This window comes from Georgenia sp. Z1491, assembly GCF_057652395.1.
The window spans coordinates 3306023-3417296 of record NZ_CM172729.1 but is presented as its reverse complement, the minus strand read 5'-3'; the positions used below and the strand labels follow the sequence as shown (position 1 = coordinate 3417296).

Sequence of the window (111274 nt, the reverse complement as noted above, 5' to 3'; positions counted from 1 at the left end):
CCTGTCGACGCGTATGCAGCAGGGCACGTCCAACGACGTCGTCGCCGCGGTGACCTGCATGGCCTCCGGGCTCCTGCTCATCGGATTCGGGATGCTGCACGGCGCGCTCAACGCGCTCGTCATCTTCGCGGCGATGTTCGCCGGCGCCGACATCTCGGTGGGGGACTTCCTCCAGTGGTTCGGCCTGGTCATCCCGTTCAACATGCTCGGCGGCCTGCTGATCATCACGCTGCCCCGTGTGGTGCGGACGTGGCGGCTGCTGCGGGGGCTGAACCGCGGTGACTTCACGCTCGAGGAGCTCGAGCGGCAGGCGGGGTGACGGGGGTTGCTGAGTTCGGTTCGGACTGGTCGCACGGCCGACCGGGCTACTCCGTGCCCGGCGTGAGGAGGGTGAGACCTGGGAAGTAGGTGCGGTACCGGCGCGCGTCGCGGGTGAGTAGCTGGTATCCCGCGACAGCGGCATGTGCACCGATGTAGAAGTCGGGCATCGGCGACGTCTTGGTTCCGCCCCGGCGGCGGTAGTCGACAAGAGCCTTTCCGGCAACGAAGCCCGCCGCGTACGGCAGTGGTTCGCGCCGGAACGCGGTGATCGGCAGCGCCACGTCGAGCTCCTCGATGCGGTCGAAACCGACGGACACCTCGGCGTAGACGAGCGGATTGATAACCGACTCGCCGTCGTTCAGGACGCGTTCGAGTGCCTCGCCGGACCAGCTCGACCACACGGGGTCGTCGGTGAGGATGTCGAGCAGCACGTTGGAGTCGACCAACGTGATCATGGGCGCGCGCTCACTCGCCACGAAGCAGCGTCATCAGCTCGTCCGTGGACCGGGTTGTGGTCGCGGTACCGCGCATCCGGCCGACCACACGCTCGCCCCTGCTCCCGCCCGGCGAGCTGTGCACGATGCGCAGCGTGCCGTCGTCGTCGATGACGTCGACCTCGTCCCCCTCGGAGAAGCCATGCCGGTGCCGCAGATCGGCCGGGATGGTCACTTGTCCTTTGCTGTTGAGTCTCATCGCACCTCCTGACACGTTGCTGGTGTATTACACGATACTGCGGGAGGTGCGCTTGTGGGAGTCACTGTGGAGGTGGGCGCCGTGCGCCGCTGACTTCTAGATGACTCGGATCGCGGCGGCCCTGGGTCGATGGAGGTGGCAGTGCCAATCGCTATCCAATGCATTGACAGGCATATGCGTGTAGAGGAATATTCCGGGTATGGCCGAGCGCGAGGTGTTCACGGTGATCGGGGACCCGACCCGGCGTCGCATCCTCGAGCTGCTGCGCGACGGGGAGCGGTCGGCCGGCGAGCTGGTCGTCGCACTGGACGCTCCGCAGCCGAACGTGTCCAAGCATCTACGTGTGCTGGGGGAGGCGGAGCTGGTGCGGGTGCGGGTCGAGGGGCCGCGGCGCCAGTACCGGCTCGCCCCGGAGGGTCTGCGTGACCTCGACTCGTGGCTGCAGCCGTTCCGGGAGATCTGGGCCGACCGGCTCGACGCGTTGGAGCGCCACCTGGACGAGACGAACGAGGAGTAGGACATGACCGACGAGCACGGACGACTGGGCACGGTCGAGCGCGACGGCGACACGGTGCGGCTGCGGTATGTGCGGCACCTTGCGCACTCGCCGACCACCGTCTGGCGCGCCCTCACCGAGTCGGCCGGACTGCGGCACTGGTTCCCGGCCGACATCGTCGGCGAGCGGGCCGCCGGCGCCGAGGTGCAGCTGCCGTTCTGGCCCGAGGGGGCGCAGCAGAGCATGGAGATGCTCGACGAGGCCGGTGTGGACACCACCGGCATGGATCCCGACGAGGTGCTCCCCGGCCTGATCCGAGCCTTCGACCCGCCGACGCTCTTCGAGCTGGTCTGGGGCAACTCGGAGGGTGAGGCGGACGTCCTGCGGTTCGAGCTCGAGCCGGTCGACGGCGGGACTCGGCTCGTGTTCACGACGTGGCCCGGCGAGCCCGGGCCGCTCGGCCACGCCGGGACGGCTGCGGGGTGGCATGCGTGTCTGGACGAGCTGGAGTCCATGCTGCGTGGCGCGGCCGGTTCTGCCGGCGCGGCGGGTGTGGCGGGTCCTGCTGGTGCGAGTGGTGCCGCCGGTTCGCCCGACCGGGATGCCGCGCAGCAGTTGCGGGAGGAGTACGCCGCCCGGCTGGCCGAGGCCTGACGGGTGTTCCGGAGCCGGTCGGTGGCGACCGGAGGGGAGCGGGTGAGGCACCCGCGCTACCCCTCGGTATAACGGAGGTCGGGCCGCGTGCGGGCGCCGACGTCGGCACGTGAGGACGGCAGGCCCCGGGCCAAGGGGGGCGCGGCTGGTGTCGCGCGGACGGTAGCGGGTGTGGCGCCCGCGGGAGCTCTCGGTATAACGGAGGTCGGGCCTGACGCTGGCGCTTGGTGACGCACCCGTGCGAACCCTCCATTTATCGGAGGTTGGGCCGGGCGGCAATGGGGGGTCGGGGCGGCAACGGGGAGTCACGGCCCGCAACGTCGTCGATCCCATCTGGCGAGACGCGCGTGACGCCGACCGGTGGCGGGGACGTACGTTCCACACGTGCATACCGCTCGCCAGTATTGGTTTGGCGTGTCGGCCCCGGCCGGCGCGTTCATTCGCTGACGCGCGCAACCGGAGCCGACAGGGCGTGGACCATTGGGTCCGCGCCCTTTGCCATTCATGGCGGGCGCTCCGGACGGGGACGACCCGCCCCCGTCCGAGGAGAGCCCCATGACCGTTACCCCCACCGAACGCACCGTCGACCTGCGCGTGCGCCGCATGGCCCCGCTACCGACCCCCAGCGAGATCCTTGCCGAGCTGCCGCTCCCCGGTGACGCCGCCGCCCTCGTCTCGGGCTCCCGCAGCGAGGTCCAGGACATCCTCTACGGTCGGGACGACCGCCTGCTCGTCGTCGTCGGGCCGTGCTCCGTCCACGACCCGGCCGCCGCGATCGACTACGCGCACCGCCTCGCCGGTGCGGCCCAGCGGTTCGGCAGCGAGCTGGACCTCGTCATGCGCGTGTACTTCGAGAAGCCGCGCACCACGGTGGGCTGGAAGGGCCTCATCAACGACCCCGGCCTCGACGGCGGATACGACGTCCCCCGCGGCCTGCGCACCGCCCGGCGCGTCCTGCTCGACGTCCTGGACGCCGGCATCCCCGCCGGCTGCGAGTTCCTCGAGACCACCTCCCCGCAGTACATCGCCGACACCGTCACCTACGGCGCGATCGGCGCGCGCACGGTGGAGTCCCAGGTGCACCGGCAGCTGGCGTCCGGGCTGTCCATGCCGGTCGGCTTCAAGAACGGCACCGACGGCGACGTCCAGGTCGCGATCGACGCCTCCTTCGCGGCCGCGGCCGAGCAGACGTTCTTCGGCGTCGACGACGAGGGACGCGCCGTGCTCGTGGACACCGCCGGCAACCCCGACGGCCACGTCATCCTGCGCGGCGGGAGGGGCGGACCCAACTACGGGCCGGAGGGGGTTGAAGCTGCGCTGGGTCTGCTGCGCCGCGCGGGTCGGAGCGCGGGGCTGGTCGTGGACGCCAGCCACGCCAACAGCGGCAAGGACCACGTGCGTCAGGCGCAGGTGGCCGGCGAGATCGCTGAGGCCGTCGGGGCGGGGGAGCGCGGCGTCGTCGGGGTGATGCTGGAGAGCTTCCTCGTGGCCGGCCGTCAGGAGCCGGCGCCGAGCGGCCTGACCTACGGGCAGTCCGTGACCGACGCGTGCATGTCGTGGCAGACCACCCAGGACGTGCTCGAGGGGCTCGCGCGGGCGGTGGTGGCGCGGCGCGCGCGGCGGGAGTAATCATGCGAATCGGCGGCGGTGATGATGCGGGCCGGCGGATTGCCGTCGACCCCACACGCTTCCGTCGAACCCACAGGTTGTTCGCCGAGCCGGACCCCGGCGTCGGTGGGTTCGGCGCTCGGCGTGTGGGTTCGGTGCGGACCGGCGGTCAGTCGGTGATCGGTGCGGCGTCGTCGTGCGGGGGTGCAGTTCGGTGCCGGGCGCCCATGTCAACGGTCCCGACCTATCGCGGAGAACTGGTCAGCGTGCGTTCCACGGGTCGATCAGCTCGACATCGGCGCCATCGAAGTCCTGAATGTCTCGGGTGGCGACGGCGAAGCCGTGAGCCGCTGCGGTTGCTGCGATATAGCCATCGGCGGTGGGAAGAGGACGACCGGTGGCGCGGGCGGCGACGGCCATCTCCGCATAGCGTCGGGCTGCGTCCTGGTCGAACGGCAGTACCCGGCCGGGGAACAGGGCGAGCAGTCGATCGAGCGCCTGCGCGAGCCGGTCCTTCCTCACGCCGGCGGGTAGCGCGCCGATGCCGAAAAGGAGTTCCGCGAGAGTCACGCTGGACAAGTACAAGCTCTCGGCGGTCTGGGCGTTGAGCCAGCCCACCACGACCGGATTCGGCTCGGGGCGCATCGCCTCGGAGACGACGTTCGTGTCCAGGACGATCACGGCAGCGTCAGTGGTTCCGCCGGGCTCCGGTCGCGCACCGCGCCGAGCTCGTCGACGTCGTCATCGGTGAGTGCGAGGTCACGGCCCAGCGACGCCAGGGCATCTCCGAGCAGCACCCGCTGGGACGGGATGAGTGCGGCGTTGAGGATTTCCCGCACCTCCGCCTCCGCGCTGCGGCCGTGCTGGGCCGCGCGTACTCGTAGTGCGCGGTGCACTTCGTCGGGAACGTTTCGTACGGTCAGGACTGCCATCGATCCACCTCCACGATTGACAGCAGTCTAACGCAATGCTGTCATTGGTCGACCTGTCGGCAGACATCCACAGATCGCCGGCGAGATTGCGCGGGCGGTGGTGGCGCGGCCGTGCGCGTAGGGGGTGATCATGCGGGCCGGCGCGCTTCCGTCGAACCCACAGGATGTACGCCGAGCCGGACCCCGGCGTCAGTGGGTTCGGCGCTCGGCGATCGCGGCGGCCCGCGCCTCGTGCTGCTCCGAGAACGTCACCATCGCGGTCCTCCCTGCGGCCGGGACGCTCGACGTCGGGGGTTCCGGGCCGTCGGGTCACGCGCAGGGTCGATCGTAGAGGGCTCGTCGTCGAGCGCGCGGACGGCGCAGTGACCCCGGTCTCGTTACTGTCTACGCGTGCCCACACGCCACCTGCGCATCAACACCGCCGCCCCCGACGAGCTCAAGGCCGCCCTCGACGCCCTGGCCGCCGAGCTCGAGCTCCCCACCGCTTTCTCCCCCGAGGTGCTCGCCGAGGCGGAGGCCGCCGCCGAAGGCGCCGCCCTGCCTGCCAAGGACCTCACCGACCTCGACCTGGTGACGATCGACCCGCCCGGCGCGCGCGACCTCGACCAGGCCGTCCTCATCGAGCGCGACGGCGACGGTCACCGCATCCGCTACGCCATCGCGTCCGTCGGGTCGTTCGTGACACCGGGCGGGGCGCTGGACGAGGAGGTTCGACGTCGGGCGATGACCGTCTACGGACCCACCGGGTCCGTGCCCCTGCACCCCGAGGTGCTCTCCGCCGGTGCGGCGAGCCTGCTGGCCGGCCAGGTGGCGCCGGCCTGCGTGTGGGACGTGCGGATCGACTCCACCGGCGAGGTGCGGTCCTCCGCGGTGGAGCGGGCGCTCGTGCGCTCGCGCGCCCAGCTCACCTACGACCAGGTCCAGGACGCCCTCGACGGGCGCGCCCAGCTGGCTGAGGGCGTGCCCGCGGACCTGCCGCGACTGCTGGCCGAGGTGGGGCGGGCACGGCAGGCGCAGGAGGTCGCCCGCGGCGCGGTCTCGCTCGACTTGCCCGAGCAGGTCGTCGAGCTCGGCGACGGCGGGCGGTACGTCCTCGACAGCCGCACCGTCCTGGAGGTCGAGGGCTACAACGCGCAGATCTCCCTGCTCACCGGGATCGTGGCCGCCGAGATGATGCTCGGGGCGGGCGTGGGGATCCTGCGCACGCTGCCGCCGGCGCGCGAGAAGGACGTGGCGAAGCTGCGACGGACCGCCCACGCGCTGGGCGTGCCGTGGCCGGACGGGATGAGCTACCCGGACCTCGTGCGGTCGGTAAAGGCGAGCACGCCCGAGGGGGCGGCGTTCCTCAACGAGGCGACGGCGTTGTTCCGCGGGGCGGGGTACCTCGCGCTGCCAGTCTCGCCCGGTGAGGGCGGGGACGACGGCGAGGGCGGGGATGTGGTGTCGACCCAGCACGCCGCGATCGCGTCCGACTACGCACACGTCACCGCGCCGCTGCGCCGGTTGGTCGACCGGTACGGGCTCGAAGCGTGCCTGGCGATCGCGGCGGATACGGAGGTGCCGGGCTGGGTGCGGGAGGCGCTGCCCGAACTACCCAGTGCGATGGGTGCCCGCGGTCGGAGGGCGAGTGCGTACGAGCGCGGCGCCGTCGACGCCATGGAGGCCCTCGTGCTGCGCGGCCGCGAGGGGGAGGAACTGCGCGGGGTGGTCGTCGACGTCGACGAGAAGAAGCCGCAGCGCGGTGAGGTGCAGGTGGCCGAGCCGGCGGTGCACGCCGTCGTCGAGGGGGAGGGCCTCGAGCTGGGCGCCGAGGTGACTGTGCGCGTGGCCGAGGTGGATGTGCAGGCCAGAAAGGTGCGCGTCGAGGTGGTGTAGGGGCGGGGTCCGGTGAGCGCTGCGGCCTCTGCGACGAGCGGATGGGTTGTGCCACGAGCGGATGGACTGAGGGCATCCTCTCGTGACACGACCCATCCTTTCGATTGGGGGGGGCTGGCGGAGCAGGCCGACCGGGCGGACCCGGTGGCGCTGCCCTCGCACGGCGGGACCACCGCGGGTTCAGCGGGCGGCTGCGCGATCGTCCCGTGTGCGCCGCACGGCTTGATCCTGCTCGGTCCGCCGTTCCGGGGTGCGGCCGGCGCTCGAACCCGCACCGGCGCGGAGCCGGAGCAGCCGCATGGCGTTGGCGATGACCACCAGCACCGAGGCCTCGTGGACGAGCATGCCCACCGACATCGTCACGCCACCGGCGAAGACACCGGCCAGCAGCACGACCACCGTGGCCAGCGCGACCGCGATGTTCTGCCGCATGATCCGCGCGGTGCGCCGCGCCAGGTCGATGGCCTGGGGGAGCCTGAGCAGGTCGTCGGCCATGAGGGCGATGTCCGCGGTCTCCACCGCCACCGCGGACCCGGCGGCGCCCATCGCCACGCCGATGTCGGCGGTGGCCAGCGCGGGGGCGTCGTTGACGCCGTCGCCGACCATCGCCACGGTGTGCCCCTGACGCTGCAGCTCCGCGACGGCGTCGAGCTTGTCCTCCGGGAGCAGGGAGGCGCGGACCTCGTCGACGCCGGTCGCCGCGCCGACGGCCTCGGCGACCCGGTGGGTATCACCGGTGAGCATGACGACCGTCGACACCCCTGCCCGGTGCAGGCGCTCGACCATCTCGGCGGCGTCGGTGCGGACCTGGTCGGCCACCGCCAGGACGCCGATGACGGCGCCGTCCAGCGCGACGATCATCGGGGTCCTCCCCTGAGCGGCGAGCGAGTCGGCGACCTGCTCGGCGTCGGGCTGCTCGGGGAGCTCGTGGTGCGCGAGCAGGGCGGCGTTGCCGATGAGGACCTGGCGGCCGTCCACGACCGACGCGATGCCCTTGCCGGGGACCGGGGTGACAGCGCCGTCGATGGCATCCGGGGCGACGCCCTGGGCCGCGGCCGCCTCGAGGATCGGGCGGGCGAGCGGGTGCTCGGAGCCGGCCTCGGCGGCGGCGGCCCAGGCCAGTACCTCGGTGCGGTCCATCGCGGGGTCGAGGACGACGACGTCGGTCAGCTCGGGCCGACCCTCGGTGAGGGTGCCGGTCTTGTCGACGGCGACCGCGGAGATCCGCGCCGACGTCTCGAGGTACTCGCCGCCCTTGATGAGGATGCCGGAGCGGGCGGCGCGGCCGATGCCGGCGACGATGGCGACCGGGATGGAGATGACCAGGGCGCCGGGGCAGCCGATGACCAGCAGCGTCAGCGCGAGGACGATGTCACCGGTCAGTAGGCCGGCGACGAGGGCCAGCACCATGACGCCGGGGGTGTACCAGCGGGAGAAGCGGTCGATGAAGGTCTGGGTGGCCGCCTTGGCGTCCTGGGCCTCCTCGACCCGGTGGATGATGCGGGCGAGCGTGGTGTCGGCGCCGATCCCGGTGGCGCGCACCTGGAGGAAGCCGCCGCGGGAGACGGTGCCGGCGAAGACCTGGTCGCCGGTGGCCTTCTCGACGGGGATCGACTCGCCGGTGATGGAGGCCTCGTCCAGGGCGCCGGTGCCGGAGACGACCTCGCCGTCGACGGGAACCTTCGCACCGTTCTTCACCAGGACGACCTCGCCCATCGCGACCTGACCGGCGGGGATCTCCTGCTGCGCGCCGTCGCGGACGACGATCGCGGTGTCCGGGGCGACGGCCACCAGCTCGGCCAGCGCCGAGCGGGTCTTGCTCAGCGTGGCCGACTCCAGCGCATGCCCGACCGCGAACAGGAAGGTGACGGCGGCGGACTCCCAGAAGTTGCCGATGACGACGGCGCCGATCGCCGCGACGGAGACCAGCAGGTCGATGCCGATGACGCGCGCGGTCAGGGCGCGCAGGGCCTTGACCACGATGGGGTATCCGGCGACGACCGCCGCGGTCAGCATGAACACGTCGGCCAGGGTGAAGACGCCCGTGGCGTGGGTGGCGTGCCGTCCGGCGTCGAGCCACCACTGGGGCGTCAGCGCGAGGTTCGCCGCGCCGCCGGCGACGTGCTGCAGGGCGAAGGAGAAGAGGATGAGCGCACCGGAGATCGCGGGAACTGCCCAGTTCCCGCGCAGCCGGCGCTGAAGCGTGTGCACGTGAGTCACGACCTTTCCCGTCGCGAGGTGGAGAAGCTGGTGATGGGTGGGTGGAGGAGGACCGGGGCGATGAGGAGAGGGAGGGCGGGGCGCCCTCCCTCTCCTGACGTGGAGTGAGTGGCCGGGGGTCAGAACGCCGAGGGGGCGGCGCTGTAGCCCGCCTTGGCCACGGCAGCGACGAGGTCGTCGACCGAGGCCCGGGCCAGGTCGTGGTCAATCTCGATACGGGCGGAGGCGAAATGCACGGTGACGTTCTCGACGCCGTCGAGCCGGCCGACCTGCTTCTCGATCTTGGCCACGCACGAGGGGCAGGAGAAGCCCTCGGCCCGGAGGATCGTGCGGGTGGTGGCGGCGGTGGTGGTCATGTCGATCTCACCTGTCCTTTCGTCGTGGATTGCGGTGTCTTCGCAATCTAGGAAGGTGGCGCGGAGATCTCCTTGACGCAGGTCAAGTCCGGGCGAGGTGAGGGGCGCCGGGTAGATTCCGGGTATGTCCGAGCCTGATCTGTGCGTGGTCCGGGTCCCGATCTTCCAGGGGCTGACGCGCGCCGAGCAGGAGACGGTGGCGGAGGTCGTCCGACCCCTGCGGGTGGCCAGGGGCGAGACCGTGCACCTGCCCGGGCAGCCCGTGACCCGGGTGCTCGTGGTGCACAGCGGGCGGCTCAAGGTCAGTCAGACCTCGGCCAACGGGCACGAGCAGGTGCTGCGGACCGCCGGCGCGGGTGAGGTGGTGGGGGAGCGGGCCTTCCTCACCGGGCAGCGGTCCGAGGACCTCGTCGTCGCGATCGAGGACAGCCAGATGTGCGCGCTGGACCACGACGACCTCTCGGCGCTGCTCGGGCGCTACCCCGACATCACCCAACGGATCCTGCGCACGCTGTCCGATCGGCTGCACTCGACCGAACGGCTGCTGGCCGCGGTCACCTCCAGCGACGTCGGCGCTCGCGTGGCGGCCTACCTGCTCGACCTGCCCGTGAGCGTGCGCGACTCGGTGGTGGCGGTGCGGCTCCCGATGGCCAAGCAGGACATCGCGGGCTACCTGGGCACGACGCCGGAGACCCTGAGCCGGCGCCTGGCGGCGCTGTCCGACCGCGGGATCATTCGCCTGCAGGGGCGGCGGGACGTGGAGCTGCTGGACATCGACGCGCTCGAGGAGGTCGCGGAGCCGGGGTGAGGGTGAGCCGGTGGTGGATCACTCGGGTGTGGTGGTGCGCCGTCGTGCGGGGTCGGGGCCAGGTAAGGCTTGCCTGACCGGTGGGTTGACGACAGACTGTCAGCACACTTGATCGTGACGTGCCGTCAGCAACCCAGGAGCCCCCATGGCCACCACCACCCAGCCGCTGTCCGAGGTCCTGCGGGACGCCACCCGGCCGCAGCACGAGCACGCCGAGACGCGCTCCTTCGTCAGCGACCTCATGGGCGGGCGCCTGGGCCGTGCGGCGTATGTCGACCTGGCCCGTCAGCACCACGCGATCTACACCGCGCTCGAGGGTGCGGGTGACCGGCTGGTCGGTGGTGGGACAGGTGGTGACCCGGTGGCGGCGGCCTTCGTGCTGCCTGAGCTGCGGCGGGTGCCGAGCCTGGAGGCGGACCTCGCCACCCTCGCCGGCCCGACCTGGCGCAAGGAGCTCCCCGTGCTGGCGGCGACCGAGACCTACGTGGCGCGGCTGGAGGGCATCGCGGACGCGGCCACCTACCTGGCGCACGCCTACACCCGCTATCTCGGCGACCTCTCCGGCGGCCAGGCCATCGCGCGGATGCTCCAGCGCCACTACGGCATGACCGCTGACGATCTGACCTTCTACACCTTCACCGGGATCGAGAAGGTCAAGCCGTTCAAGGACCGCTACCGGGCACTGATCGACGACGCCGCGTTCGCGTCCGAGCAGCGCGATCGGGTGGTCGAGGAGGCCAAGGTGGCCTTCGACCTCAACGCCGCGGTGTTCGTCGCACTGGGCGAGAGGCACGTGGCCGCGGCGGAGGGCGGGCGCGAGACGGCGTCGTCGGGGGCGGCCTGAGTCGCATCCCTTACCTCGCGCGTCGGGACTCAGACCGTCTCTCCCGCTTCGAGAGGATGGGTTGTGTCACGAGGGGATGCCCTCTGCCCATCCTTTCGTGACAGAACCCATCCTTTCGATGAAGTGGTGGGGCTGCGGAGGAGGTGGATGGGGCTGAGCGGGGTACGTGGCCGGTCGGACAGTGGGCGCGTGGTCAAGCAGGTCGGTGGTGCGGGGCCGAGGCCCAGCCGAGGACGAGGCCCGCGGCCAGCGTGACGGGCGGGAACTCGTAGAGGTGGTCGATCATCGAGTGCACCGCCAGCGCGGTCCAGGCCGTGGTGGCCACGAGCGCCGCGCGACCTCCGCGTTGCGCCCCGACGGCCAGGCCTGCCGCGAGCAGCCCTGCCAGCAGCAGGACGCCGACCAGGCCGAGCTCGGCGGCGACCTGCAGGACCGAGGAGTGCACCTCGGACAGGTCGGCGCGCGTGGCGGCGATCGGTGAGGACGCGGCGAAGGAGCCCGGGCCCGAGCCGGTCAGCGGACGCTGCGACCACAGCTCGAGGGCGTCGACCCACAGGGCGTGCCGGGCACCGCTGAGGCTGCCGGAGGTCGACAGCCACGTGGGCCAGGTCGACAGGCCGCCGAGCCAGGTGACGACGGCGGCCGCCACCGCGATGACGGCACCACCGGCGATGACCAGGGTGCGCGGGGCGGTCAGACGGCGTCGGGACGGCAGGTCGCGGCGGACGAGCGCGAGGGTGAGGACGAGCGCGAGAACGACGACGAGCACGCCGGCAGCCTGGGCGCGACCCGCGAGGAGCACGCCGAGCACGACGGCGACGAGCGTCGGGACGGGCAGCGTGAGGTGGGTGACGCGGGTCGGTGCGAGGGTGTCTGGTTCGTGCCGCTCGTTGCTCAGCGCGAGCAGACCGGCCAGGGCGACGAGCTGGAGGCCGAACGCCGCCTGGGCGTTGGCGTAGAACGGGACGAGCAGGGCCAGGCCGGCGACGAGCGCGACGGCGGCGCTCAGGTGCGTGGTGGTGACCCCTCGTCGGGGAGCTGGTGCGTCGGTGGTGTCGTCGTCGGGGGAGCGACTGGGGTCGACGTGCGTGGAACGTGAGGCGAGCACCCGCCCCGCCGCGACGCCGGCGAGGATGACGACCGGCGCGATGAGGAAGGGCAGGGCGTCGGCGGACGGGCCGCCGTGGGCGAGCGAAGCGATCGCCGTGTATCCGAGCCACAGCGCGACCGCGAGCACCAGCAGGAGGTCGGCGCGCGAGTCCAGGCCGAGGTGGGACAGGCCACGACGGGCGGAGCGCTCGGCGGCGGCGAGGCGGGAGCGGGCGGTGGACTGGGAGGTCGCGCCGGTGCGCCGCTCGGCAGAGGACAGGTCTGCGCGGGAGCTGTCACCGGTGCGCGGCTCGCTCGGTGCGGAGTCCTCGGACCGGGGGAGTCCATGAGGCGCGTGTGGGGGCACGTAGGACGACGCTAGCGAAGTCGGGCAACGCGGGGGTGACGGGAGATCGTCCGTGAACGCGCGGTCGAGATCGCTCGACGTCTGTGGCCGCCACCCGCGGAGCCGGTGTATCTGGCGCCAGGGGCCGCATCCGCACACCTTGGTTCTGCCACACTCACCAGGATGCGCGCGAGGGCATGGATGGTGGGCGCAGCGGTCGTCGGCGTCGTCGGTGCCGGGCTGTTCCGGCCCGTGCGCTTCCCGCGGCCGGGCGGCCCGTTCGGGGTCGGCACGACGAGCCGGCACTGGGTGGATCGCACCAGGACCGAGATCCTCTCGTCCGAACCGGGCGAGGTCCGCGAGCTCGTCGCCCAGGTCTGGTACCCGACGACGGCGAGCCGCGGGGAGCGAAGCATCTACCTGGCCGATGCGCCCGACGTGTTCGCCTCACTCCTCCAGGCGCTGGGGGAGGTGACCGGTGGCCGCACATCGCCACCGTTCTTCCTCTTTCGCAAGCTCGCGCGATCGCGGACGAACGCGATCATCATTGCGCGCGTCGTGCGCGGGATCGAGCTCCCTGTGATCGTTACCGCCCACACGATCCTTGCCGAGGCGCTCGCGTCGCACGGCTACGTCGTCGTCGGGGTCGATCAGCCCTTTGTCTCCGCACGCACCCGGCTGGCCGACGGCCGTGTGGTGAGGATGAGGCGGCGCGGGCATCTCTACGACGGGCTCGGCGAGGACGAGGTCATCGCGCACCTGGCGGTCGACGTCAGCGTCGTGCTCGACGAGATCGCCCGGGACCCGGTGCTTGCCCGGACGAGCAGCACGGGATCGGCCGGCGTCGTCGGGGTCTCCCTGGGCGGCACCGTCGCGGCGGCGGCAGCGCGGACGGACCCGCGGATCGCGGCCTGCCTGATGATGGACGCGGCGATGCCGGCGTCGGTCGCTGCCGACGGGATCCCGTGCGCTGCGCTGTGGCTGACCCGGCCCGCTGAGGATATGCGCCGTGAGCGTCGACGGGCGGGTGGTTGGCCGGAAGAGGTCATCGAGAAGACCCTGGGGTCGATGAGAGCGGCGCTCGCACGTCAATCGCCGGGCACCGGGCGGCTCGTCAGCATCCCCGGCATGTTCCACATCGACTTCACCGACGCGCCCCACTGGTTCCCCTGGGCCCGCTGGGTCGGGCTGTCAGGTCCCATCGGCGCTCGGTGTGCGCACCGGATCATCAACCGGAGCGCCGAGTGCTTCTTCACGCGTGCACAGATCGGTGGTGGCTAGGCGCGTCCCCGGGTGATCATCGCAGTTCCTTCGTCGAGAGCATGGGTCGTGTCTCGAGAGCATGGGCGCTAGCCATGGCCTCGACGCACCACCCATGGTCTCGGCGCGATGAGTACGAGAGGCCAGGTGGGCGGGGGAGCGGGGCGCCCCGCTCCTGTCACCCGGGCCCCTCCGCCACCCACACTGACGCGCTCACGCCCGCCCGCGCGGCCCCGTCCACTGCTCGGCCAGCGGCACCTCGAGCCGCCGCGTCGGTGACACGGGGGCCTCACCGCCGAGCAGGGGCAGGAGCTGGTCCATCGCCGCCGCACCCAGGGCCTCGCCGTCGACGTCCACCGCCGTCGCGCCGGGGACCCCGACCACCTCGACGGCACCGTCCGGCGCCGTGCCCTGCCCGAACCGCGCCTGACCACGGGCGATGAGCTCGAACAGCACGCCCAGCCCCAGGTCAGAGGCATAGGGGATCGACACGCTCGCACCCGATTCCGCGACCGCCCCGGCCAGCGCGGATCCGGCGGCGAACGTCGCGGGGGAGGGGCCGAGCACCTCGACCTCCACGCCAACGGCCCGGGCAGCGGCGGCCACCGCCTTCGTGCGCTGGACGTTCTGCCACGACAGCTCGGGCCCGTTGAGGAAGGCGATCCGCCGGTGCCCGCCCGCCGCGAGCCGCCGCACCAGGGCCGCGAAGGCCGCCGCCGTGTCCGCCGCCACCGACGGGATCCCGTCGATCTCCCGGTCCACCAGCACGCTCGGCTTGAGCGCGCACGCCCGCCGCACGAGGTCGTCCGCGCCGCGCGGCGCCACGACGATCATGCCGTCGACCTGCGCGGCCAGCTGCTCGAAGCGGGCGCGTTCGTCCTCGTCCTCCATCGGGTGCACCGCCACCGTCAGGTGCAGGTCGGCGGCCTCGGCCCGCGCGTGCGCACCGGCGATGATCGGCGTGAAGAAGGCGTTGTGCAGGGTCGGGACCAGCAGGGGCACGATCCCGGTCCGCCCGCGCGCGAGCAGCTGCGCCCCGCGGTTGGGCACGAAGCGGAGCTCGGCGGCCGCCGCCTGCACCCGCTCGACGGTCGCCGGTGCCACGAGGTCGGGCCGGTTGAGCGCCCGTGACGCCGTCGCCTTCGACACCCGTGCACGGGCCGCGACATCGTTGAGCGTGGCCACCGGCGCCCCTTTCTGTCCTCCGGTCATTCTTGCCTCCCGACGGCGAGCGGAAGCCTCTCGGCGTCGACAGGGACCGGATCGGTCTGTACTCTCCCACCGTAACCGGTTGTGGAACCGGTTGTGGTCAATCCGGTCGGACGGTCAGCACGCACGCCCGAACATCGACCGCACCACGGCACCACACCGGGACCGGCACCGCCGACGCACCGCACGAGGGAGGGACCACCGATGCGCCACACGCGTGCCTCGACCGCCCTCCTGCTCCTGCCGGGCCTGGCCGTCCTGCTCGTCGGCTTCCTCGTCCCGGCCGTCGCGATGCTGCTCGCGCCGCCGGACGTCACCACCGGCGAGGTCCTGGCCCGGCTCGGGCAGATGCTCACCGACCCCTACGACCTCGCGATCATCGGTCGCACCCTCGGGCTCGGCCTCATCACGACGATCCTGTGCATCCTGCTCGGCTTCCCGATCGCCTACCTGCTCGCCCGGTCGACCTCCCGCTGGGCCGGCGTGCTGCTCGCGCTGGCGATCTTCCCGCTCCTGCTCAGCTCCGTGGTCCGCACCTTCGGCTGGCTCGTGGTCCTCGGCTCGCAGGGCGCGATCCCGCAGCTCCTGCTCCGCCTCGGCCTCGTCGACGAGGCGCCCCAGCTTCTCTACACGCCGCTGGCGATCGTCCTCGGCCTCACCCAGCTGTTCCTGCCGCTCGCCGTCGTCGCCTCCTACTCCGCGGTCGCGCAGGTCGACCCAGGGCTCGACGACGCTGCCCGCGGCCTGGGCGCCGGCAGGATCCGCACGTTCTGGACCGTGGTGCTGCCGCTGTCCCTGCCGGGCGTCGTCGTCGCCTCGGTCCTCGTGTTCGCCGGCTCGATCACCGCCTACACCACCCCCTACCTCCTGGGCGGCTCGCGCGAGCGCGTCCTCGCCACGCAGCTCTACACCTACGCCAGCACGACGATCGACTGGGCCGCCGCCAGCGCCACCGCCCTCATCATGACGATCCTCGTGTTCGCGATCTCGGGCATCTCGGCCGTCATCGGCCGCAGGGGAGCGACCTCATGAACACCCGACGCCCCGTCGCCGCGGCCCTCGCGGTCCTCGGCTACATCGTGATGATCGTGCCGATCCTGTTCGTCGTCGTCACGGCGTTCAGCTCCGGCAGCACGCTCCGGTTCCCGCCCGAGGGCTGGTCGCTGCGCTGGTTCGAGGAGGCGGTGACGTACGCGCCGTTCATGACCTCGCTCGTGTCCAGCCTCCAGCTCGCGCTGCTCGCCACCCTCATCGCGCTCGCCCTGGGCGTGCCGGTCACGCTCGCCATCCACCGCGGCCGCCTGCCCGGCAAGGGCCTGGTGGAGGGCCTGTTCCTCTCCCCGCTCATCGTCCCGGAGCTGGTGGTCGGCCTCGCGCTCTACCAGCAGCTGATGATCGGCCTCGGGCTCGGCAACTTCGAGACCCTCCTGTTCGGCCACACGGTGCTGATGTTCCCCTACGCCGTGCGCGTGACGGGCGCGTCGCTGGCCCTCATCGACCCGGCCGCCGAGGAGGCCGCCCGCGGGCTCGGCGCGGGGCCCGTGCGCACCTTCTTCACCGTCACGCTGCCGCTCCTGCGGCCGGGCATCATCTCGGCCGCCCTGCTCAGCTTCATCGCCTCGTTCAACAACGTGCCGCTGTCCCTGCTGCTGCAGAGCCGCGACTTCCGCACCCTGCCCGTCGTCATGCTCGATTACGTCCAGCAGAACTACACGCCCATCATCGCCGCGATCTCCGTGCTCATCCTTGCCGGCACCGTGCTGATCGCCATCATCACCGAGCGCACCCTCGGGTTCGCCAAGGTGTTCGGAGGGATCAACGGATGACCGCCGCACAGCTCATCGGCGTGAGCCAGGTCTTCGGCGACTTCACCGCCGTCGACGCCATCGACCTCACCATCCCCGAGGGGAGACTGACGACCCTGCTCGGCCCGAGCGGCTGCGGCAAGACCACCAGCCTGCGCATGCTCGCCGGCTACCTCGCGCCCACCTCGGGGACGATCCTCATCGGCGGGAAGGACGCGACGCGTACGCCGCCCGAGAAGCGCAACCTCGGCATGGTGTTCCAGTCCTACGCGCTCTTCCCGCACATGACGGTGGCCGACAACGTGGCCTACGGCCTCAAGGTCCGCCGCGTGGGGAAGGCCGAGCGGGCCCGCCGCGTGGCGGAGTCCCTCGAGCTCGTCGGTCTCGCGCACCTGGCCGGGCAGAAGCCCAAGAAGCTCTCCGGCGGCCAGCAGCAGCGCGTGGCGCTCGCTCGCGCCATCACCATCGGCCCCGAGCTGCTCCTGCTCGACGAGCCGCTGTCCAACCTCGACGCCCGCCTGCGCATCCAGATGCGCGCCGAGATCCGGCGGATCCAGGCCGAGACCGGCCTCACCGTGGTGCTCGTGACGCACGACCAGGACGAGGCCCTGGAGATGAGCGACGAGATGGTCCTCATGAAGGACGGCCGGATCCAGCAGCAGGGCGCGCCCCAGGAGGTCTTCCCGGCGCCCGCCAACCGGTTCGTCGCCGAGTTCCTCGGCTACGAAAACTTCCTCCACGCCCCCGACGGCGAACTTCTCACCGTCCGACCCGAGCACCTCCAGCTGGTCACCGAGTCGGCCGGGTCGGCCGGCGCGCCGACCGGGCTCGAGCTGTCCGGCACCGTCCTCGACGTGGCCTACCGCGGCGTCGACGTCCTCGTCACGGTGGCGGCGACCGACCCGGCCGGGGAACGCGTCGAGGTCACCGCCGACCTGCGCGCCTCGACGGCACCGCAGTTCGCCACGGGCGATCCCGTGCGCGTGCTCGTGCCCGAGCACCACGTGGTCCCGATCGCGGCCGAGGCCGCCTGACACCTCTCGCCCGCCCGACGCCGCACGACACCCACCCCCTGCCCGACGCCGAAAGACCCGAGCCACCCGCCCGTTCCCGTGGCACCCGAAAGGACCCCTGACATGCGGACCCTCCCAGCGCGCCGACTCCTCGGAGCCGCGACCGTCACCACCCTTGCCGCGGCCGGGCTCACCGCCTGCGGAGGCGGCGACGAGGCGGCCGACGAGAACAGCATCGTCGTCAGCACGTTCCCGTTCAATGTCGAGCCGTTCACCGAGGCGGTGATCGACCCGTTCACCGAGGCCACCGGCATCGAGGTGGAGATCGACACCGGGTCCAACGCCGACCGCCTCTCCCAGCTCCAGCTCGACCAGGGCGACTCCGGCATCGACGTCATGCTCATCTCCGACACCTACGCCGCCATCGCGCAGGAGGACGAGCTCTTCCAGGAGGTCTCGGCGGACGACGTCCCGAACCTCGAGGCGATCGCGCCGTTCGCCGTCGAGGAGGGGTTCACCGGCCCGGCCTACAGCTACCAGCTCAACGGGATCATGTACGACACCGACGCCCTGAGCGCCGACGAGGCCGCACAGTGGGAGATCTTCGCCGACGAGGCCAACAGTGGCCGGCTCGTCCTGCCGGACATCGCGGTCACGGCCGGGCAGCTCACGGTCTCCGGCGTCGGGGAGGTGTACGGCACGGGCCCCTACGACGTCGACACCGCCTTCACGACGATGGCCGAATGGACGCCGAACATCCTCCAGTACTACGGCTCGAGCACCGAGATGACGAACCTGCTCACGCAGGGGGAGATCGTCGCCGGGGCCGCCCTCAACGGGTTCGCCACCGACCTCGTCGCCGCCGGTGAGCCCGTGGCCTGGACGCCGCCCGCCGAGGGCCGCTACATGGCCACCAACCGGGCGATGATCCCCACCGGCGCGCCCAACCTCGACGGCGCTCACCAGTTCATCGACTACCTGCTCTCCGCCGAGGCCCAGCAGGCGTCCGCGGAGCTCGTGGGGGACCTGCCGGTCAACCTCGACGTCGAGCTGCCGGAGGAGCTGACCGCCGTGGTCGGCGACATCGGCGACGACCCCGAGGCCGCCGGCTACGCGACGCTCGACCCGGCCGAGATCACGCCCAACCGGGGCGAGTGGGTCGAGCGGTTCGCGCGCGAGGTGGTCGGTGGCTGACGTGACCGACGCTCACGACTTCCTGCGCAGGCTGCCGAAGGTCGATCTGCACTGCCACCTGCTCGGGACGATCCGGCCGTCGACCTTCGCGGATCTTGCCCGGCGCGAAGGGTTGGACCTCCCGGACTCGCCGGAGCGGATCTTCGCCGACATCAACTCCCGTCCGCCGGACCCCTCGCTGTACCTGAACACGCGGATCCGCATGCCGCAGGGGCCGAGCGAGGACGAGCCGGAGACCTCGTACTCGCTGTTCCAGGCCTCCGACTGGGTGCGGCAGGCGCTGCGCGAGCCGGACGACCTCACCCGGATCGTCTACGAGGCGCTCGAGGACGCGCACACCCTCAGCGGGACCCGGCACGTCGAGTTCTCCATCGACATGCCGCCCCCGCAGATCGAGGCCCTCGGCCACGGGCCGATGGTCGAGGCCTACGCCGAGGGGATCCGCCTGGCCGAGCGTGACCTGGGGATCACCGCCCGGATGCTCGCCGCGATCGACCGCTCCGGCACCGGCGAGGAGGCGCTGGAGTGGATCCGTACCGTCGTCGACCACCCGCACGAGTACCTCGTGGGCATCGGGCTGGACAACCTCGAGAACTCCGGGCCGCCGGAGCGGTTCGAGGCGGCCTACCGGCTCGCCGGTGAGGCCGGGCTGCGGCGCACCGCCCACACCTCCGAGCACGTGCCGTCGGCGCGCAACGCCGTGACCTGCCTGGACGTGCTGGGCTGCGAGCGGCTCGACCACGGCTACTTTGTGCTCGAGGACGACGACGTGGTGGCGCGCATGCGCGACGAGCAGATCGGGTTCACGGTGGTCTCCACGACCTCGCGTCGGTCGTGGCGTCCGTGGCGGCGGGCGTCGATCCGGGCGATGATCGACGCCGGTCTCAACGTCTACCCGGCGTCGGACGACCCCGGGATGTTCCCGACGACGCTGCTGGACGAGTACCGGATCCTGCACGAGCAGGTCGGGGTGGGGCTCGAGCAGCTGGCCGACATGGCGCTCGCCGGCATCGAGGCCAGCTGGCTGCCCGAGGAGCAGAAGGACCTGCTGCGCACGGAGTGGCGGGCGACGGTGTCACCGTCGTCATCTCACGACGAGTGAGCAGTTTTCTGCCTGGCGAGTGAGCAGGATTCTGTCACTGCCAGCGTCGCGGTGGTGCTGCTGACCTGCGCCTACCGCCCCGCGCGTGACTCCCCGTGGACGACCTCCCGTGGCGTGGCGGGCGTGCGCAACCTCTACGTCGTCACCCACCCCGAGGCCACGCATCACGTCGACCGCCTGGTCGGCGGCTGGTACGACTCCGAGCTGACGGAACGCGGCCTGGCGGCCTCGCGGGCGCTCGCGACCAGGGTTCGCGGGCTCGTCCCCGAGGGCGCGACGGCGGAGGTCATCAGCTCCGACCTGCGCCGCACCGCGCAGACGGCGCAGGTCATCGGTGCGGCTCTCGGCGTCGAGCCGGTCCTCACGGCCGACCTGCGCGAGCGCTCCTACGGGGAGGGCGAGGGGCGCCCGCAGGCATGGCTCGACGAGCGGTACGTGCCCGCGCCGGCGATGGGCGACCGGATGACCCACGACCACGGGGTGGCCGGCGCCGAGCGCACGATCGACGTCGCCGGCCGCGTCTACCGGGCGATGGACCAGGTCACCGCCCGCGACTGCGAGCACCAGGTAATCGTCACCCACGGCGCGGCGCTCACCTACGTGATCGCCGCGTGGATCAAGATGCCGCTCGACGCCGCCGGGCACGTCGCGTTCCGGGCGACCAGCGGGGGACTCACCCACCTGCGCGAGCACCCCCGTTTCCGCAGCCGTGAGGTGGTCACGCTCAGCAGCGTCTGAGGTGGCCTGCGCCGGACTCGCGCGCTCCGGTTCTCAGCTCCCGACCGGCGCGGCCGGGATGCCGCCGTGGCCACCGACCACCTTCATCGTGAACACTGGTCCGAACCAGCGTTGCCGCGAGCTGTCGGTCGCGAGGTCCACCAGGCTCAGGGCGGCGGCGACGCCGTTGGCGATCAGGCGGCGGCCGGGTGAGCGGGGAGCGAGGCGCTCCAGCGCGACGGTGCTCGCGACGGCGGTCGAGCAGCGCAGTCCCGCACGCCTCCAGGATCCTTCGCCCAGCAGCGGCAGCGCGAACGGCTGGACGTGGACCAGGGCGAAGGTGAGGCGCGAGCGCATGGCCTTCATCGAGTAGCGCTCGCGGGTGGCCGGGAGCTGGAACGCGACGAGCCCACCGACGAGGTCGAAGGCGACGGCGCCGACGAGCGAGCCGCGCAGCCAGCCCGATCGTCGTGCGGTCCGAACGCCGACGGCGAGGGCCGAGGCGGTCGCCACGCCCAGTACTGCGGCCGACTCGCCGCGGCCCAGCGGGCCCACCAACGACGTCCACGCCGAGGCGGGGCGCGTCGTGTCGGCGGGGCGGGTCGAAGCGCGTCGTGCGGGCGAGAACATGGCTGCCTCTCAGGTCGGGATGTCGTGGTCGGCTGTGCGGTGGGAGCGGCTGAGCCGTGCGGCCGTCGCGGACCGGATGCTCAGCGGTGCGGAGCGCGAGGTGCTCCGCCTCGGTCGATTCGGCACGTCGTCGACCCCTGCTCACGAGGCCGTCGACGAGGAGCCCCAGGACGATGCCGAGCGTGACTGCGACGGCGGCGTCGAGCAAGCGATATTCGTCGGACCGGTGGCCGGCGAAGGTCCCGATGCCGAGGCGCACGCCCGTCCTCCGGCGACCAGCCGGTTACACGTTCTTCGAGACGATGGGTGGTGTCTCGAGACGATGGACCCGGGGCATGTTCTCGAGACACCACCCATGCTCCCGACGCGAGCAGCGGGCAGGGGAGTGGGCCAGGCGGTCAGTCGCGGGTCAGCAACTGGTCGATCTCCTCGGCCGTCGGCGACGTCGCCGGGCCGCGGCGGGTGACCGCGATGCCGGCCGCGACGTTGGCCCGCCGCACCGCCTCCGCGAGCGGCACGCCGGCGGCGAGGTCCGCGCACAGCACGCCGGTGTGGGCGTCACCGGCACCGTTGGTGTCCACCGCCTCGACGTCGATGCCCGGCACGTGTACCGCAGCCTCGCCCGGCCGGGCGACCCAGCAGCCGCCCGCCCCGACGCGCACGAGTACCACCGCCTCGAGCTCCCGGCTCAGGGCGGCGGCGAGCTCGTCCGCACCGACGCTCGCCACGTCAGTGCCCGCCGCACCGGCGCCCGCAGCGTCCTCGGGCACATCCGCAGGATTCCGCTCTCCCGCGCCGTCCCGCTCACGGAGCACCCGCCCCGCGAGGATGCCGGCCTCGCGCTCGTTGACCGACCACAGCGTCGCCGCGCCGCGCGCCGCCGCCAGCGCCTCGCCCGCCACCTCACCGATGACCGGCGAGGCGTCGACGACGACCTGCGCCGCCTCCGCCATTCTCGGCAGCGCCCGGGCAAGCATCGCGGCGTTGTCGGGGTGCAGGAGCGAGTAGCCGCTGACGTAGACGACGTCGCCCGGCCCCACCGGTACGCCGTCGAGTGCGTCCACCGCGACGTGTCCCTCCGCGCCGAGGGTGGAGACGAAGGTGCGCTCGGCGTCGTCGTCGACCATCGCCACGCAGAACCCTGAGTCCACCGACGGGTGCGCGTCCAGGAGCAGCTCGACCCCCTCGCCTGCGAGTGCGCGTCGCACCTGATCGCCGAACGGGCCGGTGCCGTGACCGCCGGCGTAGAGCACGTCGGCGCCCTCGCGGCGGGCGGCGGCCATGACGTTGAAGCCGCCGCCGACGAGCATCGCGTGCTCCCGCGCGAACACGTCCTCGCCCGGGCGCGGCACGGCGCCGACCTGCATGACGACGTCGACGATCGCCTGCCCCGTGTGGATCACCCGGGCCGGACGGCCGGGCACCTCGGCTGCACCCCCGACGCGGGCCGTCATCGCGCGGCCACGGACGGGTCGCGGCGGCCGGCGCGGGCACCGCCGAGCGCGGCGTAGAGCCCGGCCGAGATGACGAACGTGGCGACCCACGCGAGACCGTTGGAGCCAATCCAGGTCTCGGCGAGCGCACCGGTGAACCACACCTCGTCGGAGCTGACCCGCGCGGTTGTGAAGAGGAAACCGACGACGATCGCCACCGCCCACGCGAGCGTCGAGCGCCACTCGAACCCTGCGCGATACCAGTAGCCCGAGGCGCGGGTGAGGTCCATGAGGGAGTCGGAGTGATAGGTGCGGCGCCCGATCATGTCGACGACGAACACGCCCACCCACGCCGTGATCGGCACCGCGAGCAGCGAGATGAACGTGATGAACGGGCCGTAGAAGCTCTCCGAGACGAGCATGAAGTAGATGGCGCCGATCGTGGTGACGACGACGTCGAGGATGACGGCGTTGACCCGCTTGATCCGGATGCCCAGGGTGAGCGTGGTGAGGCCCGCCGAGTAGACGGACAGGTGGTTCGACAGCAGCAGGCCGCCGAACGCGGTGACGAGGTAGGGGATCGCCACCCAGGCCGGCAGGACCGAGCGGACCGCCGCCACCGGGTCGCCGGCGCTCGCGAGCCCGGAGTCGCCGGCGCCGAGGATCGCGCCGAGACCGATGATGATGACCAGCGGTATGCCGGCCCCGGCGGACGCCGAGGCGATGAGCGACCCGGCCCGCACGCGGGGCGACTGGTAGCGGGCCATGTCCGCGCCGGCATTCGCCCAGCCGATGCCGGTGCCGGCCGCGATCGTGCCGACGCCGATGATCACGGCGGAGGCCGGCCCCGCCGGGGCCGACAGGACGAGGTCCCAGTCCACGGTGGTCACCAGGTAGGCGGCGACGAAGATGTTGAGCGCCCCGAAGATCCACGTGGCCCACTTCTGCACGGCGACGAGGAAGGCGTGGCCCATGCCGGACACCGCGACGGTGCAGACGACGAAGATCGCGATGCAGACCAGGGCGAGGACCGGGCTCTCCTTGGCGTCCGGGTTCGTGCCGAGCACCAGGGTGGACAGCGAGAGCAGCGCGAACGCACCGGTCGTGGTGTTGACGGTCTCCCAGCCGAGCCGCGAGGCCAGCGAGACGATCGTCGGGCCGATGTTGCCGCGCACGCCGAAGATCGCCCGGGACAGGGTGAGGCTCGGTGCGCCGCCGCGGCGGCCCGCGATCGAGATGACGCCGACGATCGCGAAAGAGCCGAACGCGCCGAGCACGGCGGCGATCAGGGCCTGCCAGATGTTCATGCCCAGCGCCACGAGCGTGACGCCGAGCGGGATGCCGAGGATCGACAGGTTGGCGGCGAACCACACCCAGAACAGGTCGAGCGGGTTGCCCTGCTGCTCCTCGACCGGCACCGGCTCGATGCCGCGCTGCTCGTACTTCGACAGGATCACGTCCTGGGCCTGCTCGGCCGCGGTCGGTGAGGCGTCGTGGTTCGGGGACATCGTGCACCCTTCGTTGGATGGTCCGGGGAAGGACGGGTGGGCGCCGGTACGCGCCGGCGGATCGTCGGTTCCGGGTTGTTCGGGTAGTTCGGAGTCGTTCGGGTTGGTCGGGCGGTGCCCGGTGCGTCAGGCGGGGTCCGGTGCCGCGGGGGCGTGCGACCGGCGCAGTGCGAGCAGCTCGTCCGTGACGCCGGCGAGGTCGAGGTCGGAGACGGACGAGACGGTGGCGACGTCGTCGGCGGGGAAGCCGGCGGGCCCGTGGGTGGCGCCGAGGATCGCGCCGGCCATCGCCGCCACGGTGTCCGTGTCGCCGCCGATGGTGGCGGCGAGGCAGAGGCCGCCGTAGGGGTCGTCGCGGAACCGGTTCGCGATGACCAGAGCGCTGACGACCGACTCCTGGGACTGCACCGACGTGCCGACCACGCCCACGAGGAAGTCCGCCAGGTCGGCGGTGCTCATGGCGTGGGTGGCACGCAGCGCCCACCCGGCGCGGTCGGGGATCGAGGCGCCCGCGACCCAGTGGCCCATCGCCTCCGCGCGGCGGGCCAGGTCGAGGCCGTAGATCAGCGCGTCGTCCGGTGCGGCGCCGTCGACCGCGGCGGAGACCGCCCCCGCGACGGCGGCCGCTCCGGACAGGCCGAGCCCCGTGTTGTGCGTGACGAAGCTGAGGTCGTGGACGGCGCGGAGCAGGGCGTCGGGGTCCGCGGACGGCACCGCCACGGCCACCGGTGTCACCCGCATCGCCGCGCCGTTCGTCGTCCCGCCGGAGCCGGTCTCGGACGGGTCTCCGCCGTCGGCGATCGTCGTGATGGCCGCGGAGGTGGAGGGGCCGAGGAGGTCGAGCGAGCCCTTCGCGCGCATCCGTCCCTCCCAGGCCATGAGCGCGTCGGCGAAGGCTCGGGCCGCCACCTGGCCGTCACCGTCGACGAGCAGCCGGGCGACGAGGAGGGCCTGCTCGGTGTCGTCCGTGACCGAGCCCGCCGGCATGCCCGGGGCGATCGGCTGGTCGGCCGGGCCGTCGACGAGGCCGGTGATCGGCCCCAGCTCGCGGGCGATCCGCTCGCGGGACATCGACTGCGTGGGCATGCCGAGCGCGTCGCCGAGCGCGAGGCCGGTGAGGGCGCCGAGAGCGCGGTCGTGCAGGGTGGTCATGCGGGGGTGTCTCCGAACGTGAGGTGGAGGCTGAAGTGCGCCGGGTCGAGGAAGGACTCGACGTGCTCGACGACGCTGCCGTCGGCCGAGTAGGACAGCCGCGTCGTGCGCAGCACGACGGTGCCGGGGGCGTGCTCGAGGTGCGCGGCGACGTCGCCGGACGTGGGCACGACCCGCGCGTCCTGCGTGCCGTGGTGCGCGACGAGGCCCGCGCTGCGGAGCGTGGCCGTGAGGGAGTCGTCGACGAGGCCGGTGGTCGGGAGGTCGCGCAGCGGGCCGGTGGCGGGCACGACGGCGCGCTCGTAGGAGATCGGGCGGCCGTCCAGGAGGCGTCGTCGGGCAAGGACGACGACGTCGCGGCCGGCGAGCTCGGGCGGCACGGCGTGTGCCGGGGCGGCTGTCGGGTGCGCGGGGCCGGGTGGGGGCGTGGCGCTGGCCGCGGGGACGAGCGTGATGCCGAGGATCTCGGTGGTGACGGCGGCGCCCGCGTCTGTCAGGGCGCGCGCCCAGCCGACGTCCGGATCCAGCGGGCTGCCGTCGAAGGTGACGAACGAGCCGAGCCCCGCGCGGGTGGCGATGAGGTCGCGGCGCTGCAGCTCGGCCAGGGCGCCGCGGACGGTGCCGCGCGAGACGCCGAACTCCGCGGCGATTCCTGACTCGCTGTCGAGGCGCTCGCCGGCACGCAGCGCGCCGGCGCTGATGCGCGCGGACAGGGCGGCGACGATGCGCTCGCGCTGCGTCATCGCAGCCGGGGGACCGGACATGCTGCACATGTTCATACCTGTTCACTTCGCCTGTCAAGGCCGTGCCGCGACCGAACGCTCACCGCCCCTTCCGCGGCTCCGCCGCCAGCAGCCACGCCAGGTACGCCCCGCCGAGCACCACCGTCACGGTGCCCACGGGTACCGGCTGCGCGAGCGTGTGCTGCGCCAGCAGGTCGGCGCCGAGCAGCACGAACGCCCCGGTCAGCGCGGAGTGCACGAGCGGGATGCCCGGGCTGCGGGCCAGCCGACGCGCGATCTGCGGCGCGGACAGGGCCACGAACGCGATCGGCCCGGTCGTCGCGGTGACGAGCGCGGTGAGCAGCACGCCCACCCCGAGCACGAGCAGCCGCGTCCGCTCGACGTGCACGCCGTGGGAGGCGGCCACGTCGTCGCCGAGCTCGAGCTGCCGCATCGGCCGCACGGACAGCAGGAGCAGCGGCAGCGCGGCGAGCACGACCGAGACGGCCGGCACGACGTCTGACCAGCTCGCCAGGCTCAGCGACCCCGACCCCCAGATCGCCGCCGTCATCGCCTGCTCGGTCTCGGCGCGCAGGAGGATCCACGAGTTGACGGCGTGCAGCGCGGCCGTCACGGCGATCCCCACGATGATGAGCCGGAACCCCTGCACGCCGCCGCGCCACGCGAGCAGGTACACGAGCACCCCCGTGCCGAGCCCGCCGAGGAGCGCCCCGCCCGTGGCCCCGACGAGTCCGCCGCCCACCGCGACCGTCGCCACGAGTACGCCCGTGTACGCGCCGGTGGAGAAACCGATGATGTCCGGCGAGCCGAGCGGGTTGCGCGTGAGCGTCTGGAACAGCGCGCCGGCCACGGCCAGTGCGGCCCCGAACACCAGCGCCGCCGACACCCGCGGCAGCCGCCACTCGAGCACCACGGTCGACGCGAACCCTTCCTGCCCCGTCGCCGCGCGCAGCACCTCCACCGGCGTCAGGGGGAGGTCACCCACGCCGAGCGCCACCACGGTGAGCGCGAGGAGGGCCGCTGCGAGCGCGAACCCCACCACGACCGGACGACGACGACGCCTCCGCGTCACCCGCCCTCCGCCCGGTGCGAGCTGGGTGGTCGCGACGCCACCGGGGCGGGCCGCTGCGCCGCCGTCGTTCGTCGTCGGGTCTGCGCTCACAGGGACAGCGCCTTTCGCCGTCGGGCGAGGGCGACGAGGACCGGCGCGCCGACGAGCGCGCTGACCAGTCCCACCGGCATCTCGCCCGGCCACACGACGAGGCGGGCGAGGATGTCCGCGCCGATCATGAGGACCGGGCCGAGCACGAGGGACAGCGCGAGCACCCAGCGCTGGTCGGCCCCCGCGAACCGCCGCGCGGCGTGCGGGACCATGAGGCCGATGAAGGCGATGGGTCCGGCGATCGCCGTCGCGCCGCCCGCGAGGACCGTGATCGCGAGGACGCTGAGCGCCCTCGTCCGAGCGAGGGACACGCCGAGGGAGGCGGCGACGTCGTCGCCCATCGCCACCCCGTTGAGCGCCTTGCCGAGCAGGAGCGCGAGGACGAGACCCGGGAGCAGGAGGGGAGCCACCGAGCCGACGACGTCGAGCCCCCGCCCCGACAGGATGCCCGCCTCCCAGACCTGGAGGGCGTTGAACGTGCGCGGGTCGGACAGGCGCAGCGCGCCGAGGATCCCGGAGAGCACCGCGCTGAGCGCCACGCCCGCGAGGACGAGCCGCACCGGGTCGACGCGCCCGCCGCCCGTGCGGCTGATGAGCGTGACCGCGACCGTCGCGAGCAGCGCGCCCAGCAGCGCGAACCACACGTAGGAGCTGGGGTCGGACAGGCCGAGCAGCGAGATCCCCATCGCGACCGCGAAGCTCGACCCCGCCGACACCCCCAGCAGGCCGGGCTCCGCCAGCGGGTTGCGGGTGAGCGCCTGCATGAGCGCTCCGGCCACGGCGAGAGCGGCCCCGACGGCGGCGGCCGCGAGCGTGCGCGGGAGCCGCAGGCCGGTGACGGCGTGCTGGTCTGCCGCCGAGACGTCGCCGCCCGTGAGGGCCGCGAGCACCGTGGGCAGCGGGACGTGGCTGCTGCCGACGACGATGCTCAGCACGCCGAGCACGAGCAGCAGCGCGAGCGCGACGAGGAGCGCCACCACCCGGACCCGCGTGGCCGACCCGCCGGGGCGGGGGGCGACGTCGCCGGGGACGAGGGGCGCGACGGCGTCGGCCGGACGGGTGTAGGAGGCCTCGGGAACCGGGGGCGTCCCGTCGGGGGCGGGACGGGTGGAGCCATCGGCGGTCGGACGGGTGGCGCCACCGGTGGGCGTGACGGCGTCGCGCCGTGACGAGTGTCCCATCGTGACCGTGCCCCATCCTTTGTGCCTTAGGTGAGCCTCACCTTAGTGTGGTGCCGGGTCGTTGTGGCCCGCAGTCCAGGTCGACAAGGAGACACCGATGTTCCGTACCCGCCCCGTGCGTCGCGCCCGCACGTTCGGCCTCGCGCTGGCCGCGGCCCTCGCTCTCACCCTGACGGCGTGCGGCGACGACGACGGTACAGCCGACGACTCCGGTGGTGGCTCCGCGGGCGGCGGCGCGTCCGAGGCTGGGTCCGACGGCTCGGCCGACTCGCGCGAGGCGTTCCCCGCGACGGTCGAGACCGAGTTCGGCGAGGTGACGATCGAGGAGCGCCCCGAGCGCGTCGTGGCGCTGGGCTGGGGCGACGCCGAGGTCGCGCTCCAGCTCGGCGTGCAGCCCGTGGGCGCCTCCGACTGGATCGGCTTCGACGACCCGACCGGCGTGGGCCCGTGGATGGAGGGCGCCTACGACGAGCCGCCCGAGATGTTCGGCACGATGGAGCTGTCGTACGAGGCGATCGGCGCGCTCGAGCCGGACCTCATCCTCGACGTCCACTCCAGCGGCGACCAGGAGCGCTACGACCGGCTCAGCGACATCGCCACGACCGTCGGCGTCGCCCCCGGCGGGGGCGACTACCTCACCGCCGGCGCCGAGCAGCTCGAGATGATCGCCACCGCACTGGGGGAGGGCGACCAGGTCGAGGACATCCTCGCCGAGCAGGACGCAGCGTTCGCCGAGGTCGCGGAGGCGCACCCCGGCTGGGAGGGGCAGACGGTGACCGTGGGGTCGCGGACCTCCGAGGGCTGGGGTGCCTACACCGCCGCCGGCAGCCGCGTCGAGTTCATGACCGAGCTCGGGTTCGTGCCCAACCCCGAGGTCGAGGAGCTCGCCGATGAGGGCAGCTGGAGCGTCTCGCTGTCCGACGAGCAGCTCCCCGTCCTCGACGCCGACCTCGTCATGGCCACCCCCATCTGGATCGACCCGACCGAGATCACCGACGACGCCGGCTGGCTCGCCATCCCCGCGGTCGAGGACGGCCGCTCGATCGTCATCGACGACGAGGTCTCCGACGCCTTCGCCCTCGCCACGCCCGTCGCCCGCCTCCACGCGCTCGAGCAGCTCGAGCCGCTCATCGAGGAGGCGCTCGGTGAGTGAGGCGTCTGTGCGTGAGGCGAGGGTGCGTGGGGCGTCGGGACGGTCGGCGAACGTGACCGGGACGGGGGGTGCCGACGTCGTCCCCACGCGTGCCTTCCGGACCACGGTGGCGCGCCGGCGGCGGCTCTCGCCGAGCTTCGTGCGCGTGACGCTGACCGCCGACGAGCTGGAGCACGTCGGCCCGCAGGGGACGGCGGCCACGCCCGAGGCGGCGGCTGTCTCCCCGCCGGCCTGGGACCAGCGGATCAAGGCGTTCCTGCCGAGGGCCGACGGGACGTTCCCCGAGCTCGGGCTGTTCGCCGACCCGCCGGCATCGATGATGGAGTGGTACACCGCGTGGCGGCAGCTCGACGACGACGAGCGCAACCCCATCCGCACCTACACGATCCGCGCGATCCGCACGGACCGGCGGGAGATCGACGTCGACTTCGTCCTCCACGTCGACGACGACGGCACCTCGGGCCCCGCTGCCGCGTGGGCCGCCGGGGCGCGGGAGGGGGACGACCTCGTCGTCATCGGTCCCGACCGTCGCGCGTTGGCGAGCAGCGGCGGCATCGAGTGGAGCCCCGGCGCCGCGCGCGACGTGCTGCTCGCCGGCGACGAGACCGCGGTCCCCGCGATCTGCGCGATCCTCGAGGCGCTGCCCGCGGGGTTCCGCGGCGAGGCGTACCTCGAGGTGCCCTCCGGCGAGGACGTGCTGGACGTGACGACGGCGTCGGACGTGGCGGTGCACTGGCTGCCCCGCGACGGCGCGCCGCTCGGTCAGCGCCTCGACGCCGCCGTGCGCGACTGGGGCCGCCGGCGCGTGGCCGGTGGTGGTGCCGGGTCCGGTGCTGGCGCTGGTGGTGACGGTTATGTCGAGCTCGACCCTGACGGGCAGCTCTGGGAGGTCGCCGAGCCGGGCGACGCCGGGCTGTACGCCTGGCTCGCCGGCGAGGCGGGCGTCATCACGACGATGCGCCGCCACCTCGTCAAGGAGCTGGGCATGGACCGCGGGCGGGTGTCGTTCATGGGCTACTGGAAGCGCGGCCGCTCCGAGACCTGACCTGCCGGCCGGTCAGCGCCAGGGGCCGAACCATCCCTGGCGAGTGAGGGGACTTCTGCCTGGCGGGTGAGCGGGCTTCTGCCTGGCGAGTGAGCGGGGGCGCGCCGTCGTGGGACGTTGTCGCCGAGCCGGTCGGTGATCCGCTGAGGCAGTTCCCCGCGTCGACTAACTCGGCACTTATCCGGTTGACTCACCGATCGACCCCTCCGATCGACCCCTCCGATCGACCTCTCCGATCGACCTCTCCGACCGACCGCCCCCACCGACCGACCCTGACGAAGGACGACCCCATGCCGCGCGACGCCCACAGAAGCAGGATGATCACGGACCCGCGGGTGCTGGCTGTCCTCGACGAGCTCTACGAGCGCGAGCGGCACATCGACTGGGCCGACTACGCCTGGCACCCCGACCCGCACCGCCACACGGAGACCGGCTTCTCGCTCAGCCCCGAGCAGGGCGACCAGCTCTACCTGCTGGCGCGGCACGGGCGGGCGAGCAACGTCGTCGAGTTCGCGACGTCGCTGGGCTTCGCCACGATCTACCTCGCGGCCGCGGTGCGCGACGCCGGCGGCGGCACCGTCCGCACCGCCGAGCTCGTGCCGGAGAAGGCGGAGCGGGCGCGCGCGAACGTCGAGCGCGCGGGACTGGGGGAGTACGTCGAGTTCCTCGTCGGCGATGCGCGTCAGACTCTGACCGGCGTCCCCGACGGCGTCGACCTCGCGCTCATCGACGGCTGGGCCCCCGACGTCTCGCTCGAGGTGCTGCGCGTGCTCGAGCCGAGGCTGCGCAGCGGCGCGCTCGTCTACAACGAGAACCTCGACGAGTCGTTCATCGACCACGTGCGGGGCGAGGGCAACGGGTACCGGAGCCTCACGCTGCTCAGCGGCTCGGAGTACAAGCCGAAGGGCGAGCTGGCGCTGCGACTCTGACGCGCCACCGCCCCTTCCTGCGGCGACGCTTCCTCGATACGGTCGGTGGCGTCGGGGTCGTCGTGACGGGGAGCACAGGAGCCACCGTCGACAGCGGGGGACCCCGACGTCCACCCGGCGACCGACGCACGAGCAGGCACACCTCCCTGATCAACGACGAGCCAGCGGTGCGCGGCGTCAGCTTCTCGACAAGGAGGCACGACATGACCGACTCGACAGACTTCACGCGCTCCGGCGTCTCCCGCTTCAAGGACCGCGACCTGGGCGTCCAGCGGTTCCGGTGCGAGGTCGGGGTCCCGCTGGCCGAGCAGAAGCATCTCGGTCACAACCGGTGGCACCCGGACATCCCGCCGCTGGTCGAGGTGGGACTCGGCGACGAGGTCATCCTCGAGAGCGGTGGCTACGACGACTATCAGCTCAAGGACGTCGACGACGACGCCGACATCCACACCTTCGACCTCACCCGCACCCACCCGCTGACCGGCCCGGTGAAGGTCGACGGAGTCAAGAAGGGCGATCTCCTCGTCGTCGACATCCTCGACGTGCTGCCGCTGTCCGGCATCGGCTACTCGAACATCCTGCCCGGCATGGGTGGCCCGCTCGCCGCCCAGTTCCCGCAGGGGTTCAAGACGATCTGGGACCTGCACGGTACGTACGCCACGAGCCGGCAGATCCCCGGCGTGGAGATCCCCGCGATCAGCCACCCGGGCATCATGGGTGTGGCGCCGTCGCACGAGCTGCTGCGGATCTGGAACGAGCGCGAGGACCCCCTGATCGCCGACGGTCTCGCCGGGCCGCGGTCGGAGGCGATCGACACGTCCGTGCTGCGTGACCTCGAGGGCGACGAGTGGCGGCGGGTCGCCGAGGCCGCCGCCCGCACCATCCCGCCACGGGAGAACGGCGGAAACATGGACATCAAGAACCTCTCGCGGGGCTCGCGCGTCTACTACCCGGTGTTCGTCGACGGCGGCCTGTTCTCCTCGGGCGACTTCCACTTCGCCGAGGGCGACGGAGAGGTCACCTGGAACGCCATCGAGATGGACGGGGTCGGCTGGTACCGGTTCGGCGTGATCAAGGACGGGATGGCCCGCTACGGGGTGAGCACGCCGATGTTCCGGCCGTCCCCGTTCGACCCGAACATGGGCACGCGGTACATCTCCTTCACCGGGCTGTCGGCCAGCGGGTCGGAGCAGAAGTACCTCGACACGACGATGGCCGCCGTCCAGGCCCTCGAGCAGGCGATCGAGTACCTGGGGAAGTTCGGCTACACGCCGGAGCAGGCCTACACGATCATCTCGGTCGCGCCCTGCGAGATGCACGTGGGCGGCATCGTCGACATCCCCAACGCGGCCGTGGTCCTCAAGGTGCCGGTGGACATCTTCGACAAGGACATCCTGCCGCAGCCGGAGTAGGAACTCCGTCCACCCCACACGACGTCGAACCCACACGACGTCGGCGAGTCGATGTCCTACGCCGAACCCACACGGAGTGCGTCGAACCAGGTGACGCCGTGAGTGCGGTCGACGGAGGACCTGTGGGCTCGGCAGGAACACGTGGGCTGGGCGTCGAACGACGGTGGGGCGGTGACCGATCGTCAGCTGGTCACCGCCCCACCGCCCCACCGCCCGGTGGCATGACAGGTCGAGCTCGCCAAGTGGCCCACCCGCCGAGGTCGACAGGTCGAGATCGCCGCGGGAGGGCCACCGAGCGCCTGGTCGGCGCGGAAGAGCCGAGTGTTCCGGCGCGTGCGGCTACCGACGCGAGTCCTCGCACGTGAGTGCACGGTCAGCTCGCTCGCCCCGTTCGCGTCGTCCGTCGTGGCATGAGCGCGGTGACCGGAGAGAGGTTGAGCCGAGTGCCGTTGGGCAGCTTCTCCTCGATTCGCTGCGCGACCGGCTGCGCGAGCCGCACGGCTGACGTGCCGCGCTGCTGACGTCCAGTGCGGCCCGGCACCGCCCACCACCGCCCGGCCCGTTGACGACGGCCCTACTACAGTGGATCGCGTCCGGCCCGAGCCGAGGGGCGCGGCATCGACGGTCAAGGAGGCCCGCAGTGGTCGAACGGCAGATCCCCCGCCCCAGCGAGATCTTCGAGCTGGTCCAGCTCCGGCGCCCCAGCCTCGACCTCAAGAGGCGCAGGCTCGAGTCGGCCCTCACGATCGAGGACCTCCGCCGGATCGCCAAGCGCCGCACGCCGGCCGCGGCCTTCGACTACACCGACGGCGCCGCCGAGGACGAGCTGTCGCTGGCGCGGGCCAGGCAGGCGTTCCGCGACGTCGAGCTGCACCCGGCGATCCTCAACGACGTCACCCACGTCGACACGAGCACCACGATCTTCGGCGGGCCTTCCGCCATGCCTTTCGGGATCGCGCCCACCGGTTTCACGCGCCTCATGCAGACCGAGGGCGAGAGCGCCGGAGCCGCGGCCGCCGGCGCCGCGGGCATCCCGTTCACGCTGTCCACGCTGGGCACCACGTCGATCGAGGACGTGGCCGCCGCGAACCCGGGCGGGCGGAACTTCTTCCAGCTCTACGTCATGCGCCAGCGAGAGACGTCCTACAACCTCGTCGAGCGGGCGGCGGCGGCCGGCTTCGACACCCTGTTCTTCACCGTGGACACCCCCGTGGCAGGGGCCCGCCTGCGCGACGCCCGCAACGGGTTCTCGATCCCGCCGCGCCTCTCGCTGCGCACCATCGCCAACGCCGTGCCCCGACCCTGGTGGTGGTACGACTTCCTCACCACCCCGAAGCTCGAGTTCGCGTCCCTGTCCTCGACCGGAGGCACCGTCGGCGAGCTGCTCGACTCGGCGATGGACCCCTCGATCGGGTGGCACGACCTCGAGACGATCCGCGGCATGTGGCCGGGCCGGCTCGTGGTCAAGGGTGTGCAGACCGTGGAGGACGCGCGCCACCTCGTGGACCTGGGCGTGGACGGGATCGTGCTGTCGAACCACGGCGGCCGCCAGCTCGACCGGGCGCCCGTGCCGTTCCACCTGCTGCCGGAGGTGGTGCGCGAGGTCGGGCACCACACCGAGGTCGCGCTGGACACGGGGATCATGCACGGCGCCGACGTCGTGTCGTCGATCGCGCTCGGCGCGAAGTTCACGTTCATCGGCCGCGCGTACCTCTACGGCCTCATGGCCGGCGGGCGCGACGGCGTGGACCGGGCGATCGCCATCCTGTCCGAGCAGATCGAGCGGACGATGCGGCTGCTGCAGGTGGGCTCGCTCGCCGAGCTCGAGCCCAGGCACGTGACGCAGCTGCAGCGGTTGGTGCCGCGGGAGATTCCGCGGGCGGTGCCTGGTGCGGTGCCGACCGAGGTGTCGGGCGCGTGATCGAGCCCGTCGCGGCTCGAGAGGTCCATCGAGTCAATCGGGCATCTATCGAGTCAGCGCCCGCGGGGAATCGACTCGAGCGTTACCCGATTGCCTCGGCGCAGACGCCCGAGTCCTGCCAGCGCGCACCACTGCTCAGAAGTGCGTAGAACAGTGCTCGGACCAGCGCGCACGGGCCCACGCCTAGCATCGAGGAGCAACGACGCGAGCGCCTGGGGAGGCCCCGATGGAGAAGTACTTTGCCGGCATCGACGCCGGAACGACCGGCACCACGGTGATGATCTTCGACCGCGACGGCAACGTCATGAGCAGCGGGTACTCCGAGTACCGGACGAAGCATCCCCATCCCGGGTGGGTCGACCAGGACATGCACGAGCTGTGGGACGGCCTCTGCGCCGCCGCGAAGCAGGCCACCAGCCGGTTCCGCGGCGACCTCTCGCGCATCGTGTCGATCGGCGTGTCCTCGCAGCGCGGGTCGTTCGTCCCCGTCGACGAGAACTGGGAGCCGCTCATCGACGCCATCGTGTGGTCGGACGGTCGCGCCACCAGGGAGACGCAGTGGATCAACGACGAGATCGGCTCTGACGAGTACTGCCGCATCACCGGCCTGAACCCCTCGAGCCTGTGGGTCTACCCGAAGCTGAAGTGGCTCAAGGACCAGCGCCCGGAGGTCTACGACCGGACGTGGAAGATCGTCAACGGTCACGAGTGGATCCTGCACCGCCTCGGGTCCACCGAGCTCTTCGCGAACCCGTCGGCGCTCAACTACAACGGCATGTTCGACATCACCACCCTCGACTACGCCCCCGAGCTCTTCGACCGCGCGGGGCTCGACATCGACCTCATGCCCCCGATCGTCCACGAGCTCCGGCCCGTCGGTGAGGTCTCGGCGGCCGGGGCGCTGGCCACCGGCTTCGCCGAGGGCACCGTCCTGGCCCCGGGTGGCGGCGACCAGCAGTGCGCGGCGGTGGGCTCCGGCGTCAACAAGGCAGGCATGGCCGAGCTGTCGCTCGGTACGGCCGCGGTCATGGTCGCGCAGCTCGACGAGGCGCCCGACATGGTGGCGAACCTCGACGGCGGCGTCTCCTTCGGCGCGCACGCCATCCCGCACCGGTGGGACATGGAGGGCACCGCGCACGCCGCAGGCGCCGTCCTGCGCTGGTGGCGCGACACGTACGGCCAGCCCGAGGTCGCGGCGGCCGAGGCGCTCGACGTCAGCCCGTACGAGCTGATCTCGCTGGAGGCCTCGCACGCGCCGGTCGGCAGCGACGGCCTGCTGTTCTTCCCCTTCTTCAACTCCCAGGCGAACCCGCACTTCCACGACAACGCGCGTGGCGGCATGCTCGGCCTGACCCAGATCCACACGCGCAAGCACGCGGCCCGCGCCGTGCTCGAGGGGGTCATCTACGAGCTGCGCATGGCCGTGGAGGCGATGGAGGGCGCGCTCGGGCGTCCGTTCGACACGATCCGGCTCTCGGGCGGCGGCGCCAAGTCCGTGTTCTGGACCCAGATGCAGGCCGACATCTACGGGCGGCGGGTCGAGCGGCTCAAGGTCTCCGAGTGTGCGGTGCTCGGTGCGGCGATCCTCGGCGGGGTCGGCTCCGGCGAGCTCACCGACGTCGACTCGGCGATCGACGCGATGGTGCACACCCACGGCTTCGTCGACCCGGACATGGAGGCGCACGCCGTCTACAGCGACTACTTCGAGATCTTCGAGAAGGCGTTCCTCGCGCTGGTCGAGGCCGACGTCTACAACGACCTCGCGAAGGTCAACACGCGCCACAGCGGCGAGGACTGAGCCGGGAGGGGCGGCGCCCGGGAGGGCGCCGCCTCGTCCGGGTGGGGCTACGGCCCGACGGCGAACGGCAGCCGCTCACCACGTCCGGGCGACGGCCCGACGGCGAACGACCCGCGCTGGCTGCCGCTCAGTCGAGCAGGGTGATCGCCTTGTCGACGAGCTCCTCGAGGCGCACGACGTCGACCTGGTGCGCCGTCGTGACGACGACCGCCTGCCGGTCCGGGACGATCGCGAGGGTCTGCCCGTCCGTCCCGTGGCCGAAGAAGATGCCGCGCCTGTTGCTCAGCCAGAGGCTGGAACCGTAGGCCCAGCGGCGGAACAGCGGGTTCGTCGGGGTGTCGACCCCCGGCGTGAAGTCGGTGAACTGCTTCATCCGCTCGATCCACCGCGCAGAGACGATGCCCTGCCCGCCGTGGAGCAGCACCTCGCCGACGGCGAGCAGGTCGTGCGGGGTCAGCCAGAGCCGCGTGGCGCCGGCGACGTACTTCCCGTACCGCTCCCACGTGTAGCCGGTGATGCCGAGCGGCCGGAAGAGCACGCGGTCCGCGTAGGCCTCGAGGTCCTCACCCAGCAGCTCCTGCAGCACGATGGACAGCAGGTAGAAGCCGGCGTTGGAGTACAGGTAGTGCGTGCCGGGCTCGTGCATGATGGGCGAATTGACGATGTAGTCGAGGTAGTCGGCCGGATCCATGTCGGCGATGTCGCCGCGCATCATGAGGACCTCGTTGAAACCGATCGTGTGGTTGAGCAGGTGCTTGATCCGCACCCGCTGCAGCTTCTCCCGATTCTCCTCGCGCGTGAGCGTGGACAGCGGCTCGAGGATCGGCCACACGGGGGTGTCCTCGTCGACGTCGTCGCGGCTCTTCACGATCGTCCCCGTGAGGAGCGCCATGATGGTCTTCGACAGCGAGCGGATGTCCGACCGCTCGGTCCGTCCGCCGAATGCATGGAGATGCTCGGTCTCGCCCTGCTTGATGAGCAGGTAGTGCATGTTGAGCGGGTCGCCGTCGCGATCCCGTGCCGACTCGAAGAGGTCGACGAGACCGTCGAACTGCTGGCTGTCCATGAAGTGCCTTGCGCTTTCAGGAGGAGGGGCGGCCGGCTCGGGGCCGGCGTCGTGACGCGTGTCGTGCGTCGGCCCGCGCGTGGCGGCGCCGTCGGAGCGGGCACCACCGCCGACGCCGCCGATCGCGTCATGAAGCCTACGCGTGGTCCGCCAGCACGAGCTGACCGTCGACGCGCCTCGGGATGCCCAGCGGGTTCGCCTCCTGCAGCGGCTCGGGCAGCAGGTCGTCCGGCGTCGTCTGGTAGGTCACGGGCCGGAGCCAACGGCGGATCGCGGTGGTCCCCACCGAGGTGTGGATGCTCGTCGTCGACGGGTAGGGGCCGCCGTGGTGCTGGCCGTGCGACACGGCGACGCCGGTGGGCCAGCCCCCGAACAGCACCCGGCCGGCGCGCTCGCCGAGTGCCGGGACGAGGGTGCGAGCGAGCTCCTCACCAGGCGCGGCGTGGAGCGTCGCGGTGAGCGAGCCGGGCAGCACCCCCAGTGCGGCCCGCACGTCCTCCTCGGAGTCGTAGTCGACGATGAGCGTCGCCGGCCCGAACACCTCCTCGAGCAGGACCTCGGGTGACTCGAGCACTCGCTGCACGGTGGTCCGCAGCACCACCGGGGAGGTGCGCTCCTCGGAGTCGACGACGTCCGCGCCCGCGACCACGTCCACGCCCTCCTGGCCGGCGAGGCCGCTGAGTCGGTCGTGGAAGCCCGCGCGGATCCGGTCGTTGAGCATGGGCGGCGACGCCGGGTCACCCGCCGCGTCGGCGTCGACCTTCGTCGCGAGGCGGCCGGCCAGGTCCGCCCCGGCCGGCGAGAGGACCACGCCGGGCTTGGTGCAGAACTGACCGACGCCCATCGTGAAGGAGCCCAGCAGTCCGTCGACGATCTCGTCGATCGAGGACTCGACGGCCCCGGGCGTCACGACGACCGGGTTGATGCTCGCCAGCTCGCCGTAGAACGGGATGGGCTCCGGCCGCTGGACGGCCAGGTCGAACAGGTGGCGCCCGCCGGCCAGCGATCCCGTGAAGCCGACCGCCCGCACGTCCGGGTGCCGGACGAGCTCGACGCCGGCCTCGCGCCCCTCGACGAGCTGGAGCAGTCCCGACGGCGCACCTGCGCCCTCGAGCGCCTGCGCGCCGAGCTCCGCCACCCGGCGGGACAGGGCGGGATGTCCCTCGTGCGCCTTGACGATCACGGGCGCGCCGGCCGCGAGCGCGCTCGCGGTGTCCCCGCCGAGGACGGAGAAGGCGAACGGGAAGTTGCTCGCCGCGAACACGACAACCGGGCCGAGCGGCACGAGCATCCGCCGCAGGTCGGGGATCGGGGGAGTGGCGGAGGGATCGGTGTGGTCGATCGTCGCCTCGAGGAAGCTGCCCTCGCGAACGACCGAGGCGAACAGCCGCAGCTGGGCGCTGGTCCGGGCGAGCTCCCCGGTCAGGCGCTTCTCCCCGAGGCGGCTCTCGTCGTCGGCGAGGGCGATGAGCTCGGGCGCGTGGGAGTCGAGGGTCTCGGCCAGCGCCTCGAGCCATCCGGCTCGGGTCTCGTAGCTCTCCCGGACGGACGCGCGGGCGGCGTCGGTGGCGGCAGCGACGGCCGCGTCGACGATGGACCTCGAGGTCTCGTTCACGGAGGTCATGTGGTGGTTACTCCTTCGGTCGAGCGGTGGTGGAGGACGTGGTGGGGTCGACGACGACGGCGTCCTCGTCGACGAGCGTGCCGGCGTCGTCGACGACGCGCCCCAGGTGGGCCGAGGTCGCCCGCCGGGCGGCCTCGACGTCACGGGCGGCGATCGCGTCGGCGATCGCCGTGTGCTCGGCGACCGTGTCGGCCTGCGTCGCGAGGTACCCGATGGGCTTGCGGTAGACGTCGCGCAGCACGAGGTTGATGGGCTGGACGAACGCGAGGACGAACGGGTTCTGCGTCGCGCGCGCGACCGCCATGTGGAAGGCCATGTCGGCGTCCATGCAGGCCGCGTAGTCGTCGAGGTTCTCCGCGGCCCGGGCGATGGCGTCGCGCATGTGGGCCACGTCGTCGTCCGTCCGGTTGGCGGCCGCCAGGGTCGCCATGTCGACCTCGGTCATCCTGCGCAGCTCCATGAGCTTCTCGAAGCTCGCGTGGCCGTGCTGCAGCAGCATCCGGAAGCGCTGGACGATGGAGTCGACGTTCGGAGCGATCACCGTCATCCCGCGGCCGGCGCGGATCTCCACGAGGCCGCGGTCCTCCAGCAGCCGGGCGGCCTCGCGCACCACCTGCCGGCTCACGCCGAAGTCGTCGGCGATGGCCTTCTCCGTCGGCATCAGGGATCCGACCGGGTACTCGCCGTGGAGGAGCGCCTCCTCGAGCTGGTCCGCCAGCCACATCGGCAGTCGCGCGGGGCGCACCGGGGTCGGCGCCGATGCCTGACGGGGAGACGGCACGCCCGGGCTCGTCGCCAGACCACCCGTCGCAGGGGTCGGCGCGGGCCGGCTGTCGCCGGCTGATTGACGGCTCATGTCAATCATCATATGTTTGGACACCTCGCACATCAAACACCCCGAAGCCACGCTCGAAGAGGAGTGCCCCATGTCCGACCCGCGAGCGCAGTCCGCGCAGGTCCTGCCCACCGACGCCGCCGACCCCACGCTGGTCGGACGGATCTGGGTCCCGGGCGCAGGCCCGCGCCTCGTCGCCGTCGCGGGCGACGCGCTCGTCGACGTCACCGCCCTCGGGCCGACGATGACCGAGCTGGTGCAGGAGAGCGATCCCGCGTCGCGGGTACGAGCCATCCTCGCCGGCGACGCCACGGCCGCCGCCGCCACGGACGCCGCCGCCGGCACCACCGCGGCCGCCGCCACGGAGACCCTCTCCGCCCCCACCCGGTGGGACCTCGACGAGGTCCTCGCCGCCACCGTGCGCGAGGCGGACCGTCGCCGCGGCGCGGAGGGCCCGGTGGAGCTGGCCGAGACCGTCCTGCTCTCGCCGGTCGACCTCCAGGTGCTCAAGGCCGCGGGCGTCACCTTCGTACGGAGCATGATCGAGCGCGTCATCGAGGAGCGCGTGGGCGGGGACCCGACCAAGGCCGCAGCGGTGCGCGACCAGCTCAAGGAGACGCTCGGCGAGTCGATCCGGGACATCCGCCCCGGCTCGCCCGAGGCGCTCGCCGCCCTCGAGGTGCTGCGCGAGAACGGGCTGTGGTCCCAGTACCTCCAGGTCGGGCTCGGCACGCACCCCGAGGTGTTCACGAAGGCGCCGATCCTGTCCAGCGTCGGCCACGGCTCCGACGTCGGCATCGCCGGCATCTCCACCTGGAACAACCCCGAGCCCGAGCTCGTCCTCGTCATCGACGGCGCCGGACAGGTCAAGGGCGCGACCCTCGGCAACGACGCGAACCTGCGGGACATGGAGGGCGCCAGCGCGCTGCTCCTCCCGCTCGCCAAGGACAACAACGCCTCCGCGGCGCTGGGCCCGTTCATCCGCCTGTTCGACGACGCGTTCACGCTGGAGGACGCCGCCGCCACGACGATCACCATGCGCATCACCGGTGAGGACGGTTTCGAGCTCGAGGCGACGGCCCCCCAGTCGGACATCTCCCGGCCCGTGAGCGAGCTCGCCGCGCACACGATCAACCGCCGTCACCAGTACCCCGACGGCCTGGTCCTGTACTGCGGCACCCCGTTCGCCCCGACCGAGGACCGAGGCGAGCCCGGCCAGGGATTCACCCACCACGAGGGCGACCTCGTCTCCATCAGCTCCCCGCAGCTCGGCACCCTGACCAACCGGGTGACCCCCAGCGAGAGCGCACCGGTGTGGGACTACGGCGTCCTCGACCTCGTCCGCGACCTCCACCGGGCCGGCTGAGGAGCGAAGGAGCTTACGCATGAGCGAGCAGATCATCGCGGTGACCGACACCGCCGTCGACGACGAGACCCTCGAGCGACGCCTCGCGAAGGACGAGGGGGCGACCTACCGGCGCTGGGACGGCTCCGGCGACCTCGGCGCGGTCCTCGACGGCGCCCACGTCGTCTTCACCAACTTCGCCCCGCTCGGTGCCGCCGAGCTCGACCGGCTCGCGCCGGACGCCGTCGTCATCCGGTACGGGGTCGGCGTCGACAACGTCGACCTGGCGGCGGCCGCCGCCGCGGGCGTGCGGGTGTGCAACGTGCCCGACTACGGGGCAGGCGTCGTCGCCGACCACGCCACCATGCTCGCGCTCATGCTCGTGCGGCGGGTGCGCGAGTTCGACGACGCACTGCACGACGGCAGCACCATGCGCGCAGGAGACCTCGGCCCCATCCCGAGCATGGAGAGCCGCGTGGTCGGCCTCGTCGGCGCGGGCCGCATCGCCCGCATGGCCGCCGAGCGTCTCCGGGCGTTCGGTGCGACGACCATCGCCTACGACCCGTACCTCGCCCCCGGCGCGCTCGACGAGGAACAGATCCGCCTCGTCGGCTGGGACGAGCTCCTCGCCTCCGCGCACATCCTCTCGCTGCACCTGCCGCTGACCGAGGACACCCACCACCTGCTCGACGACGCGGCCTTCGCCGCCATGGGCGAGGGCACGTTCCTCATCAACACCGCGCGCGGCGGCCTGGTCGACCACGACGCGCTCGGCCGGGCCCTGGACTCGGGCAGGCTCGCCGGCGCCGCGCTCGACGTCACCGAGCCCGAGCCGCTCCCGACCGACCACCCGCTGCGCTCCCGGCCGGAGGTCATCCTCACGCCGCACGCGGCCTTCTACTCCACGGAGTCGATGGAACGTCTCCAGGTGCTGGCCGTCGACGAGGCACGGCGGGCGCTCCACGGCGAGCCGCTGCGCTGCCCCTTCCCCCTCCCGGACGTCCCTGCACCGCGCCCCGACGACGAAGGACGTGAGACCCGATGACCACCACGCCCCTGCACTGCTCGGCCTACATCGACGGAGAGTTCCGGCCCGGCGGCGAGACCTTCGAGCGCCGCAACCCCGCCACCGGCGAGGTGGCAGCCGTCGCGGACGTCGCCGACCAGGCCACGGTCGACTCCGCCGTGGCGGCCGCCGTGCGCGCCTTTCCCACCTGGAGCCGCACCACCGGGTTCGAGCGCGGGGCACTGCTCCGCCGGCTCGGCGAGGTGGCCCTCGAGCGGGTCGACGACCTCGCGACCACCATGACGCTCGAGCAGGGCAAGCCGCTGAACGAGGCCCGCGGCGAGGTCCGCAAGTTCGCCCAGGCCATGCGCTTCTACGGCGAGGAGGCCGAGCGGATCGGCGGCGAGACCGTCCCGAACGAGTCCAACGACTTCCTCTCGGTCGTCCAGCGCGAGCCGGTGGGACCGGTCGCGGCCATCACGCCGTGGAACTATCCGGTCGAGCTGCTCGGCTGGAAGCTCGGCGGCGCGCTCGGTGCCGGCTGCACGATGGTCATCAAGGACTCCGAGCACACCCCCGGCGCCGGCCAGGTCATGGCGGAGTGCCTGACGGCCGCGGGCTTCCCGCCAGGGGTCGTCAACATCGTCCACGGCGCCGGAGAGGTCGGCGCGATGCTCGCCGGCCACCGGGACATCGCCAAGGTCGCCTTCACCGGTTCCAACGCCACGGGGCAGAAGCTGTTCCGCACGGTCTCCGGCGTCACCCAGCTGACGATGGAGCTCGGCGGCAGCTGCCCGATGATCGTCACCCGGCACGCGAACCTCGACCTCGCGGCCACGGGCGCCGTGCGGCGCTCGTTCCGCAACGCCGGCCAGATCTGCATCGCGATCAACCGCATCTACGTGGAGCGCGCCGTGATGGCCGACTTCACCGACCGCATGGCCGAGCTCACCCGCGCGCTCGGCGTCGGCGACGGCTACGCGGACCCGGACGCCGACGTCGGGCCGGTGACCATGGAGGAGATCCGCGCCCGCACGGAGCGGCACGTGTCCGACGCGCTCTCCGGGGGTGCCCGGCTGCTCTCCGGCGCGGACGACCACCCCTCCGGCGGGCTGTTCCGCCACCCGGCCCTCGTCGTCGACGCGCCGTTCGACTCGCAGATCATGACGGAGGAGACGTTCGGCCCCGCGGTCGGCGTGGCGGCGGTCGAGTCGCTCGACGAGGCGGTCGCGCACGCGAACGGCGTCGCGGGCGGGCTCGCGGCGTACCTCTACACCGACGACCTCGGGGAGACGATGCGCGCCGGCCGGGAGCTCGACTTCGGCAACGTCGCGGTCAACAACGTCGACGCGGGCATCATCAACGCCCCCTACGGCGGCCGCCGCGAGTCCGGCTTCGGCTCGGAGCACGGCCGCGAGGGCCTCGAGGGCTACCTGCAGTACAAGCACCTGCGGATCCGTCACACCCACTGATCGACCCACCTCTCACCCACCGTTGCAAGGGAGCAACTCATGCTGATCGGAATCGACCTCGGAACCTCGAGCTTCAAGGCCATCGCCGTCGACGACGACGGAGTGGTGGTCGCCAAGTCCACCGCGACCTACCCGCTGATCAACCTCCGGTCGGGCTGGTCCGAGCAGGAGCCCGCGGAGTGGTGGCGCGCCACCGGCGAGGCGATGACCGCGCTCGCCGCCCAGCTGCCCGAGAAGGGCAAGGAGATCACCGGCATCGGCCTGTGCGGGCAGATGCACGGCCTGACCGCGATGGATGCCGACGGCGAGGTCATCCGCCCCGCCATCCTGTGGAACGACCAGCGCTGCGCCGCCGAGTGCGACTGGATCACCGAGCAGGTCGGCGGGCTCGACAAGCTCGTCGAGCTCAACGGCAACCGCATGTTCCCCGGCTACACGGGCGGCAAGATCATCTGGCTGCGCGACCACGAGCCGGAGAACTACGCGAAGATGGTCCGCCTGCTCAACCCCAAGGACTACATCCGCTTCCGGATGACCGGCCTGTACGTCACCGACGTCTCCGACGCCTCGGGCACCGGGCTGTTCGACGTCCGCAACCGCACCTGGTCGCTCGAGCTGCTCAGGGCCATCGACATCGACCCCGCGCTGCTGCCCGACGTCGTGGAGTCGACCGAGCAGACCGGCACCCTCGACGACGACATCGCCGCCGCGTGGGGCTTCCCCGCCGGCACACCCGTCTTCGGCGGTGGCGGCGACGCCGTCATCCAGACCTCGGCGATGGGACTTATCGAGGAGGGCTCCGCGGGCTTCACGGTCGGTACGGCGGGGATCGTCGCCGGCGGGCTCTCGCGCTACCCGGACAACCCCGCCGGCCGGGTCCAGGTCAGCTGCGGCAACGAGCCGGGCCGCTGGCACATCATGGGCAACGCGAACAGCGCCGGCGGCGCCTTCCAGTGGCTGCGCGACGCGCTCAGGCCGCTCAACGACGACGAGGAGCTGTCCTTCCAGACGCTCGTCCGCCTCGCCCGCGAGGTCGAGCCCGGCGCGAACGGCGTCCTCTTCCTGCCCTACCTCCTCGGCGAGCGGTCCCCCAACCTCGCCCCCGACGCGAGCGCCGCGCTCGTCGGCCTCACCCAGATGCACGACGTCGGGCACATCGCCCGCGCCGTCATGGAGGGTGTCCTGCTCAACATGCGCGGGATCTTCGAGATCTGCGTCGACGCCGGCCTGCAGAGCGACCAGGTCGTCGCCTCCGGCGGGGTGTCCAACGACCCGATGTGGCTGCAGCTCCTCGCCGACATCCTCGGCCGCGAGGTCGTCACGCAGGTCGGCGCCTCCGAGGGTGGCGCGTACGGCGCCGTGCTCGCCGCCGGCGTCGGCACCGGCCTCTGGGCGGACCTCACGTCCGCGCTCACCCAGGTCAAGGTCGAGAAGACCTACGTGCCCGACGACGACAGGCACGCCCGTTACGAGACCATCTTCGGGGCGCACCGCAGGCTGCACGGCGCGCTCACGGAGGTCTACGAGCTCGCCCGCACGGCCGAGGGCGTCTCCGCGTGACGGCATTCGACCCGGGCGCTCCCGATGCCGTGCCGGTCCGCGGGGTCGTCCTCGACCTCGACGGCACGCTCGTCGACACGCTGGCCGACGTCACCGCCGCGCTGACCGGCGCGTTCGAGGAGGCCGGCCTGCCCGCGGTCGACCCCGCGCTGGCCGCCCGCGGCATGGGCCACGGGGCCTACGACCTCGTGCTCACCGCCATGCAGGAGGTCGCACCGGGACGTGCGGCGGACGAGGCGTTCGTGCGCGACGTCCACGACCGGTACCGGGCCCGGTACGCGGCGGCACCGGCCGCACTGTCGACCCCGTACGCCGACGCCGCGGACGTGCTGCCCGCGCTGCGCCGGGCGGGCATCAGGGTCGGCATCTGCACGAACAAGTCGACCGCCCTGTCGACCGAGGTCCTGCGTGCCGTCGGACTCGACGAGGTCGTGGAGGTCGTGCTCGGCCGCGACTCCGTCCAGCACCCCAAGCCCGACCCGCGGCACCTGCTCGACGTCCTCGACCGGCTCGGCCTGCGGCCCGAGGAGACCGTCTACGTGGGCGACAACCCCGTCGACGTCGTGGTCGGGGCCGGTGCCGGCGTCCGCTACCGGCACGTCGCCTGGGGCGAGCCGGTCGACCCCGACGTCGTGCGGATCGAACGGTTCGCCGACCTCGCCCGCGACCTCGACGTGCCCGGGCTCGCCGTGCCCGAGCTGCACGACGCCACCCCCACCACCCCCGCCAAGGAGCACTGACATGGACGCACTCTCCGCGCAGGACCGGGCGAAGAAGGCGGTCGGCATCGCCGCCGTCGAGCGCTACGTCCGGCCCGGCATGCTGCTCGGGCTCGGCTCGGGCACGACGAGCCACTGGTTCGTGCGCGCGCTCGCCGACAAGGTGGCCGACGGGCTCGAGGTCCGCGGCGTGCCGACGTCGAACGCGACGAAGGACCTCGCGCTCGAGCTCGGCGTGCCGCTCGTCGGGTTCGACGAGATCGACCGCCTCGAGCTCGTCGTCGACGGGCCGGACGAGGTCGACCACGACGGCCACATGATCAAGGGCGGCGGCGCGTGCCTGCTGTGGGAGCGGATCGTGGCCGACGCCGCGGATTGTTACGTGGTGGTGGCAGACACGAGCAAGCTCAAGGACCGCCTCGGCGCGTTCCCGCTGCCGATCGAGGTGATCCAGCACGGGTGGGAGTCCACCAGCCGGTCGATCGGCCGGCTGCTGCAGCACCACGGCTACCCGGCAGGCGTCGACCTGGTCCGGCGGGTCGACCAGGCGGGTGAGGTCGTCATCACGGACAGCGGGAACTTCATCGTCGACGCCCACCTCAAGGAGATCGACGACCCGCTCGTGCTCGACCGGGAGCTCAACTGGATCCCCGGCGTCGTCGAGAACGGCCTGTTCACCGGCCTCGCGGACGAGGTGATCTTCTGCGACCCGTCCGGGGAGGTCTCGATCATGTCCTGCGAGCACGCGCCCGCCGGCCGGCCCACCACGACGCCGCACGGCCTCCGGCTGACCAGCCCCTGACGCACCACCGCCACTGTCGTCGAGTGTGCGGTTCTCGACCCTCGAGCGTGCGGCTCACGAACCGCCGACACCACAACGGCGCCGTCCACCAGAAGGTGGGCGGCGCCGTCGTCGTGCGTGGGCCTTTCGGCCCGGCGACGCTCAGCCGTTCTTGGCCAGGAGCTGGGGCACGCCGTGCTCGTTCGGCTCACGGCTCAGCGAGTGCCCGCCGAGCTCGACGACGACGATCTCGCACAGGTAGAGGATGCGGCAGCCCTCCTCGAGGTGACCGCTCACGGCGGCGTCCTTGGTGGAGACGGTCATGTGGATGTGCGGGAAGCCGTCCGCGATCACGCCCTGCATCGAGACGAGCTCGAGCGCCGTGTCGGTCCATTCCGGGAACACCTCCACCGGTGGATACCCGGTGGTCGTGACCATGTGCATGCGGCAGTGGTCGAGCGTGCCGATGCCGGATACCACGGCGCCGTCGGTGATGCCCGCCCGCGCGATGAAGTCGCGCAGGGACACGAGCAGATCGTCGCCGGGGTCGAGCCGGACCACGTGCGTGGCGGTCGGGGCGGGTCCTGAGAAGTACTCCATCTCTCTCCTTCGATCGTGGGGGATGCTCGGTGGCCGGGACCGGTCTGGGGCCACCGGGCGGGCCGACCACCGTGGGCCGGCCCGCTCGCGCCGTTCCTGGTGCTCCGTCTACCTGGCGGCGGTGCCGACCGGGCGGGCCGCCTGCGGACGCACGGAGCGCGCCCGGTGTGCGGCATAGGCGCTGCACGCCGCCAGCACCAGCGCAAGCGGCGGGAACGACAGGGCGGCGACCACGGCCACCACCATTCCGCCGATCGCGATGACCCGCCAGTTCTTGCGGATCCGGGCCTCCTCGGCGTCGTCGCGTGTCGAGGTCGCGACGCGCACGGGGCTGTCGGCACCGGTCGCGCCGCGTGTCGTCCCGGCGGCCCCCGCACGACCCCGCGCCGGCGGCGTGCCGTGCCGGAGCGACAGGTAGAGGTTCGCCAGGCCGATGGCCACGAAGATACCGGCGAACAGCATGTCGCCGTCGGAGAAGCTCCACACCGACAGGAGCGCGAAGCAGCCGGTCGAGAGAGCTGCGCCGGGCCTCATGAGAGCAGCTCCCAGGTCGAGACGATGCCGAGCACCGTGAGCAGGACCCCCGACAGCCCCACCCACCAGCGAGCCGGCACGGTCAGGCGGTGCGTCTCCGGGAGGACCTTCTTCTCCGTCCAGAGCAGCACCAGGCAGAACAGCCCGGAGGTCAGCAGCCCGCCGAGCACGGATGCCGGGGTGACGATGATGACGAGCTCCCCGACGGTCCAGACCAGCAGCAGGCTGGCGATCAGCATGTAGACGTACATCCACGGGCGCACGCTGTTCGTGCCGCGCACGCGGATCTTCGTGAACACCGGGGCCAGGGTCTCGAACGCCGTGTAGGTGTATAGCTCCCAGAAGGCGTAGAGCGAACCGAAGAACGCGAAGAACACCGCGACGATGTAGAGGTACTCGAAGGTCGGGTGGACGGCCGTGAGGAACTGCGCCTGGAACGTCAGGGTGTCGTTCCCGGCCGGGATGAGCTGTTCGGCTGCCAGCAGGGAGGCGCCGTTGAGCATGAACATCGTGGCGAAGACGCCGATGGCGAGGAACGAGAGCACGGTGTCGCCGAGCGGTGCCCGGCTCCAGGCCCTGGCGCGCTCGACCTGCTCGGGCTCGGTCGACAGCGGGAGCTTGCCGTTGTAGGGCACCTCGGCGAGACGCTCGCCCAGGGCGACCTGGTCCTCGCGGCCGAGCATGCCCCAGCGCTTCTCGCGCGTCATGCCCGCGTAGCCGATGTAGTCGTAGGTGCCGCCGCCGACCGCGCCGAGGTAGGTCGCGACCTCGAGCCACACCGGCCGGGAGGCGATGTCGGGGTACGTGTCGCCGACCCAGGAGTTGTACTCGGGGATGCCGGGGACGAGCCCGCCGAGCGCGGCGAGCCAGTCGGGCTGGAGCACCACGACGCTGACCGCGATGGCCACGAGCATGAAGCCGACGATCACGGTCTGCGCCTTCTCCAGCCGCGCGTAGCCCCCGAACCAGGACAGGACACCGGACAGCACGATCAGCCCGGTGGCCCACAGCGCCCCGCTGCCGGTGGTGAGCGAGGCCATGAGGTCCCCGAGAGCGATACCCATGCCGCCGACCCACGACGGGACGGCGAGGATCGAGACGATCCCCATGAGCAGCGTGAACCAGCCCCGCGGACCGCGGAAGAGGACGGCCCAGCGGGCCATCGGGTGCTCGCCGGTGACGACCGTGTACCGGTTGAAGGAGTAGGCGAGCGCCGCCTTCGCCACGGCGGAGACGACGAACGCCCAGATCAGCGCGTAGCCGAAGACGGCACCGCCGCGGGAGGCGAAGACCATCTCGCCCGAGCCGATGTTGGCCGAGGCCACGATGGCTCCCGGGCCGAGGACCGCGACGGCGGCCGTGAAGGTCAGCCGCTTGCGCAGCTGTTCGGGCGGGTCCGGGTACTCGAGGTTCTCCAGATCCGCGGGAGGGGAGTGCTGCTCGGTGGACATGTCGCTCCTTTGCGAGACGGCGTGGGCCGGGAAGACGGAAAGCAGGGGAGGGGGCGGACCGGTCAGGCGCCGGGACGCCGGGCGGCGGCCGCGGCCTCCAGCTCCAGCTGGTGGAGCTTCTCCACCCGCCGCCGGCAGTCGGGGTCCGTGCTGAACTCCGCGGCGAGGAACTCGGTGACGACCTGCTCGATGACGGTGGGCCCGACCAGCCAGGCGCCGACGCAGATGACGTTGACGTCGTCGTGCTCGACCCCCTGCCGGGCGGAGTACGTGTCGTGGGCGACGGTCGCCCGGATGCCGGGGATCTTGTTCGCCGCGATCGCGGCACCGACCCCGGTACCGCAGACGAGGACGCCCCGGTCGGTCTCGCCGGCGAGGATCGGCTCGGCGACGGCGCGGGCGATGTCCGGGAAGTCGACGGGCTCCTCGGAGTGCGTGCCGACGTCGACGACGGTGTGGCCGAGCTTCTCGAGCACCGCCCGAGCCGTCTCCTTCATGGGGAACCCGGCGTGGTCTGCTCCGATGATCAGTCGCATGTCTGCACCTTTCGTGTGTGCTGGGGGTGGCGGCGGCTATGCGCCGGTGGTGAGGGAGTCGCGGTAGGGGATCGCGGGCTGGGCGCCCTGCCGGGTGACCGCGCTGGATCCGGCGTGCACGGCGAGGGTCACGGCCTCGCCGAGGGAGGAACCCTCGAGGAGCGCGGCGGCGAGGTAGCCGACGAAGCTGTCGCCGGCGCCCGTGGTGTCCACCGCGGTGACGGCGGGGGAGGGGGTCTCCACCGGGGCGCCGCCGGTGGTGTGCGCGGCGCCGCGTGCGCCGAGGGTGACGACCACCGTGAGCCCGTGCTCCGCGGCCAGGTCACCGGCGGTGGTCAGCGGGTCGGCGTCCTCCGCGCGCCCGGCCACCCGGAGGCACTCGTGCTCGTTGACCACGAGGACGTCGACGCCGTCGAGCGGGAGCGAGGGCAGGGCCGGGGCCGCGTTGAGGACGACCGTCGCGCCGGCCTCGTCCGCCAGTCGCGCGGCGTGCGCCACCAGCTCGAGCGGGATCTCGAGCTGCATGAGCACGACGTCGTCGGCGGTGAGGTTCGCGCACGCGGCGGTGACGTCCTCGACGGTGAGCATGTGATTCGTGCCGGGCACGACCGTGATGACGTTCTCGCCGTCGGACTGGACGAGGATGAGCGCGCGTCCCGTGTCGCCGTCCGCGGTGCGCAGGTCCAGGTCGATCCCGTCGGAGGACATCGACCCGCGCAGCAGGTCGGCCGCGTCGTCCGCCCCGACGGCGCCCACCATGCGCACGGGTGCGCCCGCCCGTGCCGCGGCGACCGCCTGGTTCGCGCCCTTGCCACCGGGATGCGTCGCGTAGCCGGTGGCGGTGACTGTCTCGCCCGGACGGGGCAGGACGTCGACGGAGGCGACCTCGTCGACGTTGAGGCTCCCGATGACGACGACCGTGCCGCTCATCGGGTCCTCCCCGGCGGCGTGGTCCCTGACGGCGGTGGTGCGGTGGTCCCTCGGGTGACCACGTGGACGTCGAGCATGCGGGAGCGTCCCTCCTTGTCGTCGAGCAGCAGCTCGGCCGCCTGTCGGCCGAGCTCGTCGATCTGCTGGTGGATGGTGGTGAGCCCCGGTCGCACGTACGACGCGAGGTGGATGTCGTCGAAGCCGACCACGCTGACGTCGCGAGGCACGGACAGGCCCCGCTCGTCGAGCGCGCGGACGGCACCGATCGCTGCCAGGTCGTTGACGGCGAAGACCGCGGTGAGGTCGGTGCCGCGGTCGAGGAGCTGCAGCGTGCCCCGGTAGCCGGCCTCCTCCTCGAAGTCCGCCTCGACGACGAGGGCCGGGTCGGTGTCGACTCCCGCTGCAGCGAGACCCTCGTGGTAGCCGACGGAGCGCTCCCGGGCGACCGCGATCTCCGGGCGGCCCGCGACGTGCGCGATCCGCCGATGTCCGAGGTCGACGAGGTGCTGGACCGCCATCCGGCCGCCGGAGCGGTGGTCGCTGGTCACGGAGGTCGCCCGGGTCGGGTCCAGCTCGCGGTCGAGCGCGACGAACCGCATGCCGTCCAGCGCCCGGACGAGCCGGTCGTCGTCGAGCCGGTCCTCGACGAGCACGACCCCGGCGACGTGGCGGGCGCGCATCTGGGCGATGGCTTCCGCGGTGCGGCTCGGGTCCGCCCCGGTGGCGGTGAGCAGGAGGACGGCGTCGTAGCGCGCGGCGGCCTCCTGGACGCCCTGTGCCAGCTCGGAGAAGAAGGGGTTGGTGATGTCGGGGACGACGATGCCGAGTGATGAGCTCTTGCCGCGCTTGAGCTGTCGGGCGAGCTCGTTGGGCCGGTAGCCGAGCTCGTCGGCCACGGAGCGCACGCGGTCCCGGGTGGTCTCGGCGACGCGGCCGGTGCCGTTGAGCGCGCGGGACGCGGTCGTCACGGAGACGTGCGCCGCCCGAGCGACCTCCCTGATGCCCATCCGATCCTCCTCGTCGAGGCCCGCCGCGGCGCCGATACCGGTGCGGGAACGTTTGCGCATGATCGTGCACCCGCCGTGCGGGCAGGGCAAGGAGGTGCGACGGATGCGCAAATATGCGCAACTGCGGGACGTGCCGCGCTGCGACTCATCGAGTCAATCGGGTACCGATCGAGTCAGCGGCCGCGGGGGACTGACTCGGTACCTACCCGATTGCCTCGGCGTCGACGGTCGCGAACTGGGCGGAGAAGGTCGCGGACGCCCCCCGCACTACGCCCAGGTGCTCAGCGGCGCGCTCCCGAGCCACTGCTCGGCGTCGAACTCGGTGAAGGTGCCCGAGTCCTGGAACCCGAGCCGCCGCGCCAGGCCGATCGAGCGGGTGTTGTCGGTCTGGCTGATGAGGAGCACCGGCTGGTCCTCCAGGTGGGCCGACGCCTCGCGGAGCAGCACCGAGGCGGCCTCGTGGGCGAGCCCCCGGCCCCAGACGCCGCGCAGCAGCACGTAGGACAGCTCCAGCTCCTCACCGTCCTCGCGGACGTGGCCGGGTCGGTGCGCCGACCGGCGCTCGAGGATGACCATGCCGAGCAGGTCGTCGGACCCCGGGTCCGCCACGACGAACTCGCCCGACCCCTCCGTGGACCACGAGATGCTGCGGGCGAGCAGGAGGTCGCGCACACGCTCGGCAGGGACGGCCCCACCGAGGTGACGCCGTACGTCCGGGTCGGACCGCAGCTCCACGAGCCCGTCGAGGTCGCGGTCGATCGCCTTGCGCAGCACCACGCGCTCGCCGGCGGCGGTGCGGAACGGGAGGTCGACGTCGGGCATGCCCCGATTGTGCGACACCCGTGGGGTCCCTACCCGGTTATCGCCCCGCCGCCCGCGCGCGTGAGACCTGATCGTGACGCGCATGTGAGCACCGCGTGGACACGTCTGCGGCGCGAGTCATAATCTCGCCGCACGCCGAGCCGACCGAGGTTCGCGACCGTGATCCGTGACCGGACCGGTCCATCCCCTGAACGCCCGGCGCGACCATCGCGTCCGCCGGGCCGCACGACGCCCGTCCGGCGGACCGACGCTGCGACGAAGGAGTACGCATGTCGGACATCAGGACCCGGTTCTCGCTCGAGGGCAAGAAGGTCGTCCTCACGGGGGCCTCGCGCGGTATCGGGGAGGCGATCGCGGAGGTGCTCGCCGAGGCCGGTGCCGACCTCGTCCTCTCGGGCCGCGACGAGGCGGCGCTCGAGGACACCGCCGCGGCCGTGCGGGCCAAGGGCCGCACCGCACACCTCGTGCCCGCCGACCTCACCACCCCGGCCGGTGCGCGCGAGCTGGGCCGGAAGGCGCTCGAGATCTTCGGTCATGTCGACGTCCTCATCAACAACGCGGGCGTCGCCCACATCGCCCCCTACACCGAGCTCACGCAGGAGCAGTGGGACGCGACGCTCGCCGTCAACCTCACCGCCCCGTTCGCCCTGACCCAGGAGATCGCCCCGAGCATGATCGAGCAGGGGCACGGCAAGATCATCAACATCGCGTCCCAGACCGGTGTCATCGCCGCCGACGACCACGCCGCCTACGCCGCCTCCAAGGGCGGGCTGATCTCGCTGACCAAGGTGCTCGCCGGCGAGCTCGGGCCGCACAACATCCAGGTCAACGCCGTGGCTCCCACCGTGATCCTCACGCCGATGGGCGAGCAGGTCTGGGGCCCGCCCGAGAAGGGCGACCCGATGAAGGCGAAGATCCCGCTGGGGCGGTTCGGCCAGCCGGTCGAGGTGGCCGACCTCGTCCTCTACCTCGCGGCCCCGGCGTCGGACTTCATGACCGGCGGCACCGTCATGCTCGAGGGTGGCTACACGGCGATGTGACGCGGCGCCGCGGGCCGGACGACGAGCCCCGCGCCGCGGTGTCGAGCCCCGAGCCCCGAGCCCGACGTCGAGCCACGGCCCCGACGTCGAGCCCAGCTCCCCGGGCCCCGACGTCGTGGCCGGCGCCCGTCGGTCCGCGCTACGCCCCTTGCGGCCGCGCGGGCCGTCGGCGTGCAATGGAGCCATGGCCACCACGCCGGCAACGCCCCCGACGACGTCGAACCCCTCCGCCCAGAGGCTGGACATCGTCGTCGACGACTCTGCCTGCGACCCGAACGACCTCGCCCAGTGCGGCGGAGTCGAGGTCACCGTCGGCGGTGACGTGCGCTGGGACGACCTCGTGGCGCGCGCCGTGACCTCCGGCTGGCCCGGCTTCGAGCTGCTCGGCGGCGCTGCGGCCACGGTCGCCGAGGCGGTGCGCGGCAACGTCGAGCGGTACGGCGAGGCGGTCGCCGACGTCGTGGCCTCGGTGCGCGCCTGGGACCACGCCGACGACGCACGACGCTCCTTCGCGTTCGTCGAGTGCCGGTTCACGCCCGGCGGGTCGCGGTTCACCGAGGCGCTGGCGGACGGCCGGCCGCGCTACGAGATCCTCGACGTCAGCTTCCTGCTCCAGCAGGGCGACCTCACGGCGCGGGTCACGAGCGCGGAGCTGGCCGGGCGTCTCGGCGTCGAGGTGGGGGAGCGTGTCCCGCTCGCCGACGCCGCCCGCGCCACCCGCTGACCATCCGTCGACGCTGAGCCTGCAGGCCCGGGCCGACGCCGAGCCGGTCGCTCCCCGCCGACGCCGAGGCAGTGGGCAATCCACCGAGTCAGTGCCCGCGGTCGACTGCCTCGATGGATACCCGATTGACTCGGTGAAGGTGCTCCCCGCTGACTCAGCAGATCCCCCATCGTCTCGGCGGAGGGGCCTCCCATCGCCTCGGTGAGGGGAGCACGCGGTCCGTCCCCGGACCGCCCCGCGGCTGCCACCTACCCCCGTGAGACACTGCGGGCGTGGCAGGTGGCGACGGTCGGCTCTCGCACGAGCTCATCCCGGGGGAGAAGGGCCCGCAGGACTCCTGCGGCGTCTTCGGCGTGTGGGCGCCGGGCGAGGAGGTCGCGCGGCTGACCTACTTCGGCCTCTATGCCCTCCAGCACCGGGGGCAGGAGGCCGCGGGCATCGCCACCTCCGACGGCGAGTCGATCCTCGTCTACAAGGACACCGGGCTCGTCTCCCAGGTCTTCGACGACCAGGCGCTCGAGTCGCTCAGCGGCCACCTCGCCGTCGGGCACGCGCGCTACGCCACCGCCGGGGGCCGCGCCTGGCACAACGCGCAGCCGACGCTCGGCCCCACCGCGACCGGCACCGTCGCGCTGGCCCACAACGGCAACCTCACCAACGTCCACGAGCTGCTCGACATCGTCAGCGAGCGCTCCGGCACCGACCTCTCGGGCGACCTGGGCAAGGGTTCCTCGACGGACACCGCCGTCATCACGCACCTGCTCGGCACCGAGCCGCCCTCCGACGGCGGTCTCGGTGACGCCGCCATGGCGGTCCTGCCCCTCCTGCGCGGCGCCTTCTCGCTGGTGTTCATGGACGAGCACACGCTCTACGCCGCCCGTGACCCGCACGGCATCCGCCCCCTCGTGCTCGGGCGCCTGCCCAGCGGGTGGGCGGTGGCCTCGGAGACGGCCGCGCTGGACATCGTCGGTGCCACGTTCGTGCGGGAGGTCGAGCCGGGCGAGCTCCTCGCCGTCGACGCCGACGGCCTGCGCTCGAGCCGCTTCGCCCTGGCCGACCCGAAGGGCTGCATCTTCGAGTACGTCTACCTGGCCCGCCCCGACACCACGATCGCGGGCCGCCCGGTCAACTCCGCGCGCACCGAGATGGGCCGCGTCCTGGCCCGCGAGGCTCCCGCCGAGGCCGACCTCGTCATCCCCACCCCGGACTCCGGCACGCCGGCCGCGATCGGCTACGCCCAGGCCTCCGGACTGCCGTTCGCGCAGGGCCTGGTGAAGAACGCCTACGTGGGCCGGACGTTCATCCAGCCCACGCAGACGATCCGCCAGCTCGGCATCCGCCTCAAGCTCAACCCGATGCGCGAGGTCATCGCGGGCAAGCGGCTCGTCGTCGTCGACGACTCCATCGTGCGCGGCAACACCCAGCGCGCCCTCGTGCGGATGCTCCGGGAGGCCGGCGCCGCCGAGGTCCACGTCCGCATCTCCTCGCCGCCGGTGAAGTGGCCCTGCTACTACGGCATCGACTTCGCCACGCGCGCCGAGCTCATCGCCAACGGCATGAGCGTGGAGCAGATCCGTGACTCCCTCGGCGCCGACTCGCTCGGCTACATCTCCGTCGACGGCATGGTCGAGGCCACCGCCATCGCGCCGGATCGCCTGTGCACCGCCTGCTTCACCGGGGCCTACCCGGTGCCGCACGAGGACGCCTCGCTCACTCCGGTGGTCTCCGCATGAGCTCCTCCACGAGCCCCACGCCGGAGCACACCCCCGCGTCCCGGCCACCGATCGGGAGCACGACGCCGAAGGGCACGACGCCGGACGGCACGACGTCGACGGGCGAGGCGATCACCTACGCGGCCGCCGGCGTGGACACCGAGGCCGGGGACCGCGCCGTCGAGCTGATGAAGTACGCCGTGCGGCGCACGCTCACGCCCGACGTGCTCGGCGGCGTCGGCGGCTTCGCGGGGCTCGTCGACGTCAGCGCGCTCAAGGACTACCGGCGGCCGCTGCTCGCGACCTCCACGGACGGTGTCGGGACCAAGATCGCGATCGCGCGAGCCATGGACGTCCACGACACGATCGGGCAGGACCTCGTGGCGATGGTCGTCGACGACATCGTGGTGGTCGGCGCGACCCCGCTGCTCATGACCGACTACATCGCGTGCGGGAAGGTCGACCCCGTGCGCGTGGCCGACATCGTCCGCGGGATCGCCGCCGCCTGCGAGGTGGCCGGCGTGCCGCTGCTGGGCGGGGAGACCGCCGAGCACCCGGGGCTCATGGCTGCGGACGAGTACGACGTGGCCGGCGCGGCGACCGGCGCGGTCGACGCCGACGACGTCCTGGGACCCGAGCGGGTCCGCTCCGGCGACGTGCTCCTGGCCATGGCCTCCTCCGGGCTCCACTCGAACGGCTACTCGCTCGTGCGGCGCGTGGTGGAGACGGCCGGCTGGGCGCTCGACCGCGACGTGCCCGAGCTCGGCCGCACCCTGGGGGAGGAGCTCCTCGAGCCGACGCGACTGTACACGCGGCCGTCCCTCGAGCTCGCCGGTGCGCTGGGGCCGGACCTGCACGCGTTCACGCACGTCACCGGGGGTGGTCTCGCCGCGAACCTCGCGCGCGTGCTGCCGACGGGGCTCGTGGCCGACGTCGACCGCGGCGCGTGGGAGGTGCCGCCGGTCTTCGGGCTCGTGCAGGCGCTCGGCCGCGTCCCCTGGGACGACCTCGAGGGCACGCTCAACCTCGGCGTCGGGATGGTGGCCGTCCTCGCGCCCGAGCGCGTCGACGAGGCGACGGCCCTGCTCGACGCCGCCGGCGTGCCCACGCGGGTGATCGGCGAGATCGGCGAGGACCCCGGTGGGGTGCCGGACGGAGCGCGCGCCGTCAGCGGGACGAAGGGCGTGGCCGGCGGCGCCGTCCACCTGCGCGGGAGCTACCGCGCCGGCTGACCCCGGTCCCACGAGTGAGGGGCTTTCTGCCCGTACGCCGGACGAGTGAGCGGACTTCTGCCCGTACGCCGGACGAGCGAGCGGACTACTGTCGGCCGACGCGTGCGGTTCGCCGTCGTCGGGCATGGTCCGGTTTGTGCCCTGGTCACGGGCACGACGGAGCCACGGCGCCGAGACGCCGTGGATGTCGTGTGCGCTACCGGCGGACCGTGGTGCTCACGCTCCGCCCGTCCTGACGTCGCCCGACAGGTGCCGGGCGTCCGGTGTCAGGAACGGGCCGAGTAGCCGTCCCACTCGTCGTCGTCCGCCGGAGTGGTCTCGTACGACCGCTGGTCGTCGCCACCGTCACCCCGGGACGCGAGCTCACGCTCGAGTGCCGCGTAGTCGGTCGCTGGGCTGAAGTACTTCAGCTCGCGGGCAACCTTGGTCTGCTTTGCCTTCTGACGGCCGCGCCCCATGGAGCCGACCCCCTCCAACGTAGGAACCGGGGCAAGCATCGCGAACGATGGGGTCCCGGCTGAGTGGTCAAGTATCTGTCGTGGGGCCACCGTACCCCGCCGCCCGGGCAGGTGCCCATTCCGGACAGGGCGTCGTAGGGCACACCCGAGGGGCACACCCGAGCAACGTGCCGGGCGGTGGCCGTCGGTGCGGCGGGCGCGTCGTCGGGGGCGGGCGCCGTGTCGCGCTCAGGGCGCGCGAAGGTGCGTGCCGATCGTCCACGTCCCAATTGTCGGGACCATCGGCCCAGGCGTCCGGCGCAGCGGCGGGCAATGATGGGGAGGAACGGATGGGGCCGCGGGGACGGGTGCGGCCACGAGGACCGAGGGGTGGAGAACATGGACGCGACGCCGCCGAAGGATCTGCTGACGCCCGGGGAGGTGGCCGGGTACTTCCGCGTGGATCCCAAGACCGTCACGCGCTGGGCGAACGCCGGGAAGATCGACGCGGTCCGCACGCTGGGCGGGCACCGGCGCTTCCGCCGCGACCAGGTCGCGCAGCTCATGCGGGAGTCGGGCATCGATCCCGCGCGGCTCGACCGCGAGGCCGGCTGAGCCCGACGCACGCAAAGGGCCGGCCCGGTGTCTCTCGACGCCGGGCCGGCCCTTCGGTCTGTTCTGCCGGGCTGCGCGGGGGTGCCGCGGAGCGCCGGTACTGCGCGGAGCCGCGCTACTTCTTCCCGCGGATCGCGGCGATGACGAACACGCCCGCGACGGCGGCCGCGACGCCGGCGACCGCCAGCGCCCCGGAGTCGCCCTCCTTGACGCCCTTGGCGAACCCGGTGGCCTTGTCCTTCATGCCGCCCACGGCGTCCCTGGCCCCGGCCTTGGCGGCCTCGACCTGGCGCTTGGGGTCGAGCTTGTAGGACAGCTCGCCGACCGTGGAGGTCAGGTCCGCCCGGGCGCGCTCGATCTCGGCCTGGATCTCCTCGGCCGTCTGCTTCTTGTCCGGTCGCTCGCCCGGCGTCTCAACGGTCATCGCTGAACCTCCTCGTCAGAGGTCGTGTCATTGCCGAGCCCCTTCTTCACGGCCGCGACGTCCTCCTTGAGGCCCTCCTGCGGCGCAACGGTGTACTGCTTGTGCTTGTTGAGCGTCTTGATGCCCACGAGAGCGAGGATCCCGACGACGAGGAAGATCCCGACCGTGACGATGAGCGCCGACAGCCACAGGGGCAGCGCCTCGGCGATCCCCCAGGTCGCGGTGAGGAAGGCCATGCCGAGGCCGTAGAGCGCGAGCACGCCGGCGATCGCGAGGAAGATCGCGCCCTTCGAGATCTTGGCGACCTTCTCGGTGGCCTGTGCCTTGGCCAGGTTGATCTCGCCCTTGACCAGCGCGCTGACCTGCTGCGACATACGACTGAAGAGTTCGCCGATCGACGGCTCCTCGGCGGGCGCGTTCGGGGCGAACCCCGGGGCCCGGCGTGCTTCCGTGGGGTCGACGCCCCCCAGGTCGGACTGGCTCACCGTGGATCAGCTCCTCCGTGTCGTGTCACCGGCCGCGGAACGCGCCGCCGGCGTTGATCCCGCTCAGCGTAATGCGGGAGGTCACTCCACCCCAACAGGAACGACGTCGGTGACGACTGGAGCGTCAGTCCGCCGACGCCGCGACGCACGTCGGCCATGGTGCTCGCCTCTCGTCCGGCCGGCGTCGGCGCGCGCGACCGTCGGTGGGCCGTGCGTGCCCGGGACCGCGGATCTGCGATCGCCCGCTGCCGTTCGGCCGTGCCTGCCGACGAGACCAGGGGAAGAGTGACGAGTGCACGGGCTGTCGCACGGTGTCAACCTGTGTGGAGTCGCTGGCCGTCGCTCGCGGTGTTCAGTGTGACGGCGGCGTAGGGCGCCTTGAGTCGGGGCTGGCGGTGGCACCGGTCGGGGTGGGGGCGCGGCCAGCGCGTCGAGACTGGTCCGTCACCGGTGGTGACTTTCGATCCAGGTGCCGACCTGCACGTGCCGGGCAGATTCGCGCTCACTCGCGGGGAGGGACGGCGCTCGTCCGTCGGCGAGGGGGATGAACACTCGGCGACCGGGCACGCATAACGACTTCCCGTTGCCGTGACGGTGGCACGCTGTCCCCGGCTCCCCCCTTCCCGGCCACCCGAGGTCCACCGTGCGCTCTTCCCTTCCTTCCCCGACCGCCCGCCCAGGGCGACGACGCCTGACCGGCCTGAGCTCCGCCGTCGGGCTGGGTCTGCTCCTCTCGCTCGCCGGCCCCGCCGCCGCGGACCCCGGCACCTCCGACGGCACCGGCACCTCCGACGGCACCGAGGAACCGACCACGGTCCCGGCGCCGGAGGACCAGACGGACGAGCTGCCCGAGAACCCGGCCCCCTCCGACGACCCGATCCGGGAGGGCGAGCTCGTCCCGCGCACGCAGAGCACCGCCCCGATCACCGCGGGACCGCTGGCCGAGGTCGACGCCCCGCCCGCGGGGAACCGCGGGGTCGTCGGGCCGCTGGGGACGAGCACGTACGCGCTGACCTCCTACATGGGGCCGCGCTGCATCCCCATCAGGTACGGCTCGACCAGCCACGGCGGCGTCGACTTCGGTGCCCCCGCGGGCACGGCGCTGTACGCGATCGCGGACGGCGTCGTCGTCAACCAGCTCAACGACCCGGTCGCGGGGGAGTGGCTGCTCGTGCGGCACACCATCGACGGCCGGCACGTCTTCGCCAGCTACTCCCACACGCTGGACCGCGACCGGTACGTGCGGGTGGGGGACACCGTGCGCGCCGGACAGCGGATCGCCGACGTCGGATCGACCGGCGTGTCCACCGGCCCGCACCTCCACCTCGAGATCTGGCTCGACGCCTACCTGCGCGGCACCCGCGTCGAGCCGATCGCCTGGTTCGCCGGCCGCGGCGTCGACCTGCGGGCCGCGGCCGTGCGCGCCGTCCCGATGGAGACGCCCGCGACCTGCCAGTACTACGCCATCGGGTCGACGCCGATCCGCGCCTCCGCGTCGTCGGGCGCCCGCGTGCTCACCACCGCCACGCACTTCACGCCGCTGACCGGCTGGCCCGGGGACAAGACCGGCGACTGGGTGCGCGTCCGGGCGAACGGGGTCACCGGCTGGGCGCACGCCTCGAACGTCTCGCCGGTGCGCTCCGGCGAGCCCCAGGCCCGCACGACGGCGGCCACCATCCTGCGCTCGTCACGCGCCTTCGCGGACGACAACCACGTGGCCTCGCTCGCGTCGGGGGCGCGGATCGAGGTCGTCGACGCGCTCATCGACGGCTGGTACCGCGTGACGTCCGGCTCGAGGTCGGGCTGGCTGCACCACTCGACGGTCGCGGTCACGCCCGGGGTGCGGCACGGCATCGACGAGGGGTTCTTCCTCGCGAACACCTTCACCACCAGCGCGACCTCGATCTTCAGCTTCGGCAGCTACTACGACCGGTTCTACGTGGGCGACTGGGACGGCAACGGCACCGACACGATCGCCTACCGGCGCGACGCCGTGTACCGGATCCGCCAGAACAACACCCCGGGCCAGCCCGACGTCGAGCTCACCTACGGGCGCGCGGGCGACGAGGTCTACGTCGGCGACTGGGACGGCGACGGCACGGACACCTTCGCCGTGCGGCGCGGCAACGAGTTCCACATCCGCAACTCGCTGACCTCGGGCGTGGCCGACGTCGTCCTGCAGTACGGGCGCGCGGGCGACGAGGTGCTCGTGGGCGACTGGGACGGCGACGGCATCGACACGTTCACCGTGCGGCGCGGCAACGAGTTCTTCGTGTCGAACACGATGGAGTCCGGCTGGGCCGACGCCGAGCTCACCTACGGCCGGGCCGGCGACGACGTGTACGTGGGCGACTGGGACGCCGACGGCGAGGACACCTTCGCCGTGCGCCGCGGGTTCACCTATTTCGTGCGCAACTCCATGGAGTCCGGCTGGGCCGACACGCAGATCGACTACGGCCGTGCCGCCGACGAGACCTACGTGGGCGACTGGGACGGCGACGGGTCCGACACGCTCGGGATCTACCGCTTCTCCTGAGCGGCGCTCCCGTCCTGAGGGGCGCTCCCGCCCTGAGCGGCGCTCCCGAACATGCGAGAGGGGGCCGGATCTCGTTGATCCGGCCCCCTCCGTCACGCGTCGCTACACGCGGTTCTTGCCCCGCCTGAGGAGGCTCAGGATGAGCGACACCACGACGATCGCGATGCCGAGCCAGATGAGGAACTGCGCCGCCTCGACCGCGACGCCGATGACCAGCATGATGACGCCCGCAACGATGAGAATCAGCCACAAGGACATGTGCACTCCCTTCGACGGCGGCGCCGTGCGGCACCGCGTGTGCTCCCGATGTTCGCAGACCGGTGCGGCATCGGCATCTTGAGAATGGCCGCGTGACAGGTTCACCGCCCTCGCGCCCGTTCACCTGGCCTGCCCGTCCGGCCGCGCGGACGTCACATCGGGGCCGGGTCGGGCTTCGTCGTCGGGCATGGACCCGGCGCGGTTCGCGTCGTCGGGCATGAGCAAGGGGCCGGACCCGCGTGGGATCCGGCCCCTTGCCTGCAGTGGCTCCGACCGGGGTCGATCCGGTGACCTTCCGATTTTCAGTCGGACGCTCTACCAACTGAGCTACAGAGCCCTGCGCCGATGCGCGGCCGTCCGACCGGCTCGACTGCGACCCTGACGGGACTTGAACCCGCGACCTCCGCCGTGACAGGGCGGCGCGCTAACCAACTGCGCTACAGGGCCTTGCTGTGTACTTCTGGTCGTGCTGGTACTGCCGTGCTCGGGACGTTCCGGTCGAGGAGCGTACCCCCAACGGGATTCGAACCCGTGCTACCGCCGTGAAAGGGCGGGGTCCTAGGCCGCTAGACGATGGGGGCCAATGACTCCCGTCGCCCAGGCGTCCTGAGGCCTGGACAAGCATAGGTTGCTCGCCGGGGTGGTTCCAACCGGTTGGGGTGTGCGCTCCGTCATGCCGCGCGGACCATGCGGTGCGCTGTCGAGGACGCGGTTGCTGTGCCGAGGGCACGGTTGCTGTGCCGAGGGCACGGTTGCCGTGTCGAGGACGCGGTGTGTCCTCGAGGGCGCGGTTGCCGTGCCGAGTGGATCCCCGCCGTCGGTCCTCTCGGCGCGTTGCTCGTCATCTCGGCGGGAGGCCGCGTCCTCGGCGGGACCCCGGGCCTGCGGTGAGTACCCGGGCCTGCGGAGGGAACCCGCGCCCTCGACGCACACCCGCGCCCTCGACGCCGATGGAGCGCCCGCCCGTCCGGCCGCCGCACATCGCGGGGTGCGACGATGGGGGCGTGGTGGAGATGAGCGAGCAGGAGTTCGAGGAGGCCGTGGCCGACGCCCTGGACCTCGTCCCGCCCGAGCTCGCCGCCGCGATGGACAACGTGGTGGTCCTCGTCGAGGAGGAGGCCACGCCCGAGCAGCTCGACGGCGTCGAGGCGGGCGAGCTCTTCGGCATCTACGAGGGGACCCCGCTGACCGACCGCGACGACGGCTGGGCCGGCTCCCTGCCCGACCGCATCACGATCTTCCGCGGGCCGACGCTGCGGTGGTGCGAGGACGTCGAGGAGGTCGTCGACGAGGTCGCCGTCACGGTCGTCCACGAGATCGCCCACCACTTCGGCATCTCCGACGAGCGACTCCACGAGCTCGGCTGGGGCTGACGCCGGCCCGACCGCCGCAGGTTCGGACCGCGCCTCCCTCGGCGAGCAGGACCGGTCCAGCGCGCCGACCAGCGAGCACGTACCAACCGCGCGTCCCCCCAGTGAGCGGGGGCGCGTCCTGCGAGCAGTGCAGTAAGCAGGCCCGGACCACCGGCCCCGTCGGCGAGCAGGTCAGGCCGCGCGTTGAGGGCACCCGGTTCTGGGCACACGCAGGGCAGCACCAACGCCGGCAACCGAGCCTCACCGTCATCCGGGGGCCGGCGGCAGCAGTCGACCGCGACATGTTCGGAGGACGCACATGGCTAGCAAGGTGAAAGTGACAGGACTGGTGCTGGCGGGCTACCTGCTCGGCCGGACCAAGAAGTTGGGTCTGGCCCTGACCATCGCGGGCGCGATCGCCGGGTCCAAGGCGGCCGGCAACCGGGACAAGATCTCGAGCGCGTTGAAGGAGCTCACCGAGGCCACGCCCGAGCTCAAGGAGCTGGGCGAGAAGGTGACGGGCCGACTGGCCGACTCCGGGAAGCATGCGGCCACGGCGTTCGCGGCCAAGGGCGCCGACACGCTGAGCGTGAAGCTCAAGGAGCAGACCGACAGGCTGAACGCGTCCATGGACACGTCGTCCTCGACGGATGCGGACGCCGAGTCCGACGACGACGCGCCCGCCGACGAGGCGCCGTCGGACGACGCGCCGGACGCCGAGGACGCCCCCGACGAGGAGGAGTCCGGCGACGCCCCGAAGGACGACGCCGACTCTGACGATGCCGATCCCGCGGACGACGACGAGTCGGCCGAGGCGGCAGAGGACGAGAAGTCCGAGCCCAAGAAGCCCACCCGCCGCAAGACATCGAGCTCGGGCAGCAGGTCCGGGACGGGCAGTCGGGCCAAGCGCGCCGCGTCCGGCGGCCGAGACAAGCGTTCGACCTCTGGCTCGAAGTCGTCGTCGGGCGCCTCCAGCAAGGCCAAGGAGGAGTCGGATGAGTGAGACAACCAGCGAGAACACCTCGGGCTCCGCGTTGGAGGGACTGAAGCAGCAGGCGATCGAGTTCGCCAAGACGGCCGGCCGCAAGGCACTGTCCTCGGCCGGCGACCGGGTCGACGACCTCGTCGACCGCTTCGAGGGCTCGGGAGGCTCCGCCGGCGAGGCCGCGAAGGCGGGCGCAGAGAAGATCGCCGAGGGCGAGTCCCCCGCCAAGGCTGCGCTGTCCGCGGCGGGCACCGGGATCAAGGACAAGATCGCCGGCGCGTTCGGTGGCGGTTCGAGCGGCGGGTCCGGCGACTTCAAGTTCATGAACATCGTCGAGTCGGCAGACCTCGGCGTGCCCGTGAGCGCCGCCTACAACGCGTTCACCCAGTTCGAGGACTGGCCCGACTTCATGAAGAAGGTCGAGCACGCCGAGCGGGGCGACGACGACGTCACGGTGACGATCAAGGGGCAGGTGATGTGGTCGCACCGGACCTGGGACGCGACGATCACCGAGCAGGTCGCGGACTCGCACATCGTGTGGGAGTCGACCGGCGAGAAGGGCCACATCAGCGGCAGCGTCTCGTTCCACGAGGTGGCGCCGCGGCTCACGCGCATGGTGATGGTCCTCGAGTACCACCCGCAGGGCTTCGTCGAGAAGACGGCCAACATCTGGCGCGCCGCGGGTCGTCGCGCCCGGCTCGAGATGAAGTTCTTCGTGCACCACGTGATGACCGAGACGATCCTCGACCCCGACGGCGTCGAGGGCTGGCGCGGCGAGATCCGCGACGGCGAGCTGGTCACCTCGCACGAGGACACCCTGGAGCAGGAGGCCGCGGACCGGGAGGCGGCCGAGGCCGAGGGCGGCGACCAGCCGCCGGAGTCCGAGGAGGAGAGCGCCGAGGACGAGCCGTACGAGGACGAGCCGTACGAGGACGAGGAGCCTCCCGAGGCCGAGGCCGAGGCGTACGACGACGAGGAGGCCTTCGAGGACGACCCCGCCATGGACGAGGACGCCCCGGCCGACGACGAGGAGCTCTCCGAGGAGGAGGTTCCCGACGAGGACACGGCCCCTGCGGCCGACGACGAGTACGACGACGAAGCAACCGACGAGGAGGAGGGGCGCGCCTGACGCGCCCGTCCGAGGAAGCAGGTCGAGAACATGAGTACACAGACTGTCGAGCGTTCGCGCGGAAGCTACGTCGACCGGCCGTCGTCCAGCTCGCTGGCCGACGTCGTCGAGATCATCCTCGACAAGGGTCTGGTGATCGACGCCTACGTCCGCGTCTCGCTGGTCGGCATCGAGGTCCTCACCGTCGACGCGCGCATCGTCATCGCGAGCGTGGACACCTATCTGCGATTCGCCGAGGCGACGAACCGTCTCGACCTGGCGAACCAGGGCGGGCGCGACCTGCCCGAGCTGATGGGCGGGATGATGGAGAACGGCTCCAAGGGCAAGACCAAGGGAGGTGTCGAGGGCGTCAAGGACGCACTCACCGGCGACGACGAAGACGACGACTCGGACGAGGAGGCGCAGCCTCGACGCAGGAAGCGCCCCGCGCGCCAGTCCTCGGACTCCGGATGAGCACACCCAGCGTGATGGTCACGGATCGGTACCTCTACGGCGTCGTCCTCTCGGGCGGCGACCTTCGCGCCGAGCTCGTCGGCGTGCAGGGCCGGCCCGTCCGCACGGTCCGGTCGGGGCGTGTCGCGGCGCTCGTGGGCGACCTCGAGGCGGCCGACGTGCTCGGTACGCCCGACGACCTCCTCGCCCACACGAACGTGCTCGACGCCGTCGCCACGACGGACCCGGTGCTGCCCCTGGCGTTCGGCACCGTCGTCCCGGACGACGTGTCGATCGAGAACGACGTGCTCGCCCCGAGGGAGCGGGAGTACGCCGAGGCGCTGGAGTCGTTGACCGGGTACGCGCAGTACAGCCTGCGCGTGATGTTCGACCGGGACACGGTCCTGCGCGAGATCGTCACCCACGACCGGGAGGCGGGCGACCTGCAGGCGGTCATCGCCGGCACCACCGAGGACCAGACGCGTCCGCAGCGGATCCGCCTCGGTGAGATCGTCGTCCGCTCGTTCGAGAGCCTGCGGCCGGCGGAGGCGGCACCCGTCCTCGACCGACTGGCCGAGGTCGCGGCCGACGTCTCGGAACGTGAGGCCGGGCAGGCGGATGCGGTCCTCGAGGCTGCGGTCCTCGTCGCGTACGACGAGGCGCCGACCTTCGAGGCCGCCGTCGAGGATCTCGCGGCGGCGAACCACGAGCGGCTGAGGTTCCGGCTCGTCGGGCCGCAGGCGCCCTACGACTTCGTGTCGGGCAGGTAGAGGCCATGGGTCTGTTCTCCGCGATCCTCGGGGCCCCCCTGGCCCCGCTCCGCGGCACCGTCTGGGTGGCCGAGCAGGTCCGTGACGAGGCCGAGCGGCAGTACTACGACCCCGGGACCATCCGGCGCGCGTTGGAGGACGTCGCGGACGCACGCACGGCCGGAACGATCGACGCGGACGAGGCGGACCGGCTCGAACGAGAGCTCGTCGCCCGGCTGCTCGAGTCGACGCGACGCACCAACGGGAGAGGGACGCGGTGAGCGACGTGACCACCGACAGGAACGAGAACCAGAGCGAGACCGCCGACGAGGAGGCAGACGTCGAGGAGTCGGCGGAGAGCGCCGACGACCGCACGGACAGCAGGGACCGGGACCGCTCCGACGGCGGGGATCGCGGCCAGGGTGAGGGCGAGCCTCGCCGCAGCCGTCGTCCGGCATCGAGCGGTTCGTCCCGGCCGGCCCGCGCCTCCGCGCAGGGACGGAGCACCTCCGGTGCGCGCTCGGGCTCCCGCAGTGCGAAGACCGAGCGCGAGGAACAGTCCTCGCGCGGGGGACGGCCGAGCGGGCGATCCTCGACGACGCTCTCGGCCATGCAGATCGCCGGCTCGGCGATCGAGCAGTTCAGCTCGCTCACGGCCCGGACGCCGGAGTCGGTGGTCGGTGTCGAGCGGAGAGACGACCAGTGGCAGGTCCGGCTCGAGGTGGTGGAGGCCCGACGTATCCCGGACACCTCCGACCTGATGGCCGAGTACGAGGTCGAGGTGGACTCCGACGGCGACATCGTCGGGTACAGCCGCAAGGACCGTTACGTCCGCGGTCAGGCCTCGGGATGACAGCCGCAACGAAGGGAGACGCGGGCATGAGCGTCGCGCACACCGTCAACAGGCCGATGGAGCCCGAGCGGAACCGCGAGGGCACGCTGCTGCACGTGGTCGAGACCCTCCTGGACAAGGGACTGGTGCTCAACGCCGACATCATGGTGTCGGTGGCGGGCGTCGAGCTGCTCGGCATCAGGATCCGTGCGGCCCTCGCGTCGTTCGAGACGGCGGCACGCTACGGGCTCGACTTCCCGGCCGGCACCGACCGGGACACGGTCGCCTGGCAGGAGGCGATCGAGCAGAAGGACACCTGCCCGGAGTGCGGCAAGCGGGCCGAGCTCAAGCAGCTGATGAACGAGTACTGCCCCTGGTGCGGCTGGCAGAGCGCCATGGCGAAGCAGCTGGCCGCGGACGCAGCCGACCGCTCGGAGCACGCGCACGCCGAGCTGAGCGCCTCCCGCGACGAGCACGACGAGACGGGGGCCGCGGCCGACCGCCCGGACGCCGCGACCACCGCGCAGCGTGACGGCTGACCCGTGATGTCGGCACAACCAGCCCCGGCCGTGCGACAAGCCCCGCCCATGCAGCCGACCAGAGACCCGCGCGCGACCCTGCCCGATCTCATCGAGGTGCTGCTCAACAAGGGCGTCTACCTCAACCTCGACCTCATCATCTCCGTGGCCGACATCCCGCTGATCGGGGTCAACCTGCGGGCCACGATCGCCGGCATCGAGACGATGCTGGAGTACGGGATGATGCGGCAGTGGGACGAGCAGACCCGCGCCTGGGTGCAGCGGTCCGTGACCGCGCACCTGCCGATGGCGACGGACGAGGCCATCGTCGCCAAGATGGCCGGCGGCCACTACCAGGACAACTTCTACCGCACCTGGCGGCCGGGCAGCGCCTACCTCACCAACCGCCGGCTGATCATCCACCGCCGCGACCCGGCAGAGACGCTCTGGCAGTCCGATCTGTCCGCCATCGCCTCGATCCGGCCGCTGCGTCAGCGCTCGACCGGTGGTGAGGAACGGACCCGCATCGCGGTCACGCTGAGCGACGGCGAACAGGCCACCCTGTCCGCCGTCGACCCCGAACGTCTCATCTCACTCACCCGGGAGCAGCGACGACGGGCGCTCGAGCCGGAGGCCACGACCGCGGTCGGGCCCCACGAGACGCGGGGGACGTCGGCCGGAGGCGCCCTGGGTGACGATCTCGCCCCGGGCCCGGACGCCCCGCTGCACCAGGGCCCGGTGTGGTACCTCGAGTCGCTCGCCGAGGGCGGCGTCTGGCGGGCCGGGACGGCGACGCTCACCGAGACCGAGGGACTCGTCTGGACGTCCCCTGCCGACCGCCGTGCCCGCGTGCGCATCCCGCCCCGCGACGTCACGGACCTCCGGCTCGAGAGCCACCGGAACCCGACCGACGCTTCCCGCACGCTGGTGGTCTCGACGAACCGTCGCACCGTGCGCCTGGCGACGGACGACGCCGAGCACTGGGCCCGGGCCGTCATGTCCCTCCTCGCGGAGGACCGGCGGGACCGGGCCGACCACGAGGGGCGAACGGCCCACGATCCGGAGGCGCACGATGGCCCTGCAGGTTGACGAGGAGAGCCTCAAGCACGGGGTGCTCACGCTGGTGGTCACGCTCGTCGAGGTGATCCAGGAGGCGCTCGAGACTCAGGCCGTGCGCCGGATGGAGGGCGGCGACCTCACCGAGGAGGAGCAGGACCGGCTGGGGGAGGCGCTGCTCGAGCTCGACGAGGCCATGGACCAGATCAAGTCCGAGCACGGGATCACCGACTCCGTCACCGACCTCCACCGTGGACTCGACGACGTCGTCGACGAGGTCGTCGACAAGCTGATCAACCCCGCTCGCTGGGCGGAGGAGAACCGCAGGGAGGGCCCGTGACGCCCGATCCCGACGGCACCGGTGGCTCCGCGGGCTCCGCGGAGGTGACGCTCTACGTCTACGCGGTCGTCCCCGCCGGCGACCACCGACCGCGGGTGAGCGGGATCGACGGGGCAGCGCTCGACGTCGTCGGACCGGTCGGTGGACCCCGCGCGGTGGTCCACCGGCACGCCGCGGCTCCCTACGACGGCCCCGACGACGACGTCAAGCTGTGGATCCTGCAGCACAGCGACGTCGTCGAGGACGCGTGGGAGGGGGCGGGCGCCGTCCTGCCGGTCTCGTTCAACGTCATCGTCCGGCCCGACGCCGAGACCGGGGCCACGGCGGAGGCTCAGCTCACCGCATGGCTGATGACCGAGGGCCCGGCGCTGCGGCGCAGGCTCGACGAGCTGACCGGCACGTCGGAGCTGAGGGTGGAGGTCTCTCTGGACCACGAGGAGTACGCGGCCTCGAACGCGGAGATGCGGCAGATCGCGGACGAGATGGCGGACCGGCCCGCGGGGGTGCGCCGGCTGCTCGAGAAGCGCGCCGAGAAGATGGGCAAGGAGATCACGGACCGCGCCGCCGACGACCTCTACCCCGAGCTCCGGACGAGGATCGCCGGGCACTGCGTCGAGATCGAGGAGTACCGCTCGCCCGCGCGGGAGACCGGACTCGTCCCCGTGCTCACGGCGTCGTGCCTCGTGCGCGCGCCCCGCCAGCAGGAGCTCGGCGCGGAGCTCTCGGCGATCGCCTCGGAGCAGCCGGCGGTACGGATCCGGTTCCTCGGGCCCTGGCCGCCGTACTCGTTCGCGGAGCTGCCCGGCGCCGACCCGGCGTGAGCGCCCCGTGCGCAGGCGTGACCGCCCGTCGCGCACAGGTCGAGGGGCGCCGCGCCCCGTGAGTCTGCGCACCTCCGCGCGGACGCTCCGGCACGGCGCCCGACGTCGGCCCCTAGCCTGGGAGCCATGGAAGAGGACACGACCGAGCAGGCCATCGAGACCACCCTCGACGTCCTCTCCGTGGCGTTCAGCTCGCTCGTCGGCGCCGCGGCCGGTCTCGCCGTCGCCCTCCTGCTGGGCGCCGTGTTCGGGGTGCTCGCGCGCCGGCGTGCGCCGATCAGGATCGTCTACGCACGCATCAAGGCTCCGGTGCGGCTGCTGCTCATGGTCATCGGTGCCACGATCGGCTTCTACCTCGCGACCCGGCTGCCCCCGGAGGCGCAGGTGCCGGGCTGGCGCGGCACCATCCAGCACTCGCTCGTCGTGGCGATCATCGTCGCGATCACGTGGCTGGTGGCCGCGCTCGCGAACGTGGCCGAGGACTTCGCACTCAAGGGCGTGCGCGAACGCGCGGGCGACGGCGAGGTCTCCACCCACGGCCGCCGGATCCAGACCCAGGCGGTCATGCTGCGTCGGGTCGGCGTCGTCGTCATCTGGGTCATCGGCATCGCGGTCGTGCTGCTGACCTTCCCCGGCGCGCGCGCGGCGGGTGCGTCGATGCTGGCGTCGGCCGGTGTGCTCTCGGTCGTCGCAGGAATCGCGGCCCAGGGGACCCTGGCGAACCTCTTCGCGGGCATCCAGCTCGCCTTCACGGACGCGATCCGCGTGGACGACACGATCGTCATCGAGGGCGAGTACGGATACATCGAGGAGATCACCCTCACCTACGTGGTGGTCCTGACCTGGGACAACCGGCGGATCATCCTGCCCTCGTCGCACTTCACCACCAACCCGTTCGAGAACTGGACCCGGCGCGAGACCAGCATCCTGGGCACGGTGACCTTCGACGTCGACTGGCGGGTCCCCGTGCCCGCGATGCGGGCCGAGATGCAACGGCTCCTCGACCGCACGCCGCTCTGGGACAAGAACCTCGGCATCTTCCAGGTGTTCGACGCCGTCGGCGGGTACGTCACCGTCCGCGCGCTCGTCTCGGCCAAGGACCCCGGCACGCTCGTCGACCTCAGGTACTACCTGCGCGAGGAGCTGCTCGACTTCCTGCAGACCCGTGCTCCCTACGCCCTGCCCCGCACGCGGATCGAGGACATCGTGCCGCCGCCGGATGCGCTCGTGCCGCCGCGCCCGCGCGACCTCGACGAGCAGGCCGAGCTCGACGCCGACCTGGCCGAGCTCGCCGACCTGGACAAGGAGTTCCGCGACCAGGCCCGCGCGCAGGAGTATGCGGTGCAGCAGGAGAGCCGCGAGACGATCGAGCGGCGCAAGCAGCGGGAGTCGGCGGCGCGACGTGCGCGCCGCCGGGCCGCGCGGGAGGACCGACGTCGGGCGCGTGAGTCCGGCGGCGCCATCGGCAGGTCCGGACCGGTGGGACGGCACGACGACACCGGTTCCCAGACCACGGTGATGAGCACGGAGGCCCTCGAGGAGGCGCTCGCCGCGTCCCGCTCGGACCGGTCCTCCGCCCCGTCGGGACAGTCGCCGACGTCCACCGGCCGCCGCGGCACGGGCCGTGACGCCCGGTCCGGCCGCCGCGCCCGAGGGGCAGGCGCCGGCGCGGCGGACGTCGGTGCAGGTACCGGCGAGGCGGGTGCGGCCGGCGCCGGAGCGTCGGGTACGGAAGCGGCCGCGACCGGTGCGTCGGCCCCGTCGGCCGGGTCCGCAGCGATGGCGGGGCAGGGACCGGTGGGTTGGACCGCCAGGTCCCGGACCTCAGCGGTGTCAGCGATCTCCGCCGGCTCGGCGAACACGGCTGCCGTGTACCCCCCGGGCTACCCCGACGACATGGTGCGCACCGGCTCCGCGGACGTTCCCGGTCTGCACGACGAGTACCCCCTCGGACCCCTGCGCACGAGCCTGGTCTACCGGTTCGGTCGCGGCCTCTCGGCGCCGAGCGCCCGCTCCGCCGCGCCGGCCGGCAAGGGGCCGATCGGTGACGCACCGACCGGGGCGTCGAGAACGGCCGCGTCCGCCACCACCGGCACGCACGCCTCCTCGATGTACACCGGATCCCCGGAGAACGAGGAGCGGGGTGCCAAGTTCACGGGCCCGGACGAGGCCGTGCAGGCCGAGCTCGAGGCGAACGTCGAGCGCCGGCGTGCGGCCAGCACCGGGGAGAACCTCGCCCTGGACGGCGACGACGACTCCGCGCACGACCCGGCCGCCGTCGCCTTCGGATCCGTCGCCACGGGCGGTGGGACCGGCGACGGCGGCGCTGCCGAGGAGCACGGCGAGGACGCCCTCACGTCCGATGAGCGGCCCGTGCCGCCCGACGCCACCCCCGTCGTCGAGGGGCCGGTCGAGGTCACCGGCGACCTGGGTGCGGCGCCGTCGGCGGACGTGCGTCCGGCGCGGTCGGGGGAGACCTCGGTGCTCCCGGCCGTCGAGGCCGAGGGCTTCGCCGACGCCGATGCGGAGGGCTTCGCGGGTGCCGACCCGGAGGGCTTCGGCGACATCGAGGACGACGCCGACGGCGCGTGGAGCGCGTCGGGCGCCGACCCGGAGACCGAGCACGGCGCGCAGGTGCGGGACCCCGACGAGGACGCGCGGGGCCCCCGTGGCCGCGGGGTCGTCTACGGCCGCGACGGCTCGGACCTGGGTGCCGGTCCCGGTGAGGGCGGCGCGGGACGGGGCCACGACGGCGGCGACGGCGGAGGTGCCGGCGGCGACTGAGCTCGACGGTTGTGCGGTGCGTCATCGGCTCTGGACCGCACGTGACGTTTCCGCGGAACAGGCGCACGATGGACCCATGACGACCTCCACCGGCGACTACGCCGTCAGCAGGACCGACGAGGAGTGGCGGGAGATCCTCGACCCCGCCGAGTTCCAGGTGCTCCGCCTCGCGGGCACCGAGCGCCCGGGCACGGGCGAGCTGTTGCACGAGGACCGCGAGGGCATCTACTCGTGCCGCGCCTGCGGCGCCGAGCTCTTCCGCTCGGAGACCAAGTTCGACGCGCACTGCGGCTGGCCGTCCTTCTACGCCCCGCAGGACTCCGACGCCGTCGAGCTGATCGAGGACCGCACCCTCGGCATGGTCCGCACCGAGGTCCGGTGCCGGCGCTGCGGCTCGCACCTCGGGCACGTCTTCGACGACGCGCCGCAGACCCCCACCGGCGACCGCTTCTGCATGAACTCGGTCTCGCTGTCCTTCGCCCCCGCGGGCGACGCGCCCGGGGGCCCCGCCGGGTCCGAGCCCTCGGCCTGATGGCCGGCCGCCCGCTCCGGGTGGCCACGGTCAACCTCCAGCACGGCTCGCCGTCGCGCGGGGACGACCCGCGCCCGGACTCGCACCCGCGCCCGGACTCGCACCCGCGCCCGGAGTCGCACCCGCGCCCGGACTCGCACTCCCACCCGGGCCTGCCCGCCACGCACCGCGCGCTCGTCGCCGCGGGGCGGGCGCTCGCAGGCCTGGAGCTCGACGTCGTCGCGCTCCAGGAGGTCGACCGCGGCCAGCGGCGCTCCCGCTATGTCGACCAGGCGCGGGTCCTCGCGCGCCTGCTGCGGATGCCGTGGTGGCGCCTCGCCGCCGCCGAGGTCGGTCCGCGCGGCGGCCCGAGGTTCCGGCCCCCGTTCGCGCCGACGGCCTGGCGGCCGGCCTACGGGGTCGCGCTGCTGAGCCGGCTGCCCGTGCGGGCCTGGCACGCGTGGGGCTTCCCCGCCGACCTGCGGGTCCTGCGCAGCGCCCACCCGCTGGCCGTCGGCGGGCCCGTGCTGCGCCTCGGTCCGTTCGCCGTGCGTCGTGACGAGGCCCGGGTGGCGCTCGCCGCCGAGATCGACGCGCCGGGCGGGCCCCTCGCCGTCGCCGCCACGCACCTGAGCACCGACGGCGACGCCGCCCGCGCGCAGCTCCGTGCCGTCGCGGGCCGCCTGCGGACGCTCCCCGGCCCGCACGTCCTCGCCGGCGACCTCAACCTCGGCCCCGACGACGTCGCCGCAGTCACCGGCCTCTCGCCCCTCGGCGTCGGGTCGACGTTCCCGGCGCACGCCCCCCGGCGGCAGATCGACCACGTGCTCGGCGCCCTCGGCCCGCCCGGCGCCGCCGGCGCGACCACCACCGGCGAGACCCACCGGCTGCCGGTGTCCGACCACCTCGCGCTCGTCGCGACCGTCGTCGGCCCGCGCCGCGGCGGAGCGTCGTGACCGGCGTCGTCACCGGCTTCCTCGGCCTCGCGCTCATCGCCGCCGCGGGCTACGTGCTCGCGCGGATCGGCGTCGTCGGCAAGGGTGGGGCGGACACCCTGAGCACCGTGGTGTTCTACGTCGGCGTGCCCATGCTCATGCTCCGCACGGTCGCCGAGGCCGACGTCGCGCACGTCCTGTCCCTCGCCGCCGTCGTCACGATCGTCGCCGCCCTGCTCGTCGCGGCGCTCTACGCGATCCTCGCCCGCACGGTCCTGAGGATCGACGCCGCGGGCACCGTCGTCGGCGCGCTGAGCGCCTCCTACGTCAACGCCGGGAACATCGGGCTCCCGATCCTCGTCCTCGCCGTCGGCACCGCCGCGCCCGTCGTCCCCGCGATGATGCTCCAGCTCCTCGTCCTCGCGCCGCTGAGCTTCGCCCTGCTCGACCGCTTCACCGGGCGGACCGGCTCGGGCTGGCGACGCGTCCTCTCCCCGATCACGTCACCACCCGTGCTGGGCGTGCTCGCGGGGCTGACGCTCTCGCTGACCGGGATCACCCTGCCGGCCGCCGTCGGGCTGCCCGTCGGGATGCTCGCCGACATGACCGTGCCGATGCTCCTGCTCGCCTTCGGCATGTCCATCCACGGCGGGGGTGCCGGCCCGGACCGGGAGCCCGCGGCCGTGGTCTGGACCGCGATCGTCCTGCGCGTGGCCCTCGGCCCGCTGCTCGCCTGGACCATCGGGGGACCCGTCGTCGGGCTGGAGGGTGACGTGCTGCTGGGTGTCGTCGTGGTGGCCGCCCTGCCGACCGCCCAGAACGTGTTCGTCTACGCCATGCGGTACGGCACGCACGTGGATCTCGCCCGGCGCGCGGCCCTCGTCACCAGCGTGCTCAGCGTGCCGGTGGTCGTCGCGGCCACGGGCCTGCTCTCGTGACGGCCCGGGGAGGGGGCGCGACGTCGAACGGCACGCCCGGCGGCGGGCCGCCCGGACGTGGCCCGGGCCGGCTGGGCCGACTCGTCGGCTCCGTGCCGCCGCCCGTCTACTTCCTCACCGCGGGGACGTCGAGCTACGTGGGCTCGGGTCTCGCCGTCGGGCTGTTCGTCTCCTCGCCGGCCCTCGCCGTGGGCTGGGCGCGCATCCTGCTGGCGGCGATCATCCTCGTGGCGTGGCGGCGGCCCTGGCGCCGATGGCCCCGCGACCGGCCGTGGGTGGCGCTCGGCTGGACCGCGGCCTTCGGGGCGGCGCTCGGCGGCACGAACCTGCTGTTCTACGAGTCCATCGCCCGGCTGCCGCTCGGGACCGCCGTGTCGCTGGAGTACCTCGGCCCCGTGCTCCTCGCCGCGATCGGCGGCCGGGGCTGGCTCAACCGCGTGGCGGTCGTCCTCGCCTTCGCCGGCGTGGCGACGATCGGTGGCCTGGGCGTGGACCTCGCCGACACCGACCAGCTCGTCGGGACGATCTACGCGCTGCTGGCGGGTGCCACGTGGGCGACCTACATGTGGGTCGGACAGCGCCAGGCGGCGCGAGTGCCGGGGGCGGACACGCTCGCCGTCGGCCTGGCGATCGCGGCGCTGATGTACGCGCCGATCGGGATACCCGGCTCCGGGCCGCTGCTCGCGCCCGACCTCCTGCCGTTCGTCGTCGGGGTGGCGGTGCTGTCGTCCGTGGTGCCCTACGTCATCGACCAGCTGGCCTTCAGGCGGCTCACCGCGTCGATGTTCGCCCTGCTCAGCTCGCTGCTGCCGGTGACCTCGCTGATCGTCGGGCTCGTGGTGCTCGGCCAGGTGCCCAACGCCGCCGAGATCGCCGGGCTCGTCATGGTCTCGGTCGCCGTCGGGCTCGCGAGCCGGCCGAGTCCCGGGCGGCGGGCGAGCCGGCCGGCGCCGTAGTCGACACGCGGACAGGGGCCGGACGCCGTCGTGCACCGGGTCCTCCGGGGCTCAGTCCTCCTCGGCCGACCGGACCCGCTGCTCGAGTCCGGCGATGATGAGATCCAGGCCCAGGTCGTACTCGGACTCGACGCCTTCGTCGGTCTCGACCACGGGGACCTCGCTGATGACGTAGCTGCCCGACTGCATCACCGGCTCCAGGTGCGGGAACCGCTCGGGCGTGACGACCTCGGCGAGGGTCCGGGCCCCTTCGGCCGTCACCGCGACGTTCCCCGTGGCGGCCAGGTTCTGCTCCAGCTCGACGACCGAGGCGACGTGCTGGGAGATCACCAGGATGAGGCCGATCTTCTCGTCGGCCTCCAGCGGCAGGTCCTTCATCGCCGCCAGGCCGTGGTCGGCCGCGCGGATGCTGTTGGGCATGAGGACCGAGATCGGCCCGCGCGGGATCTCGAGCACCCAGGGGTGGTCCCGATAGGCGTGGCGCACCATGTCCGCCCAGTCGCGCAGGGCCTCCTGCCAGTCGGACGGAAGCTCGAGCGTCTCCGGCACGGAGAGCGCGGCGTCCTGCATCAGCCACAGCAGCTCCTCCTTGCCCGAGACGTACCGGTAGAGCGACATCGTGGTGAACCCCAGGGACCGGGTGACCGCCTGCATGGTGACCGCGGCGAGTCCCTCCGCATCGGCGATCTCGATGGCGGCCTCGACGATCCGCTCGTGGCTCAGGCCGCGGCTGGGCCCGCGCTGCGGGACCTCGTGCATGCCCCAGGCGATGGCCACGGCGCGCGGCAGCCCGGTCTCGGTGGCGTCGGTCATGCCGAGCATCCTCCCACCGGCGGAGGTGAAGCGGATCGCTCCGCGCGACATCTGTGTACGTCACAGACTGTGTATGGCACACTCAGTGCATGACATACACAGATGTGCCGCTCGTCGAGATCTCGGGTCTCTCGAAGAGCTATGGCAGGCACCAGGTCCTCAGCGACCTCGACCTGAGCCTTCCGCCCGGCATCCACGCGCTGCTGGGGCCCAACGGGGCGGGGAAGACCACCCTGGTCAACATCCTGTCCACCCTGGTCCCGGCCACCTCCGGCGAGGCGCGCGTGCTCGGCATGGACGTGCGTCGTGACCGGAAGCGGCTCCAGGGGCTGATCTCCCTGACCGGCCAGTACGCGGCCGTCGACGGTTCGCTGTCCGGCATGGAGAACATGCTGATGATGGGTGAGCTCTTCGGGCTCTCCCGCAAGGATGCGCGGCGTCGCGCCGACGAGCTGCTGGAGAGCTTCGACCTGACCGGGGCGAGCGGCCGGCGCACCTCGACCTACTCCGGCGGGATGCGGCGCAAGCTCGACATCGCGGTGAGCCTCATCGCCGGGCCGCAGCTGATCTTCCTCGACGAGCCCACCACGGGCCTCGACACCCGTAGCCGGCAGGCGCTCTGGGACGAGATCAACTCCCTGGCCGACGCCGGAACCTCCATCGTGCTGACCACCCAGTACCTGGAGGAGGCCGACGTGCTCGCCGACCGCATCATGGTGCTCAACGACGGCGGGATCGTCGCCGACGGCACCCCCTCCCAGCTCAAGGAACGCGTCGGTGGATCGACCATCCAGCTGCACGACGACGCCGGCCACATCGTGGAGACCCTGCCCACCGCGGGCTCCGCCGCCGACGTCGCGCGGGAGGTCGCCGAGGTCGCCCGCCGCCGACCCGACGTCGGCATCACCGTGCGCACCCCGACCATGGACGAGGTCTTCCTCGAGCTCACCGGGATCGCGACGCCCTCGACCACCGCGTCCCCCTCGACCGCCGCGACCCCCGCGACCACCACGAAGGAGGTCACCTCGTGACCACGACCGGCACCCTGCCCGCTACCGCGCACGCATCCCCGGAGGCCCTTGCAGGCCGGACCGTCACGCCGATGTCCGGCGCCGGGTTCCTCACCGCGCTCAAGGTCTTCTCCGTGCGGAGCCTCAAGCACTCCTTCCGCGACGCCGAGTCGCTCCTCATGGCCGTCATCCTGCCGATCATGCTCATGCTGATCTTCACCTACGTGATGGGTGGCGCGATGGACGTGAGCGGTGACGGCACCACCTCCAGCGACGCCTACCTCTCGTACGTGCTGCCGGCGATCGTCGTCACGGCCGCCGGGTTCGGGGCGTCCTACACGGCGGTGGTCGTCAGCAACGACATGACGACCGGATTCATGAACCGCCTGCGCACCATGCCCTTCCCGTCCGTCACCGTGCTGCTGGGGCACGCGGTGTCCTCCATGGTGCGCAACCTCCTGGCCACCGCGGTGGTCTTCGCCGTGGCGCTCGCGGTCGGCTTCCGTACCGACGCGTCGTTCCTCCAGCTGCTCGGCTCCGTCGGCCTGGTCGCCCTGTGGATCCTCGTCATCACCGTGGTCTTCGCGGTGCTCGGCATGGTCGCAGGCTCGGCCGAGTCCGCCAGCGGGTACGGGTTCATGCTGTTGTTCCTGCCGTACGTCTCCTCGGGCTTCGCGCCGGTGGAGTCGATGCCGAGCTGGCTGCAGGGCTTCGCTCAGCACCAGCCGATGACGCCCATCATCGACGCCTCCCGAGCCCTGCTCAACGGCCAGAACCCCGGGAACGAGTGGTGGATCGGCGTCCTGTGGTGCGCCGGGTTCGTGGCGCTCGCCGTCTGGATGGCCGCCGTGCTCTTCCCTCGTAAGGTGGCCCGATGATCCGCGAGGCGTGGGGCAGGTTCGTCGGTCCCGAGGCCACACGGCTCGACCACGCGCTGACGGCGACGACGACGGCGGGCGGCGCCCTGATGGCAGCCGCGGTGGCCCGGGGTCGGGGTGGCGGCCGAGCCGCCACCGCGGCGTCGGCCGTCCTGGCGGCCGATCTCGTCGGCGGGGCCTACGTCAACAACACCCTCGCCTGTTCTCGCTGGTACGCCCGGCCCGGACAGGGCGACCGTGAGCACCTGACGTTCGCGGCCTGGCACGTGCATCCCGCGCTCGTGGCGTGGTTGGACCGCGGGCGATCGGGGCCCGTCCCCGGGCCGCTGTGGGCCGCGCTGCACCACGGCTACCTCATGGGTGCCACCCTCGCGATCCGCAGGTTCCCCCGACGACGCCGCACCCTCGGCGTGGCGCTGACCGCCGGAGGACTCGCGCTCGACCAGGCGATCGGCCGGTCTCGGCTCGTCCCCTGGTTCGCGTGGACCTACTACCCCAAGCTGCTCATGGGGCACGCCGCGGCCGCGCTCTGGTCCGACCGCCGGCTGGCCGAGCCGCGGGTCGGCGTCAGCCCGGGGCGTCCGGGTCCGAGCCGGACGCGCGGATGAGCTCGGCGACGCCGTCGACGACGAGCGAGACCCCGAGGCGGAACGTGCGTCGCGGGTCGCGCGCGGCGTCGGCGGCAGTGCCGACGCTGGTGCCGACCCGCCCCGAGACGGGGTAGTCCTCGTCGGCCATGAGATGGTCGAGCGCCGGTGCCACGACGGCCCACCACTCGGCATCGGTCAGACCCGAGCTGCTGCGTGCGGCGTGGTCGGCGCGGAGGTGACGCGCGGCGCCCTCGACGATGTTGAGGAGCGCGGTGAGGCTCGACTCCATGTCCAGGTCGGACAGCCCGATCCCGTCGAGGACCCCCAGCTCCGCCTCGTACTTCCGGGAGGCGTTCGGTCCGAGCAGGCTCCTGGCCTCGTGCACGTCGAGCAACCACGGGTGGCGTTCGAGGAGCTGCCAGTTGCGCTCCGCCACCTCGCGCAGGCCCGTGCGCCAGTCATCGGCAGGCCGTGCGTGGTCGACGTCGCCGTACAGCTCGCCGTAGACGTCGTCGGTCATGAGTGCGGTGAGGTCCTCCTTGCCGGGGACGTGGTGGTACAGCGCCATGGTGCTCACCCCGAGCTCCTCGGCGACCTTCCTCATGGAGGTGGCCGCCAGGCCCTGGGCGTCGGCCAGCTGCACGCCCGCCCGCACGATGCGCCCCACCGAGAGCCCGGACCTGCCCTGCTCCGGGTGGTGCCCCCACAGCAGGTAGAGGCTGCGGACGACCTCGGGCGCCGACCTGCCAGTGGCCACGATCCTCCTGATCCGGACGGAGGCGTGCGATCGACCGCACGCCATGTGCGCATCGGGCAAGGCTAGCGTACGCTCAATTCGTACGCCGTACAGTACGGCGTCAGAAAAGGGAGGACGATGGTGCGCACAGACATGGCGATCGCCTTGACGGACGTCCGCAAGGCCTTCGGCGGAGCACGGGGCCCCGCGGTCCTCGACGGCCTGGACCTCGAGGTCGCGCGCGCGAGCGTCCACGGACTGCTCGGGCCGAACGGGGCGGGGAAGACGACGGCGGTGCGGATCATGACCACTCTCCTCGCGCCGGATGCCGGCCGGGTGGTGGTCGCCGGGCACGACGCCGTCCGGGACGCCGGCCGCGTGCGCGCCAGGATCGGACTCGTCGGACAGATCGCGGCGGTCGACGAAGCGCTGACCGGCCGTCAGAACCTGGTGATGTTCGCCCGGCTCAACCGGTACCGGCCCACGTCCGCGGCCCGCCGCGCGGGAGAGCTGCTGGACCGGTTCGGGCTCGCCGACGCAGCGGATCGGCAGGTGAAGAGCTACTCCGGTGGCATGCGGAGGCGCGTCGACCTGGCCGCCGGCCTCATCACCGCCCCGGACATCCTCTTCGTCGACGAGCCGACGACGGGCCTCGACCCCGGGGTCCGCCAGGACGTCTGGGAGGCGATCCGGGAGCTGGTGAGGGGCGGCACCACCGTCCTGCTGACGACCCAGTACCTCGAGGAGGCCGACCAGCTCGCCGACCGCATCTCGATGCTCGGACGAGGACGGGTGGCGGCGGAAGGCCGCCCGGCCGAGCTCAAGGCCAAGGTCGGTGACGACTGGCTCGAGATCACCCCCACGCACGACGGCGACCTGCTGCGACTCCGCGCGGAGCTGGCCCCATGGTCCAGCGGCGACATCACGGTCGACCACGGCCGGGTCCGGGTGCCGCTGGCCGACCGCACCGCCTCGTTGATCGGCGCGACCGCCGCCCTGCGCGACGCGAGCCTGTCCGTGTCCGACCTCTCCCTGCGCACCCCGAGCCTGGACGAGGTCTTCCTGCAGATCACCGGCCATACCGCGCTCGTTCCCATGAACCAGGCCGGCACCGCCGTCACCGAGGAGGCCACCCCGTGAGCACGACCACCGATCACCCGAGCGCGAGCAGGCTGACCACCGCTCCGGACGGTCCGACCACGCCCGTGGCCCGGGCGCTCGCCGACACCTGGACCATCACGCGTCGCGATCTCCAGCACTGGCGCCACATGATCGGCGCGAGAATATTCAACTGGCTCTGGCCGGTCCTCCTCATGTCGCTCTTCCTCGGGCTCATGGGAGGCGCGCTCGGCGACGCCCTGGGCGGCAGCTACATCGACTTCGTGATGCCCGGTGTGCTGGCGATGACCGTGTTCCTCGGGCTCGAAGGCACCATGACCGCGGTCTGCCAGGACTCCTCGCGCGGCATCACCGACCGCTTCCGGTCCCTGCCGATGAGCGGTATCGCCGTCGTCGGGGGGCGTTGCCTCGCGGACCTGCTGGACTCCCTGGTCTCGCTCGTCGTCGTCGTCGGAGCCGGCGTGGCCTTCGGATGGCGACCCGAGACCACCCTCATGGAGGCGCTCGCGGCCCTCGGTCTCCTGCTCCTGCTGCGGATCGCCATGCTCTGGGCCGGCATCTTCGTGGGCCTGAGGGCTGCCACCCCCGAGTCCCTCGCCCCGATCAACATGCTCGTCTGGCCGGTGCTGTTCTTCTCCAGCGTGTTCATCGCCACGTCGACCATGCCCGGGTGGTTGGCGACCATCGCCGACGCCAACCCCATCTCGGCCACGGCGACGACCGCGCGCGGACTGCTCGGCGCTCCTTCGGACAGCGGCGGTACCTGGTTCGCCGAGCATGCGTCGGTCCTGGCCGTCGTCTGGCCTGTGCTGCTCATCGCGATCTTTATGCCGATGGCCGTCTCGACGTACCGACACCTGCGGCGCTGAGACGCTCACCGGTCGGGCAGCGGTCCGATCGTTCCCTCGTGCGTGAGGCGGCCGACGGCTGCGGGTCCGCAGACCGCTCGACCCGGGTTCTCCCGGCGATCCCGAGAGGGTCAACCGTGACAGAACAGTGATCTTCGACGCGTGGGTCAGCGCGTGCAGTTGTGCACCATCGGTGCAAGAGTTGGACCGCTGTCACAGCAGGGGCCTCGCCCACCGACGGTCCCGGACAAGGAGGCACAGCATGTGGTCTTTCATCTCGCTCGTCGTCGTCGGCGCCATCATCGGTGCTCTCGCGCGCTTGTTCATGAAGGGTGACCAGAACCTGGGCATCCTGTGGACCATCATCCTCGGGGCGCTCGGCGCCCTCGGTGGTGGTTGGGTCGCGGACCAGCTCTTCGGCGGTTCGACGATCGTCACCTGGATCGTGGGCATCGTGCTCGCGATCATTCTCATCACGATCTTCATCGCGGTCCGTGGCCGCGGGGCCCGCGCAGCGCGCTGACCCACGGGGCGAACGCACCGGGTGCCGTCAGGTGCCCGACACGCTCGGGCGCTCAGCCGCCCGACCAGCACGGCCCGGAGGGGCCGGCCACCGAACTGCAGGTGGCCGGCCCCTCCGGTCTGTCCGGCCCCTCCAGACTCTCCGGGTCGTCGACCGCGCCGGAGCGCCCCGGCGGACTCAGTGGTTCCGGAGCATGTCGACGAGCTCGTCCTTCTTCTTGTCCGAGTAGCCGGTGATGCCGAGCTCCTTGGCGCGGTCCTTCAGCTCGTCGACGGTCCAGTCGTCGTAGCTGCCGGCCTCGCCGCCGCGCGCCCCGACCCTCTTCCTGCCCTCGTTGGCCGCGGCGTTGGAGATGCGGGCGGCCTTCTCCTTCGACGCCCCGTCGTCGCGGAGCTCCTCGTACATCTCGGGGTTCTTGATGCTCGGCGGGGTGTCCTTCTGGGGCATGGTGCCGTCTCCTCTTCTCGATGACTCGTCAGGCGTCCTGCGCGTGGACCGTGCGCTCGCCCCGGCCGCGCGCACCGGGAGCCGTGCCCCGCCGACGCTGCCCGCTCCGTCCGGGAGCGGGGCGATGGCCGCCAGCGGATCCTGCGTCCCGCGCATCCGCGCGAGCACCTCGTCGATCGTCAGCTGGCGCAGGTCCGGATCGTCGAGCTCGTACCACACGCGTGGCACCGCCACGGTCGGCAGTCCCCGGCCGCGCGGGGAGTAGGGCGCGACGGTCGTGCGCGCGGCACGGTTCTGGCTCCAGTCGATGAGCACCCGCCCGCGGCGTACGTCCCGACGGATCGTCGAGACCACGAGCTCGGGACGTTCGCCCTCCAGGGCCTGGGCCAGGTCCTCCATGGTCTCGGCGACGTCGTCGCCCGTGACGTGGCCGTCGAGCCCCGCATACAGGTGCAGTCCCTTGCTCCCGCTGGTGACCGGGACCGAGGTCAGGCCCCTCTCCTCAAGCTCGGGGCGGAGCAGGCGGGCGACCTCGACACACTCGGCCAGACCCGCGCCCTCGCCGGGGTCCAGGTCGAGCACGAGGCGGTCGGGAGCGAGCTCCTCCTTCTCGCCGGGGCCGAACCGCCACTGGGGCACGTGGATCTCGAGCGTGCCCATCTGGACGAACCACGCGAGCGTCGCGGCGTCGTCGGCGAGGGGGTAGGTGTTGACGTGGTCGGCGTGCTGCTGGTCGCGCCTGGCGACCCAGTCCGGCGCGTGCCCCTCGAGGTCCTTGGCGAAGAACGACTGACCGGGTTCCGCCGTCGTCCCGACCCCGTCGGGCCACCGCTTCCGTGTGGCGGGCCGACCGCCGGCGTGCCGACCGATCAGCTCCGCCATGGCGACCACGTAGTCCACGAGGTCACGCTTCGTCGTCCCCGTCTCGGGGTACATCACCTTGTCGGGGTGCGACAGGCGGACCTCCCGTCCGTCGATCCGGACGGCCTCGCGGTCCTTCGAGCGAGCCATGGTGCGCGTGCTGGGCGTCCGGGATCAGGCGCTGTCGGTGAGGTCGGCGGCGGTGACCTGGCGGGCGCAGTGGCTGCAGCAGTACGAGGTGCCGTCGACGTCGACGCCGTGGCCGATGATCCGGCACCCGCAGTGGGCGCAGGTCGGCGCCACCGCATGGATGGCGCACTCGAACGAGTCGAAGTCCGCGGACCGCCCGTCGTGGGTGGTGATCCGGAAGCTCTTGTCGTAGCTGTTCCCGCACATCGAGCAGATGGCCATGTCCGTCCCTCTCCCGTCGTGTCCTGCCGGAGGTCGTGCCTACGGTGCCCGTACCCACCCGTTCGAACGGTAAACCTGTGGGATGGATCCCGGGGGGCCGACGCCGGCGCGCCGTCGGGTCGCGCGACGGCCCGTCGGCGGGGGGCGCACCGTGCCCTCGTCAGGTGCGGGGGTCGAGGACGACCTTGATGCAGCCGTCCTCCTTCTTCTGGAACATCTCGTAGGCGGCCGGCGCCTCCTCGAGGTCCAGCCGGTGCGTGCGCAGGTCGAGGGCGCCGAGCGGATCCTCGCGATCCATGACGAGAGGCAGCAGGTCCTCGACCCAGCGGTGGACGTTCGCCTGCCCCATGCGCAGCGTGAGGTGCTTGTCGAACATCTCCAGCAGGGGGAGCGGATCCTTCGCGCCGCCGTACACGCCGGAGATCGACACCGTCCCGCCGCGGCGCACCGAGCTGATCGCGGTACGGAGCGCCGCGAGCCGGTCGATGCCGGCGTGCGTCATCATCGGACCGGCCACGTCGTCCGGCAGCTTCGCCATCACCCGGTGGGCCGCCCCGGCGAGAGGGGAGCCGTGCGCCTCCATCCCCACGGCGTCGATCACCGCGTCCGGCCCGCGTCCGTCGGTGAGGTCGCGGATCCGCTCCGGCACGTCGTCCGCCTCCCGCGAGTCGAGGACCTGTACGTCGTGGCGCGCCGCCATCGCGAGGCGCTCGGGCACCCGGTCGACCCCGATGACCTGCCCGGCGCCCAAGAACCGGGCGACGCGGGCCGCCATCTGGCCGACCGGCCCCAGGCCGAGCACGGCCACAGAGGAGCCGGGCTCGACGTCGGCGTAGCGGACGCCCTGCCACGCGGTGGGCAGGACGTCGGACAGGTAGAGGTACCGCTCGTCCGGCTCGTCGTCGTCCGGCACCGTGATGAGGCCGGCCTGCGCGTGGGGCACCCGCAGGTACTGCGCCTGGCCGCCGGGCACCTGCCCGTAGAGCTTCGTGTAGCCGAACAGCGCCGCCCCGGACCCGTACTCGCGCACCTGGGTCGTCTCGCACTGGCTGTGCAGCCCGCGGGAGCACATCCGGCAGACGCCGCAGGCGATGGGGAACGGGACGACCACCCGGTCGCCCACCGAGACGTCGGTGACGTCGGCACCGACCTCACGCACGACTCCCATCGTCTCGTGACCGAGAACGTCCCCGGGGTCGATGAAGGCTCCCAGGACGCTGTAGAGGTGGAGGTCGGAGCCGCACACGGCGGTCGACGTCACCTCGATGATCGCGTCGGTCGGCTCGAGGATCTTCGGGTCGGGGACATCGTCGACGCGGACGTTCTCGGGTCCCTGCCAGGTCAGTGCGCGCATGCGGGCCTCCTCCTCGTCGGTGCACCGCCGTCGACGGCACTGGCGGTCGTGTACCCGGAGACGGGCGGAGCATGCACGGGCCGGCGGCCCGCCGCGAGCGAACCTGCGTGACGCCGTGCAGGTGCCGGCCCCCGGCCGCGGGTCAACCGGCCCTGCGCTCCGCTTGGTACGCGGCCGCACGATCGTCCGCGCTCATGCCGCCCCAGACGCCGTAGGGCTCGCGGACGGTGAGGGCGTGCTCGCGGCACGCCTCCAGCACGGGACAGGTCCGGCACACGGCCTTGGCAGCCGCGTCGCGGCGCTGGCGGACGCCGCCTCGTTCGCCTTCGGGGTGGAAGAAGTCGTCCGGGTCGTACGCGCGGCACGCACCCTCGAACTGCCAGCTCCATTCCTCGAGCAGCGGGCGGGGAAGACGGGACAGCTCAGACATCGGTAGCTCCTCAGCATCGGGCACGTCAGCCGCGTTCAGGCGGCGTGCGTGCTGGGCGTGGCGGTGGTGGCGCTCGTCGGCGGCGCCGGGCTCCGGCGGGACGTCCCGCCGGGCGTGCCTGCAGCGAGCTGCAGCGTGGCGATCACCCGGCCGAGGCGGCGCGAGACCTGCATCTGGCTGATACCGAGCTCGTCGGCGATGTCCTGCTGGGTGCGGTCCTCGACGAACCGCATGTGCAGGAGGGCGCGGTCGGCCCCGCGCAGGAGACGGCGCAGCGGCCGCAGGCTCGCCAGGTCGTCGATCCGCTCGAACGTGCCGTCGTCGTCCGCGGGAAGCCTCTCGGCCAGCGGTCGTTCGTCCGGCCCCACGCGGGCATCGATCGACTCCGGCGTGTAGCAGCCGACGGCGGCCCGCGCCTCGCGGATGTCCGCCAGGTCCCGGCCCAGCTCGTGGGCGACGTCGGCGTCGGACGGCGGGCTGCCGTCCCGCTGCACGTGCTCGTCGGCGAGGCGCCGGATCTCGAGCTGCAGCTCCTGCACCGCCCGAGGCGGCCGCACCATCCATCCGCCGTCCCGGAAGTGGCGCTTGAGCTCGCCGAGGATGGTGGCGGTGGCGTACGGCGCCAGGGCGCCCCGGGTCGGGTCGTGGCCCCTGGCGGCCTTGACCAGTCCCAGGTAGGCCACCTGCTCGAGGTCCTCGACCTCGGAGCCCCGTCCGCGGAAGCGGCGGGCGAGCGCCCGGGCGAGCCCGAGATGCTCGGTCACTGTGTCGTCATCGACTGCGTCGTGCGCAGTCGTCGGTCGTACGTTCACGGAAGTCCTCCGAGATGAACGTGCGCGTCCTGGCGGCTGCGTCACCAGATCTTCACCCAATCCCAGGGCGGGACTCCTGTCAATCGGCCGGGCCTGTCGCCGGTGCCGGCACCGGCGCCTGGACCGCCGCGTGGACGGCGGGCCGGCCGCCGGGCGGTCCGCGGGTTTCGGCTCGTGCGCGTCGGGTACCTGCCCGGTGCGCCCGTACGGGCCACGACAGCACCACGACCCCGGGGGAGCACCGCATGAGGGCCGACACCCGCCGCATTACCGACCAGCTGCCCGAGTTCGGAAGGAGCACGCCGCTGGGGCGCGCCGGCCAGCCGACCGAGGTGGCCCCGGCCTTCGTCCTCCTGGCGTCCTCCGAGTCGAGCTACGTCGTCGGCGAGACGCTGGGCGTCACCGGAGGGATGATCGGCCCGTGACGGCGCTCGTCACGCCGAGCGCCCGGGACACGGCGCGCGCCGCGGTGCTGGAGTCCCTCAGGCCCTGGCCGACCACCCTGGCCGCCGTCCTGTGCGACTCCACGCGCGAGATTGAATTTCGCGCCCGGACCGTGCCGGCGGGCGCAGGGTGCGGCATCGTCTCCACCTACCTCCACCGAGATCCCAGGCGGCTGACCCGGACGCCGCGGACCAGCGACGGCATCGGGGCGCACGACCCGGCACGACGAGACACGACTCGAGAGGTGGCAGGCCATGTCTGACCGGAGGAACGACGAGCGGGACGGAGCCTCGTGAGGGTCGCCGTCGTCGGCGCGTCCGGGAACGCCGGCACCGCGGTCCTGCGTGCGCTGGCCGCGTCCCCGCGGGTGGACGAGATCGTCGGGGTGTCGCGGCGCCTGCCGGACACGTCGGCCCAGCCGTACGCGTCGGCCACCTGGCACCGCCTCGACCTTGCGGTGCCGGCCCGCGAGCCCGCGCACGAGGACGCCGTGATCGACCGGCTCGCGCGGGCGCTGCGCGGAGCGGACGCCGTCGTGCACCTCGCCTGGCTCATCCAGCCCAACCGGGAGCGCGACCTCCTGCGGCGCGCCAACGTCGGCGGCACCGCGCGAGTCGCGGAGGCGGTCGTCCGGGCGGGCGTGCCGCACCTCGTCGTCGCCTCCTCGGTGGGGGCCTACTCCCCGGTCGACGACGACGAGCCGCGCGACGAGTCCTGGCCGACCGAGGGCATCCGGACCTCGCACTACTCGGTCGACAAGGCCGCCCAGGAGCGCGTGCTCGACGAGTACGCACGTCGGCACCCGGACCTGACGATCGCCCGGCTGCGACCGGCGCTGCTCCTCGGCGGCGAGCCGGCCTCCGAGATCCGGCGCTACTTCCTCGGACCGTTCGTCCCGCCCGGCATGCTCCGGCCCGGGCGGCTCCCGCTCGTGCCGCTACCCGCCGGCCTGCGCCTGCAGGTGGTCCACCCGGAGGACGCCGCCGACGCCTACGTGCGGGTCGTCCTCGACCGGGCCTCGGGCGCCTTCAACATCGCCGCGGAGCCGGTGCTCACCGGCGCGGACCTCGCGGGCGTCCTCGACCACGGTCGGGTCCTCACCGTGCCGCGCGGCCTGCTGCGACGAGTGCTCTCCCTCGCGTGGGAGGTCCGCGCATCGGCGGCCGACGCCGGGTGGCTCGACATGGGCATGGCCGTGCCGGTCATGGACCCGTCACGCCTGTGCACCGAGCTCGGCTGGCGGCCCCGGCACGACGCGGCGGAGGCCCTGCGGGGACTGCTCGGCGGCATGGCCGACGGCGTCGGGGCACCGAGCCCGCCCGTGCGACCCGCGCGCCGCTGGCCGACCGACGCCGTCCCGCCCGGGAGCGCGCTGCGGTTCCACGCGCAGGGTGCCGACGAGGAGCCCACCGCCCACCGGGTGCCGTCCACCCTCGACCGGGAGCTGCTCGGCCTCTACCTCACCGGCGCGACCGCGGGCACCGGACGGGCGCGCCGCATGGCGGACGCCTACGCCGGGACCGACCTGGGGCCCGAGCTGGCGACCCTGGCGGAGCAGATCGAGTCCGAGCGCCTGCTCCTCACCGATCTCCTGCGCACGCTCGACCTCCGACCGCGTGCGCACCGCCAGGTGACGGCGACCGTGGCAGAGCGGATCGGCCGGCTCAAGCTCAACGGTCGTCTCACGGACTCGCCCATGACGCCGGTGCTGGAGACCGAGCTCATGCGCAGCGCCGTCGTTGGCAAGCTCGGGGTCTGGGAGGTGCTCGCCCGGCTCGCGGGCGAGCTCGGACTGCCCGAGCCGATGTTCGAGGTGCTCGCCGGGCGTGCGCGGGAGCAGATCGAGCTCCTCGGGCGGCTCCACCACGTGGTCACCGACGAGGCGTTCGTGTCGGCGAGGCAGCGGGGCGGGACGCAGCGGTCGCGCGGTGCTCCTCGCGGATGACCGCTCAACCCGCGCCGGTACCGACGTCGCTCGGGGGCGTGCGGTGCGTGCGCCGGTTGGCGACCACCCACTCGGCGACGGCGTGGAGCTTGATGTTGTGGTCCTGCGAGTGCCGCCTGAGGAACGCGAACGCCTGGTCCGCATCGAGGTCGAACCGCTCCATGAGGATGCCCTGCGCCTGGCCGACGAGCTTGCGGGCGTCGACGGCCGTCTGCAGACCCTCCTGCTCGTGCGCCGAGGCGATGGCGACCGAGGCGTGCCGGGCGAAGACGTGGGCCACCTCGAGGTCGGCCCGCGTGAACGCGTCCCGCCCGGCCGCGTAGAGGTTGAGCGAGCCGTACCCGCGCTCGTGCGTCCGCAGCGCCACGCTGAGCACGCTCGTGAACCCGAGGTCCGCCACCGCCGGCCCCCAGGCGGGGTATCGCGCGTCGGCCCGGACGTCGCCCGACACGTACGTGCCGCTGCCCACGTCGGTGACGGCGTCGATGCAGGGCCCCTCGCCGTGCACCAGCTGGAGGTGATGGGCCTCGGCCACGCTCGGCGACGTGGCCGCGGCGGTCGCGAGCAGGCCGCGGGCGTGGGACCGCATGATCCCGGCACCGTCGCAGACCACGGCAGCACGCGCGTACTCCGCCACGTGTTCGACAGCCTGCTCGCTGCCGCCACCGGACCCGGAGTGCAGGTCCAGCGCCATGCGGGAGAAGAAGTCGTCGCCCGCGGGGTCCTCGTCCATCGCCGCACCTCCATCGGCCACGCCGGTCGCGCCTGCGGCGGTCGGCGGCACAGTTCGACGCGGGTGCCCGCACCCTCGTCGCTCACGCCCCCCGATCCTATCGGCGAACCTCACCGGTGTGGCTCGCCGGATGCATGGATGCCGCACCCGTGGGTACGCCCCACCCGAAGGCCGGCGGCGATGTGGCTCGATCCATGACAAGGAGGCGGACGACGTGAACGTGCTCAAGCCAATCGTGGCCGTGCTCGGCGACGGCGGGCCGACCGACCTCACGCTTGCGGACGTCCTGGTGGACCGCGGTGCCCGGCCGCACCTGCTCTCGGTCGACGTCGGCTGGCTGAGGTCGGTGCGATCGGCGATCGCGCTGCTGGACACGGCCCCGGGAGCCAGCGCGGTGCTCGGTCTCGCCGAGTCGGGCGGGTCGGGGGCGCGGATCGCCGCGCTCGGCACCACGGCGTCGGGCGCAGCTCTCGAGGACTGGGAGGGGGTGTGCCGACGCTGCGGCGAGCGCAACGACATCACCCTCGTCTGGGCCCCCGGGCCGGCGGTCGGCGGCGCCCCGGAGGGTACCTCCGCGACGCAGGATCCCGGGGCCCTGGCGCTCACGGTGGTCGAGGAGCTCGCACGCGCGGGCCCGGGTGCGCGGATCGTCGATCTGACAGAGCAGCTCGGCAGGTGAGCAGCCCGTCCCCGGACCACGGCCGCGTGGGCGGATCGTGGTGCCGGTCCGCCTGTCGGTGCGGTCGCTAGGGTCGAAGCGTGCCCGCCCCTGCCGGCCGTGCCGGTTCCGACCGCCCCTCCCTCGCCGACCTCGCCGTCCCGATCATCGGCGCGCCCATGGCGGGTGGGCCGTCGACTCCGGAGCTCGTCCACGCCGTCGAGCGTGCCGGCGGCGCCGGCTTCCTCGCCTCCGGTTATGGCAGCGCTGACGCGCTGCTCGAGCAGGTCCGCCGGGTCCGCGAGCTCGGGGCACGCCGGTTCGGCGTCAACCTCTTCGTCCCCGACGCTCTGCCCGCCGACCTCGATGCCGCCCGCGCCTACCGCGACGAGCTCGCACCGCTCGCCGCCGAGCTCGGCATCGATGAGCTCGGCACGCCCCGGCAGGACGACTCCGGCTTCGACGCCAAGGTCGCCGCGCTCCTGGCCGACCCCGTCCCTGTCGTCTCGTTCACGTTCGGCCTGCCCGCTCCAGGGACTTTTCGCCGGTTCCGCGACGTCGGCACCGCCGTGTGGGCGACGGTCACCTCGACCGACGACGCCGTGACCGCGGTGGAGGCGGGCGCGGACGTGCTCGTCGTCCAGGGCCCGGAGGCGGGCGGGCACCGCTCGACGTTCGCCGTCGCCGACACCCCGGGTGACGTGCCGCTGGGCGAGCTGCTGCGCGCCGTGCGCCGCGCCGTCGAGCTGCCGCTCATCGCGGCGGGCGGGCTGACCACGGGGCAGGACGTGGCGCGGGCGCTCGAGGTCGCCGACGCCGCACAGGTGGGCACCGCGCTGCTCGACGCCGACGAGGCCGGCACCTCGCCCGGCCACCGCGCCGCCCTGCGCGACCCGGCGCTCACCACCACCGCCGTGACGCGCGCCTTCACCGGCCGTCCCGCGCGCTCGCTCGTCAACGAGCTGGTGCGCCGCTACGACGCCGTCGCGCCGCCCGCGTACCCCGCGCTCAACCACGTGACCTGGCCGATCAGGCAGGCCGGGGGAGCGGCCGGGGACACCCGGTTCATCCCGCTGTGGACCGGACAGGGCTGGCGGGAGGCGCCCAGCGGGCCCGCGCAGCGGATCGTCGCGGACCTGTGGGCCGCGGCCGAGACGGCGGCCCGGGGCGGGGGTGCGGCGTCGTCGGGCAGGATGCAGCGATGATCACCGATACCGACCGCAGGTTCCTCGTCCGTGCCGTGGAGCTGGCCGAGCGGGCGCTCGCCGCCGGCGACGAGCCGTTCGGCTCCGTCCTCGTCTCTCCCGACGGCGACGTCCTGCTCGAGGACCACAACCAGGTCTCCGGCGGCGACGGCACGCGGCATCCCGAGCTGGCGATCGCGCAGTGGGCGGCCCGGAGCCTCGAGCCGGCCGTCCGGGCACGGTGCGTCGTCTACACCTCCGGGGAGCACTGCGCGATGTGCTCGGCCGCGCACGGCTGGGCGGGACTCGGGCGGATCGTCTACGCGTCGTCGGGGGAGCAGCTGACGCGCTGGGCCGCCGAGCTCGGCCTGCCGGACTCCCCGGTCGCGGGCCTGCCGATCAGGGCGGTGGTGCCGGGCGCCGACGTCGACGGCCCCGACGACGAGCTCGCCGAGCGGGTCCGCGCCCTGCACGCCGCGCGCGCCGGGAGGTAGGTCGCGCGTCACGCCTCGTCGTCGGCTCCCGTCGACGTACCGGGCTCCTGTGCGTCGCCGCGCCCGGCCATCCCCGCCAGCACGCCCGCCAGCCGCGCGGCCGTCTCCCGCAGCTCGGGCGGCTCGACCACCTCCGCCTCGAGACCGAGCAGCGCCACCCGGATCGCCAGCCAGTCGAGGTCCTCCGCGCCGGCGACCAGGACGCACCACCCGTCGGTGTCCTCCTCGACCCGGCCTGCGGCGGCCGGCACCAGGGCCCGCACCTCGTCGGCCGGCGCCCGGAGCCGGACGCGCGCGAGGTACCGGTACGGCGACACGGTCACCGACCGCTGGACGTACTCCACGGGGTCCGGGTGCTCGCGCGGCGCGACCCGCCACGTCGTCACCTCGAGCGCGCTCATCCGGTCGAGGCGGAACGTCCGCCAGTCGGCGCGGTCGACGTCGTACGCCATGAGGTACCAGCGCGGGCCGAGCGTCACCATCCGCACGGGTTCGACGGTCCGCTCCCGCTCGTCGCCGTCGCGCGCCGTGTACCGGAACCGCACTCGCACGGAGTCGTGGCAGGCGCGCGCGAGCCGCACGAGCACATCGGCGTCGATCGAGGCCTGCGGCCCGACGACGGTGCCCGTCGCGTCGTACAGCGCGTGGACCTCCGCACGCAGTCGCGGCGGGAGCACCTGGTCGAGCTTCGTCAGTGCCCGCAGCGCCGCGTCACCGACCCCGGTGACCGTGCCGCCGGCCGCCAGCCGCAGCGACAGGGCGGTCGCGGTCGCCTCCTCGGCGTCGAGCAGGAGCGGCGGGAGTCGCGTCCCGGCCCCCAGCCGGTAGCCACCCCCGACGCCGGGGCTCGCCTCGACGGGATACCCCAGCGTCCGCAGCCGCTCGACGTCGCGGCGGACCGACCGCGGGGTCACGTCGAGCTCGGTGGCGAGCTCGTCCGCGGTCCAAGACGAGCGGTGCTGCAGCAGGCCGAGCAGCCGCAGGACCCGCTCGGTCGTCCCCTCGGTGCGCATACCGAGAACTCTCCCACCGATCGCGGAACGATCCTGTCCGCGTCACCTGCCACGGTGTGTCCATGAGCGAGCCGACGATGACCCTGTCCGACACCTCCTGGAACGGAGCACTGCGCGACCAGACCGACTGGCACTGGCAGCACCAGATCCGCGAACGCCTCGCCGGGCTCACCGACGACGAGTACTTCTGGGAACCGACCCCCGGCGCCTGGAACGTGCGCCCGCGCGGGACCGGCTCCGCGCCGGTCCAGGCCGGCGGAGGTGAGATGACCATCGACTTCGCGTTCCCGCCACCCGAGCCCGCGCCGATGACGACGATCGCCTGGCGCCTCGGCCACGTCATCGTCGGCGTGCTGGCGATGCGCAACGCCGCCCACTTCGGCCGCGCGGCCACCGACTACCAGTCCTTCGAGTACGCGCCGACCGCCGCTGCGGCGCTGGCCCAGCTCGACGAGGAGTACGCACGATGGACCGACGGCGTGGCGAGCCTGGGGGAGGACGGCCTCGCTCGCCCGTGCGGCGAGGCGGAAGGCCCGTTCGCGCAGGACCCGATGGGGCGGCTCGTCCTGCACATCAACCGCGAGCTCATCCACCACCTGGCCGAGGTCGCCCTGCTGCGCGACCTGTACCTGCACGCCCACGCCGACCGGACGGAGCCGTCATGAGCGCGAAGATCCAGATCACCTTCGACGCCCGCGACCCGCGGGCGCTGTCGACCTTCTGGCGCGACGTCCTCGGTTACGTCCACCCCGCCCCGCCGGGCGTCGACCTCCCGGAGGGCGCGGACCCGCTCGCCGCGTGGGATCAGTTCCTCGAGGCGTCCGGGGTTCCCGAGGACCAGCGCAACAGCGCATCGGCGCTGGAGGACCCCGACGGAGCCGGTCCGCGTATCTACTTCCAGCAGGTGCCCGAGGAGAAGGTGGCCAAGAACCGCGTGCACCTCGACGTCCGCACCGCCTCCGACCTGCGCGACGACGAACGGATGGCGGCCCTCGAGGTCGAGTGCGAGCGGCTCGTCGGACTCGGCGGGACCAGGCTCCGGCGGCACGAGCCCGAGGCACCTCTGAGCATCGGCTTCATCGTCATGGCCGACCCCGAGGGCAACGAGTTCTGCCTGGACTGAGGCGCGTGCCCGGTCCTGCTCGTCGACCTGGCGGCCTGCTCGCGCGCCCGCGCGTGGAGGTGGTGGAAGTAGGCCCCGTGGGGCTCGAACCCACAACCCACGGATTAAAAGTCCGTTGCTCTACCGATTGAGCTAGAGGCCCGCGGAGCCCGGCGTCGCCACGGCTCCCGCGAGCGGTCAGGTTACGTCGGGCGGGGTCCCACGCGTGAATCCCGACGACGACGATCCGGACAGCTCCCACGCGACACCCGCCCACAGCTACCCGGGCCGCACACGCCGCCCAGGAGGACGCACCGACTCCTGCTCCCACCGACCCACCTCCGACCCACCGATCGAAAGGGCACGACGATGAACACGCTCAACGGCCTCACCACGATGGTCCTCACCGCCGAGGACGTCGACTCCGCAGCACGTTGGTACGCGGATCTCCTCGGCGTCGACCCCTACTTCCGGCGCCCGGAGAGCGGGCCGGCCGCCTACGTCGAGTTCCGGATCGGGCCCGACGAGGACGAGCTCGGCCTCATGGACCGCTCCTACGCGCCCGGCGCGAGCGGCCCTGGCACGTCGACCACGTACTGGCACGTCGACGACGTCGAGGCCACCCTGGCCGACCTGCTCGCGCACGGTGCCACGACCCACGAGCCGCTGATCGTGCGCGGGCACGGGTTCGTCACGGCATCGGTGGTGGACCCGTTCGGCAACGTCCTCGGCCTCATGCACAGCCCGCACTGGTCCGGGCGCCACTGAGGGGAGTCGTCAGTGCGGGCCGGGGGCGTCCTCGCCAGGGGAGCCCCGGTGCGGTGCGGGGGCGTCCCCGCCGGTGAACCGCGCCGGCCGCTCGGGCGTGAGCGCGGCGTCGATGCGGACGCGCATCTCCTCGCCCATCTCGGGCAGCTCGTCCAGGTCGAACCAGCGCGCCTCGGTGTTCTCCCCGTCGGCCGGGTACGGCTCGCCGGCGACCCACTCGCACCGGAACGTCGCGTCGACGTACTGCGCGACGTCCCCGTTCGCATAGGTGATCGGCTCCAACGTGTGCAGGCGGACGAGCCGCACGGCGCGCGCCCGCACGCCGGTCTCCTCGAGGACCTCCCGGACAGCGGCGTCCGCCACCTGCTCGCCCGGGTCGACGATCCCGGTCACCGGCGTCCACCGGCCGTTGTCGGCGCGCCGGACGAGCAGCACCTCGCGCCGCGGGCCGGGCGTCCCGGGCGTGGCCGCGGCGTCGTCGGGGGAGGGCATGGGAGGAGGTCGGTGCGCACGGTCGCGCACGACCACCGCCGACGTGGCCGTCATCCACAGCAGGGCATGGCCGACGTGCCGGCGCAGCTCGAGAACGAAGTCCGGGGTGCCCACGTCAGGCGATCTGGACGAGCTCGGTGCGGTCGTCGACCGGCAGGTCGCCGTCCACGACCGCGGAGACCTGCAGCGTCTGGAAGCGGATGCCGGCGCCGTGCGAGGTGAGGAAGGCGTTGTCCGCCGCGTCGCGCCCGGTCGAGATCCGCAGGAGCGACTGCCGGGGCGCGAGCCGGGTCGCGTCGATCGCGTGCCAACGGTTCTCGTGCCAGGCCTCGGCGACGGCGTGGAAGTCCATCGGGGACAGACCCGGCGCGTACACCGACGTCACGCGCGCGGGCACGTCCAGCGCCCGCAGCAGGGCGACCACGAGGTGGGCGTAGTCCCGGCACACTCCCTGGCGGGCGAGCATGGTCTCGACCGCCCCGTCCGTCGGTCGGGAGGAGTCTCGCACATAGGCGAGCGAGTCGAACACCCACGCCTCGACGGCCCGGACGAGCTCCAGGCCGCGCAGGCCGCCGAACTCCGCGTGCGCGAGCCGGAACAGCCGGTCGGACTCCGCGTAGCGCGAGGGCCGTAGGTAGGCGAGGAGCTCGGCGGGCTCGTCCATCTCGCCGAGGTCGCCGCTGCCGCTCACGCGGGCCTCGTAGTCCAGGGTCAGCGGCACGCCGAGCTCGGTGTCCTCGCCGAGGTCGAGGACGTGCGTGACGGCGCCGTGCGCGCCGACGAACTCGATGAGCTCGAGCTCGGCGTCGCCGAGTCGGCAGACGAGGCGCTCGTCGATGTCGAGGCCGGGCTGACGGGCGACCGCGACGAGGAACGCGAGGCGGGACGCACCCCGGCGGGTGGTCATCTGGAGGTGGGAGGTGACGGTGCGCAGCACGCAGATCAGCGTAGGTGCCCGGCGAGGTGGTTCACGCAGTGAGGTGCACGACGCGGTGAGATCGTGCGCGAGGCGGCGAGGCCGTGCTTGCGAATCACGACCTCGCCAGTCATGGCACGACCTCACCACCGGTGGTCCCGGACGACGCCCTCGGCGCACCGCGTAGGCCCGGACGGCCCCCGTGGGAGACAATGGACCGACCGCCGCCCGGTGCCGTGCCGGACGCCCGTCGCCCGGCCACCCCCGGGCACGCCGAAGGAGGTCGACATGAACGAACCACGACGACCCCGCCGGCCCGCGATGCTCGACCCCGCCGTGGCGGAGGGCATCGAGGGCGACGAGGACCCGGCCACGAGATCCGAGCTCGCCCACACGACCGCCCGGCTCATCGTCGACGGCGGACGACGCGACTCGGGCACCGACCCCGACCTGCTCGACCGCCTGGTCACGCTCGTGGACTCCGAGGGGCTGGACACCATCGCCGAGCTCTGGTCGCGCAGCCCGGCGGCCACGCTGCCCGGCGCCCTGTGGCGCCTGTACCTGCTGCGCGAGTGGGTCCGCCGCGACCCGGGCACCGTCGCCGCCCGCTACCGCGAGGGCCTCACCCGCGCCGAGGTGGCGGGCGCCGTCGCGGGGGTCGCCGCGCCGAACGGGCCGGACGACGTGGTCGGCGTCGTCGACAAGGTGCTGTCCGGCGTGTACTCCGGGGACCTCGCCGTAGCTCTCGACCGGGCTGCCGCCTTCCTGCGCGTGCTCGCGACGGGCTCCGCGCTCCACGCGGACCACGAGGAGGCCGAGGGCGACGGCACGGACCTCGCCTTCGAGATCACGCGCCGGGCCGGCGGGCTGCTGACCACGGCGGAGGACCTCGAGGCCGCCGCCACCCTGCACGGCAGCGGGCAGCTCGACTGAGGCCACCGCTCACGTACCCACCCGGAGAGGAGATCGACCGATGCGCACCGCGCAGCACCTGACGCACGAGGAGGCCGACGCCGTGCGGGCGCTCGCCGCCGAGGCCGAGCGGGCGGACGGCGTCGCCCCGCTCGACGAGCAGACCCTGCTCCGCCTCGAGCCCGGATCGGCCCGGTCCGCCAGCCACCTCCTCGTCACCGACGAGGACGGCGCCCTGGTCGGGTATGCCCAGGTGGCCGACGGCTCCGGGGAGCTCGTCGTGGCCTCGGCCGCGCGGCGGCGCGGGATCGGCCGGGAGCTGCTGATCGCCGCCCGGGAGCTCGGGCGCCCGACGGGTGGGGTGGAGCCGGACGCTGCCGGCGGATCGACCGATGCCGATGCCGATGCCGACGCCGACGCCGGCGGCGGATCGACCGGCGCCCCCGCGGGCGGCGCGGAGGACCGCCTGGCCGTGTGGGCCCACGGCGATCTCCCGGGAGCGCAGGCGCTCGCGGCCGCGCTCGGTCTCGACCGGGTCCGGGAGCTGCTGCGGATGGGGGCGCGCGTCGCGCCCGGCCCGGTGCCGGGCGCACCCGCGGGCGTGCGGATCGAGACCTTCGACGTCGGACGGCACGCCGAGGCCTGGCTGCGGGTCAACGCGCGCGCGTTCGCCACGCACCCGGAGCAGGGGCGGATGACGCGCGCCGACCTCGACGAGCGACTCGGCCAGCCCTGGTTCGATCCCGAGCTGCTCCTCCTCGCGTTCGACGAGCCGGGCACGGACGAGAACGGACCGGTGCGCACGGCCGACGACCCGGGCACGGACGAGGACGACGACCCGCAGGTCGCGGACGAGAACGGGCCGGCCCGCGCGGCCGACGACCCGGTCGGGTTCATCTGGATGAAGCCCGGCGACGACGGTGAGGCCGAGCTGTACGTGCTCGGCGTCGACCCGGTCGCGCAGGGGCGAGGACTCGGGCGCGGCCTGACCGCCGTCGGCCTGGCCGAGGTGGCGGCGCGGGGGCGGACCGCGGTCGACCTCTATGTCGAGGGCGACAACGCGCCGGCGCTGGCGACCTACGAGAGGCAGGGCTTCGACGTCGTCGAGCGGCACAGCCAGTACGCCTGAGCCGGCCGTCGGGGCGTCACCGCGTCGAGCTGGACTCTTGTGCGCCGATCCTGACCGTGCAGCGGTCCAGTTCGAGCCGGACCGGTCGAGGTCGGGCTGGAGTGGTCCAGGTCGGCGTTGGGGCGGGGCCGTCGGGTCCAGGTCGGCGCCGGGTCCCCCGCTGGAGAGTCACAGCTGCCCCACCGCGCGCCGAGGACGCGGGTTCTTGCCGAGGACACGAGCGAGGTGCCGAGCGGACCCCCGGCGTCAGTCCTCTCGGCACGTACCCCGCGCCCTCGGCACGTACCCCGCGTCCTCGACGCACATCCTGTGTCCTCGGCGTGCGGGCGTGCGGGCGTGCGGGCGTGCGGGCGGGCGTGCGTGCAGGCGTGCAGGCGTGAGGCCGGGCGCGATCCAACACCGATCCCGCTGCCGATGAGTCGAGCCCACAGCGCACGCGGACCCGGTGGCCCCGTGACAGGTGGTTGGATGTCCGCATGAGCTCTTCCTCCGCTCCGCACGGCACCGACGAGCACGCTCCCGACCTGCACGAGGACCGCGAGGACGCCGAGGCGCGAGCCGTGCGGAAGCTGGTCGCAGAGCCGACGCCGATGGAGCCGGACCCCGGCCGGGAGGGCACCGACGACGAGCGAGCCACCGAGGGCGCCGCCACCACCGCGGCCGGCCCGCCGACCTACGTCATCCAGGGCGGCGGCGCGGACGAGGGGTCGGGAGAGCCGGAGGAGCCCGACGACCTGCCCGACGACCGCTTCGCCGACCGTGAGCTCAGCTGGCTCGCGTTCAACCAGCGCGTCCTCGAGCAGGCCGAGGACCAGGACCTGCCCATCCTCGAGCGCGCGTGGTTCCTCGGGATCTTCGCCTCGAACCTGGACGAGTACTTCATGGTCCGCGTCGCCGGCCTCAAGCGCCGGATCAGCACGGGCATGGCGGTTCCCGGCGCGTCCGGTCTCGGCCCACGCCAGGTGCTCGACCGGATCGGGACCTCGGCGCAGGAGCTGATGGCCCGCCACGCGAAGGTCTTCCTCGACGACGTGCAGCCCAAGCTCGCCGAGGAGGGCATCGACATCCTCCACTGGGGCGAGCTCGCGGACAGCGAGAAGGAGCGCCTGCACAAGTTCTTCCGCACCCAGATCTTCCCGGTGCTCACGCCGCTGGCCGTCGACCCCGCCCACCCGTTCCCCTACATCTCGGGGCTCTCGCTCAACCTCGCGGTCCTCGTCCGCAACCCCACCACCGGCACGGAGCACTTCGCCCGCGTCAAGGTACCCGCGCTCCTCCCGCGCTTCATCGCCGTCGACGCCGAGGGGCGCCCCTACCGGCCCGAGGACGTCCCGGAGGACGCGGGCGGGCGCACCTCCTACGTCCCGCTCGAGGAGATCATCGGCCAGCACCTCGACGCCCTGTTCCCGGGCATGGAGATCGTCGAGCACCACACGTTCCGCGTCACCCGCAACGAGGATCTCGAGGTCGAGGAGGACGACGCCGAGAACCTCCTCCAGGCGCTGGAGAAGGAGCTCTCGCGGCGCCGGTTCGGTGCGGCCGTCCGGCTCGAGGTCGAGGAGCACATCTCCGAGCGGGTGCTCGACCTCCTGGCCCGCGAGCTGGGCATCGGCGAGCACGAGATCTACCGGCTCCCGGCCCCCCTCGACCTCACCGGGCTCAACGTCATCCACGACCTCGACCGGCCGCACCTGAAGTTCAAGAAGTACGTGCCGGTGACCGCCGCCGGCCTGGCGAAGGTCGAGTCGGCCAACCCGACCGACATCTTCGCCGCGATCCGCGAGCGCGACGTCCTGCTGCACCACCCCTACGACTCGTTCTCCACGTCGGTCCAGCAGTTCCTCCAGCAGGCGGCGGCCGACCCCAAGGTCCTGGCCATCAAGCAGACGCTGTACCGCACCTCGGGCGACTCCCCGATCGTCGACGCGCTCATCGCCGCGGCCGAGGCCGGCAAGCAGGTCCTCGCGATCGTCGAGATCAAGGCCCGCTTCGACGAGCAGGCCAACATCGAGTGGGCGCGCAAGCTCGAGGAGTCCGGCGTCCACGTGGTCTACGGGATCGTCGGCCTCAAGACGCACTGCAAGCTGTCGATGGTCGTCCGCCAGGAGGCCGACGGCCTGCGCCGCTACTGCCACGTGGGGACCGGCAACTACCACCCGAAGACGGCGCGCGGCTACGAGGACATCGGCATGTTCACCTGCCACCGCGACGTCGGGCAGGACCTCACCCGGCTGTTCAACCAGCTGTCCGGGTACGCGCCGAGCACCAGCTACCACCGGCTGCTCGTGGCGCCGCGCGACATCCGCCCGGGCCTGCTCGAGGGCATCGAGCGCGAGATCGCCCACCACGAGGCCGGGCGCCCGGCGTGGATCAAGATCAAGGTCAACTCCATCGTCGACGAGCGCCTCATCGACGGCCTGTACCGGGCCAGCCGCGCGGGTGTGCCGGTCGACGTGGTCGTGCGCGGCATCTGCGCCATCAAGGTCGGGCTGCCGGGCACGGGGGCGAACCTGCGGGTGCGCTCGATCCTCGGTCGCTTCCTCGAGCACTCCCGGATCTTCGCGTTCGGGGGCGACGGCGACCCGCAGGTGTGGATCGGCTCCGCCGACCTCATGCACCGCAACCTCGACCGCCGCGTCGAGGCCCTCATCCGCATCGTCGACCCGGGCCAGCGGGAGCGGCTGATCGAGATCGTCGACCTCGCGGCCTCCGACGACACGGCCTCCTGGCGGCTCGGCCCCGACGGCTGGACCCGGGTCGCGTACGACGCCGAGGGCAACCGGCTGCGCGACGTGCAGCAGCTCCACATGCGCCAGGCGCGACGGCGGGTCGCGAGCTCGAGGTGAGCAGGTCCGGGCAGAAGATCGTCCGCGCCGCGGGCCTGGTCGTGTGGCGCGTGCGGGACAAGAAGCTCGAGGTCCTGCTCGTCCACTCCCCGCGCCACCGCGAGTGGGGGTTCCCCAAGGGACACCTCGACCCGCACGAGACGTTGCAGGAGTGCGCGGTCCGCGAGGTGGCGGAGGAGACCGGGGAGACGGTCGTCGTCGGACAGCCGCTCGGGGTGGTGCGCTACCGGCTCCCGGGTGGCGGGCGCAAGCACGTGAGCTACTGGGCCGCCTCGGCGGACACGCCCGACGGCGCCTGGTCCCGCGTGCGCCGGGTCCCGCCGGCGGCGCTCGCCACGGAGATCGACCGCGTCGGGTGGATGGAGGTGCGCGAGGCGGGGCGCGAGCTCGGGCACGACGAGGATCGCGAGATCCTCGGCCAGCTCGTGGACCAGTGGAAGGACTCCCGGCTCGACACCTGGACCGTGCTGCTCGTGCGACACGCCCGCGCGCGCTCCCGCAGCGCCTGGAAGGGTGACGAGGAGACCCGCCCGCTCACCGCGGGCGGTGCGGTCCAGGCCGTGGGGATGGGCTCGCTGCTGTCGGCCTACGGGGTCGAGCACCTCGTCAGCTCCCCGTGGGAGCGCTGCCGAGCCACCCTCACCCCGTACGCGGAGCGCGGCGGGATCGAGGTCGAGCTGCACGACGAGCTGACCGAGACCGCCCATGCGAAGCGCAAGCGACCCGTGCGTGCCCTGGTGGACGCCGCCCTGCGCCGCCCGACCAGTCCGACCGCGATCTGCACCCACCGGCCGGTGCTGCCCACGGTCGTCGCGACGCTGCTCGACCGGGCGCCGAACCGGCTGCGCAAGACCGTGCCGACGAGGGACCCGTTCCTGCGCACGGGGGAGATGCTCGTGGTGCACTGCGCGCGGCGTGCCAAGCACGGCCCCGCCGTCGTCGCGGTGGAGCGGGTCCGCGCCGTCGAGGACGACTGAGCCCCCACTCTCCGACGACCGGGAGGACCTCCGACCGGCAGGACGACCGAGCGGACCTCCGACCGGGTCGACGGGTGAGAGGACGTGCGCCCGTCTCGACCACCGAGCGGACGTCCGCCCGGCGAGTGAGCGCCGCGCCCCCTGACGGAGTGCGATCGCGCGCCCGAACCGCCACACCGGCGACCCCCGGCACTGCGCCGGGCCGCCACCCGCGGTGGACGTCCGCGCAGGTCTGCCCGGCCGTCACGCGGCATGTGGCCCGAACGGCGAAGGGGCCCCGATCCCAACGTCATGCGTCCGAAAAGCCCCGGTCCTCCCGCGACCCGTGGTCAAGCTGTGACTGACGTGACTAGGGCAGTTCACCGATTGTTCACCTCCGGCGTGATGTCCGTACACCCTCGGTCCCTAACGTCCCCACGTGGTCGGGCTTTTCCCGAACCGGACTCCACATGTAGAGGATGGAAATACCGTGAAGCTTGCTGGTTCCCGCCGTCTGGCCGGCCTGGCCGCCGTCGGCGCTGTCGCCATGACCCTCGCCGCCTGTGGCGGTGACGACGCCGAGCCCACCACCGAGGAGGAGACCTCGGAGGAGCAGACCTCGGAGGAGGAGGACACCGAGGAGTCCGACTCCGAGGAGACCGACTCCGAGGACGCCGGCGCAGAGTCGCCGTCCGAGACCGAGTCCGACGAGGCCGGGGGTGACGCCGGTGCGTCCGGCGCCCAGGACCTCGGCATCGACTACGCCTCGCTCTCGGGCACGCTCAACGGCTCGGGCGCCTCCTCGCAGGAGAACGGGATGCAGGCGTGGCGTGACCAGTTCGGGCAGCTGTCCGACGTCACGGTCAACTACAACGCCACGGGCTCCGGCACGGGCCGCGAGCAGTTCGTCGGAGGCCAGGTCTCCTTCATCGGCACCGACTCCTACTTCGAGGGCGACGAGCTCGCCGCCGCCGAGGAGCGCTGCGGCGGCAACCCGATCGTCGAGCTGCCGACCTACGTCTCGCCGATCGCGATCGCCTTCAACCTCCCGGGCGTCGACACGCTCAACCTCACCCCGGAGAACGTCGCCGGCATCTTCAACGGCGACATCACCTCCTGGGACGCCGAGGAGATCGTGGCCGACAACCCGGACGCCGACCTCCCCGCGCTGCCGATCATCCCGGTCAACCGCTCGGACGACTCCGGCACCACGGAGAACTTCCAGCAGTGGCTGGACGAGTCGGGCTCGGGCTGGGAGCACGAGCCGTCCGACGTGTGGCCGGTCGACGGCACGCAGTCGGCTCAGGCGACCTCGGGCGTCGTCCAGCTCGTCACCGGCACGGAGGGCGCGATCACGTACGCCGACGCGTCGCAGATCGGTGACCTTGGCGCCGCGTCCATCGGCCTCGCCGACGGCGAGTTCGTCGAGTACTCGGCCGAGGCCGCCACGGCCATCGTCGACGGCTCGGAGCCGGCCGAGGGTGCGAGCGACACGCGGCTGACCGTCGCGCTCCAGCGCGACGGCTCGATCGAGGGCGCCTACCCGGTCGTCCAGATCTCGTACCACGTCGCCTGCACGGTGTACGAGGACGAGACCGAGGCCGCCAACGTCCAGGGCTTCCTCGCCTACATCGCGTCCGCGGAGGGCCAGGAGGCCGCCGAGGCGTTCGGTGTCGCGCCGATCTCGGACGAGCTCCGCGGCGACGTCAACGCGGCGATCGAGCAGATCTCGGCCGGCTGACGCACGCCTGACCACGCCGACGGTCCGGCCCCGGTCGGGGCCGGACCGTCGGCGCGCGTTCCCCGTACGATCGGGCCCGTCAGGTCCCCCCGGGCCGGACGCGGCCGGCCCACCCCACCGCCACGGCGACTGGAGCCTCGCGTGTCAGAACCTGTCAAGACCTCCGAACCCACGGACAACCGCCCCCCGGACCGACGCGTCACCCGGGGCAGGGTCCGCACCGGCGACCGCGTCTTCACCGGCATCTCCTTCGGCGCCGGCGCAGTCATCGTCGCGGTCCTCGGAGCGGTCGCGCTCTTCCTGCTCCTGCAGTCGATCCCCGCGCTGACCTCCAGCTCGGAGGACGTGGCCGCCGCGGCACCGTTCACGAGCGGCAACGGCTTCTGGGCCTACGCCGGCATCACGATCTTCGGCACGCTGCTCGCCTCGGTCCTCGCGCTCATCATCGCGGTGCCGTTCGCGATCGCCATCTCGCTGTTCATCTCGCACTACGCCCCGCGCCGCATGGCGTCCGCGCTCGGCTACGTCATCGACCTGCTCGCCGCCATCCCCTCGGTCGTCTTCGGCCTGTGGGGCATGCGCCTGCTCGAGCCGCTGCTGCGCCCCGCCTTCACCTGGGTGTCCGAGACGTTCACGCCCGTGCTCGAGCTCATCGCCGGCAACTGGGGTGACGCCGACGCCGGACAGGACCCCGAGCAGTGGTACGGCGGCATCCCCGGCCTCAGCTACATGGCCGAGAACTTCGAGTGGTGGCCGCTGTCGCCGTTCCTGTTCGACTTCACCCCGCCGGCCCGCAACATCCTCATGGGCGGGCTCGTCCTCGCGATCATGATCCTGCCGATCATCACCTCCCTGTGCCGCGAGGTCTTCCTGCAGACCCCGCGCCTGCAGGAGGAGGCCTCGCTCGCGCTGGGCGCCACGCGCTGGGAGATGATCAAGCAGACGGTGCTGCCGTTCGGCCGCTCCGGCATGGTGTCCGCCTCGATGCTCGGCCTGGGCCGGGCGCTCGGCGAGACGATGGCGCTGCTCATGGTCCTCTCGCCGGGCCTCGCCGTGAACTTCTGGCTCATGTCCCCCGGGCAGCACGCGACGATCGCCTCGCAGATCGCGCTGTCCTTCCCCGAGGCGCACGCGACCGGTGACCCGGTCGCCGGCCAGGACGTCCTCATCGCGATCGGCCTGATGCTCTTCATCCTGACGTTCGTCGTCAACTACATCTCCCGGGCCATCGTCGCCCGGTACGCCGAGTTCTCGGGAGCCAACGCATGAGCGACACCGACAGCACCGGACCCGTCGGGAGCGGGGGAGCAGCCAACGAGCAGCTGACGACCAACGCCGGGGCGGCGCTCGGCAAGCGGGTCGGCGACGGTCCGCCGGTCCCGTCCGGCGGCCCCTCCATCCGCAGCCACGGCCGCCGCCTGCCGTGGTGGGTGCAGTGGGTCGTCATCGCGTTCGCGCTGGCGGTCGGCATCTTCTTCGGCATGCGGACGGACACGTTCGCACCCGCCGTCGAGACCTGGTCGGACCCGGATCGTGAGGCGCAGTACTCGCTCCCGCTCCTGACGATCGGGCTCTACGCCGTCGTCACGTACGTCCTCGTCATGATCGTCGTCGCCTACCTCTACGAGGGGCGTCGCTACGGCGGCGACCGGGTGGCGACGACCGTCATCACCGGCGCGTTCCTCGTCGCCCTCCTGCCGCTGATCTCGCTGCTGTGGACGTCCGTGCAGCAGGGCTGGGAGGCGATCTCCTGGAGCTTTCTCACGCACAACAACGTGGGCGCGTCGGTCGAGACGGTGGAGACCGGTCTCGGCCACGCGATCGTCGGGACGTTCTACGTCACCCTGCTCACGGCCGCGGCCGCGATCCCGCTGGGCATCTTCACCGCGATCTACCTCGTCGAGTACGGCAAGGGTCCGTTCGCCCGCGCCGTCACCTTCCTCGTCGACATCATGACCGGCATCCCGTCGATCGTCGCGGGTCTGTTCGCCGTTGCCATGCTGACGATGATCATGGGCCAGCTCGGGTTCGACAGCGCCCCGGCGTACCGCTCGGGTGCGATGGGTGCCGTCGCGCTCCTCGTGCTCATGACGCCGATCGTCGTGCGCAACACCGAGGAGATGCTCCGGCTCGTGCCCAACGAGCTGCGCGAGGCGTCCTACGCGCTGGGCGTGCCGAAGTGGCTCACCATCGTCAAGGTCGTGCTCCGCACGTCGGTGGCGGGCATCATCTCGGGCGTGGTCATCGCCGTCGCCCGCGTGATCGGTGAGTCGGCCCCGCTGATGATCACCGCGATGTCGACGGACGTGTTCAACTACAACCCGTTCGACAACTACATGATGACGCTGCCCGTGTACGTCTACAACACGTTCCGCACCGGCGACTTCGAGGCCTCGTGGGGCGGCGCGCTCGTCCTCATCTTCATCGTCCTCGTCTTCAACCTCATCGCCCGGTTCGTGGCGGCGATGTTCGCCCCCAAGGGCGAGAAGTGAGCGGCACCATGACGCTCTCACCCGCCACCACCGGCACCAGCACCGACCGCGCCGTCAACGGCCCGGCCCCCCACGGAAGGATCTGACCGCGTGTCCAAGCGCATCGAGGTCAAGGACCTCAACATCTTCTACGGCTCCTTCAAGGCGGTGGAGGACGTCACCGTCACCATCGAGCCCCGCTCGGTCACGGCCCTCATCGGCCCGTCCGGCTGCGGGAAGTCGACGTTCCTCCGCACGCTCAACCGCATGCACGAGGTCATCCCCGGCGCGTACGTCGACGGTGAGGTCAACGTCGACGGCCAGAACCTCTACGGCCCGGGCGTGGACCCCGTGGACGTGCGCGGCATGGTCGGCATGGTGTTCCAGCGGCCCAACCCGTTCCCCACGATGTCGATCGCGGACAACGTGCTGGCGGGTGTGCGACTGAACAACCGCCGGATCTCCAAGTCCGACGCCGAGGCACTCGTCGAGCGCTCCCTGCGCGGAGCGAACCTGTGGAACGAGGTCAAGGACCGCCTGGCCCGCCCGGGCTCGTCGCTCTCGGGCGGCCAGCAGCAGCGCCTGTGCATCGCCCGCGCCATCGCGGTCAAGCCTGAGGTCCTGCTGATGGACGAGCCGTGCTCGGCGCTCGACCCGATCTCCACGCTCGCGATCGAGGACCTCATCGCCGAGCTGAAGGAGAACTACACGATCGTCATCGTCACGCACAACATGCAGCAGGCCGCACGCGTGTCGGACAAGACGGGCTTCTTCAACATCCAGGGCACCGGCAAGCCCGGCCGCCTCATCGAGTACGACGTCACCGAGACGATCTTCCAGAACCCCGCCAACCAGCAGACGTCGGACTACGTGTCCGGCCGGTTCGGCTGAGCAGGCACCACCCCAGCCGGTCCCCGCACCGAGCGCGGTCGCGCGAACGGCCCTGCCCGACGACGGCGCCGCACCCCTCGTGGGTGCGGCGCCGTTCGCGCTGCGCTACCTCGTCGTCAGCTCGCCGAGCCCTGGGCGGAGCCGGTCGTGTCCTCGCTCGTGGAGAGGATGCAGATGCCGTCGCGGTCGTCGGCCTCGTCCCAGGTCTCCGTGGTCGGGGTGAGGAGCTGGACCATGTACTGGCTGGAGGCGTAGTCGGTGCCGACGTAGCCCTCGAACTCGTCCGCGCATGCCGTCTCGAGCTCGGTCGCGACCTGCGACTCCCCGGGGAAGTCGCCGTCCGCGAAGGTGTGGACGTAGTAGACCTCGCCCGTGTGCGGGTCCTCGCAGTCGATCGTGGGGATCTCGGAGACGGTGCCGCCGGTCGCATCGGACAGGTCGAGGCACTCGCCGACCTCGAACTGCTGAACCGTGGAGCCGCAGGCGGCGAGGAACGGGACGGCGAGGGCCGCGGCGGCGACGGCGGCCGCTCGGCGGGCGTGGATGGCACGCATGGATCGGGGTCCTTCCGGAAAGGGGGAGAGGTCGGTGGCGGTGAGGCCTCCGGCAGGATATCGGTAACCGCCGGCGTTCCTGGCCCCGCACGCCGGGCAGTTCGCCCCATCTCGCGCCGGGCAGTTCGCCCCATCTCGCGCCGGTCGGCGCACCCCTCGTGCCGGCCCTGCGCGGGTGTGGCTCACCCGTTCGGCAGCGCCGCCACCACGTCGTGGGCGATGCCCGCGAGGAGGCCGGCGACGACGGCGACCACCGGCAGCGTGACGAGCCACGCGACGAGCACGCGCCGGGCCGTCACCCACCGCATGCGCCCCGGCGTGACGAGACCCGAGCCGATCACCGCGGACCCGACCGTGTGGGTCGTGGAGACCGGTAGGCCCGGGGAGAGCGCGACGACGCCGAACGTCGTCACCGCTGCGGTCTGGAGGAACGCGCCGCGCCCGACGTCATGCCCGACCATGAGGTCGCCGAGGGTGGCGATGATGCGACGCCCGCCGACCGCGGTCCCGGCGGCGAGCGCGACGGCGGCCGTGAGGACCACCCAGAACGGGGTGTCGCCGTCGGTGGTCCGGCCGGCAAGCGTGAGCGCGAGGGTGAGCACGAGGATCGCCTTCGTGCTGCCGAGCAGACCGATGAACATCGCGGACGCCGTGCTCGCGGCGGACAGCAGGACGCGTGCGGCGGGTTCGACCCGGTCCGCGTCGGTCGCCATCGCCAGGCGCCGCCCGATCCGGGTGCCGACGTGCGCGACGACGAGAGCCACCACGGCGCAGAGCAGCATCGGGGCGAGCACCCGGGTGGCGAGCAGGTCCCACCGCACCTGCGCCCCGGTGGTCACGGCCGCGCCGACCAGGGCGCCGATGAGCGTGTGGGTCGTCGAGACCGGCAGCCCCTGGCGGGCCATGAGCGCGAGCCAGCCCGCCGTGCAGGCGAGCACGACGACGAGGACCGCCAGCCCGGGCGGGCCGCCCGGCGTCGTGGCCACGCCGAGCCCCGACTGGTCCGACAGGTAGGGGTGCAACCACCAGCTCGCCAGCGCGCCGACGAGGACCATGACGGCCGCCCAGCGCGTGGCGGAGCTGGGCGTCAGCGAGCGGGTGGCGACGGCGGTGGCGACCGCGTTCGACGCGTCCTGCACGCCTGCCGCGAACGCGTAGCCGAGCCCGAGCGCCACCGCGAGCGCGAGGAGGACGTCCGTCACCGGCGTCCGGCTCCGGCGGCGAGGATCCGGAGGTCGACGACCAGGTCGGCGCAGTCGGACACGATGTCGGCGAACGCGCCGAGCACGTGGTCCGGGCGGGCCGCCGAGGCGCGGTCCGGGGAGGTCGAGGCGGAGCGCAGCGCCCGCGCGCGGGCCTCCTCGAGGTCGTCGCGGACCCGGGCGGTCTCGCGCGCGATGTCGGAGAGCCGCTCGGGGGTGCGCAGTGCGGCGGTGGCGACGACGAGGAGCTCGGTCGCGCGCAGGACCTCGTCGGCGGCGGCGACCACCGGACGGGACGTGGGGGCCGAGCGGTCCGCCAGCAGCGTGCGCGCCACGCGCAGCAGGCCGTGGACCACCCGGCGCTCCGCCGTGAGCACCCGGTGGAGGTCGCCCCGCTCGAACGGCAGGACGAGATCGCCGACGAGGCGGTCCGTGAGCTCCTCGCCGAGGCGGTCGGTGGTGCGGGAGAGGTCGCCGACCTGCTCGTGAAGCTCGGGCAGGTCCGCCGACGTGGCGCCCACGACGCGGACGAGCACCAGCGCGGCGTCGACGGTCAGCCGCGAGCTGGTCGCCAGGCTGGGGCCGTGCCCGGACACCACGGACGGGCGGCGCGACAGGCGCACGGCGACTCCTGGTGAACGAGGCATGACGAGCGGGTGAACGGGAACCCTAACAGGGCCTGGTGCCGGTCCGGGGCGTGGCCTGCGCCGCGGTCGTGCGCCGTGGTGGCGCCCGGCGTCGAGGCGTTCGGAGCCGTGGGTCTGCCGGTGGCGGGGCGTCGGGTCCTGCGCCCGTCGGCGGGGGACCGCGCCGTCCCCGGGGCCGGGAGACGTCACCGGCGAAGGAGGGACGACGGACCGGAGAGCGCCTGTCGGCGCGAAGGCCGCTCGTAGCGGCAAATGTTGGAGCCCGGGGCTTTCGCGGTCCGCCGTCGAGAACCAACGTACGCCCCGTCCCGGCCTCCTGTCACGTCACCCGGCGGAGGTCGACGAGACCGCGCCCACCGGCGCCGCTCGCACGGCGGCCCGGCACCGCTCGCGCGGCGGGCCGAGCCGCAAGCGGGGGAGCCCCGCGGGTCACCGCTCGCGTGGAGCGGCCGTGTCCGGCCGGTCCTCGCCGTCCGGGGCGTCGGCGGGGCGGACCTCGAACCGGTAGCCCACGTTGCGCACGGTGCCGATGAGCTGGTCGTGCTCGGCGCCGAGCTTCGCACGCAGCCGTCGCACGTGGACGTCCACGGTGCGGGACCCGCCGTAGTACTCGTAACCCCACACGGCCTGGAGGAGCTGCTCGCGG

The 111274-nt window shown here is 72.7% G+C and carries 114 protein-coding genes, 4 tRNA genes and 1 pseudogene (2 of these 119 cut by a window edge); 71 read left to right on the top strand and 48 right to left on the bottom strand.

Annotated elements, in window-relative coordinates; translation table 11 throughout:
* Positions 1-319 carry the 3' end of a formate/nitrite transporter family protein gene (locus AC24HA_RS15775; RefSeq protein ID WP_425707649.1) on the top strand. 524 nt of this gene lie to the left of the window's left edge, so only the last 319 of its 843 coding nucleotides appear in the window; its start codon lies beyond the left edge, outside the window; its stop codon occupies positions 317-319.
* A gap of 46 nt (positions 320-365) precedes the next feature.
* Here the strand turns inward: AC24HA_RS15775 and AC24HA_RS15770 are convergent, their stop codons facing one another.
* Positions 366-776, bottom strand: a complete 411-nt coding sequence (locus AC24HA_RS15770; protein ID WP_425707650.1) for a type II toxin-antitoxin system VapC family toxin — start codon at positions 774-776, stop codon at positions 366-368.
* Positions 777-786: 10 nt separating this feature from the next.
* Entirely contained in the window at positions 787-1014 is a 228-nt protein-coding gene (locus tag AC24HA_RS15765) for an AbrB/MazE/SpoVT family DNA-binding domain-containing protein (RefSeq protein WP_425707651.1), read from the bottom strand.
* 199 nt (positions 1015-1213) lie between these two features.
* Here AC24HA_RS15765 and AC24HA_RS15760 point away from each other — a divergent pair, with 199 nt between their 5' ends.
* From AC24HA_RS15760 to AC24HA_RS15750, 3 genes are all read left to right on the top strand, one after another.
* Positions 1214-1531 (top strand): ArsR/SmtB family transcription factor, encoded by a 318-nt coding sequence (locus AC24HA_RS15760; RefSeq protein WP_425707652.1) that lies wholly within the window; start codon positions 1214-1216, stop codon positions 1529-1531.
* Positions 1532-1534: 3 nt separating this feature from the next.
* Positions 1535-2164, top strand: a complete 630-nt coding sequence (locus AC24HA_RS15755; RefSeq protein WP_425707653.1) for an SRPBCC domain-containing protein — start codon at positions 1535-1537, stop codon at positions 2162-2164.
* 555 nt (positions 2165-2719) lie between these two features.
* A complete protein-coding gene (locus tag AC24HA_RS15750) occupies positions 2720-3793 on the top strand; it encodes a 3-deoxy-7-phosphoheptulonate synthase (RefSeq protein WP_425707654.1) in 1074 nt (357 codons plus the stop codon).
* A 240-nt stretch (positions 3794-4033) separates the two neighbouring features.
* Here the strand turns inward: AC24HA_RS15750 and AC24HA_RS15745 are convergent, their stop codons facing one another.
* A complete protein-coding gene (locus tag AC24HA_RS15745; protein ID WP_425707655.1) occupies positions 4034-4453 on the bottom strand; it encodes a type II toxin-antitoxin system VapC family toxin in 420 nt (139 codons plus the stop codon).
* Positions 4450-4704, bottom strand: coding sequence for a FitA-like ribbon-helix-helix domain-containing protein (locus AC24HA_RS15740; RefSeq protein ID WP_425707656.1), 255 nt, complete (start codon positions 4702-4704; stop codon positions 4450-4452). Before AC24HA_RS15740 ends, AC24HA_RS15745 begins: the two co-directional genes overlap by 4 nt.
* 390 nt (positions 4705-5094) lie before the next feature.
* On the opposite strand from AC24HA_RS15740, the gene AC24HA_RS15735 reads away from it, so the two are divergent.
* Positions 5095-6579 carry an RNB domain-containing ribonuclease gene (locus AC24HA_RS15735; RefSeq protein WP_425707657.1) on the top strand — a complete coding sequence of 495 codons (1485 nt, stop codon included), beginning with the start codon at positions 5095-5097 and terminating at the stop codon, positions 6577-6579.
* A 180-nt stretch (positions 6580-6759) separates the two neighbouring features.
* Here AC24HA_RS15735 and AC24HA_RS15730 read toward each other — a convergent pair whose 3' ends face one another.
* A complete protein-coding gene (locus AC24HA_RS15730; RefSeq protein WP_425707658.1) occupies positions 6760-8790 on the bottom strand; it encodes a heavy metal translocating P-type ATPase in 2031 nt (676 codons plus the stop codon).
* 128 nt (positions 8791-8918) lie between these two features.
* Complete coding sequence (locus AC24HA_RS15725; RefSeq protein ID WP_425707659.1) at positions 8919-9155, bottom strand: heavy-metal-associated domain-containing protein; 237 nt, start codon at positions 9153-9155, stop codon at positions 8919-8921.
* A gap of 124 nt (positions 9156-9279) precedes the next feature.
* On the opposite strand from AC24HA_RS15725, the gene AC24HA_RS15720 reads away from it, so the two are divergent.
* Together AC24HA_RS15720 and AC24HA_RS15715 are read left to right on the top strand one after the other, a co-directional pair.
* The gene (locus tag AC24HA_RS15720; RefSeq protein ID WP_425707660.1) at positions 9280-9963 is read left to right on the top strand and encodes a Crp/Fnr family transcriptional regulator; all 684 of its coding nucleotides are present in this window, start codon (positions 9280-9282) and stop codon (positions 9961-9963) included.
* 145 nt (positions 9964-10108) lie between these two features.
* The gene (locus AC24HA_RS15715; RefSeq protein ID WP_425707661.1) at positions 10109-10807 is read left to right on the top strand and encodes a biliverdin-producing heme oxygenase; all 699 of its coding nucleotides are present in this window, start codon (positions 10109-10111) and stop codon (positions 10805-10807) included.
* Between the two features lie 193 nt (positions 10808-11000).
* Here the strand turns inward: AC24HA_RS15715 and AC24HA_RS15710 are convergent, their stop codons facing one another.
* Entirely contained in the window at positions 11001-12263 is a 1263-nt protein-coding gene (locus AC24HA_RS15710; RefSeq protein ID WP_425707662.1) for an O-antigen ligase family protein, read from the bottom strand.
* A gap of 162 nt (positions 12264-12425) precedes the next feature.
* Here AC24HA_RS15710 and AC24HA_RS15705 point away from each other — a divergent pair, with 162 nt between their 5' ends.
* The gene (locus AC24HA_RS15705) at positions 12426-13523 is read left to right on the top strand and encodes an alpha/beta hydrolase (protein ID WP_425707663.1); all 1098 of its coding nucleotides are present in this window, start codon (positions 12426-12428) and stop codon (positions 13521-13523) included.
* Positions 13524-13715: 192 nt separating this feature from the next.
* Here AC24HA_RS15705 and AC24HA_RS15700 read toward each other — a convergent pair whose 3' ends face one another.
* A complete protein-coding gene (locus AC24HA_RS15700) occupies positions 13716-14687 on the bottom strand; it encodes a LacI family DNA-binding transcriptional regulator (RefSeq protein ID WP_425707664.1) in 972 nt (323 codons plus the stop codon).
* Positions 14688-14915: 228 nt separating this feature from the next.
* Between AC24HA_RS15700 and AC24HA_RS15695 the strand changes: the two genes are divergently transcribed.
* The 6 genes from AC24HA_RS15695 to AC24HA_RS15670 all read left to right on the top strand — a co-directional run bounded on the left by AC24HA_RS15695 (position 14916) and on the right by AC24HA_RS15670 (position 20563).
* Positions 14916-15743 carry an ABC transporter permease gene (locus AC24HA_RS15695; RefSeq protein ID WP_425707665.1) on the top strand — a complete coding sequence of 276 codons (828 nt, stop codon included), beginning with the start codon at positions 14916-14918 and terminating at the stop codon, positions 15741-15743.
* Positions 15740-16537, top strand: a complete 798-nt coding sequence (locus AC24HA_RS15690; protein WP_425707666.1) for an ABC transporter permease — start codon at positions 15740-15742, stop codon at positions 16535-16537. Before AC24HA_RS15695 ends, AC24HA_RS15690 begins: the two co-directional genes overlap by 4 nt.
* Complete coding sequence (locus AC24HA_RS15685; RefSeq protein ID WP_425707667.1) at positions 16534-17550, top strand: ABC transporter ATP-binding protein; 1017 nt, start codon at positions 16534-16536, stop codon at positions 17548-17550. The genes AC24HA_RS15690 and AC24HA_RS15685 overlap by 4 nt, the downstream gene beginning before the upstream one ends.
* Before the next feature lie 102 nt (positions 17551-17652).
* On the top strand, positions 17653-18723 hold the full coding sequence (locus AC24HA_RS15680) for an ABC transporter substrate-binding protein (protein WP_425707668.1): 1071 nt from the start codon (positions 17653-17655) through the stop codon (positions 18721-18723).
* Positions 18716-19825 carry an adenosine deaminase family protein gene (locus AC24HA_RS15675; protein WP_425707669.1) on the top strand — a complete coding sequence of 370 codons (1110 nt, stop codon included), beginning with the start codon at positions 18716-18718 and terminating at the stop codon, positions 19823-19825. The genes AC24HA_RS15680 and AC24HA_RS15675 overlap by 8 nt, the downstream gene beginning before the upstream one ends.
* 123 nt (positions 19826-19948) lie before the next feature.
* Positions 19949-20563 (top strand): histidine phosphatase family protein, encoded by a 615-nt coding sequence (locus AC24HA_RS15670; RefSeq protein ID WP_487563647.1) that lies wholly within the window; start codon positions 19949-19951, stop codon positions 20561-20563.
* A gap of 33 nt (positions 20564-20596) precedes the next feature.
* Here the strand turns inward: AC24HA_RS15670 and AC24HA_RS15665 are convergent, their stop codons facing one another.
* The 7 genes from AC24HA_RS15665 to AC24HA_RS15635 form a co-directional block, all read right to left on the bottom strand.
* The gene (locus AC24HA_RS15665) at positions 20597-21097 is read right to left on the bottom strand and encodes a hypothetical protein (protein WP_487563532.1); all 501 of its coding nucleotides are present in this window, start codon (positions 21095-21097) and stop codon (positions 20597-20599) included.
* 473 nt (positions 21098-21570) lie between these two features.
* Positions 21571-22626, bottom strand: a complete 1056-nt coding sequence (locus AC24HA_RS15660; protein WP_425707672.1) for a PfkB family carbohydrate kinase — start codon at positions 22624-22626, stop codon at positions 21571-21573.
* Positions 22623-24113 carry a purine-cytosine permease family protein gene (locus AC24HA_RS15655; protein ID WP_425707673.1) on the bottom strand — a complete coding sequence of 497 codons (1491 nt, stop codon included), beginning with the start codon at positions 24111-24113 and terminating at the stop codon, positions 22623-22625. Before AC24HA_RS15655 ends, AC24HA_RS15660 begins: the two co-directional genes overlap by 4 nt.
* 126 nt (positions 24114-24239) lie before the next feature.
* The gene (locus AC24HA_RS15650; protein WP_425707674.1) at positions 24240-25265 is read right to left on the bottom strand and encodes an ADP-ribosylglycohydrolase family protein; all 1026 of its coding nucleotides are present in this window, start codon (positions 25263-25265) and stop codon (positions 24240-24242) included.
* Entirely contained in the window at positions 25262-26029 is a 768-nt protein-coding gene (locus AC24HA_RS15645; protein WP_425707675.1) for a GntR family transcriptional regulator, read from the bottom strand. The genes AC24HA_RS15650 and AC24HA_RS15645 overlap by 4 nt, the downstream gene beginning before the upstream one ends.
* A gap of 58 nt (positions 26030-26087) precedes the next feature.
* Complete coding sequence (locus tag AC24HA_RS15640) at positions 26088-27170, bottom strand: FecCD family ABC transporter permease (protein ID WP_425707676.1); 1083 nt, start codon at positions 27168-27170, stop codon at positions 26088-26090.
* Positions 27167-28351, bottom strand: a complete 1185-nt coding sequence (locus tag AC24HA_RS15635; RefSeq protein WP_425707677.1) for a FecCD family ABC transporter permease — start codon at positions 28349-28351, stop codon at positions 27167-27169. Before AC24HA_RS15635 ends, AC24HA_RS15640 begins: the two co-directional genes overlap by 4 nt.
* Before the next feature lie 97 nt (positions 28352-28448).
* Between AC24HA_RS15635 and AC24HA_RS15630 the strand changes: the two genes are divergently transcribed.
* The 6 genes from AC24HA_RS15630 to AC24HA_RS15605 all read left to right on the top strand — a co-directional run bounded on the left by AC24HA_RS15630 (position 28449) and on the right by AC24HA_RS15605 (position 36609).
* Positions 28449-29504 carry an iron-siderophore ABC transporter substrate-binding protein gene (locus AC24HA_RS15630; RefSeq protein WP_425707678.1) on the top strand — a complete coding sequence of 352 codons (1056 nt, stop codon included), beginning with the start codon at positions 28449-28451 and terminating at the stop codon, positions 29502-29504.
* Positions 29505-29556: 52 nt separating this feature from the next.
* Positions 29557-30549 (top strand): siderophore-interacting protein, encoded by a 993-nt coding sequence (locus AC24HA_RS15625; protein ID WP_425707679.1) that lies wholly within the window; start codon positions 29557-29559, stop codon positions 30547-30549.
* Positions 30550-30866: 317 nt separating this feature from the next.
* The gene (locus tag AC24HA_RS15620) at positions 30867-31478 is read left to right on the top strand and encodes an O-methyltransferase (RefSeq protein ID WP_425707680.1); all 612 of its coding nucleotides are present in this window, start codon (positions 30867-30869) and stop codon (positions 31476-31478) included.
* Between the two features lie 203 nt (positions 31479-31681).
* Positions 31682-32890 (top strand): acetamidase/formamidase family protein, encoded by a 1209-nt coding sequence (locus tag AC24HA_RS15615; protein ID WP_425707681.1) that lies wholly within the window; start codon positions 31682-31684, stop codon positions 32888-32890.
* 640 nt (positions 32891-33530) lie between these two features.
* Entirely contained in the window at positions 33531-34811 is a 1281-nt protein-coding gene (locus AC24HA_RS15610; protein WP_425707682.1) for an alpha-hydroxy acid oxidase, read from the top strand.
* A 226-nt stretch (positions 34812-35037) separates the two neighbouring features.
* Positions 35038-36609 carry an FGGY-family carbohydrate kinase gene (locus AC24HA_RS15605; RefSeq protein WP_425707683.1) on the top strand — a complete coding sequence of 524 codons (1572 nt, stop codon included), beginning with the start codon at positions 35038-35040 and terminating at the stop codon, positions 36607-36609.
* Positions 36610-36736: 127 nt separating this feature from the next.
* On the opposite strand, the gene AC24HA_RS15600 is transcribed toward AC24HA_RS15605, so the two are convergent.
* From AC24HA_RS15600 to AC24HA_RS15590, 3 genes are all read right to left on the bottom strand, one after another.
* Positions 36737-37675 carry a serine hydrolase domain-containing protein gene (locus tag AC24HA_RS15600; RefSeq protein WP_425707684.1) on the bottom strand — a complete coding sequence of 313 codons (939 nt, stop codon included), beginning with the start codon at positions 37673-37675 and terminating at the stop codon, positions 36737-36739.
* A 136-nt stretch (positions 37676-37811) separates the two neighbouring features.
* Positions 37812-39299: an aldehyde dehydrogenase (NADP(+)) gene (locus AC24HA_RS15595; RefSeq protein WP_425707685.1), complete on the bottom strand. Its 1488-nt coding sequence runs from the start codon at positions 39297-39299 to the stop codon at positions 37812-37814.
* A gap of 7 nt (positions 39300-39306) precedes the next feature.
* Positions 39307-40080, bottom strand: a complete 774-nt coding sequence (locus AC24HA_RS15590) for a FadR/GntR family transcriptional regulator (RefSeq protein WP_487563531.1) — start codon at positions 40078-40080, stop codon at positions 39307-39309.
* A 145-nt stretch (positions 40081-40225) separates the two neighbouring features.
* Between AC24HA_RS15590 and AC24HA_RS15585 the strand changes: the two genes are divergently transcribed.
* The 6 genes from AC24HA_RS15585 to rpiA are packed head-to-tail and all read left to right on the top strand — an operon-like array spanning position 40226 to position 47038.
* On the top strand, positions 40226-41500 hold the full coding sequence (locus tag AC24HA_RS15585) for a fumarylacetoacetate hydrolase family protein (protein ID WP_425707687.1): 1275 nt from the start codon (positions 40226-40228) through the stop codon (positions 41498-41500).
* Positions 41501-41519: 19 nt separating this feature from the next.
* Positions 41520-42524 carry a C-terminal binding protein gene (locus tag AC24HA_RS15580; RefSeq protein ID WP_425707688.1) on the top strand — a complete coding sequence of 335 codons (1005 nt, stop codon included), beginning with the start codon at positions 41520-41522 and terminating at the stop codon, positions 42522-42524.
* Complete coding sequence (locus AC24HA_RS15575; RefSeq protein WP_425707689.1) at positions 42521-43957, top strand: aldehyde dehydrogenase family protein; 1437 nt, start codon at positions 42521-42523, stop codon at positions 43955-43957. Before AC24HA_RS15580 ends, AC24HA_RS15575 begins: the two co-directional genes overlap by 4 nt.
* 39 nt (positions 43958-43996) lie before the next feature.
* The gene (gene xylB / locus AC24HA_RS15570) at positions 43997-45517 is read left to right on the top strand and encodes a xylulokinase (protein WP_425707690.1); all 1521 of its coding nucleotides are present in this window, start codon (positions 43997-43999) and stop codon (positions 45515-45517) included.
* Positions 45514-46257, top strand: coding sequence for an HAD family hydrolase (locus AC24HA_RS15565; RefSeq protein WP_425707691.1), 744 nt, complete (start codon positions 45514-45516; stop codon positions 46255-46257). The genes xylB and AC24HA_RS15565 overlap by 4 nt, the downstream gene beginning before the upstream one ends.
* Before the next feature lies 1 nt (position 46258).
* A complete protein-coding gene (gene rpiA, locus AC24HA_RS15560; protein WP_425707692.1) occupies positions 46259-47038 on the top strand; it encodes a ribose-5-phosphate isomerase RpiA in 780 nt (259 codons plus the stop codon).
* A 141-nt stretch (positions 47039-47179) separates the two neighbouring features.
* On the opposite strand, the gene AC24HA_RS15555 is transcribed toward rpiA, so the two are convergent.
* From AC24HA_RS15555 to AC24HA_RS15525, 7 genes are all read right to left on the bottom strand, one after another.
* Positions 47180-47617, bottom strand: a complete 438-nt coding sequence (locus AC24HA_RS15555; protein ID WP_425707693.1) for a PPC domain-containing DNA-binding protein — start codon at positions 47615-47617, stop codon at positions 47180-47182.
* A 108-nt stretch (positions 47618-47725) separates the two neighbouring features.
* Positions 47726-48151 carry a hypothetical protein gene (locus tag AC24HA_RS15550; protein ID WP_425707694.1) on the bottom strand — a complete coding sequence of 142 codons (426 nt, stop codon included), beginning with the start codon at positions 48149-48151 and terminating at the stop codon, positions 47726-47728.
* Positions 48148-49602, bottom strand: a complete 1455-nt coding sequence (locus AC24HA_RS15545) for an Nramp family divalent metal transporter (RefSeq protein ID WP_425707695.1) — start codon at positions 49600-49602, stop codon at positions 48148-48150. Before AC24HA_RS15545 ends, AC24HA_RS15550 begins: the two co-directional genes overlap by 4 nt.
* A 62-nt stretch (positions 49603-49664) precedes the next feature.
* The gene (locus tag AC24HA_RS15540) at positions 49665-50138 is read right to left on the bottom strand and encodes an RpiB/LacA/LacB family sugar-phosphate isomerase (RefSeq protein WP_425707696.1); all 474 of its coding nucleotides are present in this window, start codon (positions 50136-50138) and stop codon (positions 49665-49667) included.
* A 36-nt stretch (positions 50139-50174) separates the two neighbouring features.
* On the bottom strand, positions 50175-51068 hold the full coding sequence (locus AC24HA_RS15535; RefSeq protein WP_425707697.1) for a ribokinase: 894 nt from the start codon (positions 51066-51068) through the stop codon (positions 50175-50177).
* A complete protein-coding gene (locus tag AC24HA_RS15530) occupies positions 51065-52135 on the bottom strand; it encodes a LacI family DNA-binding transcriptional regulator (RefSeq protein ID WP_425707698.1) in 1071 nt (356 codons plus the stop codon). Before AC24HA_RS15530 ends, AC24HA_RS15535 begins: the two co-directional genes overlap by 4 nt.
* A gap of 207 nt (positions 52136-52342) precedes the next feature.
* On the bottom strand, positions 52343-52897 hold the full coding sequence (locus AC24HA_RS15525; RefSeq protein ID WP_425707699.1) for a GNAT family N-acetyltransferase: 555 nt from the start codon (positions 52895-52897) through the stop codon (positions 52343-52345).
* Between the two features lie 269 nt (positions 52898-53166).
* Here AC24HA_RS15525 and AC24HA_RS15520 point away from each other — a divergent pair, with 269 nt between their 5' ends.
* The 4 genes from AC24HA_RS15520 (at position 53167) to purM (ending at position 57605) form a co-directional block, all read left to right on the top strand.
* Positions 53167-53937, top strand: a complete 771-nt coding sequence (locus AC24HA_RS15520) for an SDR family NAD(P)-dependent oxidoreductase (protein ID WP_425707700.1) — start codon at positions 53167-53169, stop codon at positions 53935-53937.
* A 184-nt stretch (positions 53938-54121) separates the two neighbouring features.
* Positions 54122-54661, top strand: coding sequence for a hypothetical protein (locus AC24HA_RS15515; RefSeq protein WP_425707701.1), 540 nt, complete (start codon positions 54122-54124; stop codon positions 54659-54661).
* A gap of 272 nt (positions 54662-54933) precedes the next feature.
* Positions 54934-56394, top strand: coding sequence for an amidophosphoribosyltransferase (gene purF / locus AC24HA_RS15510; protein ID WP_425707702.1), 1461 nt, complete (start codon positions 54934-54936; stop codon positions 56392-56394).
* Positions 56391-57605: a phosphoribosylformylglycinamidine cyclo-ligase gene (gene purM / locus AC24HA_RS15505; protein WP_425707703.1), complete on the top strand. Its 1215-nt coding sequence runs from the start codon at positions 56391-56393 to the stop codon at positions 57603-57605. The genes purF and purM overlap by 4 nt, the downstream gene beginning before the upstream one ends.
* A gap of 266 nt (positions 57606-57871) precedes the next feature.
* On the opposite strand, the gene AC24HA_RS15500 is transcribed toward purM, so the two are convergent.
* The gene (locus tag AC24HA_RS15500; RefSeq protein WP_425707704.1) at positions 57872-58063 is read right to left on the bottom strand and encodes a DUF3073 domain-containing protein; all 192 of its coding nucleotides are present in this window, start codon (positions 58061-58063) and stop codon (positions 57872-57874) included.
* A gap of 378 nt (positions 58064-58441) precedes the next feature.
* Between AC24HA_RS15500 and AC24HA_RS15495 the strand changes: the two genes are divergently transcribed.
* Complete coding sequence (locus AC24HA_RS15495) at positions 58442-58657, top strand: BldC family transcriptional regulator (protein ID WP_425707917.1); 216 nt, start codon at positions 58442-58444, stop codon at positions 58655-58657.
* Between the two features lie 115 nt (positions 58658-58772).
* On the opposite strand, the gene AC24HA_RS15490 is transcribed toward AC24HA_RS15495, so the two are convergent.
* Complete coding sequence (locus AC24HA_RS15490; protein WP_425707705.1) at positions 58773-59081, bottom strand: DUF3618 domain-containing protein; 309 nt, start codon at positions 59079-59081, stop codon at positions 58773-58775.
* Positions 59078-59566, bottom strand: coding sequence for a phage holin family protein (locus AC24HA_RS15485; protein ID WP_425707706.1), 489 nt, complete (start codon positions 59564-59566; stop codon positions 59078-59080). The genes AC24HA_RS15490 and AC24HA_RS15485 overlap by 4 nt, the downstream gene beginning before the upstream one ends.
* A gap of 643 nt (positions 59567-60209) precedes the next feature.
* Between AC24HA_RS15485 and AC24HA_RS15480 the strand changes: the two genes are divergently transcribed.
* Positions 60210-62102 (top strand): peptidoglycan DD-metalloendopeptidase family protein, encoded by a 1893-nt coding sequence (locus tag AC24HA_RS15480; protein ID WP_425707707.1) that lies wholly within the window; start codon positions 60210-60212, stop codon positions 62100-62102.
* A gap of 102 nt (positions 62103-62204) precedes the next feature.
* Here the strand turns inward: AC24HA_RS15480 and AC24HA_RS15475 are convergent, their stop codons facing one another.
* The 4 genes from AC24HA_RS15475 to AC24HA_RS15460 all read right to left on the bottom strand — a co-directional run bounded on the left by AC24HA_RS15475 (position 62205) and on the right by AC24HA_RS15460 (position 62941).
* Positions 62205-62360, bottom strand: a complete 156-nt coding sequence (locus AC24HA_RS15475; RefSeq protein ID WP_425707708.1) for a hypothetical protein — start codon at positions 62358-62360, stop codon at positions 62205-62207.
* 264 nt (positions 62361-62624) lie between these two features.
* Positions 62625-62697, bottom strand: a tRNA-Phe gene (locus tag AC24HA_RS15470).
* Positions 62698-62733: 36 nt separating this feature from the next.
* A tRNA-Asp gene (locus tag AC24HA_RS15465) sits at positions 62734-62807 on the bottom strand.
* Positions 62808-62868: 61 nt separating this feature from the next.
* Positions 62869-62941 (bottom strand) — tRNA-Glu (locus AC24HA_RS15460).
* Positions 62942-63373: 432 nt separating this feature from the next.
* Between AC24HA_RS15460 and AC24HA_RS15455 the strand changes: the two genes are divergently transcribed.
* The 16 genes from AC24HA_RS15455 to AC24HA_RS15380 all read left to right on the top strand — a co-directional run bounded on the left by AC24HA_RS15455 (position 63374) and on the right by AC24HA_RS15380 (position 76698).
* The gene (locus tag AC24HA_RS15455; protein WP_425707918.1) at positions 63374-63733 is read left to right on the top strand and encodes a metallopeptidase family protein; all 360 of its coding nucleotides are present in this window, start codon (positions 63374-63376) and stop codon (positions 63731-63733) included.
* Positions 63734-64031: 298 nt separating this feature from the next.
* Positions 64032-64715 carry a hypothetical protein gene (locus AC24HA_RS15450; RefSeq protein ID WP_425707709.1) on the top strand — a complete coding sequence of 228 codons (684 nt, stop codon included), beginning with the start codon at positions 64032-64034 and terminating at the stop codon, positions 64713-64715.
* Positions 64708-65826, top strand: a complete 1119-nt coding sequence (locus AC24HA_RS15445; RefSeq protein ID WP_425707710.1) for an SRPBCC family protein — start codon at positions 64708-64710, stop codon at positions 65824-65826. The genes AC24HA_RS15450 and AC24HA_RS15445 overlap by 8 nt, the downstream gene beginning before the upstream one ends.
* A 30-nt stretch (positions 65827-65856) precedes the next feature.
* Positions 65857-66279 carry a gas vesicle protein GvpJ gene (gvpJ, locus tag AC24HA_RS15440; protein WP_425707711.1) on the top strand — a complete coding sequence of 141 codons (423 nt, stop codon included), beginning with the start codon at positions 65857-65859 and terminating at the stop codon, positions 66277-66279.
* Positions 66276-67028, top strand: coding sequence for a GvpL/GvpF family gas vesicle protein (locus AC24HA_RS15435; RefSeq protein WP_425707712.1), 753 nt, complete (start codon positions 66276-66278; stop codon positions 67026-67028). Before gvpJ ends, AC24HA_RS15435 begins: the two co-directional genes overlap by 4 nt.
* Positions 67029-67033: 5 nt before the next feature.
* The gene (locus AC24HA_RS15430) at positions 67034-67288 is read left to right on the top strand and encodes a gas vesicle protein GvpG (RefSeq protein WP_425707713.1); all 255 of its coding nucleotides are present in this window, start codon (positions 67034-67036) and stop codon (positions 67286-67288) included.
* A 5-nt stretch (positions 67289-67293) separates the two neighbouring features.
* Positions 67294-67860 (top strand): gas vesicle protein GvpO, encoded by a 567-nt coding sequence (gene gvpO / locus AC24HA_RS15425; protein WP_425707714.1) that lies wholly within the window; start codon positions 67294-67296, stop codon positions 67858-67860.
* A gap of 26 nt (positions 67861-67886) precedes the next feature.
* The gene (locus tag AC24HA_RS15420; RefSeq protein WP_425707715.1) at positions 67887-68378 is read left to right on the top strand and encodes a gas vesicle protein; all 492 of its coding nucleotides are present in this window, start codon (positions 67887-67889) and stop codon (positions 68376-68378) included.
* A gap of 48 nt (positions 68379-68426) precedes the next feature.
* Positions 68427-69446: a gas vesicle protein gene (locus AC24HA_RS15415; protein WP_425707716.1), complete on the top strand. Its 1020-nt coding sequence runs from the start codon at positions 68427-68429 to the stop codon at positions 69444-69446.
* A complete protein-coding gene (locus AC24HA_RS15410; protein WP_425707717.1) occupies positions 69430-69753 on the top strand; it encodes a gas vesicle protein K in 324 nt (107 codons plus the stop codon). Before AC24HA_RS15415 ends, AC24HA_RS15410 begins: the two co-directional genes overlap by 17 nt.
* On the top strand, positions 69750-70574 hold the full coding sequence (locus AC24HA_RS15405) for a GvpL/GvpF family gas vesicle protein (protein ID WP_425707718.1): 825 nt from the start codon (positions 69750-69752) through the stop codon (positions 70572-70574). Before AC24HA_RS15410 ends, AC24HA_RS15405 begins: the two co-directional genes overlap by 4 nt.
* Before the next feature lie 126 nt (positions 70575-70700).
* Positions 70701-73358: a mechanosensitive ion channel family protein gene (locus AC24HA_RS15400; RefSeq protein ID WP_425707719.1), complete on the top strand. Its 2658-nt coding sequence runs from the start codon at positions 70701-70703 to the stop codon at positions 73356-73358.
* Between the two features lie 76 nt (positions 73359-73434).
* Positions 73435-73890: a peptide-methionine (R)-S-oxide reductase MsrB gene (gene msrB / locus AC24HA_RS15395; protein ID WP_425707720.1), complete on the top strand. Its 456-nt coding sequence runs from the start codon at positions 73435-73437 to the stop codon at positions 73888-73890.
* Positions 73890-74825 (top strand): endonuclease/exonuclease/phosphatase family protein, encoded by a 936-nt coding sequence (locus tag AC24HA_RS15390; protein WP_425707721.1) that lies wholly within the window; start codon positions 73890-73892, stop codon positions 74823-74825. Before msrB ends, AC24HA_RS15390 begins: the two co-directional genes overlap by 1 nt.
* Complete coding sequence (locus AC24HA_RS15385) at positions 74822-75742, top strand: AEC family transporter (RefSeq protein WP_425707722.1); 921 nt, start codon at positions 74822-74824, stop codon at positions 75740-75742. The genes AC24HA_RS15390 and AC24HA_RS15385 overlap by 4 nt, the downstream gene beginning before the upstream one ends.
* Positions 75739-76698, top strand: coding sequence for an EamA family transporter (locus AC24HA_RS15380; RefSeq protein WP_425707723.1), 960 nt, complete (start codon positions 75739-75741; stop codon positions 76696-76698). Before AC24HA_RS15385 ends, AC24HA_RS15380 begins: the two co-directional genes overlap by 4 nt.
* 51 nt (positions 76699-76749) lie before the next feature.
* Here the strand turns inward: AC24HA_RS15380 and AC24HA_RS15375 are convergent, their stop codons facing one another.
* Entirely contained in the window at positions 76750-77511 is a 762-nt protein-coding gene (locus tag AC24HA_RS15375; protein WP_425707724.1) for a TetR/AcrR family transcriptional regulator, read from the bottom strand.
* A gap of 89 nt (positions 77512-77600) precedes the next feature.
* On the opposite strand from AC24HA_RS15375, the gene AC24HA_RS15370 reads away from it, so the two are divergent.
* The 3 genes from AC24HA_RS15370 to AC24HA_RS15360 are packed head-to-tail and all read left to right on the top strand — an operon-like array spanning position 77601 to position 80007.
* Positions 77601-78542: an ABC transporter ATP-binding protein gene (locus tag AC24HA_RS15370; protein WP_425707725.1), complete on the top strand. Its 942-nt coding sequence runs from the start codon at positions 77601-77603 to the stop codon at positions 78540-78542.
* Positions 78539-79399, top strand: coding sequence for an ABC transporter permease (locus AC24HA_RS15365; protein WP_425707726.1), 861 nt, complete (start codon positions 78539-78541; stop codon positions 79397-79399). The genes AC24HA_RS15370 and AC24HA_RS15365 overlap by 4 nt, the downstream gene beginning before the upstream one ends.
* Positions 79396-80007 carry a hypothetical protein gene (locus AC24HA_RS15360; RefSeq protein ID WP_425707727.1) on the top strand — a complete coding sequence of 204 codons (612 nt, stop codon included), beginning with the start codon at positions 79396-79398 and terminating at the stop codon, positions 80005-80007. Before AC24HA_RS15365 ends, AC24HA_RS15360 begins: the two co-directional genes overlap by 4 nt.
* Here AC24HA_RS15360 and AC24HA_RS15355 read toward each other — a convergent pair.
* Entirely contained in the window at positions 79967-80746 is a 780-nt protein-coding gene (locus tag AC24HA_RS15355) for a TetR/AcrR family transcriptional regulator (RefSeq protein ID WP_425707728.1), read from the bottom strand. The two genes, AC24HA_RS15360 and AC24HA_RS15355, sit on opposite strands and share 41 nt — an antisense overlap.
* Positions 80747-80863: 117 nt before the next feature.
* Between AC24HA_RS15355 and AC24HA_RS15350 the strand changes: the two genes are divergently transcribed.
* The 3 genes from AC24HA_RS15350 to AC24HA_RS15340 all read left to right on the top strand — a co-directional run bounded on the left by AC24HA_RS15350 (position 80864) and on the right by AC24HA_RS15340 (position 83215).
* A complete protein-coding gene (locus AC24HA_RS15350) occupies positions 80864-81865 on the top strand; it encodes an ATP-binding cassette domain-containing protein (protein WP_425707729.1) in 1002 nt (333 codons plus the stop codon).
* Positions 81862-82713: an ABC transporter permease gene (locus tag AC24HA_RS15345; RefSeq protein ID WP_425707730.1), complete on the top strand. Its 852-nt coding sequence runs from the start codon at positions 81862-81864 to the stop codon at positions 82711-82713. Before AC24HA_RS15350 ends, AC24HA_RS15345 begins: the two co-directional genes overlap by 4 nt.
* Positions 82714-82954: 241 nt before the next feature.
* Positions 82955-83215, top strand: coding sequence for a GlsB/YeaQ/YmgE family stress response membrane protein (locus tag AC24HA_RS15340; protein WP_425707731.1), 261 nt, complete (start codon positions 82955-82957; stop codon positions 83213-83215).
* Positions 83216-83392: 177 nt separating this feature from the next.
* Here AC24HA_RS15340 and ligD read toward each other — a convergent pair whose 3' ends face one another.
* From ligD to AC24HA_RS15315, 5 genes are all read right to left on the bottom strand, one after another.
* A complete protein-coding gene (gene ligD, locus AC24HA_RS15335; RefSeq protein ID WP_425707732.1) occupies positions 83393-84673 on the bottom strand; it encodes a non-homologous end-joining DNA ligase in 1281 nt (426 codons plus the stop codon).
* Between the two features lie 24 nt (positions 84674-84697).
* Positions 84698-84934: a hypothetical protein gene (locus AC24HA_RS15330; protein ID WP_425707733.1), complete on the bottom strand. Its 237-nt coding sequence runs from the start codon at positions 84932-84934 to the stop codon at positions 84698-84700.
* 160 nt (positions 84935-85094) lie between these two features.
* Positions 85095-86288 carry a zinc-dependent alcohol dehydrogenase gene (locus AC24HA_RS15325; protein WP_425707734.1) on the bottom strand — a complete coding sequence of 398 codons (1194 nt, stop codon included), beginning with the start codon at positions 86286-86288 and terminating at the stop codon, positions 85095-85097.
* Between the two features lie 142 nt (positions 86289-86430).
* Positions 86431-86718, bottom strand: a complete 288-nt coding sequence (locus AC24HA_RS15320; protein ID WP_425707735.1) for a WhiB family transcriptional regulator — start codon at positions 86716-86718, stop codon at positions 86431-86433.
* A gap of 35 nt (positions 86719-86753) precedes the next feature.
* Positions 86754-87482 (bottom strand): sigma-70 family RNA polymerase sigma factor, encoded by a 729-nt coding sequence (locus tag AC24HA_RS15315; RefSeq protein WP_425707736.1) that lies wholly within the window; start codon positions 87480-87482, stop codon positions 86754-86756.
* A gap of 320 nt (positions 87483-87802) precedes the next feature.
* Here AC24HA_RS15315 and AC24HA_RS15310 point away from each other — a divergent pair.
* From AC24HA_RS15310 to AC24HA_RS15300, 3 genes and pseudogenes are all read left to right on the top strand, one after another.
* A pseudogene (locus AC24HA_RS15310) lies at positions 87803-87955 on the top strand (SDR family oxidoreductase); the annotation flags it as partial.
* Positions 87952-88236 (top strand): hypothetical protein, encoded by a 285-nt coding sequence (locus AC24HA_RS15305; protein ID WP_425707737.1) that lies wholly within the window; start codon positions 87952-87954, stop codon positions 88234-88236. The pseudogene AC24HA_RS15310 and the gene AC24HA_RS15305, both read left to right, overlap by 4 nt.
* A 30-nt stretch (positions 88237-88266) precedes the next feature.
* Positions 88267-89919 carry an NAD-dependent epimerase/dehydratase family protein gene (locus tag AC24HA_RS15300; protein ID WP_425707738.1) on the top strand — a complete coding sequence of 551 codons (1653 nt, stop codon included), beginning with the start codon at positions 88267-88269 and terminating at the stop codon, positions 89917-89919.
* A gap of 4 nt (positions 89920-89923) precedes the next feature.
* Here AC24HA_RS15300 and AC24HA_RS15295 read toward each other — a convergent pair whose 3' ends face one another.
* Complete coding sequence (locus AC24HA_RS15295; protein ID WP_425707739.1) at positions 89924-90652, bottom strand: GAF and ANTAR domain-containing protein; 729 nt, start codon at positions 90650-90652, stop codon at positions 89924-89926.
* Between the two features lie 214 nt (positions 90653-90866).
* Here AC24HA_RS15295 and AC24HA_RS15290 point away from each other — a divergent pair, with 214 nt between their 5' ends.
* From AC24HA_RS15290 to AC24HA_RS15280, 3 genes are all read left to right on the top strand, one after another.
* Positions 90867-91331 carry a hypothetical protein gene (locus AC24HA_RS15290; RefSeq protein ID WP_425707740.1) on the top strand — a complete coding sequence of 155 codons (465 nt, stop codon included), beginning with the start codon at positions 90867-90869 and terminating at the stop codon, positions 91329-91331.
* Between the two features lie 80 nt (positions 91332-91411).
* Complete coding sequence (locus AC24HA_RS15285) at positions 91412-92515, top strand: NAD(P)H-dependent flavin oxidoreductase (RefSeq protein WP_425707741.1); 1104 nt, start codon at positions 91412-91414, stop codon at positions 92513-92515.
* Positions 92512-92988 carry a nucleoside deaminase gene (locus AC24HA_RS15280; RefSeq protein WP_425707742.1) on the top strand — a complete coding sequence of 159 codons (477 nt, stop codon included), beginning with the start codon at positions 92512-92514 and terminating at the stop codon, positions 92986-92988. Before AC24HA_RS15285 ends, AC24HA_RS15280 begins: the two co-directional genes overlap by 4 nt.
* Before the next feature lie 8 nt (positions 92989-92996).
* On the opposite strand, the gene AC24HA_RS15275 is transcribed toward AC24HA_RS15280, so the two are convergent.
* A complete protein-coding gene (locus AC24HA_RS15275; protein ID WP_425707743.1) occupies positions 92997-94001 on the bottom strand; it encodes a helix-turn-helix transcriptional regulator in 1005 nt (334 codons plus the stop codon).
* A gap of 62 nt (positions 94002-94063) precedes the next feature.
* Here AC24HA_RS15275 and AC24HA_RS15270 point away from each other — a divergent pair, with 62 nt between their 5' ends.
* Together AC24HA_RS15270 and AC24HA_RS15265 are read left to right on the top strand one after the other, a co-directional pair.
* Positions 94064-94666 (top strand): DinB family protein, encoded by a 603-nt coding sequence (locus AC24HA_RS15270; RefSeq protein ID WP_425707744.1) that lies wholly within the window; start codon positions 94064-94066, stop codon positions 94664-94666.
* Positions 94663-95124, top strand: coding sequence for a VOC family protein (locus AC24HA_RS15265; protein WP_425707745.1), 462 nt, complete (start codon positions 94663-94665; stop codon positions 95122-95124). The genes AC24HA_RS15270 and AC24HA_RS15265 overlap by 4 nt, the downstream gene beginning before the upstream one ends.
* A 69-nt stretch (positions 95125-95193) precedes the next feature.
* Here AC24HA_RS15265 and AC24HA_RS15260 read toward each other — a convergent pair.
* A tRNA-Lys gene (locus AC24HA_RS15260) sits at positions 95194-95266 on the bottom strand.
* A gap of 206 nt (positions 95267-95472) precedes the next feature.
* On the opposite strand from AC24HA_RS15260, the gene AC24HA_RS15255 reads away from it, so the two are divergent.
* Positions 95473-95871: a VOC family protein gene (locus AC24HA_RS15255; protein ID WP_425707746.1), complete on the top strand. Its 399-nt coding sequence runs from the start codon at positions 95473-95475 to the stop codon at positions 95869-95871.
* 9 nt (positions 95872-95880) lie between these two features.
* Here AC24HA_RS15255 and AC24HA_RS15250 read toward each other — a convergent pair whose 3' ends face one another.
* Both AC24HA_RS15250 and AC24HA_RS15245 read right to left on the bottom strand, forming a co-directional pair.
* Complete coding sequence (locus AC24HA_RS15250; RefSeq protein WP_425707747.1) at positions 95881-96477, bottom strand: NUDIX hydrolase; 597 nt, start codon at positions 96475-96477, stop codon at positions 95881-95883.
* Position 96478: 1 nt separating this feature from the next.
* Positions 96479-97300: a transglutaminase-like domain-containing protein gene (locus tag AC24HA_RS15245; RefSeq protein WP_425707748.1), complete on the bottom strand. Its 822-nt coding sequence runs from the start codon at positions 97298-97300 to the stop codon at positions 96479-96481.
* A 267-nt stretch (positions 97301-97567) separates the two neighbouring features.
* Here AC24HA_RS15245 and AC24HA_RS15240 point away from each other — a divergent pair, with 267 nt between their 5' ends.
* The 8 genes from AC24HA_RS15240 (at position 97568) to pstB (ending at position 108225) form a co-directional block, all read left to right on the top strand.
* Positions 97568-98212 carry a hypothetical protein gene (locus AC24HA_RS15240; protein ID WP_425707749.1) on the top strand — a complete coding sequence of 215 codons (645 nt, stop codon included), beginning with the start codon at positions 97568-97570 and terminating at the stop codon, positions 98210-98212.
* Positions 98213-98252: 40 nt separating this feature from the next.
* On the top strand, positions 98253-99320 hold the full coding sequence (locus AC24HA_RS15235) for a GNAT family N-acetyltransferase (protein WP_425707750.1): 1068 nt from the start codon (positions 98253-98255) through the stop codon (positions 99318-99320).
* Positions 99321-99796: 476 nt separating this feature from the next.
* Complete coding sequence (locus tag AC24HA_RS15230) at positions 99797-102166, top strand: RNA degradosome polyphosphate kinase (RefSeq protein ID WP_425707751.1); 2370 nt, start codon at positions 99797-99799, stop codon at positions 102164-102166.
* The gene (locus AC24HA_RS15225) at positions 102163-103143 is read left to right on the top strand and encodes an NUDIX hydrolase (RefSeq protein WP_425707752.1); all 981 of its coding nucleotides are present in this window, start codon (positions 102163-102165) and stop codon (positions 103141-103143) included. The genes AC24HA_RS15230 and AC24HA_RS15225 overlap by 4 nt, the downstream gene beginning before the upstream one ends.
* Positions 103144-103612: 469 nt before the next feature.
* Entirely contained in the window at positions 103613-104863 is a 1251-nt protein-coding gene (locus AC24HA_RS15220) for a PstS family phosphate ABC transporter substrate-binding protein (protein ID WP_425707753.1), read from the top strand.
* 141 nt (positions 104864-105004) lie between these two features.
* On the top strand, positions 105005-106132 hold the full coding sequence (locus AC24HA_RS15215) for a PstC family ABC transporter permease (protein ID WP_425707754.1): 1128 nt from the start codon (positions 105005-105007) through the stop codon (positions 106130-106132).
* On the top strand, positions 106129-107355 hold the full coding sequence (pstA, locus tag AC24HA_RS15210) for a phosphate ABC transporter permease PstA (protein WP_425707755.1): 1227 nt from the start codon (positions 106129-106131) through the stop codon (positions 107353-107355). The genes AC24HA_RS15215 and pstA overlap by 4 nt, the downstream gene beginning before the upstream one ends.
* A gap of 90 nt (positions 107356-107445) precedes the next feature.
* A complete protein-coding gene (gene pstB, locus AC24HA_RS15205; protein WP_425707756.1) occupies positions 107446-108225 on the top strand; it encodes a phosphate ABC transporter ATP-binding protein PstB in 780 nt (259 codons plus the stop codon).
* Between the two features lie 116 nt (positions 108226-108341).
* Here the strand turns inward: pstB and AC24HA_RS15200 are convergent, their stop codons facing one another.
* The 4 genes from AC24HA_RS15200 to AC24HA_RS15185 all read right to left on the bottom strand — a co-directional run.
* Positions 108342-108779, bottom strand: a complete 438-nt coding sequence (locus AC24HA_RS15200; RefSeq protein WP_425707757.1) for a septum formation family protein — start codon at positions 108777-108779, stop codon at positions 108342-108344.
* A gap of 182 nt (positions 108780-108961) precedes the next feature.
* Positions 108962-109981, bottom strand: a complete 1020-nt coding sequence (locus AC24HA_RS15195; RefSeq protein WP_425707758.1) for an inorganic phosphate transporter — start codon at positions 109979-109981, stop codon at positions 108962-108964.
* Entirely contained in the window at positions 109978-110604 is a 627-nt protein-coding gene (locus tag AC24HA_RS15190; protein ID WP_425707759.1) for a hypothetical protein, read from the bottom strand. The genes AC24HA_RS15195 and AC24HA_RS15190 overlap by 4 nt, the downstream gene beginning before the upstream one ends.
* A 453-nt stretch (positions 110605-111057) precedes the next feature.
* Positions 111058-111274, bottom strand: partial view of a winged helix family transcriptional regulator gene (locus tag AC24HA_RS15185; protein WP_425707760.1) — the end only. 533 nt of this gene lie beyond the right edge of the window; 217 of the gene's 750 nt are visible here — the last part of the coding sequence; the start codon falls outside the window, past its right edge; it ends in the stop codon at positions 111058-111060.

Bases quoted from the DNA above. Each gene is read 5' to 3' on its own strand.
- AC24HA_RS15770 (WP_425707650.1), bottom strand. From the start codon at position 776: ATGATCACGTTGGTCGACTCCAACGTGCTGCTCGACATCCTCACCGAC.
- AC24HA_RS15765 (WP_425707651.1), bottom strand. From the start codon at position 1,014: ATGAGACTCAACAGCAAAGGACAAGTGACCATCCCGGCCGATCTGCGG.
- AC24HA_RS15760 (WP_425707652.1), top strand. From the start codon at position 1,214: ATGGCCGAGCGCGAGGTGTTCACGGTGATCGGGGACCCGACCCGGCGT.
- AC24HA_RS15755 (WP_425707653.1), top strand. From the start codon at position 1,535: ATGACCGACGAGCACGGACGACTGGGCACGGTCGAGCGCGACGGCGAC.
- AC24HA_RS15750 (WP_425707654.1), top strand. From the start codon at position 2,720: ATGACCGTTACCCCCACCGAACGCACCGTCGACCTGCGCGTGCGCCGC.
- AC24HA_RS15740 (WP_425707656.1), bottom strand. From the start codon at position 4,704: ATGGCAGTCCTGACCGTACGAAACGTTCCCGACGAAGTGCACCGCGCA.
- AC24HA_RS15725 (WP_425707659.1), bottom strand. From the start codon at position 9,155: ATGACCACCACCGCCGCCACCACCCGCACGATCCTCCGGGCCGAGGGC.
- AC24HA_RS15720 (WP_425707660.1), top strand. From the start codon at position 9,280: ATGTCCGAGCCTGATCTGTGCGTGGTCCGGGTCCCGATCTTCCAGGGG.
- AC24HA_RS15715 (WP_425707661.1), top strand. From the start codon at position 10,109: ATGGCCACCACCACCCAGCCGCTGTCCGAGGTCCTGCGGGACGCCACC.
- AC24HA_RS15705 (WP_425707663.1), top strand. From the start codon at position 12,426: ATGCGCGCGAGGGCATGGATGGTGGGCGCAGCGGTCGTCGGCGTCGTC.
- AC24HA_RS15695 (WP_425707665.1), top strand. From the start codon at position 14,916: ATGCGCCACACGCGTGCCTCGACCGCCCTCCTGCTCCTGCCGGGCCTG.
- AC24HA_RS15690 (WP_425707666.1), top strand. From the start codon at position 15,740: ATGAACACCCGACGCCCCGTCGCCGCGGCCCTCGCGGTCCTCGGCTAC.
- AC24HA_RS15685 (WP_425707667.1), top strand. From the start codon at position 16,534: ATGACCGCCGCACAGCTCATCGGCGTGAGCCAGGTCTTCGGCGACTTC.
- AC24HA_RS15680 (WP_425707668.1), top strand. From the start codon at position 17,653: ATGCGGACCCTCCCAGCGCGCCGACTCCTCGGAGCCGCGACCGTCACC.
- AC24HA_RS15660 (WP_425707672.1), bottom strand. From the start codon at position 22,626: ATGACGGCCCGCGTCGGGGGTGCAGCCGAGGTGCCCGGCCGTCCGGCC.
- AC24HA_RS15655 (WP_425707673.1), bottom strand. From the start codon at position 24,113: ATGTCCCCGAACCACGACGCCTCACCGACCGCGGCCGAGCAGGCCCAG.
- AC24HA_RS15650 (WP_425707674.1), bottom strand. From the start codon at position 25,265: ATGACCACCCTGCACGACCGCGCTCTCGGCGCCCTCACCGGCCTCGCG.
- AC24HA_RS15645 (WP_425707675.1), bottom strand. From the start codon at position 26,029: ATGTCCGGTCCCCCGGCTGCGATGACGCAGCGCGAGCGCATCGTCGCC.
- AC24HA_RS15635 (WP_425707677.1), bottom strand. From the start codon at position 28,351: ATGGGACACTCGTCACGGCGCGACGCCGTCACGCCCACCGGTGGCGCC.
- AC24HA_RS15630 (WP_425707678.1), top strand. From the start codon at position 28,449: ATGTTCCGTACCCGCCCCGTGCGTCGCGCCCGCACGTTCGGCCTCGCG.
- AC24HA_RS15620 (WP_425707680.1), top strand. From the start codon at position 30,867: ATGATCACGGACCCGCGGGTGCTGGCTGTCCTCGACGAGCTCTACGAG.
- AC24HA_RS15615 (WP_425707681.1), top strand. From the start codon at position 31,682: ATGACCGACTCGACAGACTTCACGCGCTCCGGCGTCTCCCGCTTCAAG.
- AC24HA_RS15605 (WP_425707683.1), top strand. From the start codon at position 35,038: ATGGAGAAGTACTTTGCCGGCATCGACGCCGGAACGACCGGCACCACG.
- AC24HA_RS15600 (WP_425707684.1), bottom strand. From the start codon at position 37,675: ATGGACAGCCAGCAGTTCGACGGTCTCGTCGACCTCTTCGAGTCGGCA.
- AC24HA_RS15595 (WP_425707685.1), bottom strand. From the start codon at position 39,299: ATGACCTCCGTGAACGAGACCTCGAGGTCCATCGTCGACGCGGCCGTC.
- AC24HA_RS15585 (WP_425707687.1), top strand. From the start codon at position 40,226: ATGTCCGACCCGCGAGCGCAGTCCGCGCAGGTCCTGCCCACCGACGCC.
- AC24HA_RS15580 (WP_425707688.1), top strand. From the start codon at position 41,520: ATGAGCGAGCAGATCATCGCGGTGACCGACACCGCCGTCGACGACGAG.
- AC24HA_RS15575 (WP_425707689.1), top strand. From the start codon at position 42,521: ATGACCACCACGCCCCTGCACTGCTCGGCCTACATCGACGGAGAGTTC.
- xylB (WP_425707690.1), top strand. From the start codon at position 43,997: ATGCTGATCGGAATCGACCTCGGAACCTCGAGCTTCAAGGCCATCGCC.
- rpiA (WP_425707692.1), top strand. From the start codon at position 46,259: ATGGACGCACTCTCCGCGCAGGACCGGGCGAAGAAGGCGGTCGGCATC.
- AC24HA_RS15555 (WP_425707693.1), bottom strand. From the start codon at position 47,617: ATGGAGTACTTCTCAGGACCCGCCCCGACCGCCACGCACGTGGTCCGG.
- AC24HA_RS15550 (WP_425707694.1), bottom strand. From the start codon at position 48,151: ATGAGGCCCGGCGCAGCTCTCTCGACCGGCTGCTTCGCGCTCCTGTCG.
- AC24HA_RS15545 (WP_425707695.1), bottom strand. From the start codon at position 49,602: ATGTCCACCGAGCAGCACTCCCCTCCCGCGGATCTGGAGAACCTCGAG.
- AC24HA_RS15540 (WP_425707696.1), bottom strand. From the start codon at position 50,138: ATGCGACTGATCATCGGAGCAGACCACGCCGGGTTCCCCATGAAGGAG.
- AC24HA_RS15535 (WP_425707697.1), bottom strand. From the start codon at position 51,068: ATGAGCGGCACGGTCGTCGTCATCGGGAGCCTCAACGTCGACGAGGTC.
- AC24HA_RS15530 (WP_425707698.1), bottom strand. From the start codon at position 52,135: ATGCGCAAACGTTCCCGCACCGGTATCGGCGCCGCGGCGGGCCTCGAC.
- AC24HA_RS15525 (WP_425707699.1), bottom strand. From the start codon at position 52,897: ATGCCCGACGTCGACCTCCCGTTCCGCACCGCCGCCGGCGAGCGCGTG.
- AC24HA_RS15520 (WP_425707700.1), top strand. From the start codon at position 53,167: ATGTCGGACATCAGGACCCGGTTCTCGCTCGAGGGCAAGAAGGTCGTC.
- AC24HA_RS15515 (WP_425707701.1), top strand. From the start codon at position 54,122: ATGGCCACCACGCCGGCAACGCCCCCGACGACGTCGAACCCCTCCGCC.
- purM (WP_425707703.1), top strand. From the start codon at position 56,391: ATGAGCTCCTCCACGAGCCCCACGCCGGAGCACACCCCCGCGTCCCGG.
- AC24HA_RS15500 (WP_425707704.1), bottom strand. From the start codon at position 58,063: ATGGGGCGCGGCCGTCAGAAGGCAAAGCAGACCAAGGTTGCCCGCGAG.
- AC24HA_RS15495 (WP_425707917.1), top strand. From the start codon at position 58,442: ATGGACGCGACGCCGCCGAAGGATCTGCTGACGCCCGGGGAGGTGGCC.
- AC24HA_RS15490 (WP_425707705.1), bottom strand. From the start codon at position 59,081: ATGACCGTTGAGACGCCGGGCGAGCGACCGGACAAGAAGCAGACGGCC.
- AC24HA_RS15475 (WP_425707708.1), bottom strand. From the start codon at position 62,360: ATGTCCTTGTGGCTGATTCTCATCGTTGCGGGCGTCATCATGCTGGTC.
- AC24HA_RS15455 (WP_425707918.1), top strand. From the start codon at position 63,374: ATGAGCGAGCAGGAGTTCGAGGAGGCCGTGGCCGACGCCCTGGACCTC.
- AC24HA_RS15450 (WP_425707709.1), top strand. From the start codon at position 64,032: ATGGCTAGCAAGGTGAAAGTGACAGGACTGGTGCTGGCGGGCTACCTG.
- AC24HA_RS15445 (WP_425707710.1), top strand. From the start codon at position 64,708: ATGAGTGAGACAACCAGCGAGAACACCTCGGGCTCCGCGTTGGAGGGA.
- gvpJ (WP_425707711.1), top strand. From the start codon at position 65,857: ATGAGTACACAGACTGTCGAGCGTTCGCGCGGAAGCTACGTCGACCGG.
- AC24HA_RS15435 (WP_425707712.1), top strand. From the start codon at position 66,276: ATGAGCACACCCAGCGTGATGGTCACGGATCGGTACCTCTACGGCGTC.
- AC24HA_RS15430 (WP_425707713.1), top strand. From the start codon at position 67,034: ATGGGTCTGTTCTCCGCGATCCTCGGGGCCCCCCTGGCCCCGCTCCGC.
- AC24HA_RS15420 (WP_425707715.1), top strand. From the start codon at position 67,887: ATGAGCGTCGCGCACACCGTCAACAGGCCGATGGAGCCCGAGCGGAAC.
- AC24HA_RS15415 (WP_425707716.1), top strand. From the start codon at position 68,427: ATGCAGCCGACCAGAGACCCGCGCGCGACCCTGCCCGATCTCATCGAG.
- AC24HA_RS15410 (WP_425707717.1), top strand. From the start codon at position 69,430: ATGGCCCTGCAGGTTGACGAGGAGAGCCTCAAGCACGGGGTGCTCACG.
- AC24HA_RS15400 (WP_425707719.1), top strand. From the start codon at position 70,701: ATGGAAGAGGACACGACCGAGCAGGCCATCGAGACCACCCTCGACGTC.
- msrB (WP_425707720.1), top strand. From the start codon at position 73,435: ATGACGACCTCCACCGGCGACTACGCCGTCAGCAGGACCGACGAGGAG.
- AC24HA_RS15390 (WP_425707721.1), top strand. From the start codon at position 73,890: ATGGCCGGCCGCCCGCTCCGGGTGGCCACGGTCAACCTCCAGCACGGC.
- AC24HA_RS15375 (WP_425707724.1), bottom strand. From the start codon at position 77,511: ATGACCGACGCCACCGAGACCGGGCTGCCGCGCGCCGTGGCCATCGCC.
- AC24HA_RS15370 (WP_425707725.1), top strand. From the start codon at position 77,601: ATGACATACACAGATGTGCCGCTCGTCGAGATCTCGGGTCTCTCGAAG.
- AC24HA_RS15360 (WP_425707727.1), top strand. From the start codon at position 79,396: ATGATCCGCGAGGCGTGGGGCAGGTTCGTCGGTCCCGAGGCCACACGG.
- AC24HA_RS15350 (WP_425707729.1), top strand. From the start codon at position 80,864: ATGGTGCGCACAGACATGGCGATCGCCTTGACGGACGTCCGCAAGGCC.
- AC24HA_RS15340 (WP_425707731.1), top strand. From the start codon at position 82,955: ATGTGGTCTTTCATCTCGCTCGTCGTCGTCGGCGCCATCATCGGTGCT.
- ligD (WP_425707732.1), bottom strand. From the start codon at position 84,673: ATGGCTCGCTCGAAGGACCGCGAGGCCGTCCGGATCGACGGACGGGAG.
- AC24HA_RS15330 (WP_425707733.1), bottom strand. From the start codon at position 84,934: ATGGCCATCTGCTCGATGTGCGGGAACAGCTACGACAAGAGCTTCCGG.
- AC24HA_RS15325 (WP_425707734.1), bottom strand. From the start codon at position 86,288: ATGCGCGCACTGACCTGGCAGGGACCCGAGAACGTCCGCGTCGACGAT.
- AC24HA_RS15320 (WP_425707735.1), bottom strand. From the start codon at position 86,718: ATGTCTGAGCTGTCCCGTCTTCCCCGCCCGCTGCTCGAGGAATGGAGC.
- AC24HA_RS15295 (WP_425707739.1), bottom strand. From the start codon at position 90,652: ATGGACGAGGACCCCGCGGGCGACGACTTCTTCTCCCGCATGGCGCTG.
- AC24HA_RS15280 (WP_425707742.1), top strand. From the start codon at position 92,512: ATGATCACCGATACCGACCGCAGGTTCCTCGTCCGTGCCGTGGAGCTG.
- AC24HA_RS15275 (WP_425707743.1), bottom strand. From the start codon at position 94,001: ATGCGCACCGAGGGGACGACCGAGCGGGTCCTGCGGCTGCTCGGCCTG.
- AC24HA_RS15270 (WP_425707744.1), top strand. From the start codon at position 94,064: ATGAGCGAGCCGACGATGACCCTGTCCGACACCTCCTGGAACGGAGCA.
- AC24HA_RS15265 (WP_425707745.1), top strand. From the start codon at position 94,663: ATGAGCGCGAAGATCCAGATCACCTTCGACGCCCGCGACCCGCGGGCG.
- AC24HA_RS15255 (WP_425707746.1), top strand. From the start codon at position 95,473: ATGAACACGCTCAACGGCCTCACCACGATGGTCCTCACCGCCGAGGAC.
- AC24HA_RS15240 (WP_425707749.1), top strand. From the start codon at position 97,568: ATGAACGAACCACGACGACCCCGCCGGCCCGCGATGCTCGACCCCGCC.
- AC24HA_RS15235 (WP_425707750.1), top strand. From the start codon at position 98,253: ATGCGCACCGCGCAGCACCTGACGCACGAGGAGGCCGACGCCGTGCGG.
- AC24HA_RS15230 (WP_425707751.1), top strand. From the start codon at position 99,797: ATGAGCTCTTCCTCCGCTCCGCACGGCACCGACGAGCACGCTCCCGAC.
- pstA (WP_425707755.1), top strand. From the start codon at position 106,129: ATGAGCGACACCGACAGCACCGGACCCGTCGGGAGCGGGGGAGCAGCC.
- AC24HA_RS15200 (WP_425707757.1), bottom strand. From the start codon at position 108,779: ATGCGTGCCATCCACGCCCGCCGAGCGGCCGCCGTCGCCGCCGCGGCC.